Consider the following 91,862-nt stretch of genomic DNA (forward strand, 5'->3'; position numbering starts at 1 on the left):
GGTCGCCTTGGTCGCTTGCATGCGCAAGCTGCTGACCACGCTCAATGCCATGGTCCGAACTGGCAAACCTTGGGACAAATCGCTTCACAGCGCTTGACTTCCAAGACGGTTACTCAGTCGGCCGAGTCCGGCGCTGTCGGCGGGGCCTCTGGTGCCGGTTGTGCAGCCGTGGCCGCATCGGCCCAGGCCCTGAGCAGCAGGGCCACGTCGTCCAGGCCCTGTTTCTTCAGGGCGGAAAACAGGCGCGCTTCGCCGCCACCGGATTGCAGGCGCGCGATCGACAGGGCCTTGGCGGCTTCGGCGCGGTTGAGCTTGTCCGCTTTGGTCAGCAGCACCAGGAATTTCAGGCCCTCGGCCACCCGGGGGCGGATCACGTCCAGCAGGGCTTCGTCCAGCTCGGTCAACCCCAGCCGCGGGTCGCACAGCAGCACCACGCCACACAGGTTGGGTCGGCTGACCAGGTAGTTGGCCATCACGCGCTGCCAGCGCAGTTTGGCTGCCTGAGGCACTGCGGCATAACCGTAGCCGGGCAGGTCGGCCAGCACGGCATCGGTCTGCCCTTGCTTGCCGAGCGCGAACAGGTTGATGCTCTGGGTCCGCCCCGGGGTTTTGGAGGCGAAGGCCAGGCGTTTTTGCTGGGTCAGTGTGTTGATGCAGGTCGATTTGCCCGCGTTGGAGCGGCCGACGAAAGCGATCTCGGGCACCTCCAGCGCAGGCAGGTGCTCCAGTTGTGGTGCCGTGGTGAGGAAGCGCGCCGTGTGCAGCCACCCGTGGGCGGCCTTGATATCGGCGGAAGAAGAGGGGATGGTGATCGATGGGGACATTGGGGTACCGGTCACCCATTGTAAAATCAGTTGGTTTGCCCGATTCCTCAACCGAATTCGTCGCCCGACCGACGCCCGCCCCCGAAATGAAAATTTCCGCTTCGCTCCTTTGCGCCGCTGCCGTGGCAGCCCTGTCGTTCAGCGCCCAGGCACAGGGTACGGCCAAGCCCGATCTGGCCAAGGGTTCGGCCCAGTACGGCCAGGTCTGTGTGGCCTGCCATGCGGCCGATGGCAATTCGACCACACCGGAAAATCCCAAGCTGGCTGCCCAGCATCCGGAATACCTGGTCAAGCAATTGCACGAGTTCAAGTCCGGCAAGCGCGACAACGCGATCATGAAGGGCTTCGCTTCGGCGCTGTCCGACGATGACATGCGCAACATCGGTTTCTGGCTGGCGGGCCAGCAGCCCAAGACGGGTGCAGCCACCGACAAGGATCTCGTCCGCCTGGGCGAGCGCATTTACCGCGGGGGCATTGCCGATCGGCAGGTGCCGGCCTGCGCTGGCTGCCACGGTCCCTCCGGTTCGGGCATCCCGGCGCAGTACCCGCGGCTGTCGGGTCAGCATGCGGTCTACACCGAGGCCCAGCTCAAGGCATTCCGCGATGGCGTGCGCAAGAACAATCCCCAGATGACCGGCGTGGCCGCCAAGATGAATGATCGCGAGATCAAGGCCGTGTCCGACTACATCGCCGGTCTGCGCTGATTCCGTTGTCGCACGGGAGCCGGTGTGGTGCCCGCAGGGCCTGCCCGGTTGACCTTGATCAAAAGGGGCGGGTTTTCCATAGGACCATTGAACCGTCGCTTGTTCTGCGCATCCAATGGGGCGCGTTCCGGTCATCCGGGCGCGCCCTTTTTTCTGTCTGGCCTTTTTCATGACCGTTTCCACCCAAGGCTTGCGGCCCCGACGTCTGTCACCCCTGCTGCGCGACGTCACTGAACTGCTGTCCTCCATGCGGTTCGCGATCAGCTTGCTGACCGTGATCTGTATTGCCTCGGTGATCGGCACCGTGGTCAAACAGCACGAGCCCCTGAACAACTACGTCAACCAGTTCGGCCCGTTCTGGGCCGATGTGTTCGGGCGGGCCCATTTGTTCACGGTCTACAGCGCCTGGTGGTTCCTGCTGATCCTGGCTTTTCTCGTGGTAAGCACCAGCCTGTGCATCGCTCGCCACACGCCCAAGATCTTTGCCGACTTCAAGACCTACAAAGAGAACATTCGCGAACAGAGCCTGAAGGCCTTTCCGCACCGTGCGGAGGGCGCTTTGGGCGAAACGCCTGAGGCAGCAGCGAACCGCATTGGGCAGACCTTGCTGGGCGCGGGCTGGAAGGTCCGGCTGCAGTCGCGGGAACTGCCCGGTGGGCAGGGCTGGATGGTGGCGGCCAAAGCGGGGGCAGCCAACAAGATCGGCTATCTCGCGGCACACAGTGCCATCGTGCTGATCTGTATCGGTGGCTTGCTCGATGGCGATCTGGTGGTGCGCGCGCAGACCTGGTTCAACGGCAAAGAGCCGTTTCTGAGCGGTGGGCTGATCGCCGATGTGCCGGCCAAGCACCGGTTGTCGCCGGCCAACCCCACATTCCGTGGCAACCTGCTGGTGACCGAAGGCACCGCTTCGGGCACCGCGGTGTTGCCGCAGGCGCAGGGGGTGCTGCTGCAGGACCTGCCGTTTTCCGTCGAGTTGAAGAAGTTCATCGTCGAGTACTACGACACCGGTATGCCCAAGCTGTTTGCCAGCGACATCGTGATCCACGACCACGAGACGGGCGAGAAACTGCCTGCGCGGGTCGAGGTGAACCACCCGGCCCAGTACAAAGGCATCAGCATCTACCAGTCGAGTTTTGACGATGGTGGTTCGCTCGTCACGCTGCAGGCGGTGCCTGTCAACGGGGCGGTCCAGCCGCTGGAGGTGTCTGGCACCATCGGCGGCTCGACCGCGATCTCCAACGGCGACCGCCAGCTGTCGCTCGAATACACGGGCCTGCGGGTCATCAACGTCGAGAACTTCAGCAACGATGCCGCGCAGTCCGGGGTCGATGTGCGCAAGGTGGACCTCCGCACATCGATCGAGAGCCGTCTCGGCGCCGGGAACAAGACGGCGACCGAGCGCGTGCTGCGTAATGTCGGCCCCAGCATCACCTACAAGCTGCGTGATTCGGCCGGGCAGGCCATCGAATTCCACAACTACATGCTGCCGGTCCAGATCGATGGGGACCGCATGTTCCTGATGGGCATGCGTGAAACCCCGGCCGATCCCTTCCGGTACCTGCGCATACCCGCCGACGAGAACGACAGTCTGGACGGGTTTACCCGATTGCGTGCCGCGCTGGACGATCCGTCCCTGCGGACCGAGGCAATCCGGCGCTATGCCGTGGCCGCCGTCGAAGGCGGTCGGCCCGAACTGGCCGAGGCGCTGCGGGCATCGGCTACTCGGGCCATGGACCTCTTTGCCGGTGCCGAGGTGCCTCCGCGCCCCCCGCAGATGCCTCCGGGGCTGCCGGACGTGCGCGGGGGGCTCCAGGCCATTTCGGCTTTTCTGGAGGCCAACGTGCCGGAAGCCGAGCGGGAGCGGGCCAGCGATGTGCTCGTGCGCATTCTCAACGGCACACTCTATGAGCTGATGCAGCTGTCGCGGGAAAAGGCCGGCCTGCCCCCGCTGGACCGCGGCGAGCAGACGCAGCGTTTCATGACCCTGTCTGTCATGAGCCTGAGTGACAGCTTCTTCTACCCGATGCCCATGGCGTTCCAGCTCAAGGATTTCACCCATGTGCAGGCCAGCGTGTTCCAGGTGGCGAGGGCGCCCGGGCAGAACATCGTCTATCTGGGCTGTGTCTTGCTGATCCTCGGGATTTTTGCCATGCTCTACGTGCGTGACCGGCGCCTGTGGGTCTGGCTCACGCCGGCCGGCGCAGGCGCGGATGCCCGCATGGCCCTGTCGACCAATCGCAAGACCATGGACGCGGACCGTGAGTTCGATGTCCTCAAGCGCCAGTTGTTGAAAGAAGCCCCATGAACACCGCCACCCGGACCATCGACCTCAAACGCGGCAAAGACCTTTCCGCCGGGCTGGAGCCTGGCTATTTCGCTCGTCGCGACCCCTGGGACTGGCTCTTCGCCCTGTTGGTGGTGGCGGGGGGGCTGTGGGCGTTTGCGCACTACCACGCGTCCATGGACATCTACGAAAAGTGGATTCTGGCCGGCACGGTGCCTTCGCTGATCTGGCTGGGCTGGTTCTGGCGCCCTTTGCGGGTGCTGATGGTGGTGGTGGCCGCGCTGTCGCTGCTGGCCATCTGGCTCTACCATGGCCCGGAAGGGCAGGCCGATCTGGCGCGGGGTGATCACGTCTTCCTGCTCAAATATTTCCTCTCCAGCCAGTCGGCCATTCTGTGGATGAGCATGCTGTTCTTCATGAGCACGGCGTTCTACTGGGGCGGCATGTTCATGCGCGACGGTCGGGGCGCCGCCTTTGAAGGATTGGGGTCCCGTCTGACCTGGGTGGCCGTGACGCTGGCGCTGGTGGGCACCATGGTGCGCTGGTTCGAAAGCCACCAGATCGGTCCGGATATCGGACACATTCCGGTCAGCAACCTCTACGAAGTCTTTGTGCTGTTCTGCTGGATGACGGCCGCTTTCTACCTGTACTACGAAGACCAGTACCGAACCCGCAGCATGGGCGCGTTTGCGCTGCTCGTGGTCAGTGCGGCGGTGGGCTTCCTGCTGTGGTACACGGTCGTGCGCGAAGCGCATGAAATCCAGCCACTGGTGCCCGCACTCAAGAGCTGGTGGATGAAGCTGCATGTGCCCGCCAACTTCATCGGCTATGGCACTTTTGCCATTGCCGCGATGCTGGGTTTTGCCTACCTGATCAAGCAAAGCGCCACGGAGACGCGCTGGTGGAAGTTGGCGCCGCTGTGGGTGCTGGGCGTGGTGCTGTGCTTCGAGCCCCTCGTGTTCCGCCAGGGAGCGACCGACAAGGGCGGCAGCTACTGGTTTGTCTACTTCGGGGTCTCCGCCCTCATCGTCGGCGGCATCCTGGCTGGCCGCCGCCGCATCGCTTCGCGTCTGCCGAGTTTCGAGGTACTCGATGACGTGATGTACAAGGCCATTGCCGTGGGCTTTGCCTTCTTCACGATTGCCACCGTGTTGGGAGCGCTCTGGGCGGCCGAGGCCTGGGGCGGCTACTGGAGCTGGGACCCCAAGGAGACGTGGGCGCTGATCGTCTGGCTCAACTATGCCGCCTGGTTGCACATGCGGCTCATGAAGGGCTTGCGTGGCACTGTAGCGGCCTGGTGGGCGCTGGTCGGGTTGGCCATCACCACCTTCGCATTCATCGGCGTCAACATGTTCCTCTCCGGTCTGCACAGTTACGGGGCACTGTGACAGCGGGGGACCCGTTTTGCAGAAACTTGTAAGAATCTGCGGATTCGAACGACGACTGGAAAAGTCAGGAGTCCGCCATGATCATCCGTTCTGCCGATACCGGGTTCGAGCACCCCGTTCCCAGTGAGATCACGCCGCCAAGCGCCTACCTTGGGCGTCGTGAGTGGTTGCAACGGCTCGCCCTGGGGGCGGGCGGGGTGGCGCTTGCCACCTGGGCGGCGCGCGATGCGCTGGCGCAGGGGGCCGCTTCGCCGACCGGTTTGCCGCGGCTTGCTGCTCGACCATCTGCGGTGGCGGGTGCGCAGACCGTCGAGCGCGTGACTTCGTACGACCATGCCAGCAGCTACAACAACTTCTACGAGTTCGGCACCGACAAGTCGGACCCGGTGCAATATGCGGGGTCGATGAAGACGCGGCCCTGGACGGTGGCGGTCGAGGGCTTGGTGAACAAGCCGCAGGTACTGGGGATCGATGACCTGCTCAAGTTGGCACCGCTTGAAGAACGTGTCTATCGCCTGCGCTGTGTCGAAGGCTGGTCGATGGTGATCCCCTGGGTGGGCTATTCGCTGGCCGAGTTGATCCGCAAGGTCGAGCCGCAGGGGAGCGCCAAGTTCGTGGAGTTCACGACCCTGGCCGATCCTGGCACGATGCGTGGCGTGCGCGGGCGGGTGCTGGACTGGCCCTACATCGAAGGCCTTCGCATGGATGAGGCCCTGCATCCGCTGACCTTGCTGGCCGTGGGCATGTACGGCCAGGTCCTGCCCAACCAGAATGGCGCCCCGGTGAGACTGGTGGTGCCGTGGAAGTATGGCTTCAAGAGTGCCAAGAGCCTGGTGAAAATCCGCTTTCTCGAGCGCCAGCCAGTGAACTCCTGGGGACGTTCGGCGCCGCAGGAGTACGGCTTCTACTCCAATGTGAACCCGGACGTGCCGCATCCGCGTTGGAGCCAGGCCACGGAACGCCGGATTGGGGAGGAAGGCGGTCTGTTCGCCAAGCGGCGCAAAACTGAGCGCTTCAACGGCTATGAAGTCCAGGTGGGGGCGCTGTACGCCGGCATGGACCTCAAGACCTTTTACTGATGCGCTGGCTCGGCCATCCGGTGTTCAAGCCGGTGCTGTTCCTGTGGCTGCTGGCGCCGGCGGGCTACCTGTTCTGGGCTGCGTTGGCTGATCAGTTGGGAGCCAACCCGGCAGAAGCGCTTATCCGCTCTTTGGGGGACTGGGCTTTGCGCATGCTGGTGGCGGTGCTGGCGGTGACACCCTTGCGAGAGATCACCGGGTGGGCGGTGCTGGCGCGTTTTCGCCGGATGCTGGGGCTGTTCGTGTTCTTTTACGCCAGCCTGCACTGGGTGTCTTACGCGTGGTTCGACATGGGCTGGGAATGGTCCGACATCGTGTCCGACATCTACCGGCGGCCTTTCATTCTGGTGGGGACTCTGGCCTGGTTGCTGCTGCTGGCGCTGGCGGCAACGTCTTTCAACCGCGTGATCCGCTATCTGGGGGCCTTGCGTTGGCGAGCCCTCCACCGAGGGGTGTACGCCGTTGCAGTTCTGGCCATCCTGCATTTCTACTGGATGCGTGCAGGCAAAAGCGATTTCGCCGAAGTGGCGGTCTACGCTGTTTTGCTGGGCACGCTGCTGGCATGGCGCCTGTTGCGAAGGCGCCGCCGCTTAGCCCACTGAGACGGGACTACTGCCCTTGCTGGGTGGTTTCTTCGATCACGTCGGCCGAAACCGGCGCCGCCGGCTTGACGGGCTGCCCTTGGGGCGCAGGCAGGTAGAGTGGGCCTTTTTGCCCACAGCCAGCCAGCAGCAACCCGGTGCAGAACAGGGCGGCCACAGTTGCCGAGCGCGTGAGGCTGTCCGGGGATCCTAGAATTTGGCGACGCTTCATGATGCAAGGATTGTAATGACCGACTCCGAATATCTCGACCACGCCGAAGCGCTTTTGCGCCGTGTGGAGCTCGCCTGCGACAGGCTGAACGACGCCACCGACGCCGATATCGACAATCAGCGTGTAGGGGGCATGATCACCCTCGTGTTCGCTGATCGCAGCCAGATCGTGATCAACCTGCAGAAGCCGCTGCACGAGGTGTGGATGGCGGCCAAAGCGGGCGGGTTCCATTACCGCTTTGACGGAACGGCCTGGGTCGATACCAAAGGGCAGGGCGAGTTTTTCGCCGATCTGGACCGGCATGCTTCGGCGCAAGCCGGCCAGGCCCTCAGGTTCTGAGCCTGCTGCGCTTCGAGAAGATCAGTTCCTGAAAAGGTCAATGATGCTTCGGCGCTCTTCGGCGTTCTGTCCCTGACTGCCAGAAGGGAAGGCGTTCTGGCCTTCTGTGGTGCCTTCCATTGAGGGCGTGCCCGGCCAGGGTTGTTCGTTCAGCCCAATGCCGTGCACACCGCGGCCGGGACCAAATTCCTCAAAGTACCACTCGCCCCCCACATTGATCACCCCCGGTGGCGGGCTGTACTCCGCCACGGGGACACCCTTGAGCGCTTCGCTCATGAAGCTGATCCATATCGGCAGGCTCAGGCCGCCACCGGTCTCCCGGCTGCCCAGGTTGCGAGGCGTGTCGTAGCCCACCCAGGCCGCGGCGACGAGTGTGGGTTGGTACCCCACGAACCAGGCATCCACCGAGTCGTTGGTGGTGCCCGTTTTGCCATAGAGGTCGGGGCGTTTGAGCGTGGCCTGCGCCCGCGCAGCCGTGCCCGAGCGGGTGATCTCCTGCAGCAGGCTGCTCGTCACGAAAGCGTTGCGGGCGTCGATGGCCCGCTGTCCCTCCTGGGGGGGGCGATCTGCCGTTTCGTAGATCACCTTGCCCCGGGCTTCGGTCACCCGCGTGATGATTGACGGGTTCACGCGATAGCCGCCATTGGCAAAAACGGCATACCCGGAGGCCATCTGCAAGGGTGTCACGGCACCAGCACCCAGTGCCATGGTGAGGTAGGGAGGGTGCCGGCTGGCATCAAAGCCAAAACGGGTGACCCATTGCTGGGCACTTTGTGTACCGATGAGCTGCAGGATCCGGATCGAGGCCATGTTCTTCGATCGGGCCAGCGCACGTCGCACGGACATCGGTCCCTCGAACTGCCCGTCATAGTTCTTGGGTTCCCAGGCCTTGCCACCGGTTTCGGTCGCACTGAAGAACAGGGGCGCATCGTTGACGATCGTCGCTGGCGTGACCCCTTTTTCCAGGGCGGCCGAATAAATGAAGGGCTTGAAGCTGGAGCCGGGCTGGCGCCAGGCTTGGGTGACGTGGTTGAACTTGTTCTTCTGGAAGTCGAAGCCACCCACCAGCGCCCGTATCGCCCCTGTTTGGGGGTCCATCGCCACGAAAGCCGATTCAACTTCAGGTTGCTGAGTGATGCGCCAGGCTTTCGGACCTGTCTGTATGACGCGAATGACTGCGCCAGGGCGGATGCGGATCTTCGGGGGCGCTTTGTCGGAAAGCCCTGAAGTGGCCGGCCTTAATCCGTCGCCAGTGATCTCGAAGGGTTCGCCGTCGTGGCGTACTGCCACAACCCGCCGTGAGTCGGCCGAAAGGACCACGGCCGACCACAGATCACCGTTGTCCGGATGCTCATTGAGGATGTCGTCGATGGCATCGTCGCGGGCTGCTGCATCCTGAGGCAGATCGATGAAGGCCTCGGGGCCGCGGTAGGCCTGGCGACGTTCATAGTCCATGACGCCCTGTCGGAGCGCTTTGTAGGCGGCTTGCTGGTCTACCGAGCGGATGCTGGTGGTGACCACCAGGCCTCGGGTGTAGACCTCATCTCCGTACTGAGACAGCATGGACTGCCGAACCATTTCCGCCACATATTCGGCTGCGACCTTGCCTTCCTTGGTCGCGGAGCGCAGCTTGAGCGGCTCTTCCCGTGCAGCCTCGGCCTGCTGGCGGGTGATGAAGCCGTTTTCAAGCATGCGATCAATGATGTAGAGCTGTCGCGTGCGGGCTCGCTTGGGGTTGGAGATTGGGTTGAAGGCAGACGGCGCCTTGGGCAGGCCGGCGAGCATGGCCGCCTCCGCGACCGTGACGTTTTTCAGGTCCTTGCCAAAATAAGTCTGCGCCGCAGAGGCGAAGCCATACGCACGCTGACCGAGAAAGATCTGGTTCATGTAGATCTCAAGAATTTGCTCCTTGGTCAGCTGGTGTTCGAGCTTGAACGTCAGAAGGATCTCGTAGATCTTTCGGGTGTAGCTTTTCTCTGCAGACAGGTAGACGTTGCGGGCCACCTGCATGGTGATGGTGGAGCCGCCTTGGCTTTTGGCCTGGCCCAGATTGGCCAGTGCCGCGCGGACCATGCCGCGGTAGTCGACCCCGCTGTGTTCGAAGAAACGGGCGTCTTCAATGGACAGCACCGCTTGCTGCATGACCAGCGGAATCTCCTTGATGGGCAGCAGATTTCGCCGCTCTTCGCCAAATTCGCCGATAAGATCGCCGTCGGCTGTGAGGACGCGCAGAGGCAACTTGGGCCGGTAGTCGGCCAAGTCGGCGACTTCGGGCAGATTGGGATAGGCAATGGCCAGCGCGACGCCCACAGCAAGCACAATGCTGAGAGCGCCGGCCGCAGCCAACCCCAGCGCCCATGCTGCAGCAAGTCCCAGCCAGGCTGTCCAGCGGCGACGGGAGTGGGGGACAGTGGCGGGTTTGGAGGACGAAGAGGAGGGGTCTTGAGGCATGGGTCGGTCTCTGTTGTCGCATTATAAAAATCTGCGACGTGGCGGAGGTCACACTGGTGGATGCGAAGCCTGTCTCAGTGTGCAGGTTTCCCGTATGCTTTTGACAACGTTTCGATTTGTAGAGTTGTCGATAAATCTTTGCTGCTCAAAGGGCTTGCTGCTAGCATTGAAGTGAAACCTTAAGTCTGGCGTGCTGCCAGCCTGTATTTTTTTGGGGGCCGCCTTGATATCACTGGGGTCTATTTTCAGCCGGGAGCCTGCGTCGCTGCTCGGCATCGATGTCAGTTCATCCAGTGTCAAGCTTGTGGAGCTGGGTCGTACTCGGGCCGGCGACTTCGTTCTGGAACGCTGTGCCATTGAGCCTCTTGAGCGAGGCTGGATCTCCGACGGCAACATCGAAAAGTTTGATGAAGTTGCCGATGCCATCCGACGGGTGGTGCGCAAGAGTGGCAGCAAGACCAAGCAGGTGGCGATGGCCTTGCCTGCATCGGCGGTGATCACCAAAAAGATCATCTTGCCGGGTGGTCTGTCTGAAAAAGAACTGGAAGCGCAAGTTGAGTCCGAAGCGAATCAGTACATTCCGTTCTCGTTGGACGAGGTGAGCCTGGATTTTTGCGTCATGGGCCCCAGCACCACATCCATTGGGGATGTGGAAGTGCTGATCGCGGCTTCGCGCAAAGAGAAGGTGTCTGATCGTCAGGGGTTGGCCGAGGCCGCGGGTCTCAAGCCTGTGATCATGGACGTTGAGTCCTATGCGTCCCGCATGGCTGCCAGTCGTGTCATCGAGTCGCTGCCCAATCAGGGGGTGGACTCCCTGGTGGCGCTGTTTGAGGTCGGTTCGGTGACCACGGGTATGCAGGTTATCCGCAACGAAGAAGTGGTGTACGAGCGTGACCAGGCCTTTGGGGGGGCGCAGCTGACCCAACTGATCGTGCGCCAGTATGGCTTTTCTGCCGATGAGGCTGAAGCCAAAAAACGCTCTGGCGAGTTGCCGGAAGACTACGCGACGGCGGTTCTCAATCCGTTTCTGGAGAACATGGCTCAGGAGATCGGTCGGGCGCTGCAGTTCTTCTTCACGAGTACCCCGTATAACCGGGTGGATCACATTCTTCTGGCAGGAGGTAGCGCTTCCTTGCCGGGCTTGAAGGAGGCCGTGACGCACCAGACCTCCTTTGCCTGTATGGTGGTCAACCCGTTCGAGGGAATGGATATCGCTTCCGGGGTGCATGCTCGCAAAATTGCGCGTGAAGCGCCTTCGTACCTGACATCGACCGGCCTTGCGCTGCGAAGGTTCCACCAATGATTCTCATCAACCTATTGCCGCACCGGGAAGCGGCCAGGAAGAAGCGCAAGGAGCAGTTCTTCACGCAACTGGGCTTGTCTGCTTTGTTGGGGGGGCTGATTTGCGGTGCTGTCTACACTTGGTATCAGGGGCAAATCGCCGCCCAGGAAGACCGCAACAATTTCCTGCGGGCCGAGATCAAGAAGCTCGAAGCAGAAATCAAGGACGTCGCAACTCTGGAGGCTCAGATAGCGTCTTTGCGGGCCAGACAGACCGCTGTTGAGGACTTGCAGGCTGACCGGAACCTGCCTGTGCACCTGTTGGAGGAGTTGGTGCGTCAGTTGCCTGATGGGGTTTACCTCAGCTCCATGAAGCAGGAGAACCTCAATGTGCTGCTGTCGGGCTCTGCGCAGTCGCAGGAACGGGTGTCTGAACTGTTGAGGAACCTGGGCAATGCCAGCCAGTGGCTTGCGCGCCCGGAGCTGGTGGAGATTGTGGCGGCAAATGTCGGGCCGAAGGGGGATCCGCGCCGCGTTTCGAACTTCACGATCCGGGTGACACTGGTGAGGCCCTCGTCCAATGTCAACAAGACTGGGGTCTCCGCCGCCCCTGCTGCCAAGGGCTGAAGGGAACGTCATCTTGGCAAAGAACCTGAAATTCAATCCGGACATGGGCGCTGTCGTGCGCAATCTGCGGACGCAGTTCGTGGGATTGGACCCTAATGACCCCTCTCAATGGCCGGCACTGCCCAAGTACCTGCTTTATGTGCTGGTCTGCGTCCTCGTGATCGTGGGCATCTGGTTCGCACTGATCAAATCGGTGGACGAAACGCTGGAGCAGGAACGGTCAACCGAGTTGAGCTTGCGTGCTGACTACAAGAAGAAAGTGGCGCAAGCTGTCAGCCTTGAAGAACTGAAGAAGCAGCTGGAGCAGGTGCAGCAGTATGTGACCCAACTGGAAAAGCAACTGCCGAGCAAATCGGAAATGGATGCATTGCTGTCTGATATCAATCAGGCAGGGCTGGGAAGAAGCCTGCAGTTTGAGCTGTTTAAGCCGGGTCAAGTCTCTGTCAAACAGTACTATGCCGAATTGCCGATTACCGTGCGTGTGACGGGCCGGTATCACGACATCGGGATGTTTGCCGCCGACATTGCCAATCTTTCGCGGATTGTGACACTGAATAATCTGACCTTGTCGCCGGTGAAAGATCGAGATGGCTTGCTGACCATGACCTGTATTGCTAAAACCTTCCGTTACTTGGATGAGGCTGAGGTGGCGGCTTCCGAGCAGGCGAACAAGCCGAAGTCCAACGCCAAAGGTGGTAAAAAATGAGCAGGGTGTGCCAATTCACTTTGCTGAGCATGGCCTGTGTTGCCACGATGGTGTTGTCTGGGTGCTCTTCGTCGGATCAGCCCGATCTTCGGGCTTGGATGGTGGCTGAACGGAGTTCCGTCAGGCCTAAATTGCAACCGATCTCCGAGCCCACACGCTTTCAGCCGCAGAACTACACGGTCGCAGATACGTTGGATCCCTTTGCAAACGAAAAGCTCGAGGCTGTTCTGCGAGGTGCTCAGGCTGGTGGTGAAGCTCGGTCGGCGTTGCTGGAGGCCGAGTTGAATCGGCGCAAAGAACCTTTGGAGGACTATCCCTTGGATGCCATGAAAATGGTTGGGAGTCTGACCCGACAAGGGCAGCCAGTGGCTCTTCTCAAGGTCAACAACCTGCTGTATCAGGTTAAGACTGGCAATTACATCGGCCAAAACTACGGTCGTGTCCAGAAGATCTCTGAGTCGGAAATTGTGCTGAGGGAAGTGGTGCAGGACCCTGGAGGGGAGTGGGTCGAGCGGCCTGCGACGTTGCTATTGCAAGAGGAATCATCTAAATGAAAACGACCTATCCCTTGGACACTCTGCAATCTGCCAAAAGCAGCCGATTTCTGATGAGTTTGGTGGCGGGGATGGCATTGGCCGCTGCCAGTGTCTGTGCGCATGCGCAGAATGCCATCAAAGCCGTGACAGGGACGTCTCAAGGCGGCTCAGAGGTGGTTCGCATTGAATTGGCAGAGGCCTTTTCGGGCGCGCCCTCGGGTTTTGTCATCCAGTCGCCGGCGCGCGTGGCCTTGGATCTGCCGGGCGTTATCAATGGACTGGGGCGGAGTGCGATCGATATCAATCAGGGCAATGTCCGGTCTGCCAACGTGGTGCAAGCGGGAGATCGAACACGGGTCGTGATCAACCTCAAGCAACCGGCCAACTATGTGACAAAAAGCGACGGCAAGTTTTTGCTGGTGGTGCTCGACAGTCCACAAGCCGCTGGTCAAGTGCCTTCACCGGTGACCTCTTTTGCTGCATCGACACCTGTGGCAGCGAATACAGCCTCTGCGATTCGCGACATTGATTTCCGTCGGGGTACCGATGGGGCGGGGCGTGTGGTGGTGGAGCTTGGCAGCAGTCAAGTCGGGGTTGACATTCGTCAGCAGGGTCAGAATCTGGTGGTGGAGTTCCTCCAGAGCAATCTCGCCGAGGGTCTGCGTCGCCGTTTGGACGTGACCGATTTCGGCACCCCTGTGCAATCGATCGTCAGCAGCCAGGCCGGAGACCGTGTCCGTATGGTGGTGACGCCACGTGGCAACTGGGAGCATTCGGCGTATCAGAGCGACAACCAGTTCGTGCTGGAGGTTCGGGAGCAGAAGGTTGACCCGACCAAGTTGACGCAGGGCCCGGGCTACAACGGCGAAAAACTCTCACTGAATTTCCAGAGCATCGAGATTCGTTCGCTGCTGCAGGTAATTGCTGATTTCACCAATTTCAATGTGGTGACCTCGGATTCGGTTTCGGGTTCGCTGACCCTGCGCCTCAAGGATGTTCCTTGGGATCAGGCACTTGATATCATCTTGCAGGCCAAGGGACTCGACAAGCGCAAGACGGGAAATGTCTTGTGGATCGCACCGAAAGATGAAATTGCTGCACGTGAAAAGCAGGATCTGGAGGCACGTGCTGCTCTGGAGAACCTGGAAATTTTGCGCACGCAAGGCTTTCAGCTGAACTATGCGAAGGCAGGCGACATTGCGACGCAGCTGACCTCGGCTGGTACGGGTGGTGGATCCTCTCGCATTCTGTCTGCCAGGGGCAGCGTGATTGCCGAGCCGCGTACCAATCAGCTGTTTGTTACCGATGTGCCTGCCAAACTGGAGCAGATTCAGCAGTTCATCACCAAATTGGATGTGCCCGTTCGGCAGGTGCTCATTGAGGCCCGCATTGTGGAGGCGGATGACCGGTTCAGTCAGTCGATCGGCGTTCGGCTTGGAGGGGCGGATCTGCGGGGCGTGCGAGGGGGTGAGGCGGGCTATCCTGTTGCCGGTGTCAATCGCGTTGCCTTGGGAGGGAGCTACGACGCTGTAGCCACCACTACTGGACAATCGTCTGCCGCGTTGACAAACAACAATACCAGTTTTATCAATCTGCCTTCGACGGGGGCCAACGGTTTCAGCGCTGCCAGTTTTGCGGTGTCGTTGTTCAGTTCGGCTGCCAATCGCTTTTTGAACCTGGAGCTCTCGGCATTGGAGGCTGATGGACGCGGTAAGGTGGTGTCGAGTCCGCGCGTTGTGACAGCGGATCAGGTGACTGCTCTGATCGAACAAGGGACGGAGTTCCCCTACCAGTCGGCAACTTCCAGTGGTGCGACGGCGGTTTCCTTCCGGAAAGCGAATTTGAAACTGGAAGTCACACCCCAAATCACTCCGGAAGGCGGCATCATTCTGGATGTTGACGTGAACAAGGATTCGCGTGGAGAAACGACCACTGCTGGCATTGCTATCAATACCAAACACGTGAAAACGCAGGTTCTGGTCGAGAACGGCGGAACAGTCGTGATTGGTGGTATCTTCGAACAGACCGAGACCAACGATATCACCAAGGTGCCCCTGCTTGGTGATGTGCCAGTTGTTGGAAATCTGTTCAAGAATCGCAGCAAAACCACCAACAAATCGGAGTTGCTGGTATTTATCACGCCGCGGACTATTTCGGATCGTGGTGTTTCGCGCTAAATTTGAATTCTCAGAGAATTGAGATATGAAAAAAGTTTTTTTAATCAGTTCCTTGGCTCTGTTGGGTCTGCTTTCTGCCTGTGGTGGCGGTGGTGAAAATGCGGGCGATGCCTCGGAGTTTTCGGTGACGCCCAGTGAGTGGACTTGGACGTATTCGAATGAATCCTGCTCGTCATCGGTGCAGGAGTCGATTGTGGTGATAATTAATGGTGGTCAAGCGCCATTTAAAATTGTGAGCTCCATCCCCAGTCGTTTGCAGGTGGATCGTTCAGAGGCTTCTGGGAAAGATCCATCTTTCCGCGTTACCCATTTGGGTGGTTGCGTGGATACAGCGACGATCAGCGTCGTCGATTACCACTCGAAGCTGGTGACGATGGAATTTACTGCAGAGTACGAAGAGCCTTCGCAGTAATCAAAATTGTTTTTTGCGAAACGGCTTCGCCTTCAGGGAGTGTCGCGCTTTTTGGTTGATATTATTTGACGGGTTGGCATTCTTGGCTTTCGAGAAGCGTTTTGTTGCTTTGGTAGGCTTGCCGGGCTCTGGGAAATCAACGATAGGCCGCCATCTTGCTCGTCGTCTGGGCGTCCCTTTTCAAGACTCCGATCACGTGATCGAGCAGCGGATAGGCTGCTCGATCCGTACGTTTTTTGAGCGGGAGGGGGAGGAGCGCTTCCGGGATTTGGAACAACAGGTTCTGGCAGAGCTCACGACCGGCAGCGGCCGCGGTGTGCTGTCTACCGGTGGTGGATCGGTACTCCGTGAAGCCAATCGGGTGCAACTCAAGCAGCATTGCCAGGTCATCTATCTGCGCGCTTTGCCCGAGGATGTGTATCGTCGGTTGCGCCACGACAGAAATCGACCGCTGCTGCAGGTGGATGACCCGCTGCAACGGTTGAAGGATCTTTTTGCGGCCAGGGATCCGCTCTACCGGGATGCGGCCCATTACGTGGTCGACACGGGAAGGCCTTCCGTGGCGACTCTGGTCAACATGATCATGATGCAGCTGGATCTGGGTAGCAGCCCAGGGCCGTCCGCTGCGGGCGAAGCACCTTCGCCGGTGGCATCCTGAGGTCCGGCATGGCGGGATACACTCCCGGGCCATGACTGATCCCTCTCTCCCGCCCACGGCAGAGCCTGTGGTCCGCATCGATCTTGGTGCCCGCAGCTACGACATCCGCATCGGCCAGGGGCTGCTGGCATCGGCCGGCAGTTACGACGCGCTGCCCAGGGCCGCATCGGCGCTGATTGTTACCAACACCACGGTCGCTCCGCTGTACGCAGAGGCACTTCGACGGGCGATTTCGCCGCTCTATACCCAGGTGCTGACGGTAACGCTGCCCGATGGCGAGGCCCACAAGACGTGGGAGACACTGAACCTCATTTTTGATGCGTTGCTGGCGCATGGTTGCGACCGCAAGACCGTGCTCTACGCGCTGGGCGGTGGCGTGGTGGGCGACATGACGGGGTTTGCCGCCGCGAGCTATATGCGTGGCGTGCCTTTCGTGCAGGTGCCGACCACCTTGCTGGCGCAAGTGGATTCGTCGGTGGGCGGCAAGACGGCGATCAACCATCCGCTGGGAAAGAACATGATCGGCGCTTTTTACCAGCCCGAGCGTGTGATTTGTGATCTGGACGTGCTCGCGACCCTGCCCCCGCGGGAGCTGTCGGCAGGAATGGCCGAGGTCATCAAGTACGGGCCCATTGCCGACATGGTGTTTCTGGACTGGATCGAGCAGCATCTCCCTGCGCTCATGGCTCGCGAGCCCGTGGCCCTTGCGCACGCGGTTCGCCGCAGTTGCGAAATCAAGGCCGATGTGGTGGGGCAGGATGAGCGCGAATCGGGCTTGCGCGCTATCCTCAATTTCGGTCACACCTTCGGCCACGCGATCGAGGCGGGCCTGGGCTATGGTGAGTGGCTGCATGGCGAAGCGGTCGGGTGCGGCATGGTGATGGCCGCCCGGCTTTCGCAGGCGGTCGGTTTGGTGGACGCGGCCTTTGTGGATCGCCTGATCGGCATCATTGCCCGAGCGGGTCTGCCCACGGTGGCGCCGGTGCTCGACCCGGTCGACAATGCCGGCCGCTACCTGGCCTTGATGCGTCTGGACAAGAAGGCCGAAGCGGGCGCCATCCGCTTTGTGCTGATCGACGGTCCGGGGCGGGCGGTGATGCGCGCCGTCCCCGACGAACTGGTGGTGCAGGTCATCAAGGCCAGCACCGCCCCGGCGACACCCGCATGAGCCCGCTGGCGCGCTGGGCCTGTGACCCCGCTGCCAGCCGCGGCCGACGATTTCCCGAGCCGGAAGCACCGACGCGCACCGCTTTCCAGCGCGATCGCGACCGGGTCATCCATTCCACGGCCTTTCGCCGGCTGGTTTACAAGACCCAGGTGTTCCTCAATCACGAAGGGGACCTGTTCCGCACGCGGCTGACGCATTCGCTCGAAGTGGCCCAGCTCGGGCGCAGCATTGCGCGCTCGCTCGGCCTCAACGAGGATCTGGTGGAGGCGATCGCGCTGGCGCACGACCTCGGCCACACCCCATTCGGTCATGCCGGCCAGGACGCGCTCAATGCCTGTCTGCGCGCGCACGCGCCGGCCGGCGCGGACGAGGCGGCCTGGACCTTCGAACACAACCTGCAGAGCCTGCGGGTGGTCGACCGGCTGGAGGAGCGCTACCCTGCCTTCGACGGGCTGAACCTGTGTTTTGAAACGCGTGAAGGCATCCTCAAGCATTGCTCGCGGGCGAATGCGCGGCACCTGGAGGCGCAGGAGCCGAACGGCGTGGCGCACCGGTTTCTGCACGGCGGCTCGCCGTCGCTCGAAGCGCAACTGTGCAATCTAGCCGACGAGATCGCCTACAACGCGCACGACATCGACGACGGGGTGCGTTCGGGGCTGCTGTCGCTCGACCAACTGGCCGATGTGCCGCTGTTCGAGCGCTACCGGCACAAGGCCCTGGCCACACACCCGGATCTGGGCGGGAGGCGGCTGCTGTTCGAGTCGATCCGTCTCATGCTCAGCGAGCAGGTCTACGACGTCATCGACACCAGCCGTGCCCGCTTCGATGCGGCTGGCGTGGACAGCGTGGCCGCGGTGCGCGCGGCATCGCCGCTGGTGGCGTTTTCCGACGTGATGCGCGCCGAGTCGCAGGTGCTCAAGCGCTTTCTGTTCCGCAACCTGTACCGCCATCCTCAGGTGACGGCCACCACCGAACGCGCGCGCAGCGTGATCACCGAGCTGTTCGACTGTTACCTCCAGGCGCCCGAAGAAATGTCGGACGCGCAGACCCGCTCGCAGGGGAATGCCCGCTCAGTGGCCGATTTCATCGCCGGCATGACCGACCGCTTTGCCATTCGCGAGCACCAGCGGCTGACCGGACGGGAGCTGTTTCCATGAAGCCGGCCGATTCACCCGCGGCCCGTGCTTCGCTGGTGGTGCTGCTCGGGGTCTGTGCGGCGCTGCACGTGGGCAAGCTGCCGGTGGCCATTCCGGCCCTGCAGCAGTCGCTCGGTCTGACGCTGGTACAGGGGGGCTTTCTGCTGTCTCTGCTGCAACTGGCGGGCATGACGCTTGGTTTGCTGATCGGTCTGCTGGCCGACCGCATGGGGCCGCGGCGGGTGATGCTGGCCGGTCTGCTGTTGTTGGGGCTGGGCAGTGCGGCGGGGGCGTTGTCGGGCACGGTGGCGGCGCTGCTGGCCACGCGGGTGCTCGAAGGCGTGGGCTTTCTGCTCACGGTGCTGCCGGCGCCGGGTCTGATCCGGCGTCAGGTGGTCGACAACCCGGCCGCGCTGGCGCGGGCGCTGGGCTGGTGGGGGGCCTACATGCCCGTGGGCATGGCCCTGGCGCTGCTGGCGGGGGCGCCGGCGGTGGTCCTCTGGGGCTGGCCGGCTGTCTGGGCGGTGCTGGCTTTGCTGGCCTGGCTCGGGGCCTGGGCCTTGTGGCGCTGGATCGGGCCGGATGCGGCGCCGGCGGCGGGCGCGGGCAGCACCGACACGCTCGGGCAGTGTCTGCGGCGAACGCTGCGTGCGCCGGGGCCGTGGTTGCTGGCCGTGGGGTTCCTCATGTATTCCGGCCAGTGGCTGGCGGTCGTCGGCTTCCTGCCGACGATCTACCACGCGGCCGGTTTTGGCGCCACGGCGGTGGGGCTGCTCAGTGCCCTCGCCGCTGGTGTCAACATGGTGGGCAACGTGAGCGCCGGGCGCCTGCTGGCCCGGGGTGTGCCGCCCGGCTGGCTGATGGCCGGCGGATACGTGGCGATGGCGCTCGGCGCCTTGCTGACCTTCACCATGACCGGGTGGCCGCTGTTGCAGTACGCCAGCGTGCTGCTGTTCTCTGCCCTGGGCGGCTGGGTGCCGGGCACGCTGTTCGGTCTGGTCGTGCGCCTCACGCCAGGTGAGGACACCGTGTCCACCACGGTCGGCTGGATGCAGCAGTTGTCAGCGATGGGGCAGTTCCTGGGGCCGCCGTTGGTGGCCTGGGCCGCCACGCAATGGGGTGGGTGGCAGTGGACCTGGGTGATCACCGGCACCTGTTCGCTGGTGGGCATCGGCCTGGCCTGGCAGGTGCAACGCCAGTTGCGCCGGGCGCGCTGAAGACGCGCCCCAGCCCTCAGGCATTGGGTGGTCGGCGTGATGCCCGCCAGGCATCGACCGACCAGCGCTCCATGCCGACCAGGGCCAGCGTGGCCAGCAGCACGCCCCAGGTGATGTGCTGTTGCAGCGCGGCCGGGGCGATATCGGCCAGGCTCAGTACCGCCACCACGTTCACCACCGAAAGGCCCAGCGCGGCGAACCGGCCTGCCAGTCCGAGCACCAGCAGCACGGGCAGGCCGATTTCTCCCGCGGTACCCAGCAGCGCGGCGAGCGCAGGCGGCAGCAGCGGGACGTGGTACTCCTCGGTGAACAGCAGCAAGGTCGTGTCCCAGTCGCGGAGTTTGGTGAGCCCGGACAGAAAGAACACCTGGGCCACGTACAGCCGCGCCGCCAGTGCGGCCCACGGGCGCAGGCTATCCAGGAGGCTGGCGATGGCTTGCCAGGCGTGGTGAAGAGGGGTTGAACGCGTTGGAGAGGTCATGGGGATACCGCTGGCTGAAGGTGGGGTAAGGGGTGGACGCCGATGACCCAGCCGGCTGCGATGGCGCTTTGCAGCCAGGTGCCCAGATCGAAGACAGGACCGGGTGCCGGTGCGCTGGCAGCATCCAGCGCGTCCAGCACGCTGCCGCCGGCGAGCGTGCTGCCCAGCATCGCGACGGTGCCCGGCGAAGTGGCCGCCTGTCGGGGTTGGAAGCCCTGGCGCCAGACCAGCACCGTTTCTCCCGCGCCGGCGCGCAGGCGTTCGCCGGCTTCGGCCAAGGTGGGCATGCCGTCCAGATGCGCGCCCAGGATGCTGGCCACCGGGTACCGGCTGCCCAGGAGCTGGGTGCCGGGAGCCAGCCGCAGGGCGAGCAGGGAAGGGTCTTCGGTGACCAGGCGGGTGATGCTGGCCAGATCGGTGGGCTGGTCCGGCGCGCTGGCGGCTTCGTGCAGGGCCCATTCGGCGCGGGCGACGTCGGCCAGATAGGGCAGCGCGGCCAAAGCGGGGTTCTGAGCAATCCACGCGGGCAAGGCCTGTCCCCAATGGGCAAGGTCGCCCCGGGTCGGTGGATGCGCGTGCCAGAGGGCCCGGGCCATGGCGTGAAGTGTCGCTTCGCCCACCAGCTGGCCGACCACCGGGTAGGCGGCCTGGAGGGTCCTTTCGGCCAGGGCATGGCCGTTGGCGCGATAGGCTTGCAGGCCGCGTTCGCTCTGGGGATGCGCGACCCCCAGAGCCAGCAAGGCCGCGGCGCTGACCACCGCTTCATCGCTGCCGGGGTGGGCCATCAGCGCCCGCACCAGTTGTTGCTGCCGGGCTGCGAGGGTTGGGCGTGCGGTGTTCATGCGGTGACCGCCGGCGTGAGAGGCGCTGCAGACTGCGGGGTCAGGGATTCGCAGGCCCTGAGGCGCGCCAGGCGGGCCTCGTCCAGCAGCACCGCCAGGTCGGGCACCCCGGTGTCCCACTCGATCAGGGTGGGGGCGTTGGCAAAGCGCCGCTGGGCATGGGCGTACAGGGCCCAGACCGGTTCGCTCACGCGGCTGCCGTGGTCGTCGATGACGATGTCCCCCAGATCGGCGTGCCCTGCCAGGTGCAGCTCGGCCACGTGCGCGGGGTGAATCTGGTCGATCCAACGCTGCGCGGCGGCGACCGGGTCGGCATTCTCGCCCCGGTATTGGGCGTTGCGGGCGTTCACGAAGACGTTGTTCACGTCGACGAGCAACTGGCAGCCGCTGCGGGTGGCCAACTGGTTGAGAAACGTGGGTTCATCCATCTCGGCATCGCGCCACTGAAAGCAGGCCGAGAGGTTTTCGATGGCCAGCGGGCGCTGCAGGGCATCCTGTGCCTGCTGCACGTTGTCGATCAGCACCCGCAAGGCCGCGTGCGTGAAAGGCAGGGGCAGCAAATCGGCGGCGTGCACCGTCTGGCCGCCGAGGAGGGCACGGGCAAACGCCGCGTGGTCGCTGACCCGCACGGGTTCGATCTGGCACACCAGCTGTTTCAATTGGGCCAGGTGCCAGGGGTCCAGCCCCTGGGCAGCGCCCAGCGAAAGCCCCACGCCGTGCAGACTGATGTCACAGTGCGCCCGGCCCGCTTCCAGCACAGCGCGCGAGGCGCCGCCCGGGGCAAAAAAGTTCTCGCTGTGGACTTCCAGGAAGTCCAGAGGCGGACGCTCCTGCAGAACCTGCTGGTAGTGGGCATGGCGCCAGCCGATGCCCACCGGTGGCGGCGCGGGGAAGTCGGCTGGCAGGCGCATGGCCGGGCTCAGGACTTCTTGGGCATGGCCATCTTGGCGTCGTCGGCCGTCATGCCGCCCATCTGCTGGCAGGTGCCGGCAGCCACGTATTTCCAGTCGCCCTTGTCGTTGTCCATCTTGGCCTGCCCGGCGCAGGAATGGGTGCCGGCAAGATTGGCACAGTCGTTCTGGCCGGCTTTGGCCACGCCGTAGCACTTTTCCTTGGCCGTGTTCTGGGCCAGGGCGGCCGTGGACAGGACCGACAGCGAGGCGAGGGAAACGGCGGCAGCGGCGATGAGTTGGCGTTGGTTCATGATGGCTCCTGAAAGGTGGGGGAGGGGGTGATCAACCGGGTGGCAAACACCGACCGGTTGGGCATCTGTCGCCGCCTGGACGGGTTTCTTACACCCGGGCTGAAAGAAATGCGTGCCGATGCCGACCATTGCCCATCAGCCCTACACTGCCTCCGGGACCTGTTTTCATGACCGCGCTTTCCCTCAATGACTTTCAGCAGCAGTTGCTGGCCCAGCGCAGCTACCTGCTGCGTTATGCCCGGCTGCAACTGCGCAACGATGCCTGGGCCGAGGACGCCGTGTCCGAAACCCTGCTCGCCGCGCTGGACCGGCCGCAAGCGTTCGGCCAGCGCGCCCAGCTCAAGACCTGGCTCGTGGCCATCCTCAAACACAAGATCGTGGATGCCCTGCGGCAACGCCGTCGCGAAGTGGTGTGGGCCGACGGTTCGCCCGATGGCGAGGCAGACCCCATGGCAGACATGCCCTTTGCGGCCGACGGGCACTACTCCCAGGCGCCGGCCGATTGGGGCAATCCGGAGCAAGACCTGCGCAGCCGACAGTTCATGGCGATCCTGGAGGCCTGCACCGAGAAACTGCCTCCCGTGCAGGGCCGGCTGTTCCTGATGCGCGAATGGCTGGAGCTGTCGAGCGACGAGATCTGTCAGGAGCTGTCGCTGACACCATCCAATCTGTACGTGCAACTGCATCGCGCACGCTTGCGGCTGCGCGAATGCCTGGAACTGAACTGGTTTGCCGGAGGTGCCGCCGCATGAAGCACAGCTATCCTCTGCGACGCACCTGCCAGGAAGCCACGGCGCTGATGGTGGCCCGCGAAGACCGTGATCTGCCCTGGGCCGAACGGCTGGCTTTGCGGCTGCACCTGGCGGTGTGCCACGCTTGCCCCCGCTTCGAGCGCCAGATGCTCACCATGCGCAACGCCATGCGGCAGTGGCGCCACTACAGCGATCACGACGGTGACGAGCGCTGAGGCGCCGGCCCGTGGCCGTGCTGGCGGTGCTCAGCCCAGCAACGCCTGGGCGAACTCGCGTGCGTCGAAGGTTTCCAGGTCTTCGAGTTTTTCGCCCACGCCGATGAAGTAGACCGGCACCGGGCGCTCCCGGGCGATGGCGCAGATCACGCCGCCCTTGGCGGTGCCGTCCAGCTTGGTGATGACCAGGCCGGTCAGTTGCAGCGTTTCGTCGAAAGCCTTGACCTGGGCCAGGGCGTTCTGGCCGGTGTTGCCGTCGATGACCAGCAGCACCTCGTGCGGGGCCGTGGCGTCGGCTTTCTGCACCACGCGCCGGATCTTGCGCAGCTCTTCCATCAGGTGCAACTGCGTGGGCAGGCGGCCGGCTGTGTCGACCAGCACCACGTCCTTGCCGCGGGCCTTGCCGGCACTCACGGCGTCGAAGCTCACCGCGGCCGGATCGCCGCCTTGCTGGGTGACGATTTCCACCGTGTTGCGATCGGCCCAGACCGCCAGCTGCTCGCGCGCGGCCGCCCGGAAAGTGTCGGCCGCAGCGAGCAGCACCGAAGCGCCTTCCTGCGCCAGGTGCCGGGTCAGCTTGCCAATGGACGTGGTCTTGCCGGCGCCATTCACCCCGGCGACCATGATCACCGTGGGTTTGTGTTCACCGATGACCAGCGGCTTCTGCAGCGGCGCCAGCAGATTGGCAATCGCCTCGGCCAACAGCCCCTTGACGGCGGCCGGATCGGTGGTCTTGCTGTCCTTCACGCGCTTCTTCAGGTCGTCCAGCAGGTACTGCGTGGCCTGGACGCCGGTGTCGGCCATGAGGAGCGCGGTTTCGAGTTCCTCGTAGAGCGCATCGTCGATCTGCGTGCCGGTGAACACCGTGGCGATGCTGGTGCCGGTCTTGCGCAGGCCATTCTTGAGGCGGTCGAGCCAGCTCTTGCGCTCCGGGACGGGCGCTGCGGGTGCCGGGGGCGTGGCGACCGCTGCGGGAGGGGACGTCTCCGCCACAACGTCGGGCACGGCCGGCGGGGGCGCGATGGGCGGCGCAGGCAGCTCCGGCGCGGCGGGCGTGGGCTGAGGAACGGGGGCGGATGTCTTTTTGCGGAAGAACGAGAACATTTTTCGAACTCTAGTATCTTCCCCATTCTATGAAACGTGCTTTTCAAGGCGCCCGAGACGGCGTACCGGCCCTGGGGCCGACAGGGTGGCTGCGGGGGCCTGCGGTCGCGCTGATGGGGGTAATGGCGTTCTGCCTGGCGGTGCTGGCGCCCGCACAGGCGGCCGAAAACCCGCCCGCGGTGCAGCGCTACACGCTGTCCAATGGCATGACACTGATCGTGCGGCCCGATCACCGGGCGCCGACCGTGGTGCACATGCTCTGGGTCCGCGTGGGGTCCATGGACGAGGTCGACGGCGCCAGCGGCATTGCCCATGTGCTGGAGCACATGATGTTCAAAGGCACGCCCGATCTGGCGCCCGGCGAGTTCTCTCGCCGTGTCGCGGCCCTGGGCGGCCGCGAAAACGCCTTCACCACCTCGGACGCCACGGCCTACCACCAGCAGGTGGCGCGGGAGCATCTGGAGGCGGTGATGCGGCTGGAGGCCGACCGTTTCGAGCGCAACCGCTGGGACGACGACGCCTTCCGCAAGGAGATCGAGGTCATCAAGGAAGAGCGCCGGCAGCGGGTGGAAGAGTCGCCCCGCGCCCGCATGTTCGAAGCCCTCAACGCCACCATGTACCTGACCAGCCCGTACCGGCGCCCGGTGATCGGCTGGATGGGCGACCTGGTGTCGCTGACGCCGCAGGAAGTGCGGGAATTCCGCCAGCGCTGGTACGTGCCGGGCAACGCTGCGGTGGTGATCGCTGGCGACGTGGAGCCCGAGCGCGTGCGCGCCCTCGCCGAAGCCCTCTACGGGCGCATTCCGGCGCGCGAGGTGCCGGCGCGCAAACCGCGCGACGAAGTGGCCCAGCAGGGGCCGCGCCAGCTGACCTACCGGGCACGGGCCGAGCAGGCGCTGGTCGCGCTGGGCTGGCAGACGCCCCAGTGGGCCGGGCCGGCGGCGCAGGACGCCGGCAGCCAGGACGCGCTCGCGCTGACGGTGCTGTCGGCCGTGCTCGACGGGCACGGCGGCTCGCGGCTGGAGCGTTCGCTGGTGCAGGGCGAGGGCCAGCCGGGCGGTGCGCGCCTGGCCGACAGCGTGGGCGCTTCCTACGGCCTGCTGGGCCGGGGCCCGCAGCGGTTCATGCTGACGGCGGTGCCCGCAGCGGGCGTGGCGCCCGAGCGGGTGGCCGACGCCCTGAAGGCCGAGGTGGCCCGCATTGCCACCGAGGGGGTGCGGGCAGACGAACTGCAGCGCGTCAAGACGCAGTGGATGGCCTCGGAGGTCTACAAGCTCGACGCCCTGTTCAACCAGGCGCGCGAGCTCGGCCAGTACTGGGTGCAGGGCTGGGATGCGGACGCCGGCGACCGGCTCATGGCGGCCCTGATGAACGTGAGCGCCGAGCAGGTGCAGTCGGTCGCCCGGCGCCTGTTCAGCGACCAGCGCCTGACCACCGGGGTGCTGGTGCCCGAAGGGGCGGCTCAGCCGCCGGCCGCCGCGGCCTTGCCCGATGCCCCGAAACCGTCCCGAACCGGGACCGCTGGCTGATGCCGGTGGCCGGAGTCCCTGCCATGTGTTTGTTGTGGGTGCCTTTGATGAAATCTGCCTTGAAGCAGCGTGGCGCGGTCTGGCTCGCCATGGGGTTGGTTCTCGGTGGGATGGCGAGCGCTGCGCGCGCTGCCATTCCTATCCAGCACTGGGTGCACGCCAGCGGCGCGCGGGTCTACCTGGTCGAGAGCCCGGCGATTCCCATGCTCGACGTGCAGATCGATGTCGATGGCGGCAGCCGGCGCGACCCGCCCGAGCAGGCCGGCCTGGCCCGGGCGACCGCCGGCATGCTGTCGGCCGGGGTGCTGGCTGGCGATGGTCAGCCGGCGCTCGACGAAAACCGGCTGGCCGAGGCCTGGGCCGACCTGGGGGCTTCGTTCGGCGCCAGCGCGGGTGGTGACCGCTTCAGCGTGTCGCTGCGCAGCCTCACCCAGCCCGCGTTGCTGGAGCGCGCCGTGGCGCTGGCGGCCCGGCAACTGGCGGCGCCGGCCTGGCCCGATGCGGTCTGGCAGCGCGAGCGCGAGCGCCTGGTGGCTGGCCTGCGCGAAGCCGAAACGCGGCCCGGCACCCTGGCGGGGCGCCGCTTCGCCCAGGCGGTTTATGGTGACCATCCGTATGGGCGCGACACCACGGCGGCCACGCTGGCCGCCATCGATGTTGGCGCCCAGCGCAGCTTCTACCGCCGCCACCTGGCCGCCTGCCGCGCGCAGGTGGTGCTGGTCGGGGCGGTGGACCGTGCGGGTGCCGACCGCATCGTCGGCCCGCTGATGGCCGCCCTGCAAGGCCATGGCTGCGAAGCGTTGCCCCCCGTGCCCGAGGTGGCGCCGCTGGCTGCGGCCCAGGACATCCGTCTGCCGTTTGATGCCGCGCAGGCCCAGGTCCTGATCGGCCAGCCCGGCATGCGCCGCGACGACCCCGACTTTTTCCCGCTCTTCGTGGGCAACTACATCCTGGGCGGTGGCGGGTTCGTCTCGCGCCTGACCACCGAAGTGCGTGAAAAACGCGGTCTGAGTTACAGCGTCTACAGCTACTTCATGCCGGGCCAGCACGCGGGCGCCTTCCAGGTCGGGTTGACGACGCGGCCCGACCAGGCCGACCAGGCCATCGCCGTGGTGCGCGACGAGCTGGCGCGGTTCGTGGCCGAGGGACCGACCGCCGCCGAACTGCGTGCGGCGCAGGCCTATCTGGTCAACGGTTTTGCGTTGCGCATCGACAGCAACCGCAAGCTGCTGGACAACGTGGCCAATATCGCCTGGCACGGGTTGCCGCTGGACTATCTGGACACCTGGACGCAGCAGATCGAGCGGGTGGGGCTGGACGACATCCGCCGGGCCTTCCGGCGCGTGCTGCAGCCCGACCGCATGGTGACGGTGGTGGTCGGGGCCCAGCCCTGACCCAGTGAGCGCCTGGCGGCTCCGGACTCGGGCTGCCGTGCCTTAAGCTCGCGGCATGCGAAAAAACGTCCCGCCCCATTCCGCCGCCAGCGCTCCCCAGGAGGTGCGCATCATCGGTGGCCAGTGGAAGCGCACCCGCCTGCCTGTGGCGCAGAGTCCCGGTCTGCGGCCCACCCCCTCGCGTGTGCGCGAAACCCTGTTCAACTGGCTGGGCCAGCGGCTTGATGGGTGGCGGTGCCTGGATGCCTTCGCCGGCAGTGGCGCGCTCGGGCTGGAGGCCGCCTCGCGCGGCGCGGCCGAGGTGGTGCTGGTGGAGCACGACGCCGCACTGTGTCGCAGTCTGGGCACCACACTGGCCAAGCTCAAGGCCACGGGGGTGCGTGTCGAGCGGGGCGACGGGGTGGCGGCCCTGGCGCAGCGCCAGGGGCAGGGGCTCGATCTGGTGTTTCTCGATCCGCCTTTTGCCGAAGGCGGTAACGAGGCGCTGTTCGACGAAGCCCTGCGCGCGGCACGCCGCGCCATCGGCGAGAACGGTCTGATCTATCTGGAGGCGCCACGGGCCTGGAGCGGCGACGAGCTGGCGCAGCGTGGCCTGCAGCTGCATCGCCACGGGCGGGCCGGGCAGGTGGCGTTTCACCTGCTGCGGGTGCTGGCGGCCGAATGAGGCCGACGGGCCCCTGAAACCGCAACAGCGTCCGGGACTCCGCCCACCCCGCATAATCGCCCCATGACTTCCGCAACCCTTCAGCCGGCGGGCCCTGGCGCGCGCATTGCCGTCTACAGCGGCACCTTCGATCCCCTCACCCTGGGCCATGAAGACGTGGTGCGCCGGGCAGCCGGCCTGTTCGACGAACTGATCCTGGCGGTGGCCATCGCCCACCACAAGAAGACGCGGTTCTCGCTGGCCGAACGCATGGCCCTGGCCAGCGAAGCCCTGGCCGGCCTGCCGGTGCGGGTGCTGCCGTTTGAAGGGCTGATCATGGACTTCTGCCGCGAACATGGCGCCTGCGCCGTGGTGCGCGGAATCCGCAACCTCACCGACTTCGATTACGAAGCCCAGATGGCGGCCATGAACCGCAAGCTGTATCCGGCGGTGGAAACGGTGTTCCTTCTGCCGCAGGCCGAGTTGCAGTGCATTTCCAGCACGCTGGTGCGCGAGATTGCCGCCCTGGGGGGCGACGTGGCCCAGATGGTCAGCCCGGCGGTGGCGCAGCGGCTGAAACCCCAGGCCCTGCAGGCCTGAGCGCGGGGGCGACCATGGCTTTGATGATCACCGACGAGTGCATCAACTGCGATGTCTGCGAGCCCGAGTGCCCGAATCAGGCGATTTCGATGGGCCCGGACTTCTACCAGATCGATCCGAACCGTTGCACCGAATGCGTGGGGCACTTCGACGAGCCCCAGTGTGTGCAGGTCTGTCCGGTCGAGTGCATTCCGGTCGATCCGCAGCGCGAGGAAAGCCGCGAGACACTCTGGCAAAAATACCGGCGTCTGCAAGGCGATCCGGCTCAGTCCGTGGCGGGCGAGGAGCGCTCAGCACCAGGAGCGGGTGCGGCCGCGCCGTCGGCCGGCTGAACAGCGGGTACGGGTCGCTGTGGCCGGGGTGGTTTGGGCCGCGGGGGCTTGCTGGTGTGGATCAGTGCGGTGGCCTTGTCCATCTCGCCGGCGATCAGGTGCGGCAGCGCCTTGAGGCTTCGGTCCATGGCCTGGGCGATGGCGATGCGGTCATCGGGCGAAGGCTTCTTGAGCACCCAGTTGGCCACTTCGTTCTTGTTGCCGGGGTGGCCGATGCCGATGCGCAGCCGCCAGTAGTCGGGGCTGCCCAGCTGGGCGTGGATGTCCCGCAGCCCGTTGTGGCCGGCGTGGCCGCCCCCCTTCTTGAGCTTGACCTCGCCGGGCGCGACATCGAGTTCGTCGTGGACGACCAGGACCTCTTCCGGAGCGATTTTGAAAAAGCGGGCGACCGAGGCCACCGACTGGCCCGAGCGGTTCATGTAGGTCTGGGGCTCGACCAGCCAGACGCTCTGGCCGGCGGCGTTGGCGCGCGCCACCAGGCCGAAATGCCCGCGCTCCATCTGCAGGTGGGCGCCGAGCAGGCGGGCGGCCTCGTCCACCCACCAGAAGCCGGCATTGTGGCGCGTGTGTTCGTAGTCGGGGCCCGGATTGCCCAGACCGGCAATGAGTCGGATCATGGAGGGGAATTATCCAAAACAAAGGCCCGCACGAAGCGGGCCTTTTGATGCCTGGCGGCGGAGCGGGGGGCGAGAATTACTTCTTGCCTTTCTTGCCCTTCTTGTCGTCGGCAGCAGCGGCGACGGGGGCGGCCACCACTTCTTCCACCGGCTCGACGACGGTGGCGATGGTGATGTCCTTGCGGCCGTGGGTGACGAGCTTCACGTCCTTGGGCAGCTTCAGGTCACCCGTGTGGATGGTGGCGCCCTTTTCGGCGGTGCTCAGGTCGACTTCGATGAATTCCGGCAGTTTGGTGGCCAGGCATTCGATTTCGAGTTCGGTGACGATGTGGTTCACCAGGCACTTGTCGTTCTTGACGGCCGGCGAGTTCTCGGCACCCACGAAGTGCAGCGGCACCTTCTTGCGCAGGCGGGTCTTTTCGTCCACGCGCTGGAAGTCCACGTGCAGGACCTGGGGCTTGAAGGGGTGGTACTGCACATCGCGCAGCAGCACCTTTTCAACCTTGCCGCCCAGTTCCATCTCGAGGATGGAGGCGTGGAAGGCTTCCTTCTTCAGGGCATGCCACAGCGCGTTGTGATCGAGTTCGATCGTGGCGGGGGTGGTGTTGCCACCGAAGACGATACCGGGCGCACGGCCGGTGTTGCGCAGACGGCGGCTCGCACCCGTACCCTGCTTGGCGCGCTCAAAAGCGACGAATTGCATGACTGACTCCTTGTGAGGGGCTCCGCGACCAGAACGCCTCGGTTTGACAATGGCTGCCCGCGTCTTGTCGGCAGGGCAACCGGCTTTTTGCTGCTGTCAGAACAGGTTGTCCTGATCGGCGAACAAACTCATGACCGACTCGCCCGAAGCGATGCGCGCGATGGTTTCGGCCATCAGCGGCGCCACGGAGAGCTGGCGAACCTTGCCGCAGGCCTGGGCGGCTTGCGACAGGGGAATGGTGTTGGTCACGACGACTTCGTCCAGGGCCGAGCCCTTGGCGATGCGGTCGATGGCAGGACCCGAGAAAATGGCATGGGTGCAATAGGCGTACACATGCTTGGCACCCCGTTCCTTGAGCACCTCGGCGGCTTTGACCAGCGTGCCGGCCGTGTCGATCATGTCGTCCATGATCACGCAGTTGCGGCCTTCGATATCGCCGATGACATGCATCACTTCCGACACATTCGGCTTGGGCCGACGCTTGTCGATGATGGCCATGTCGCAATTGAGCTGTTTGGCGAGGGCACGCGCACGCACCACACCGCCGACGTCGGGCGACACCACCAGCAGGTCTTCGTAGTTCTTCTGGCGCAGGTCGCCCAGCAACACCGGCGAGGCGTAGATGTTGTCGACCGGAATGTCGAAGAAGCCCTGGATCTGGTCGGCGTGCAGGTCCATGGTCAGCACGCGGTCCACGCCCACGGTCTGCAGCATGTTGGCCACCACCTTGGCCGAGATCGGCACGCGGCTGGAGCGCGGACGGCGGTCTTGGCGGGCGTAGCCGTAGTAGGGGATGACGGCGGAAATGCGCTCGGCCGAGGCACGCTTGAGGGCGTCGACCATGATGAGCAGTTCCATCAGGTTGTCATTGGTCGGCGCGCAGGTCGACTGGATGACGAACACGTGACGGGCACGCACGTTCTGCGTGATCTCGACGGTGACTTCACCGTCGGAGAACCGGCCGACGTTTGCCGAACCGAGCTGGGTGTTCAGATGCTGGGCGATTTCGGAAGCAAGCACCGGATTGGCGTTGCCGGTGAAGATCATGAAGTCCGGCGGCTGAACGTGCGAGGTGTTACCAGCTTGCATGGGAATTCCAGCTGTATCAACGAAAAAAGAGGCCGCTCAACGTGTTGTCTCGCGGCCTTCTTGCGGATGATGGCAGATCAAAAGGTTTGGCAGGGGAGGAAGGACTCGAACCCTCGCATGCCGGAATCAAAATCCGGTGCCTTAACCAACTTGGCGACTCCCCTACGCAGGTGGCTCGATGGCACAAACCGTCAAGTCACCGAAAACTGTCGCTGGGTGCCCATTTACCGTTCGGCTGGTGGGCGGTCGATATTCTAATCGCTGCACCAGTCGATCAATGGATGGACATCCATGTTGCTGCATTCGTGGATGACCCAGTTGCCAGGCCCGGGCAGCAGATGCTGTGCCGGAGGCAAAAGGGCAAACACCGCAGTGCCCGAGCCGGTCATTCGACCCTGCAAGCCCTGACTTTGGAGCCAGTCTATGCAGTCACCCACTTCAGGGCAAAGCACTTGCGCCACAGGCTGAAGATCGTTGCCACTGGCTTCGGCGATGCGCCGAAAATCAATGACCGGATGCTCAGACTTATCGTTTGCAGCAAAGCCTTGGATTATAGCAGTCTTTGTGTCGCGCTTCAAATCCGGCGAAGAAAAAATTGTCGGCGTGGAGGCGCCTGACGGCGGCTTGACCACCGCGAACCGGGCTGCCGGCACAGACACCGGTGTGAGGTGCTCTCCCACGCCTTCGACCCAGGCGTTGCGGCCGCCGAGAAAAAACGGCACATCGGCACCCAGCCGCTCGCCGATGCGGCGCAGCGCCGTGCGGTTCAGTCCCAGGCCCCAGAGTCGGTTGAGGGCCAGCAGGCAGGTGGCGGCATCGGATGAACCGCCACCCAGGCCGGCTTCTGCGGGCAGGTGCTTGGTCACTCGGATGTGCGCTCCCAAGGGGCAGCCCGTGGCTTCGCGCAGTGCGCGGGCCGCGCGCAGGCACAGATCGTCAGGTGGCAGGGAGGGGCCCACGTCCTCCCGGCTGAGCTGGCCATCCGGGCGCAGGGTGAAATCGAGTCGGTCGCACCAGTCGATCAGCATGAACACCGACTGCAACAGGTGGTAGCCGTCGTCGCGTCGGCCGGTGACGTGCAGGAACAGATTGAGCTTGCCCGGAGCCGGGACATCCCGCAACTGGCTCAGGGCGTTGTCCGGTGTTGAAGGGGCGGTCATGGCGTGAAGACGATGCGCAGTTCGGCCGTCGGCAGCGGATTCAGGCGCTGCGCGGTGATGCGGCCTTCGGGTTGCCGTGAGAGGTCGACCCGCCAGCCGTTGACCGGAACGTCGTGGCCGGCGAGCCAGGCAAACAGGGCAGAAACCGGCAGCGCTGCACCACCCAGCTCGGTCGTCAGCGCGTCGAGCGTGGCGCGCTGGATGCGCTCCTGCCCCCGCTGGAGCTCGGCGCCTGCGGGTGACCAGCGCAGGGTCGCGAGGTTGTTGCCCAGGGGCGAATTGAGCCAGAGCTCGCCGGTTTCTGGTGTGCCGCGCAAGTCAAAGCCGGCCGACACGGATTCGGGCGGGTCGCTCTGCACTTGCAGGGACAGCCGGCCGCTCCAGGCGTTGCCCTGGCCGGAAGTCACGGGGGGAGGGGTGGCACAGGCAGACAGCAGCAGGGCCAGGCCGGTGGCGAGCAGCCATCGCCACCCGGCCATCCTCTGTGGGGCCGGGCGGAGGGCTTGTCTTCTCATGGGCGTACCTGAAAGCGGCGAAGGGTTTCGAGAAGGGTCTCGTTGTCGCTGGCCAGCAGCAGGCCTTCGCGCCAGATGGCGGTGGCCTGGTCGCGCTGCCCACTGCTCCAGAGCACCTCGCCCAGGTGGGCGGCGATTTCTGCATCGGGGCGCTTGCGGTAGGCCGCCTGCAGGATGCCCAGGGCACGCGCGGTGTTGCCCAGGCGGAATTCGACCCAGCCCAGGCTGTCCTGGATGTAGGCATCGTCAGGGGCCAGCGAGACCGCTTTTTCGATCAGTTGTTTGGCTTCCGGCAGCCGCTGGTTGCGGTCGGCCAGTGAGTAGCCCAGCGCGTTGTAGGCGTGGTGGTGATCGGGTTGCCGGTCGATGAGTTGCCTCAGCAGGCGTTCCATTTCGTCGGGTTGCCCCATGCGCTCGGCCATCATGGCCTGGTCGTACAGCAATTCCTCGTCTTCCGGGGTGCGGGCAACCGCCTCACCATAGACCTCGTAGGCTTCTTTCCAGGCCTTGAATTCACGCAGCAGCTGTGCTTCGGCCACCAGTTTGGTCCGGGCGTCGTCCGGGCTGCGTTCCGGCTGGGTGCGCAACAAAGCGCGGGCTTCGGGCAACTGGCCCTGGCGCGCAAGCAACGAGGCGCGTCGCATTTGCACCGCCATGATGTCTTCGGCGTTGTCGATGCGGTCGAGCCATTGGGTGGCTCCGGCAAAGTCCTTCTGCTTTTCCGCGATCTGGGCCAGCAGCAGGTAGGCCTGGGTCTGCCCCCGGCGGGCGCGTTCGTCCTGGGTGGCGCTGGTCAGGTCGAGGTATTTCTGCAGCGCCTCGCGGGCTTGTGGTGTCTGGTCGTCCTGTGCGTGCAGGGTGCCCAGCAACAGCCAGGCTTCCGCCAGGGTCGGGATTCGGCGGGTGAGGTCCTGCAGCAAAGTCCGCGCGTCACCGTTGCGCCGGAGGTCGGACAAGACGCGCGCATAGGTCAGGCTGACCGAGACATCGTCCGGTGGGGCCTGGCGCAGGTGATCAAGCACCAGCGCCTCGGCGTCGGGTTGTCCTTTTTCCATCAGCTCCAGCGCCAGCAGGGCCGGGAAGGGCGAGGCCGGCTCGATGCCGTGGGCCTGGCGCGCGGCCACCAGCGCCTGCGGCAACTGGTTGGCGGCAATTTCCATGCGCCCCACCGTGGTCCAGGCGGCCGTGGCCTGCGGGCCTCTGGCGCGCAACAGGCCGGACAGGGCTTCACGCACCACGGCCACGGCGCGGGGTTTGTCACTCACCCGCACGAAAGCCTGGGGGATGGCGTGAATCTTTTCCAGTCGCTGGGCTTCGGGTGTGCGCTCGATGATGAACCGGAGCGGGGTGGCGGCCTCATCCACGCGGTTGAGCGCCAGCACGATCTGCAGCACGAAGTGCTGTGCTTCCACGCTGTCGGGCATGTCCTGCGACCAGGCGCGGGCCGCACCCAGGGCCGCCTCGCCCGAACGGGCTTGCAGCGCCACTTCGACCGCACGGCGGTAGAGGTTCGCATCGCGCTCCCGGCGCGCGGCGTCCAGGATGAGCGAATAGCCGGCACCCGGATCGCCCGACAAGGCGTTGATCTCGCCCAGCAGCAACTGATAGAACAGCGGGGCGGTGAGCCCGGAGTTGGCAATCGCTTCCGGTTCTTCCGCCGGGGAGGGAGGCTCGGGCGGTGCCGCCGGCTGGGCATGCGAAGGCACCAGCGCCGCCGACAAGGCCAGGGCCAGGAGCGGTTTCAGCAAGGGGTGGCGGGCCTGTGGCCGGGGGCGGGAAGCGTTCATCGGGTCATGATAATGGAAGGGTTGGACCCCTGCCTTTCAGAGGGGCGGGGCCCCGAAACGTTCCGGCTCCCGCCATTTTCTTTTCCTTGCCGGCCCGCCATGACGCGGCCTTCTGCCCATGCCCGAATTGCCCGAAGTCGAAGTCACGCGACGCAGTTTTGCCGACCGGATTGCGGGGGCCGAGGTGCTGGCGCTCCGGCTGGGCAAACCGCTGCGCTGGCCCCTGGGGTGTGCACCCGATACTTTGGTCGGCCGGCGGGTGGTGCACGTGGGACGGCGGGGCAAGTACCTGTTGTTGCAGTTGGATGACGGAGGGTGTCTGCTGCTGCATCTGGGGATGTCGGGCAGCCTGCAGTTTGCGCACAGCCTGCCAGCTTCCGGGGTACACGACCACTTCGACCTGCTCACGTCGAAGGGCCTGCTGCGCCTGCACGACCCGCGGCGTTTCGGTGCCGTGGTCTGGGTGCCTGACGAGCGGGATGCGCGGGCCGTCAAGTTGCTGGGCAGGTTGGGGGTGGAGCCGCTGGAAGCGGGGTTCGACCCGCTGGCGTTTCACCGCGCTTTGCAACAGCGGCGAGCGCCCATCAAACAGGTGCTGCTGGCGGGCGACATCGTGGTGGGCGTGGGCAACATCTACGCGTCGGAGTCGCTGTTCCTCGCGGGCATTCGCCCGACGGTGCGGGCGGATCGCATCAGCCTGCCGCGGGCCCGCAGGCTACATGCCGCGATCGTCGATGTGCTCGCGTACGCCGTGGCCCTGGGGGGCAGCACGCTGCGGGACTTCTCCAATGCCGATGGGCAAAGCGGCTATTTCCAACGCGAGGCCCATGTCTACGGGCGGGAAGGGCTGCCTTGCCGGGTTTGCGCCACGCCCGTGCGCGCCTTGCGGCAAGGGCAGCGCTCGACCTTCTTCTGCCCGGTCTGCCAGACGTTCTGAGTGACCGGCGCCGCGCCGCGCACCGTCTGTGGCGGTGCGCACCGGTGCTATATTGGGCCCAACCTTTTGCCTGCCATGAGCTTCAATCAGGATCTAGACGAACACGGTGCCTGGCGCAAACAGTTTGCGCTGCGGCTGAAGTTGCTGTCCGAATGGCTGACCGACCGCGACCTGATGGAAGCCGGGGTGCGCGAGCGCCTGGAGCAACTGCATCAGCAGGTGCGCGACGACCGCATCATGGTGGCGTTCGTGGCCGAGTTCTCGCGCGGCAAGTCCGAGCTGATCAACGCCATCTTCTTTGCCAATTACGGGCGGCGCATCATGCCCGCCAGTGCCGGCCGCACCACCATGTGCCCGACCGAGCTGGGGTACGACCCCGAGGTGCCGGTGTGCCTGCGGCTGCTGCCGATCGAGACCCGCCTGCAGCCGCAGTCGCTGCTCGACTGGCGCAACGCGCCCGACAAATGGGAGCGCGTGGAACTGGATGTCAACGACCCCCGGCAGGTGGCCAAGGCCATTCAGAAGGTTGCGGAGGTGCGGCGCGTGAGCCAGCACGAAGCCGAGTCGCTCGGTTTCTGGAACGATGAGCTGCCCGAGGACAACCCGCCCATGGGGCCGGACGGGCTGGTGGAGGTGCCGAAGTGGCGCCATGCCCTCATCAACCTGCCGCATCCGCTGCTGCGCCAGGGGCTGGTGATCCTGGACACGCCCGGGCTCAACGCCATCGGGGCGGAGCCCGAGCTCACCGTCAGTTTGCTGCCGCAAGCCCATGCGATCGTGTTCATCCTGGCGGCCGACACCGGCGTCACCAAGTCGGACCTGACGATCTGGCGGCAATACCTGGCGCCGCAGGATGGTGAGATCGACGCGCGGCTGGTGGTGCTCAACAAGATCGACACCATGTGGGACGCGCTGAGCTCGCCCGAACAGGTGGACCTGCAGATCGCGGCCCAGCGCACCGATTCGGCGGAAACCCTGGGCTTGCAGCCGTCACAGGTGCTCGCGGTTTCGGCCCAGAAGGGCCTGCTGGCCAAGATCAGTCGCGACGCCTCGCTGCTCGAAGCCAGCAAGCTGATGGACCTGGAGACGGCGCTGGGACAGGGCATGCTGGAGCAGCGTCGGCGCATCCTGCGCGCTTCCGTGTCGCGCGGCATCCAGTTGCTGCGTCAGGAGACGGGTCAACTGGTACACACGCGTGCCCGCGATCTGGTCGAACAGATCCAGGAACTGGAGGGCCTGCGCGGCAAGAACGTGGGGGTGATCCGGCAGATGCGTCTGCGCATCGAGCAGGAGCAGGCCGACTTCGATGCCAGCGGTGCCAAGATCCAGGCGGTGCGCTCGGTGCACCTGCGCCTGCTCAAGGATCTGTTTTCGCTGCTGGGCTACACCCACCTGCGCAACGAGGTGTCGGCACTGGCGCGTGCGCTCAAGCAGCCCGGCATCAAGCTCGGGGTGCGTCGGGCTTACAACCACACCTTCGAGCGCCTGGGCAGTGACCTTCAGCGCGCCGACAAGGTGGCGGGCGAAATCCAGTCCATGCTCGAAGGGAGCTTTCGCAGCCTCAACGCCGAGTACGGCTTTTCGCTGCAACCGCCGTCGCCACCGCAACTGCAGCAGTACGCGCGCGATCTCGAGGCCATCGAGCGCAGCCACCTGCAATACCTCAGCCTGGGCAATGCCCTGCGCCTGGCGCAGCCGGAATTTGCCGAGCGCCTGGCGCGGGCGCTGATCAGCCGCTTGCGGGTGGTCTACGAAACCGCGGTCAACGAGATCGAGCTCTGGAACAAGTCCGCAGCGGCCCAGCTCGACGCGCAATTGCGCGAGCGCCGCCGCAACTTCACCCGACGCATTGAAGCGGTGTCCCGCATCCAGCAGGCGGCGGGCGGTCTGGACGACCGGATCCGCGAATTGCAGGGGCAACAGGCCGATCTGCATGTGGCCGATGCCCATCTGGCCGAACTGACCGAGCACCTGCTGACCCAGCCCCAGGAACCCGTGCGGGACACCGCGACCGCATGAGGGCCGGGGTGGATGCACCGCAGGTCGTGGACGACGACCTGCCTTCGGGGTTTTCGCAGCGACTGATCGACTGGCAACGCCAGCATGGCCGGCACGGGTTGCCCTGGCAGGGCAGCCGCGATCCCTACCGCGTGTGGTTGTCCGAAATCATGTTGCAGCAGACCCAGGTGACTACCGTGTTGGGTTATTACCCGCGGTTTCTGGCGCGCTTTCCGGACGTGCGCGCGCTGGCCGACGCACCGGCCGACGATGTCATGGCGCTGTGGAGTGGTTTGGGCTATTACAGCCGGGCGCGCAACCTGCACCGCTGTGCGCAGGAGGTGGTGGCCCGGCACGGCGGCGTGTTTCCGCGCCATTCAACCGAACTGGCGACGCTGCCGGGCATCGGTGCCTCCACCGCAGCCGCCATCGCGGCCTTCTGTTTTGGCGAACGCATCTCGATTCTGGACGGGAATGTCCGGCGCGTGCTGACCCGGTTGCTGGCATTCGATGCCGACCTGTCTGCCTCGGCCCACCAGAAACGTTTGTGGGCGTTGGCCCAGGCGATGCTGCCACCCGCGCCCACGGGCGACGACATGGCGGCCTATACCCAGGGGCTGATGGACCTGGGGGCCAGCCTGTGCCACCGCACCCGCCCGCAATGCGAAACCTGCCCGGTGCAGCCGCTGTGCCGCGGTCATGCGCAGGGGCAACCCACCCGGTATCCGGTGGTGACGCGCAAGACCCTGCGCCGCCATGAAAGCTGGTGGCTGGCGGTGCTGTGGCGCCAACGCCCGCCGGCGGAGGGCACGGAGGGGCGACAGGTCTGGCTGGAACCGCGACCTGGCCGGGGCATCTGGGCCGGGCTGTACTGCACACCGGTGCATGCTGATGAGGCCTCGGTGCAGGCCGCACTGCCGGCCGTGCGCTCTTGGGAGGCCCTGGAGCCGGTGGCCCACAGCCTGACGCACCGTGAGCTTCGCCTGCATCCCCTGTGGGCCGAGTGGCCGGGTGACGCCGCGCCTTCCGGCTCGGGGCGGTGGGTGGCGTGGGCCGATCTGGCGTCGGTCGGCGTGCCCGCACCGGTGCGCAGCCTGCTGGCTTCGCTGGCGCCGGGCGGCTGATCAGGGGGCTGTTGGCGCCGGGCGGTCCGGAGGGACGGGCCAGGCGTCGGTCTCGCGGTGGCGCAGCCGCGTGGTCCAGTCGGCCGCGAAGTGCGCGGCGAGCCGTTCGACCAGGTAAACCGAGCGGTGCTGACCGCCTGTGCAGCCGATGGCCACGGTGACGTAGCCCCGGTGATCCCGCAGCAAATGCGGCAGCCAGGTGGTCAGGAAGGCTTGGATGTGGGCCTCCATCTGCTGCACGTCGGGTTGTGAGGCGAGGTACTGGGCCACAGGCGCATCGCGGCCGGTCAGCGGGCGCAATTGCGGGTCGTAGTGCGGGTTGGGCAGCATGCGCACGTCGAACACGAAGTCGGCATCCATGGGGATACCGCGCTTGAACGCGAACGACTCGAACATCAGGGTCAGGGGGGAGGCGCCGACGTCGAGCAGGTCCTTGATGTGGCTGCGCAGCTGTGCCGCGCGGATCAGGCTGGTGTCAAGGACCAGGGCCTGCTCGCGCAACTGGGCCAGCAACTCGCGTTCGTGTTCGATGGCCTCGATCAGTGCGCGCCGCTGGTCGTCGCTGCGCGGCTGCGACAGCGGATGCAGGCGGCGTGTTTCGGAAAAGCGCCGCACCAGGGTGTCGGTGGTGGCGTCCAGGAACACCGTGCGCAGATGCACGGGCCGTCCGCGCCGCTGGCTGAGCTGGGCCAGGCGCCGCGGCAGCTCGGGCAGGGCGGCGGCGCTGCGCACGTCCATGGCGATGGCCACGCGGCGGGCGCGGTGGCTCTGTTCCAGGTCGATGAACGCGTCGAGCAGTTCCGGCGGCAGGTTGTCCACGCAGTAGTAGCCCAGGTCTTCCAGGGCCGTGAGCGCGACGGATTTGCCCGAGCCGGACATGCCGGTGATGAGCACCAGTTCGATGGGGGAGGGCGTTGGGGTGGACATGGTTCAGGCTCCGAGCAGTTCGCGTGCATGGGCCAGCGAGGCCGCCGACTGCGCGTGGCCGCCGAGCATGCGGGCCAGTTCGTGCACGCGCGTTTCGCCCACGATCGGCGCCACGGTACTGGCGGTCTGCTGTGCCGCGGTGGTCTTGCTGACCAGCAGGTGGTGGTCGGCACAGGCCGCCACCTGCGCCAGGTGGGTCACGGCCAGCACCTGCCGGTCCTGGCCGAGCTGGCGCAGCATCTGCCCCACGGTGTGGGCCACGGCGCCGCCGATGCCCGAATCCACTTCGTCAAAGATGAGGGTGGGGGCCTGCCCTAACTGGCTGGTGACCACCGAGATGGCCAGTGCGATGCGCGAGAGCTCACCGCCGGAGGCCACCTTGCCGACCGGCCGGGCGGTGACGCCGGCATGGCCGGCCACCAGGAAGTCCACCTGTTCCCCGCCATGGGACTGGGGTTCCGGCAGCTTCTGCAGGGCGACTTCGAAGCGGCCACCGGCCATGCCGAGCGACTGCATGGCCTGCGTGACGGCCGCAGACAGGCGCGGGGCAGCGGCCTGGCGGTCGCGAGAGAGCGCGCCCATCTTTTTGTCGAAGGCTTGCCAGGCTTTGCGTTCGGCACTGCGCAGCGCGTCGAGGTCGAGGGCTTGGCCCAGCCGCGCCAACTCCTCGCGCCATTGCGCGTGCAGCGCCGGCAGCTCTTCGGGTGGCCGGCGGAACCGCCGTGCCAGCGACAGCCAGAGCGAGAGGCGCTGGTCCAGCTTGGCCAGCCCGGCGGGATCGAGATCGCCGTCGCCGGCATAGTGACGCAGCGTGTGCACGGTGTCTTCCACCTGTGCCAGCGCCGATTCCAGGGCGTCGACCGGTCCCTGGAAGGCGGGTTCGATGCGCGTCTGGGCCGACAGCGCGGCCAGGGCTTTGTGCAGCAGGCCAGCCGCGTGCCCGGGGGCTTCGCCCAGCCAGTCGACCGCCTGGCTGGCCGCGTCCTGCAGGGCCTGCGCGTGGGTGAGCCGGCTGTGGCGGGCATTGAGTTCGTCCCATTCGCCGGACTGGGGCGCGAGCTTGTCGAGTTCCGCGATCTGCCAGGCCAGGCGTTCGCTTTCCTGTTGCAACTGGGCTTCGCGCGCCTGTGCGTCATCGAGCAGACGCAGGCGCTCGCGCCACTGGGTCCAAGCCTGGCCGGCCGCGCTGCTGTCGATACCGCCATAGGCATCGAGCAGCCGGCGTACCGCGTCGGGCCGGGTCAGGCTCTGCCAGGCGTGCTGGCCATGGATATCGACCAACTCGTCGGCCAGGGCCTTGAGCTGGGTGACGGTGGCAGCGCTGCCGTTGATCCACGCACGGCTGCGGCCGTCGCTGTCGATCGTCCGGCGTAGCAGCAGGGTGTCGTCTGCCGAAAAACCCTGCTCATCGAGCCAGGGCACCACCGAGGCCGGGCGGTCGAATTCGGCCGCCACTTCGCAGCGGGCCGCGCCTTCGCGGACCAGGCCGGCGTCGGCGCGGGCGCCCAGGGCCAACTGCAAGGCATCGATGAGGATGGACTTGCCGGCGCCGGTTTCGCCGGTGAGCACGCCGAAGCCGGTGTGCAGATCCAGGTCGAGGGCGGGGACGATGACGAAGTCGCGCAGGGCGATGCGGCGCAGGCTCATGGCAGGGCGTCGAACAGAGGTGAACGGCGGTTGGGCGGTGGGCCGCCCTTGCCGCCATTGTGGCCCGGAATTCAGGCGCCTTCGTTCCAGTGGAGTTTCATGCGCAGCGTGTCGAAATAGCTCCAGCCGACCGGGTGCAGCAGGCGCAGCGCATGTGGCGAGCGGCGCACCACGATGCGGTCGCCGTGCAGCAGGCTGGTGAGGGTCTGCATGTCGAAGTTGGCGCTGGCGTCCTTGCCCGAGACGATTTCTACCGCGATCTCGCTGTCCGAGGGCAGCACCACGGGCCGGTTGGACAGCGTGTGTGGGGCGATCGGCACCATCACCCAGCCACCGATGGTCGGGTGCAGGAGCGGGCCGCCCGCCGACAGCGCGTAGGCGGTGGAGCCGGTGGGCGATGCGATGATGAGGCCGTCGGCCCGCTGGTTGGCCACAAAGTGGCCGTCGACTTCCACGCGCAGCTCGATCATGCTCGCCACACCACCGCGGTTGACGACCACGTCGTTGAGCGCCGTGGCCTCGAACACGCAGCGGCCATCGCGCCAGACGCTGGCCGCCATCAGCGCACGGTGGTCTTCCTCGTAATGGCCGTGCAGGATGGGTTGCAGGCGCTCGCGGTAGCCGTTGAGCGGGATGTCGGTGATGAAGCCCAGGCGCCCCTGGTTGATGCCCACCAGCGGCACACCGAAGCGGGCCAGGCGCCGTCCGATGCCCAGCATGGTGCCGTCGCCGCCGACCACCAGGGCCAGATCGCAGTGTTGGCCGATGCTGGCCACGTCCAGTGCGGTGTACTGGGTCAGGCCGGTGTTCTGGGCGGTTTCGAGTTCGAGCGAGACGTCGCACCCCTCGTCGTGCAGAAAATGGGCCACCTCGTCCACCACATGGCGCGAGCCGGGGGCCTGGTATTTGCCCACGATGGCCACGTGTGCAAAGCGTGGCGCGGCGGGGACGGGTTTCGCGGGATCGGTCATGGACAAATTACAACATGCCGCACCCGCGGTGGCGCTGGCCGGAAACCCTTGTCGCACCGGATGCCGCAACGGGGTGCCCGCTCCTTAGAATGGCGACCATGCTGGATGACCGCGCCAAGTTGCTGCTCAAGGCCCTTGTCGAGCGCTATATCGCCGACGGGCAGCCCGTGGGTTCGAGAACGCTCTCGAAGGCCACCGGGCTGGACCTGTCGCCCGCAACCATCCGCAACGTGATGAGCGACCTGGAAGAGCTGGGTCTCATCGCCAGTCCGCACACCTCGGCGGGCCGGGTCCCGACCGCGCGTGGCTACCGGCTGTTCGTGGATGCCATGCTCACGGTCAATCGCGACGAGTTGCCGCGGGTGGCCGAACTGGGTACCAGCAGCATCGAACAAGGGCAGCCCCAGCGGGTGATCAGCCACGCGGCGCAGATGCTGTCGAGCTTGTCGCACTTTGTCGGCGTGGTGATGACCCCGCGCCGGGCCACCGTGTTCCGGCACATCGAATTCCTGAACCTGTCCGAGCGGCGCGTGCTGGTGATCCTCGTGGCCCCCGACGGCGATGTGCAGAACCGGATCATCCACACCCCGACCCAGTTCACCCAGTCGCAGTTGCAGGAAGCGGCGAACTATTTCAATGCGCACTATTCGGGTCTGGGCATGGACGCGGTGCGCGAGCGGCTGAAGTCCGAGCTGGATGCGCTGCGCGGCGAAATTGCCACGCTGATGAAGGCCGCCGTCGATCTGGGCACCGAAGCCGGCGCCCAGCGCGAAGAGGTGGTGGTGGCGGGCGAGCGCAATCTGCTGTCGGTGTCCGAATTCTCCAGCGACATGGGCAACCTGCGGCGCATGTTCGACCTGTTCGAGCAAAAGACGCAACTGGCGCGATTGCTGGACGTGTCGGCCCAGGCCGATGGCGTGCGCATCTACATCGGCGGTGAAAGCCAGGTCGTGCCGTACGAAGACCTGTCGGTGGTCACGGCCCCCTACGAAGTGGACGGCCAGGTGCTGGGCACGCTGGGCGTGATCGGCCCGCAGCGCATGCCCTACGACCGCATGATCCAGATCGTCGACGTCACCGCCAAGCTGGTCGGCAACGCACTGAGCCAGGGGCGCTGAAGCATTTGGTCTGGCAGTGCTGCAAGGCGCTGCCGCAGCCCTCTTACAATCGCGGCCTTCGGAGGGGGCGTTAGCTCAGTTGGTCAGAGCAGGGGACTCATAATCCCTTGGTCGTTGGTTCAAGTCCAACACGCCCTACCAGACCGGTTTTTTTAAAACCGAGGCATTTCGGAAAAAGGCGCCAAAAAGTCGTGCTACAATGCAAGGCTTCAGCGGCTGTAGCTCAGTTGGATAGAGTACTTGGCTACGAACCAAGGGGTCGTGGGTTCGAATCCTGCCAGCCGCACCAGAATTTATATTCGGCATCAACGGGTTAGTCTCAAAAGGACTGACCCGTTTTGCTTTGTGCCGCACCACTTCTCGCGGCATGTGCGCGATGCCCTGCGCGACGGCTTCTCTACCCGGGCCGTGTCTCACGCGAAGTGCGATGGTGTCCCGCGGCTCTCTGCTGGGGGGCAGCGATGGCGTCTTCGTTTTTTGGCTGGACTACCTCCTGCGCACCATGGCCCTGCATGAGAAGACACCTGCGTCGGACGCGCTGAATGCCGCCGTCTCGACCGAACCCGGCAACACCGATGCCGCCGCTCCCCGCAAAAGGCTGCTGGAAGACTGGCTGGTCGTCGGCACCATGATGGCGCTGGCGCTGATCACCTTTGCGAACGTGTTGGTGCGTTACTTCACCAGCGCGTCTTTCGCCTGGACGGAAGAGATCTCCGTCTTTCTCATGATCGTGCTGGCGCTGGTCGGGGGCTCGGCGGCGGTGCTGCGGGAGACGCACATCCGCATCGAGTTCTTCGCCAACGGTGGCAGCGCGCAGCGGCAGCGCCGCCTGGCGCAACTGGGGGCGCTCATGGTGGCGCTGCTGTTCATCGCCATCGTGGTGCTGAGTGTGCCGGTGGTCTGGGACCATTACCAGTACGAGGAAACCTCGCCTGGTATCGGGGTGCCCCAGTGGTGGTATTCCATCTGGCTGCCGGTATTCAGCGCCCTGATCGCGGGTCGGGCCATGCAGGTGTTCGTGCGCAAGCTGCGCCAGGAGGATGCTGCATGACCGCCACCCTGCTGTTTGTGCTTTTCATCGGCGCCATGCTGATCGGCGTGCCGATCGGTGCGGCGCTCGGACTCGCGGGTACCGTGGCGATCGGTATCGCCAATGCCGACATTCCCTGGTTCGGGCTGATGGCGGTGCCGCAGAACTTCTATGCCGGGCTGGGCAAATACCCGCTGCTGGCCATTCCCATGTTCGTGCTCGTGGGGTCCATCTTCGACCGGTCGGGTGTGGCGCTGCGTCTGGTGAACCTGGCCGTGTCCATCGTGGGGCGGGGGCCGGGCATGCTGCCGCTGGTGGCCATTGCGGTCGCCATGTTCCTGGGCGGCATTTCGGGCTCCGGCCCCGCCACGGCCGCTGCCGTGGGCGGCGTGATGATCGCGGCGATGGCACGCGCCGGTTACCCGGCGCCGTATTCGGCGGCTGTGGTCGGCGCGGCGGCGGCCACCGACATCCTGATCCCGCCTTCGGTGGCGTTCATCGTGTATTCGGTGCTGGTACCCGGCGCATCGGTGCCGGCGCTGTTCGCGGCCGGCATGATCCCGGGCGTGCTGGCGGGGCTGGCGCTCATCGTGCCCGCGGTCTGGCTGGCGCGCCGGCATCGCATGGGTGCCGAGGAAGCCCATCTGCCTCGGCCACCGTTCTGGAAGAGCCTGCGCGAGGCAGCCTGGGGCCTGGTGGCGCCGGTGCTGATTCTGGGGGGCATGCGGGCAGGCTGGTTCACGCCCACCGAAGCGGCGGTGGTTGCGGTGTTCTACGGCCTGTTCGTCGGCATGGTCGTGCACCGAACGATCCGCGTGCGCGATCTGTTCGACATCCTGCGGGAATCGGGGGAACTGTCGGCGGTGATCCTGCTGGTCGTCTCGCTGGCCGGCATCTTCGCGTTTTCGCTGTCCACGCTGGGGGTGATCGATCCGGTCACGACCGCGATCGTCCATTCGGGGTTGAGCGAATGGGCGGTGCTGCTGCTCATCGTGCTGCTGCTCGTGCTGGCGGGCATGGTGCTCGATGGCATTTCCATCTTCCTGATCTTCGTGCCGTTGCTGATGCCGCTGATGAACCACTACCAGTGGGATCCGGTGTGGTTCGGTGTGCTGCTCACGCTCAACGTGGCCATCGGTCAGTTCACCCCGCCGATGGCGGTGAACCTGATGGTGTCCAGCCGCATTGCCGGCGTGCCCATGGAGGCCACCTCCCGCTGGGTGGGCTGGCTGCTGGTGGCCATGGGGCTGTGCATGCTGCTGGTTATGATCTGGCCGCCCCTGGCCACTTGGCTGCCTCAATACCTGGGCTATTGATGCCCGGCGGTTCCTGAGGCGTTTTCATCCGTTCCCGAGGAGACCTTTCATGAAGAAGCGCACCCTGCTGACCCTTTCCCTGGCTGCCGCTGCCACCCTGAGCGCACCGGCCATGGCCCAGAACGCCTACCGCTCCGAATACCGCATGTCGCTCGTGCTGGGGCCGGCCTTCCCCTGGGGCAAGGGCGGCGAGATCTGGGCCAACAAAGTGCGCGAAAAGACGCAGGGCCGCATCAACATCAAGCTGTACCCGGGCGTTTCGCTCATCCAGGGTGACCAGACGCGCGAGTTCAGCGCGCTGCGCCAGGGCGTGATCGACATGGCCATCGGCTCGACCATCAACTGGTCGCCGCAGGTCAAGCAGCTCAACCTGTTCTCGCTGCCCTTCCTGATGCCCAACTACGCCTCGGTCGACGCGCTGACGCAGGGCGAAGTCGGCAAGCGCCTGTTCACGACGCTGGAGAAGGCCGGCGTGGTGCCGCTGGCCTGGGGCGAAAACGGCTACCGCGAAATCTCCAATTCCAAGAAGGCCATCAAGAGCCCGGCCGATCTCAAGGGCATGAAGATTCGCGTGGTCGGCTCCCCGCTGTTTATCGACACCTTCACCGCCCTCGGTGCCAACCCGACCCAGATGAGCTGGGCCGATGCGCAGCCGGCCATGGCCAGCGGCGCCGTCGATGGGCAGGAAAACCCGCTGTCGGTCTACATGGCGGCCAAGCTCTACAACGTGGCGCAAAAGCACATCACGCTGTGGGGCTACATGAACGACCCGCTGGTCTTTGTCGTCAACAAGGATGTGTGGAACAGCTGGACGCCGGCCGACCGCGAAATCGTCAAGCAGGCGGCGATCGAGGCTGGCAAGGAGCAGATCGCGATTGCGCGCAAGGGCGTGGTCGAGGCCGACAAACCCCTGCTCAAGGAAATCGCCTCGCACGGCGTGACCGTGATCGAACTGAGCGCTGCTGAACGCGCCGAATTCGTCAAGGCCACGCGACCGGTGGTCGACAAGTGGAAGGGCCAGATCGGCGCCGATCTGGTGAACCTGGCGGAAAAGACCGTCGCTGCTCACGCCAAGTGAGCATCCGAGCCGTTCTGCTGCGCAACGAAGCACCGTGAGCAAGGCCTTCACCAAAGAGACGGACGGCGATGACGACGAGGATCTCCCGGCGGTTGCGCCGCTGCCGGGAGGCAAGAACTACATCACCCGCGCCGGCTACGACCGGCTGCGGGCCGAGCTGTTCCAGCTCATGGACGAAGAGCGCCCCCGGATCGTCGAGATCGTGCACTGGGCGGCCAGCAATGGCGACCGTTCGGAGAATGGCGACTATCTCTACGGCAAAAAGCGGCTGCGCGAGATCGACCGCCGTATCCGTTTCCTGACCAAACGGCTGGAAATCGCCGAGGTGGTGGACCCGTCGCTCCACCATGGCGGGGAGCAGGTGTTTTTCGGTGCCACCGTCACCTACGCCGATGCCGAGGGCGACGAAACCACGGTCACCATCCTCGGCGTGGACGAGGCCGACAGTGCGCGCGGCCAGATCAGCTGGATCTCGCCCGTGGCGCGGGCCTTGCTCAAAACGCGTGTTGGCGACACGGTGAAGCTGGCGCTGCCCGGCGGCGTACAGGCGCTCGAAGTGCTCGCGGTGGCGTACCCGGCGCCTTGAGCCGGCGCGCGCTACGCCACGCGATCCCATCAGGGATCGCGAATCAATCCTTGACCGGTTTGAAGCGCTGAGCCCGGATGACCGACGGCGTGCGGCGCAGGCTGCGCAGCACGTCCGCCAGATGCTGGCGATCGCGCACGCTGAGCGTGAAGCGGATGTCGGTGGTGGTCTGGGCCGGGTCTTCGCCCATGTCCACGTGGTTGATGTCGGCCTCCGCGTGCGCAATGGCCGCGGCCACGCGGGCGAGTACGCCCTTGCCATTGTTCACCGTCACAACGACCGAGCTGTCAAAGGGGCGCACCGTCTCGTCGGCCCATTCCACAGGCAGGAAACGCTCGCTGTCGCGCGCCAGCAGCCGCTTGCCGTGGGGGCAGTCCTCCACGTGCACCACCAGGCCTTCGCCGCGCCCCAGATAGCCGACGATGCGGTCACCCGGAATCGGCCGGCAGCAAGGCGCGTACTGCACCGAAGCGCCTTCGCTGCCGTCCAGGCTGACGATGCCCTGCGTGCTGCCCTCGCCGGGGCCGCCGGCATAGCGTTCGGTGCTGATGAGCAGCGCGTCGGGCTTGAGGCCGGTTTCGGTCAGCAGCACGGCCAGTTTTTTGCCCACCATGTTGGCGATGCGTTTGCCCATGCCGACGTCGGACAGCAGTTCCGCGCGCGACTTGTTGCCGGTGAAGCGCAGCAGCTTGTCCCACACGACCTTGTATTCGCCATCTTCCTGCGGCAGGCGGGCAATGCCCTCGCTGCGCAAGGCCTGGCCGAGCATGCGTTCGCCCAGTTCCACCGCCTTTTCCTGCGCGCCGGTCTTGAGGTGGTGGCGGATCTTCGAACGCGCACGCCCCGTGCGGGCGAACGACAGCCAGGACGGGCTGGGCTCGGCGCTGGCGTTGGTGATCACCTCCACCACGTCGCCGTTGTTGAGTTCGGTGCGCAGGGGGCGCTGCTCGCCGTTGACCATGGCGCCCACGGCGGTGTTGCCGACCCCGCTGTGGATGGCATAGGCGAAGTCGACCACGGTGGCGCCGCGCGGCAGCGACAGGATCTTGCTCTTGGGCGTGAACACGTAGACCGCATCGGGAAAGAGGTCGATCTTGATGTGGTCCCAGAATTCCCCGGCGTCGCGGGTTTCCTGCTGGATGTCGAGCAGCGACTGCAGCCACTGCGTGCCCAGGCGCTGCGAGGTGTCGCTGCCCGGCTCGTTGGCCTTGTAGAGCCAGTGGGCGGCCACGCCCGATTCGGCCACCACGTCCATGGCGTGCGTGCGCAGCTGGAATTCGATGTTGGTGCCCACCGGCCCGATCAGCGTGGTGTGCAGCGACTGGTAGCCGTTGACCTTGGGAATGGCCACGTAGTCGCGGAACTTGCCCGGCACGGGTTTGTAGAGCTGGTGCAGCACGCCCAGGCCGGTGTAGCAGTCGGTGAGTTCGGGCACGACGATGCGGAAGCCGTAGATGTCGGTCACCTGCGAGAACGACAGGTGCTTGCTGTCCATCTTGCGGTAGACCGAATACAGCGTTTTTTCGCGGCCCATGATGCGCACGTTCAGGCCATGCTGGCGGAACGCGCTGTCGACTTCGCCCTGGACCCGGGCGATCAGGTCCTTGCGGCGGGTGCGCGACTTGGCCAGCGCCTTGGCGAGGATGTCGTAGCGCCAGGGATGCAGGAAGCGGAACGACAGGTCCTGCAACTCGCGGTAGGTGAAGTTCAGGCCCAGGCGGTGCGCGATGGGCGCGTAGATCTCCAGCGTCTCGCTGCTGATGCGCTTCCATTTGCTGCGGGGCATGTCGCCCATGGTGCGCATGTTGTGCGTGCGGTCGGCCAGCTTGATGAGGATGACCCGCACGTCCTTGGCCATGGCCAGCAGCATCTTGCGGAAGCTCTCGGCCTGGTTCTGCTCGCGGGAGTCGAACTCCAGCTTTTCCAGCTTGGTGAGGCCGTCCACCAGGTCGGCCACGGCCGCGCCGAAGCGTTCGGCCAACTGGACCTTGGTGACGCCGCAGTCCTCGATCACGTCGTGCATCAGCGCTGCCATCAGCGCCTGGGCATCGAGCTTCCATTCGGCGCATTGCGCCGCGACCGCGATAGGGTGGGTGATGTAGGGGTCACCGTTTTTGCGCATCTGGCCCAGATGGGCCTGATCGGCCAGGCGGTAGGCCTGACGGATCAGTTCGATGTCGCTGGCGGGCAGGTAGTCGAGTTTGCCGAGCAGGGCCGCAAAACTGGCTGCGGCCGCGCTGGCCGACGCGGCCGCAGGGTCGCCTGAGGCCGAAGGGCTGGAAACCGGTTCCACGAAACTGCTCATCCCCCTACTTTAGCCGCTCGCGCACGATGTTGCAGTCGCGAAACAGGGAGGCCCCGCTCTCAACGCGCAGGCGTGAGCACGGTGGGGCGCGCTTCGGGCAGCTTTTCCGGGTAGTCGCGGCTGCAATGCAGGCCCCGGCTCTCGTGCCGCTGCTGGGCCGAGCGCACGATCAGCTCGGCCACCTGCACCAGGTTGCGCAGCTCCAGCAAGTCGCGGGTGACGTGGAATTGCGCGTAGAACTCCTGGATTTCGCGCTGCAGCAGCGCGATGCGGTGCGCGGCGCGTTCCAGGCGCTTGTTGGTGCGCACGATGCCCACGTAGTCCCACATGAAGCGGCGCAGCTCGTCCCAGTTGTGCGAAATCACCACCTGTTCGTCGGCATCGGTCACGCGGCTTTCGTCCCACAGCGGCAGGCTGGCTGCTTCGGGCGACTGGGCGGCGAGGATTTCGTTCACGGCGGCCTGGGCGAACACCATGCATTCCACCAGCGAATTGCTGGCCAGGCGGTTGGCGCCGTGCAGACCGGTGCAACTGGCCTCGCCCACGGCATAGAGCCCGTCCACGCTGGTGCGCGCGGCCAGATCGGTGACCACGCCGCCGCAGGTGTAGTGCGCCGCGGGCACCACCGGAATGGGTTCGCGCGTGATGTCGATGCCCAGTTCGGCGCAGCGCGCCAGGATGTTGGGGAAATGCTCGCGCAGGAACTCGGGGCTCTGGTGCGAGATGTCCAGGTGCACGCAGTCGAGGCCGTGCTTCTTCATCTCGTGGTCGATGGCGCGGGCCACGATGTCGCGCGGGGCGAGTTCGGCGCGCGGATCGTGGTCGGGCATGAAGCGGTGGCCGCCCAGGTGTGGCGGCAGCTTGAGTTGACCGCCTTCGCCGCGCACGGCTTCGGAGATGAGGAAGTTCTTGACGTGCGGGTGGTACAGGCAGGTGGGGTGGAACTGGATGAATTCCATGTTCCCCACCTGGCAACCAGCGCGCCAGGCGGCGGCGATGCCGTCGCCGGTGGCGGTGTCGGGGTTGGTGGTGTAGAGGTAGACCTTGCCGGCGCCGCCCGTGGCCAGTAGGGTGTGGCCCGCGCTGAAGGTTTCCACCACGTCGCGGTCCACGTCCAGCACGTAGGCACCCAGGCAGCGGTCGGGCACATCGGTGCTGGCGCCCGCCAGCTTGCGGCGGGTGATCAGGTCCACCAGCATGTGGTTCTCGAAGAAGGTGATGCCCGGCGTGGCGCGCGCCCGTTCGCTCAGCGTGGCCTGCACGGCGGCGCCGGTGGCATCGGTGGCGTGCACGATGCGGCGGTGGCTGTGTCCGCCTTCGCGGGTCAGGTGCAGCTCGCCCGCCGCGCTGCCGTCCAGGGTGGAGAAAGGCACGCCCAGTTCGCGCAGCCAGGCGATGGCGGCGGGCGAGTTTTCCACGGTGAAGCGGGTGGCCGCCTCGTCGCACAGGCCGGCGCCGGCGATGAGCGTGTCCTGCACATGCGATTCGAAGCTGTCTTCGGCCGACAGCACCGCGGCAATGCCGCCCTGCGCCCAGCTGCTGGAGCCATCGGAAATGCCGCGTTTGGTGACCACGGCCACGCGGTGCGTGGGGGCCAGCCGCAGCGCGGCGGTCAGGCCGGCCAGTCCGCTGCCGATGATGAGGACGTCGAAGTGGTGGGTGGTGCTCATGGGAGGGAAGGGCCGGCCGTTCGGCCTGGGCTGGCGCGGAGGCGCCCGTTGCAAGAAAAGATCAGGCCGGACTGTAGGCCAGCCGCACGTAGACAGGCGCAAAAGCCTCCGCCTGTGTGAGCTCGATCAGCGTTTCCTTGGCCAGTTCGAGCATGGCGATGAAGGTCACGACCAGCACCGGCACGCCCTGGCTCACGTCGAACAGGTCGCCGAATTCGACAAACTTGCGGCCCTGCAGCTTGCGCAGCACGATGCTCATGTGTTCGCGCACCGACAGTTCTTCGCGGCTGATCTTGTGGTGCTGCACGAGCTTGGCGCGCTTGAGGATGTCGCGCCAGGCGCTCTGCAGGTCGAGCACGTGCACGTCAGGGAAGCGCGGTTGCAGCGACTGTTCCACGTACACCTGGGCCCGCAGGAAGTCGCGGCCATATTGGGGCAGGTCGGCCAGGCGCTGCGCGGCCAGTTTCATCTGCTCGTATTCGAGCAGGCGGCGCACCAGTTCGGCACGCGGGTCTTCGGCTTCTTCGCCCTCGGCCGTCTTTTTGGGCGGCAGCAGCATGCGCGACTTGATCTCGATGAGCATGGCGGCCATGAGCAGGTACTCGGCCGCCAGTTCCAGGTTGTGCGAGCGGATTTCCTCGACGTAGCTCAGGTACTGGCGGGTGACGGCCGCCATCGGGATGTCGAGGATGTTGAAGTTCTGCTTGCGGATCAGGTAGAGCAGCAGGTCCAGCGGGCCCTCGAAGGCCTCCAGGAACACGCGCAGCGCATCGGGCGGGATGTAGAGGTCGCGCGGCAGGTCGAACAGCGGTTCGCCATACAGCCGCGCCACGGCCACGTGGTCGACCACGCCGGGCAACACCGCATCCAGCCCTTCGGGGGCTTCGTCGAGGACCACGGGTTCCTGGCTCATGCCGGAGCGGCGACGGCGCAGGCGGGATCAGCGCTGGTCGGGCTCGGTCTGGTAGACGTAGGGCTTCTGCGGCACGCTGGCGGCATCGGCCTGGCGCTGGAATTCGCGGTCGATCTGCTGGTCCCACAGCAGGGCGCGGCCCTGCCGCTGCTCGGCGTCGAGCTGCGGGCGGCTGGCCTTGAGCTGCTCGATGAACTGGGTGGCGTCGGAGGTGTAGTGCGGGCGACCGAAGAGGGACATGACGATTCCGGAATCGGACTGGTTGGGGAAAACGCCAATTTTACCGGTCCCGGACCACGGCTTCAGCGGGGCCTGTGGGGGCTCACTGGCAGGTGTCCAGCCGCTGGGCAAAGCCCGAGCGTTCGATCAGGGAGCGGGGTTGTTCGTTCAGGCCCACCATGCCCAGGCGGCCACCGCGCTTTTCCAGGGCCTTGTGGACCTGTTCGAGCGCGTCTAGGCCCGTGGTGTCCAGCGATATGAGCTGGGAGGCGTCGAGCATCACCCGGAGGCCGGGCTCGGCCCGCTCGACCTCGGCGACGATGGGGTCGAGCTTGGCCGCCGCGCCGAAGAACAGCGAGCCATAGAGCCGGTAGGTGAGCTGGTGCTCGGTGCGCGCCACGGGATCGACCCGGAAGATCGCGCTCTGGCGCCGCACGAACAGCAGGCAGGCCAGCACCAGGCCGAGTTCCACGGCCACCGTCAGGTCGAAAATGATGGTCACTAGGAAAGTGGACACCATCATCAGCCGGTAGTGGTTGGTGAAGTGTTTCAGGCGCCTGAATTCGCGCCATTCGCCCATGTTCCAGGCCACGAACAGCAGAACCCCGGCCAGCACGGCGAGCGGAATGTGCTGCGCCAGCGGCGCGGCGATCAGCACCACGGCCGCCAGCGTGGCCGCATGCACGATGCCGGCCACTGCCGATGTGGCGCCCGAGCGGATGTTGGTCACGGTGCGGGCGATGGTGCCGGTGGCCGGCATGCCGCCAAAGAACGGCACCACCACGTTGGCCACGCCTTGCGCCATCAGCTCCTGGTTGGGGTCGTGCTTGGGTGTGTCGCTGAGCTGGTCGGCCACACGGGCACACAGCAGCGATTCGATGGCACCCAGCAGCGCGATGGTGAGCGTGGGCGTGACCAGCAGGCGCGCGGTTTCCCACGAAAAGTCGGGCAGTTCGAAGGCCGGAACGCCTTGGGGAATACCGCCGAAGCGGGTGCCGATGGTTTCTACCGGCATCGACAGGGCCCACGAAGCCAGCGACAGCGTGATCAGCGCCACCACCGGCGCGGGCAGGCGCGAGGTGGCCTTGAGTGCGCTGACGGTGTCGTATTGCGCCAGCTGACGGCGGAACTGGGAGTCCACCGCCCACAGGCGGGGCCAGATGAACAGGCCCAGGATGCACAGCGTGCCCAGACCGAAGGCGTAGGGGTTGAAGCTGTCCAGATGGTGCGCGAGCGCACCGATCTGGCTGAAGAAATCGCCGGGCATCTTGGCAATGTCCAGGCCCAGCCAGTCGCGCACCTGCGACAGCGCGATCAGCACCGCGATGCCGTTGGTGAAGCCGATGACCACACTCACCGGTACGTAGCGCACCAGGGTGCCCAGACGGAACAGACCCAGCAGGAACAGCAGCACCCCCGCGCTGGCGGTGGCGATCAGCAGGTTGGCCACGCCGTAGCGCTCGACGATGCCGTAGACGATGACGATGAAGGCGCCCGCAGGGCCGCCAATCTGCACCGAAGTGCCTCCCAGGGCCGAGATCAGGAAGCCCGCGATGATGGCTGTCCACAGGCCGGCTTCGGGCTTGAGGCCGCTGGCGATGGCGAAGGCCATGGCCAGCGGCAAGGCCACGATGCCCACGGTGGCGCCGGCGCCCATGTCCTTGCCCAGGCGTTCCCGGTTGTAGCCACGCAGATCGGCGAGCAGCCGGGGTCGGAAACTGGCCAGGGGAGGGAGGTTCAGCGACATCACCAAATGTTACTGCCAGGGGGCCGTGGCGCCACACGGACTTGCCCGGGTGCGCAGCACCGGGCACGGATCCTGAGGGGCGGGTGTCGGCAGTGGCACCTTCAGGGGATTACACTGATCCGAGCACCCGGCGAGAAGCCGGGCAGGAGCAAGCATGACATCAAGGTGGCGTCGATACCGTCGGAGCCTGCGGCGGGCGTTGTGGGTGCCCATCCTCGGGGCGTCTTTCTGGCTGGGGGCGTGCGACCCGCAGGCCATCAGCGAACTGGAAGAAGGCGTTTCGACCGAAGCCGACGTGCGCCAGCGCTTCGGCCCGCCCGAGGCGGTGTGGGACGGGCCGGACGGCTCGCAGATCTACGAATACAACCGCCAGCCCGCCGGCTACCAGAACTACCAGATCACCATCGGTCCGGACGGCAAGATGAGTGCGTTGCGCCAGGTGCTCAACGCCCGCACGTTCGACCAGATCCAGCCCGGCATGCCGATGGAGACCGTGCGCAAGCTCTTGGGCAAACCGATGAAGATCACCGAATACGCGCTCAAACGCGAAACCCATTACGACTGGCGCTGGCGGGACGGGCCGAACGAAAGCGATTCGAAGGTCTTCACCGTGGTGTTCAACCCGGACCTGCGCGTGGTTTCCACGATGTCGGTGCGCGACCCGGACCTGGAGCGCAACCGCTGACCGGGGGGCTGTTTCAGGCCGCGCGCAGGCGCTGCCAGTCGTCGAGCGCCGGGCGCAGCACCAGCAGCAGCAGGGCCAGGGCCAGCGGCACGGTGCTCACGTAACCCACAAACTTGAAGCCGAAGGCACCGGCGATGCCGCCGAGCAGAAAGCTGGCGATGAGCTGGGCGTGCACCCGCAGCCGCCGGCGATCGGCACGCACCGGCTCGGCCCCCGGCAGGCGGTTCATGTAGAACAGGCGCCCGAGTTCGATGCCCAGGTCTGTGACCAGACCGGTGACGTGCGTGGTGCGGATGCGGGCTTTGGAAATCTTGGTGATCACCGCGTTCTGCAAGCCCATGATGAAACACAGCAGCACCACGGTGACCGGCAGGATCAGCGTGTGCCACAGGCTCAGGGCCGCGCCGAACAGGCCGAACACCAGCAGCAGCGCGGCTTCCACGATCAGCGGCAGGCCATAGGCGCTGCGCAGCCGGCGCCGCATGCCCCAGTTGACCAGCCAGACCGTGCACATGGTGCCCAGCAGAAAGGCCAGCAGCGAAGCCAGGCCCGCGCCGACCAGCACGAACTGGCCGAGCACCAGGTTGTCGGCCAGTGACGAGACGATGCCCGTCATGTGCGAGGTGTATTGCCCCACGGCCAGAAACCCGCCGGCGTTGGCCGCGCCGCCCACGAAGGCCAGCACGGTGCCGAGCTTCAGGTCCGTCTGCGGCGTGCGCTGCAGGCTGGTGAAACCGTGGATCGGCGCAAACATCGGGGCGTGGCTTTCAGCGCACGCGCATGCCCGGCGTGGCGCCCGGCCAGGGGTTGAGCACGTGGATGCCCGGGTGGGTCTTTTCGTCGCCGTGGCTGGCGGCGAGCACCATGCCTTCGCTGACGCCGAATTTCATCTTGCGCGGCGCGAGGTTGGCCACCATCACGGTGAGCTTGCCCACCAGGTCTTCGGGCTGGTACATGCTGGCAATGCCGCTGAAGACGTTGCGCGTGCGGCCTTCGCCCACATCCAGCGTCAGGCGCAGCAGCTTGGTCGAGCCTTCGACCGCCTCGCATTGCACGATCTGGGCGATGCGCAAGTCGATCTTGGCGAAGTCGTCGATGGTGATGGTGTCGGCAATGGCCTCACCGCCCGGCAGCGGCTTTTCCACCACCGGCGGTGCCGGCGGCTCGAACAGCGCGTCGAGTTGTTCAGGGGTCACGCGCTGCATCAGGTGCTGGTAGGTGCCGATGGTGTGGCCGGCCGGCAGAAGCGCCTGCGCGTCCGCCCATTGCAGCGACGTTGTGTTGAGGAAGGTCTCAACCTGCTGCGCCAGCGCCGGCAGCACGGGCTTGAGGTAGAGCGCCAGCAGGCGGAACGCCTGGATGCAGGTGGTGCACACGTCCTGCAGGCGGGCTTCGGCGCCTTCCTGCTTGGCCAGTTCCCAGGGTTTGTATTCGTTGACGTATTCGTTCACGCGGTCGGCCAGCAGCATGATCTCGCGCACGGCGCGCGCGGTGTCGCGCTTGTCGAAGGCGTCGGCGATGGGCGCGGCCTGTTGCTGCAGCGTGGCCAGCAGCGCCTGGCCCTCGGACCCCGGCATGCCGAGCTGGCCGGCGAAGCGCTTGCTGATGAAACCGGCGGCGCGGCTGGCGATGTTGATGAACTTGCCGATCAGGTCGGCGTTCACGCGCGCCATGAAGTCTTCGGGGTTGAAGTCGATGTCTTCGTTCTTGCCATTGAGCTTGGCCGCGATGTAGTAGCGCAGCCATTCGGCGTTCATGCCCAGGCGCAGGTACTTGAGCGGATCGAGGCCGGTGCCACGGCTCTTGCTCATCTTCTCGCCGTTGTTGACGGTCAGGAAGCCGTGCACGCAGATTTTGTCGGGTGTCTTGCGGCCGCTGAACTTGAGCATGGCGGGCCAGAACAGCGTGTGGAACGTGACGATGTCCTTGCCGATGAAGTGGAACTGCTCCAGCGCCGGGTCGGCCATGTAGGCCTCGTAGCTCTCGCCGCGTTTTTCCAGCAGGTTCTTGAGCGAGGCGAGGTAGCCGATGGGGGCGTCCAGCCAGACGTAGAAATACTTGCCCGGCGCGTCGGGGATCTCGATGCCGAAGTAGGGCGCGTCGCGGCTGATGTCCCAGTCGCCCAGGCCCTCGCTGGTGCTGCCATCGGGGTTGGTGCGGACGGTGAACCACTCCTTGACCTTGTTGGCCACTTCGGGTTGCACATGCACACCGTCCTGCGTCCAGCCCTGCAGGAATTCCACGCAGCGCGGGTCAGAGAGCTTGAAGAAGAAGTGTTCGGAGTTCTTCAGCACCGGCTTGGCACCCGAGAGGGCCGAGTAGGGCTCGATCAGGTCGGTGGGCGCGTAGACCGTGCCGCAGACCTCGCAGTTGTCGCCGTACTGGTCCTTGGCGTGGCACTTGGGGCATTCGCCCTTGATGTAGCGGTCGGGCAGGAACATGCCCTTTTCGGGGTCGAAGAACTGCTCGATGGTGCGGGTTTCGATCAGGCCGGCGGCGCGCAGGTCGCGGTAGATGGCCTGCGCCAGCTCGGTGTTTTCGGGGCTGTGCGTGGAGTGCCAGTTGTCGTGGCTGATGTGGAAACCGTCCAGGTAAGGCTTGCGCCCGGCGGCGATGTCGGCGACGAACTGCTCGGGCGTCTTGCCGGCTTTTTCGGCGGCGATCATGATCGGCGCGCCGTGCGCATCGTCGGCGCCCACAAAGTCCACCCGGTGGCCCATCATGCGCTGGAAGCGCACCCAGGTGTCGGCCTGGATGTATTCCATGATGTGGCCGATGTGGAAATGGCCGTTGGCGTAGGGCAGGGCGGTGGTGACGAACAGGCGTCGCTGGCTCATGGCAGATGGCGCGGTTGAGGCGTTTTTCGGGGGAACCCTTGATTTTAGGCGGGGCTTGGCATCGGCGTTAGACTGCGGGCCGCCCGCCCCTGGCTGGCCTCAACCACTACAAGGAGTTTTCCCCCATGGCTGTCGACAACCAGGCCCTGCTGGGCGCCCTGCAGGGCGTGATCGATCCGAACACCGGCAAGGATTTTGTGTCCACGCGGGCGCTGAAGAACCTGCAGGTCGACGGGGGTGACGTGTCGTTCGACGTGGAGCTGGGTTACCCGGCCAAGAGCCAGATGCCGGCGCTGCGCCGGGCGCTGGTGGAGGCCGCGCGCACGGTGCCGGGGGTGGCCAATGTCTCCGTGCAGCTGCAGGTGCATGTGGTGGCCCATGCGGTGCAGCGCGGCGTGCCGCTGCTGCCCGGCATCAAGAACATCATTGCCGTGGCCTCGGGCAAGGGCGGGGTGGGCAAGAGCACCACCGCCGTGAACCTGGCGCTGGCGCTGGCTTCGGAAGGCGCGCGCGTGGGCATTCTGGATGCCGACATCTACGGCCCCAGCCTGCCGCAGATGATGGGTATCTCCGGCCGGCCGCAGAGCGTGGACGACAAAAGCATGGAGCCGCTGGAAAACCACGGCGTGCAGGTGATGTCGATCGGCTTCCTGGTCGACCCCGACCAGGCCATGATCTGGCGTGGTCCCATGGCCACCCAGGCGCTTGACCAGTTGCTGCGCCAGACCAACTGGCGCGAGCTGGACTACCTCATCGTCGACATGCCGCCCGGCACCGGCGACATCCAGCTCACGCTGGCCCAGCGCGTGCCGGTGACCGGCGCGGTGATCGTGACCACGCCGCAGGATATCGCCCTGCTCGATGCGCGCAAAGGCATCAAGATGTTCGAAAAGGTGGGCGTGCCCATTCTGGGCATCGTGGAGAACATGGCGGTGTACTGCTGCCCCAACTGCGGCCACACCGAACACATCTTCGGCGCTGACGGCGGCAAGAAGATGGCGGCCGAACTGGCCATGGACTACCTGGGTGCGTTGCCGCTGAACATGGGTATCCGTGTGCAGGCCGACAGCGGCGAGCCCACCGTGGTCGCCGAGCCCGAGGGCGAGATTGCCGGTATCTACCGCACCGTGGCACGCCAGGTGGCGATCAAGATCGCCACCAAGGCCAAGGACTACTCCAGCAAATTCCCCAACATCACCATCTCCAAAGGCACCTGACGCACACGGCGCATACCGGCCGGGCGTCAGTAGCGCAACTGGCCCTGGCCGTCGATGATGGCCAGTTCCACGTAGTCGGAGCCGTTGTGTGACTGGGGCGAGTAGCGCGCCTTGAAACGCCCGAACGCGATCTCGCCCGCGTTCTCCAGCGTGCGCGTGAAGGAGGCGGTGCTCAGGTCACGGCCGGTGCGCCGCAACCCTTCGACCAGCAGCCGGGCATGCACGAAGCCCTCGAACTGCGATGCCGAAGGCGCCGCATCGGGCGACTTGGTCCGGAGCAGGCTCAGGTACTCGGACACCACCGGCACGGTGGTGTTGCGCAGCGAGGGCATGATCTGCGCGAGGATGATGCCGCGCGCCTTGTCCCCGAGCTCCCGCTTGATCACGTCAAGGCTGGCGACCGAAAAGCCGTAGAAGACCGGCCGGGACGGGGTGGCGAGCACCGCCTTGACGTAGTTGGGGAAGGTCTGGCCGGCGGTGCCCAGAATCACGGCCTGGGGGTTGGCCTGGGCCGTGGCTGCAGCGGCGGCGGCAAAGTCCGGCGCGGCCGGATTCACCTTCACCTCGGCCACCAGCGGCAGGTTCTGCGAGGCCGAGGCCTTGCGCACCTCGGCCAGCAGGGCCTGGCCGAACGCGTCGTCCTGGTAGAAAACGGCGAGGCGGTTCACGCCGATCTGTTTGATCTGCGAGACCATCTTTTCGGCCTCGTTGGCGTAGCTGGCGCGCACGTGGAAGAGGTACGGGTGGACGCGCTCGCGCATGGACGAAGCGCCGGTCACCGGGCCGAACAGGATGGTCTGGGACGCTTGCAGCATCGGCAGCACCGCCGCGGTGTGGGCCGTGCCCGAGCTGTTGAACAGCATGAACACCTTCTGCTCTTCGATCAGCTGGCGGGTGTTGTTCACGGCGCGCTGCACATCGAAGCCATCGTCCAGGCTGGTGAAGCGGATCTGGCGGCCGTGGATGCCGCCTGCGGCGTTCACGGCATCGAACAGCAGACGCGCGCCCTCACCATATTGCAGGGTTTGCGGGCCAAGAGGGCCCGTCAGCACCTGCGAGGAACCGAGCCGGATTTCGGTGGGGGTGACACCCTCGTTACCGGCATGCGCGGCAGCGGCGAGCAAGGCCATGCACGCCGCGATCCATCTGCGAACCATCTTGTCTCCTTCGTGCCGGCTGGAAGTCGTTGGTCATCTCGTTATGTTCTAAAACGAAATGCCTTCCCCGGGACCGGGGGTTTCCCCTGTGTCGGGGGCGGAAAGGAGACAGGCGGTTGCTGGCAGGGGGTCAGTGGTTCACGAACAGCCGCTGGTTCTCCAGCTCGCGCAGCTTGAAGCGCTGGATCTTGCCGGTGGCGGTCTTGGGCAGTTCGGCCACGAATTCGACGAAGCGCGGGTATTTGTAGGGGGCGAGCTTGTCTTTCACGAAGGCCTGCAGCTCGGCTTCGGTGGCTTGCTGGCCGGGCTTGAGCACCACGTAGGCCTTGGTCTTGGTCAGGCCTTCGTCGTCGTTTTTGCCGATCACGGCGGCTTCGAGCACGGCGGGGTGCTGCACCAGCGTGGCCTCGACTTCGAAAGGGCTGACGTAGATGCCGCTGACTTTGAGCATGTCGTCGTTGCGGCCAGCGTAGGTGTAGTACCCGTCGGGGTCGCGCACGTACTTGTCGCCGCTTTTGGTCCAGGCGCCCTGGAAGGTGTCGCGCGACTTGGCGCGGTTGTTCCAGTACAGCAGCGCCGCGCTCGGGCCCTGGATATAGAGGTCGCCGATCTGGTTGTGGCCGTCGATCACGCGGCCGTCTTCGTCGCGCAGTTCCACGGCATAGCCGGGCACGGGTTTGCCGGTGGTGCCGTAGCGCACGTCGCCCGGGCGGTTCGAGAGGAACACGTGCAGCATCTCGGTGGAGCCGATGCCGTCGATGATTTCGCAGCCGAAGTGGGCCGTCCAGCGCTCGCCGATGTCACGCGGCAGCGCCTCACCGGCGGACGAGCACAGGCGCAGCGCCACTTGGTCGCGGGGCGGCAGTTCGGGGCTGGCGAGCATGCCGCCGTAGCCGGTGGGGGCACCGTAGAACACGGTGGGCCGCTGTTCCACGAAGCGCTTGAAGCAGGCCTGCGGCGTGGCGCGTTCGGCCATCAGCACCACGCTGGCGCCGGCGCTCAGGGGGAAGGTGAGTGCGTTGCCCAGGCCATAGGCGAAGAAGAGCTTGGCGGCGGAGAAGACGATGTCGTTTTCCTGCAGCGCCAGCACGCCCTTGCCGTACAGCTCGGCGGTCCACCACAGGTTGGCCTGGGTGTGCACGGTGCCCTTGGGGGCGCCGGTGGAGCCGCTGGAATAGAGCCAGAAGGCGGGCTCGTCGCCGTGCGTGTCGGCGCCGTCGCCCGGGGGTGTGGCCGCCACGAGCGCGGCCCAGTCGTGCGCACCGGCCGGCAGGGCGCCCGTGCCGCGCGAGACGATCAGCGTCTTCGCTTCGTGCCCGCCGTCGGCCAGTGCGGTCTGCAGCGTGGGCAGCAGTGCGCCCGAGACGATGGCTGCCTGCGAGCGGCTGTCGGCCAGCATGTAGGCGTAGTCCTTGGCGGTCAGCAGGGTGTTCACGCACACCGGCACCACGCCCGCGTGCAACGCCCCCAGGAAGCTCACGACCCAGTCGCTGCTGTCGTGCATCAGCAGCAGCACGCGGTCTTCACGGCGCAGGCCCAGGGCGACCAGCGCGGCCGAAAAGCGCCGCACCTGGTCGGCCAGTTGACCGTAGCTGAGCGTGCCCGCGTCATCGATCAGCGCCACCTTGCCGACACGGCCGGCGTTGAGTTGCATCAGGTGGCGGGCGAAGTTGAAGCGGGCGGGTGGGGCGGCGGTTTCGAGGGGCATGTCTGTCTCCTGTTTTCTGATGAAACGCGGGGGCACTCAGGCGCTTTTCGGCAAACAGTGCCCCAGTCCAGGATGCGGTGGAACAGGCTTTGCCGGGCCACGTGCATCGCCCCCTCAGGGGGTGACGCCGAAGGCGGCGCGGGGGGCACACAACACATCCAGTGCGGCGCTGCTGGCCTGCACCGCGCTGCGGCGGTGGTAGAAGCCCAGCGCACGCAGGCCGCCAAGCTCTTCGCCGCCGCCCGCACGGCCGGGGCCGCCGTGCAGGCTCATGGGCATGACGTTGCCGTGGCCGGTCTGGCTGGCGGCCACGTCGGGGCTGATGGCGTGCACACGCCCGTGGCTGTCGGCCAGCTCGGCGGCGGCGCGGGCGATGAAGGCCGGGTCTTCGCTGTAGACCGAGGCCACCAGCGAGCCCTCGCCGCGGCGAATGAGCTCATAGGCCTGGGCCTCGCTGTCGTAGGGCATGAGGGTGGCCACGGGGCCGAACACCTCCACCTCGTGCAGCACCTTCGCGCCCACCGGGTCCTGGGTGCCCAGCAGCGTGGGCGCCACGCAGGCGGCCACGGCGGGGTCGGCGTCGACCAGCGCCACGGCGCTGCCGTCCACCAGCACCTCGGCCTCGGTCTTCAGGTGCTGAATGCCGGCGATCACGCTGTCGTACTGCTCGCGGCTGACCAGCGCACCCATGCGCACGCCTTCGTGGCGCGGGTTGCCCACGGTGGTCTTGGCCAGCTTGGCGCCGATGGCCTGGGCGACGGCGCCGTACAGCGCGCGCGGCACGAAGATGCGGCGGATGGCGGTGCACTTCTGGCCGCTCTTGACCGTCATCTCGCGCACCACCTCGCTCACCAGGAGGTTGAAGGCTTCCCCGCCTTCGCTGGCGGCCGGGTCGAGCAGGGCGCTGTTGAGGCTGTCGGCCTCGATGTTGCAGCGCACCGAGCGCTGGGCCACCGCCGGGTGGCTGCGGATGATGCGCGCCGTTTCGGCCGAACCGGTGAAGCTGACCACGTCAAACGGCTGGAGCTGGTCCATCAGCCCGGCCGAGGAGCCGCAGACCACCGACAGCGCACCCGCCGGCAGCACGCCGGCCTTGACCACGTCTTCCACCATGCGCTGGGTCAGCCAGGCGGTGGCGGTGGCGGGCTTGACGATCACCGGCACGCCCGAGAGCAGGGCGGGTGCGGCCTTTTCCCACAGACCCCAGCTCGGGAAGTTGAAGGCGTTGATGAACAGGGCCACGCCGCGCGTGGGCTGGAGCACGTGCTGGGTCTGGAACACCGGGTCCTTGCCCATGCGGATGCGCTCGCCATCGAGCAGCACGCTGGCTTCACCCAGGGCCTCGCCCTGTTTGGCGTAATAGCCCAGGGTGAAGATGCCGCCGTCGATGTCGACCGCCGAATCCTTGGTGACGGTCCCGGCATTGCGGGTGGCGATGTCGTAGTAGGCGTCGCGGTTGGCCTGCAGCACCTTGACGATGGCGCCCAGCAGGGCGGCGCGCTGGCCATAGTTCAGGGCGCGCAGCGCGGCGCCGCCCTGTTCGCGGGCGAAAGTGAAGCCTTCGGCCAGGTCCAGGCCGGTGTTGTCGACGCGCACCAGCGCCTCGCCGGTCACCGGATCGAGCAGGGTCTGGCCACGGCCGGTGCCGGTTTGCCAGCGGCCGGCGAAGAAGTTGGGGAGCAGGGGGAGATCGGTGTGGGCGGTCATGGCAGCGGGTTCCGGGATGCAGCGGTTTGCGTAAATGCCGTGGCCGTGGCCACGGAATGACGTTATAAATGCACTATCTTGCGTCTTGAGGAGTATGCATTAAAGTGCATGTCCCGAGGCATTTTGACGACTGGGGTTTACCCTCGACCGCTTCGCCAACAGACGAAAGGCGCCCGCGCCATGACCGCCAGCGACACCCTCATCGCCCCGCCAGCCCCTGCCGCCGACGACGCCGAGCGCCATCCCTTCCTGGTGGCGCTGGGCGAGCGCGTGCGCAATCTGCGCTCGCGCAAGGGCATGACGCGCAAGGCGGTGGCGGTAGCGGCCGATGTGTCCGAGCGCCACCTGGCCAACCTCGAATACGGCACCGGCAACGCTTCCATCCTGGTGCTGTTGCAGGTGGCGCAGGCCTTGCAATGCTCGCTGGCCGAGCTGATCGGCGACGTCACCACCAGCTCGCCCGAATGGCTGCTGATCCGCGAGTTGCTGCAGGGGCGCAGCGAGGGCGATCTGCGGCGTGCGCGGGTGCAACTGGCCGAGTTGCTGGGCGCCAGCGGCGGTGTGGACGCGCAGGGCCGCCAGGCGCGTGTGGCCCTGATCGGCCTGCGCGGGGCGGGCAAATCCACCCTCGGGCAGCGGCTGGCGCAGGACCTGGGATTTCCGTTCATCGAACTCAGCCGCGAGATCGAGCAGTTTGCCGGCTGCAGCATCAGCGAGATCCACAACCTCTATGGCGCCAACGCCTACCGGCGCTACGAACGGCGCGCGCTGGAGGAGGCGATCCAGATCTATCCCGAGGTGGTGATCGCCACGCCCGGCGGGCTGGTGGCGGATTCGGCCAACTTCAACCTGCTGCTGCAGCACTGCACCACGGTGTGGCTGAAGGCCGATCCGGCCGATCACATGGGGCGGGTGGCGGCGCAGGGCGACATGCGCCCCATGGCGGCCAGCCGCGAGGCGATGGAAGACCTCAAGCGCATCCTGGAAGGGCGTGCCGCCTTCTATTCCAAGGCCGATCTGGCCTTCGACACCAGTGCGCTGCCACTGGAAGACAGCTTCGTGAAACTGCGGCGGGAAGTGCGGCAACTGCTCCGGCTGCCGGTCTGAGCGGACCTGGTCTCCGGGTTTCTCCGGGGGTTTGAGAACTAAACTGCATTTGACGGCGCACCGGAATATGCACTATTATTCATGTCATGCCGCGCGGATGTGCGGCCCGACCGTCCTGAACTGCCCGCCGACCCGAACCCGAGGAGACTTCCATGACCGCCACCGCCGCCCCCAGCGTCGACTACCAGACCCATCCCTCGCGCTACCAGCATGTGCAACTGAGCTTTGACGGCCCGGTGGCCACGCTCTCGCTGGCCATCAACGAAGACGCGGGTCTGCGCCCGGGCTACAAGCTCAAGCTCAACAGCTACGACCTGGGCGTCGACATCGAGCTGCACGACGCGCTGCAGCGCATCCGCTTCGAGCACCCGGAAGTGAAGTCCGTGGTGGTCACCAGCCTGAAGGACCGGGTGTTCTGCTCGGGCGCCAACATCTTCATGCTGGGCCTGTCCAGCCACGGCTGGAAGGTGAACTTCTGCAAGTTCACCAACGAAACCCGCAACGGCATCGAAGACAGCAGCCAGCACAGCGGCCTGAAGTTCGTGGCCGCGCTCAACGGCGCCTGCGCCGGCGGTGGTTACGAGCTGGCCCTGGCTTGCGATGAGATCGTGCTGGTCGATGACCGTTCCAGCGCCGTGAGCCTGCCCGAAGTACCGCTGCTGGGCGTGCTGCCCGGCACCGGCGGCCTGACCCGCGTGACCGACAAGCGCCATGTGCGCCACGACCTGGCCGACATCTTCTGCACCAGCGTGGAAGGCGTGCGCGGCCAGAAGGCCGTGGACTGGCGCCTGGTCGACGCCATCGCCAAGCCTGCGGTGTTCCAGCAGGCCGTGCGCGAGCGTGCCGACAAGCTGGCTGCCGGCAGCCATCGCGGCGCGGCTGGCGCACGGGGCGTGGAGCTGACGCCACTGAACCGCACGATCGCGGCCGACAGCCTCACCTACCAAAACGTGTCGGTCGCCATCGACCGCGCCAAACGCACCGCCACCTTCACCGTGAAGGCCCCGCAAGGTGCGCAGCCGACCGACATTGCCGGTATCGAAGCGCTGGGCGCGAACTGGTACGCCCTGCAAATGGTGCGCGAGCTGGACGACGCCATCCTGCACATGCGCACCAACGAGCTGGACATCGGCACCTGGCTGCTCAAAACCGAAGGCGATGCCGCCGCCGTGCTGGCCAACGACGCGCTCATGCTCGCGAACAAGGACCACTGGTTCGTCAACGAAACCATCGGCCACCTGCGCCGCACCTTCGCCCGCCTGGACGTGTCCTCGCGCAGCCTGTTCGCGCTGCTGGAGCCGGGGTCTTGCTTTGCCGGCACGCTGGCCGAGCTGGCTTTCTGCGCCGACCGCGCCTACATGCTGGTGCTGCCCGACGAGCCGGAAAAGCAGCCCGCACTGACCCTGGGCGAGATGAACTTCGGCTACCTGCCCATGGTCAACGGCCAGAGCCGCCTGCAGCGCCGCTTCTACGAAGAGGTGGGCCCGATGGAAGCCGCGCGCGGCGCCATCGGCCAGGCGCTGGACGGCGACGCGGCGCTGAAGCTGGGCCTGGTCACCGCGGCCCCCGACGACATCGACTGGGCCGACGAAATCCGCCTGGCGCTGGAAGAGCGCGCGGCCATGTCGCCCGACGCGCTGACCGGTCTGGAAGCCAATCTGCGCTTCGCCCAGAAGGAAAACATGTTCACCCGCATCTTCGGTCGCCTGACCGCCTGGCAGAACTGGATCTTCCAGCGCCCCAACGCCGTCGGCGAGAAGGGCGCGCTCAAGGTCTATGGCAAGGGCGAAAAGGCCGCCTTTGACTGGAATCGCGTGTAACCCCCCTGCGCCGCTGCGCGGCTTCCCCCCTTTCTGGCGCGCCTTTGGCGCTTGAAGGGGGGACGGCGCGAGCGGCCCGGCAAAGCCGGTTCCGCCGCACCCCTGGCTTCAAGCATCTTCACTCCAACGTTCATTCCCCCACCAGGAGACTGTCATGTCCAGCATCGATTACAGCGAGAAGATTCCGAACAACGTCAATCTCAGCGAAGACCGCACGCTGCAACGCGCGCTGGAACACTGGCAGCCCAATTACCTGCAGTGGTGGCAGGACATGGGCCCGGACGGTTCGCAGAACTTCGATGTGTACCTGCGTACCGCCGTCAGCGTCGACCCGCAGGGCTGGGCACAGTTCGACCACGTCAAGATGCCCGACTACCGCTGGGGCATCTTCCTGAACCCGGCCGAGCAGGAGCGCAAGATCCACTTCGGTGACCACATGGGCGAAGCCGCCTGGCAGGACGTGCCTGGCGAACACCGCGCCAACCTGCGCCGCATCATCGTCACGCAAGGTGACACCGAGCCGGCCTCGGTCGAGCAGCAGCGCCATCTGGGCCTGACCTGCCCGAGCCAGTACGACCTGCGCAACCTGTTCCAAGTGAACGTGGAAGAAGGCCGCCATCTCTGGGCCATGGTCTACCTGCTGCACAAGTACTTCGGCAAGGACGGCCGCGAAGAAGCCGAAGCCCTGCTCGAACGCAACAGCGGCAACGCCGACAACCCGCGCATCCTGCAGGCCTTCAACGAGAAGACGCCCGACTGGCTGAGCTTCTTCATGTTCACCTACTTCACCGACCGCGACGGCAAGTTCCAGCTCTGCGCCCTGGCCGAATCCGCATTCGACCCGCTGGCCCGCACGACCAAGTTCATGCTGACCGAAGAGGCGCACCACATGTTCGTGGGCGAATCGGGCGTGGGCCGCGTCATCACCCGCACCTGCGAAATGATGAACCAGCTCAAGACCGATGACGTGGGCAAGCTGCGCGCGGCCGGCGTGATCGACCTGCCGACCATCCAGCGCTACATCAACTTCCATTTCTCGGTGACCATCGACCTGTTCGGTGCCGACCAGTCGTCCAACGCCGCCACCTTCTACAGTTCGGGTCTCAAGGGCCGTTACGAAGAGGGCAAGCGCACCGACGACCACGTGCTCAAGGGCAATTCCTACAAGATCCTGGCGGTCGAGAACGGCGGCCTGGTCGAGAAGGAAGTGCCGATGCTCAACGCGCTCAACGAAGTGCTGCGCGACGACTACATCAAGGACTCGGTGGGCGGTGTGGACCGCTGGAACCGCCTGATCGAAAAGGCCGGTATCGACTTCCGCCTGAAGGTGCCGCACAAGGCCTTCCACCGCAACATCGGCTCGCTGGCCGGCGTCAAGGTCAGCCCGGACGGCCGCGTGGTGAGCGACCACGAATGGAACCAGCGCGTGGAAGAGTGGCTGCCTTCGGACACCGACCGCGCCTACGTGGGTTCGCTCATGGGCCGTGTGGTCGAGCCGGGCAAGTTCGCCAACTGGATCGCGCCGCCGGTCATGGGCATCAACCGCCAGCCGGTGAATTTCGAGTACGTGAGATTCGGATAACCCCCCTGCGCCGCTGCGCGGCTTCCCCCCTTTCTGGCGCGCCTTTGGCGCTTGAAGGGGGGACGATGCGAGTGGCCCGGCGAAGCCGGTTCCACCGCATCTCTGGACCAGGCACGCGCGCCGGAGCGATGTGTGGTTTGGTTTGCTTCTTCGCCTCGCGAGCCTGTGAGCGTGAGCCCGGGTGGCTGGCGCAGTGAGGTAAAGGAGGAGCCGGCCGCAGGCCGGCGGGGGACACGAACGGAGTCAGCCACCCGGGCTCACGCGGTGTCTCCACGAAGTCAACACACGCCACACACAATAGAGCTCCACGAGACAACAGTACCGGAGACAGAAGATGAACGCCCCCATGGAAGCCGCCGTCATCAAGCAGCACCTGATCGACCCCGAGATCTGCATCCGCTGCAACACCTGCGAATCGATCTGCCCGGTCGGCGCCATCACCCACGACTCGCGCAACTACGTCGTCGACGTCAGCAAGTGCAACTGGTGCAACGACTGCATCTCGCCGTGCCCGACCGGCTCCATCGACAACTACCGCCGCGTCGTGCGCGGCAACGCCTACACCGTGGAAGAACAGCTCGGCTGGGACGAACTGCCCGTCGAGCTCTCGTCGGGAGAGCTGGCCGCCCAGTCGGCCGAGGCTGGCCTCGGTGAGGCAGAAGCCGAACCCCAGGAGACGGCCGCCCCCGCTGCCGATCCGGCTGGCCAGGCCACGTTCAACTCCGCCCAGTACGGCGCCACGATCCCGCCCTGGAGCGCGGCCCACGCCTACACCAACCTCTACGGCCCCAAGGCCGCCGAAAAAACCGTCACCGCCACCGTCACCGGCAACCTGCGTGTCACCGAGGTCGGCAAGGACTACGACACCCACCACGTCGTGCTCGATTTCGGCAGCATGCCCTTCCCGGTGCTTGAAGGCCAGAGCATCGGCATCGTGCCGCCCGGCGTCGACGCCCATGGAAAGCCGCACCATGCGCGCCAGTACAGCATCGCCAGCCCGCGCAATGGCGAACGCCCGGGCCACAACAACCTGTCCCTGACCATCAAGCGCGTGCTCGAAGACCATTCGGGCCAGCCGGTGCGCGGCGTCGCCAGCAACTACATGTGCGACCTGAAGGTGGGCGACCAGGTGCAGGTCATCGGCCCCTTCGGCGCCAGCTTCCTGATGCCCAACCACCCGAAGTCCAGCATCGTCATGATCTGCACCGGCACCGGTTCGGCGCCCATGCGCGCGATGACCGAATGGCGCCGCCGTCTGCGCGCCAGCGGCAAGTTCGAAGGCGGCAAACTGATGCTGTTCTTCGGCGCCCGCACACCGGCCGAGTTGCCGTACTTCGGCCCGCTGCAGAACCTGCCCAAGGACTTCATCGACACCAACTTCGCCTTCTCGCGCGAAGCCGGCAAGTCCAAGCGCTACGTGCAGGACGCCATGCGCGAACGCGCCGCCGACCTGGCCGCGTTGCTGCAGGACCCGAACGCCTGCTTCTACGTGTGCGGCCTCAAGGCCATGGAAGAGGGCGTGGTGCTGGCCCTGCGCGACATCGCCACCGGTGCCGGGCTCGACTGGGATGTGGTCGGCAGCGCACTCAAGCGTGAAGGACGTCTGCATCTCGAAACCTATTGATGGCCCCGGGACATACAGGGGTGCGGCGACAGGCGTAGCATGAAGGCCTGTTTCGCTGCACCTGTCCCATGCCCCTCCGTATCGGAATCACCGCCCGCCTGCTGCACGATCCGCCCCCCGGCCTGGGGCTGCCCCAGAAACGGTTGCAGTTCCTCGAAAGCTCCATGGCGCACTGGATCATGGGGCACGGGGCCATCGCCCTGATGGTGCCCTTCATCGACGAAGCCGCCCCGGTCTCGCCCCGCCGTGTCCCCCTGGCCGCGATCGTCGATCTGCTGGACGGCTTGGTGCTGCAGGGGGGGGCGGACATCAGCCCAGGCACCTACGGCGCCACCGCCGGCCACCCCGACTGGGCCGGCGACCCGATCCGCGACCGTTACGAACTCGCCCTGCTGCGCGGTTTCATCGAAGCGGGCAAACCCGTGCTCGGCATCTGCCGCGGCGCCCAGCTCATCAACGTGTACCACGGGGGCACCCTGGTGCAGGACATTCCCTCGATGTGGCCGAACGCCACGGTGCATCAGGACACCGAGCACTACGACCGGCTGCTGCACGAGGTGGCCTTCGAGCCCGGTTCGTTGCTCGACGGGCTCTACGGCTCGCAGGCTTCGCGCCACATCACCAGCATCCACCACCAGTGCGTCGACCGCCTGGGTGACGGGCTGGCGATCGAGGCGCGCAGCCCGGTTGACGGTGTGGTCGAGGCCATCCGTCGCCAGGGGCCGGGTTTCGTGCTTGGCGTGCAGTGGCACCCGGAGTTCCACCTCACGCCGTCCGAGCAGCGCCAGGGCCTGCTCGACAGCGGCCCCATGATGCAGGCGTTCCTCGACGCCGCGCGCCAGCGCGCCGACCGCCACCGGCCACCCGCATAAACTCGGGGCCCCGTCGTCTGGCCGCTGGCCAGCGTTTCCACCGCCCCCGACCGATTGCCATGAGCCGCGAAGTCCACATCATCGACCACCCCCTGGTGCAGCACAAACTGACGCTGATGCGCCGCCAGGACACCAGCACCAAGAGTTTTCGCGAACTGGTGCACGAGCTGTCTGCCCTGCTGGCCTACGAGCTCACCCGTGACATGCCCATGCAGACGCTCGAGATCGAGACGCCGCTGGAAACCATGAGTTCCCGCGTGATCGACGGCAAGAAGATCGTGCTGGCCTCCATCCTGCGCGCCGGCAACGGCTTCCTCGACGGCATGCTGCAGATCATTCCCGGTGCGCGCGTCGGCCACATCGGCCTGTACCGCGATCCGGCCACGCTGCAGGCGGTGGAGTACTACTTCAAGATGCCCAGCGGCATGGAGGAGCGCGACGTGATCGTGCTCGACCCCATGCTCGCCACCGGCAACTCGGCCGTTGCCGCGGTCGACCGGCTCAAGCAGACGAACCCGCGTTCGATCCGTTTCGTCTGCCTGGTCACCTGCCCGCAGGGCCTGAAGACCTTCCACGATGCCCACCCCGACGTGCCGGTCTACACCCCGGCTGTGGACCGGGGCCTGAACGAACACGGCTACATCGTGCCGGGCCTGGGCGACGCCGGCGACCGCATCTTCGGCACGAAATAAGGGCCACCCCTGCGCCGCGCCGGTGGTGCGCCCCCCTCAACGGGGCGACGCGGGTGGCCTGGCGGAGCCAGTTCCACTGCATCCTGGTCCGGAGCCGCGCACGGGTAAAGATGCCTTATGCCTTGCCTGCTGCGCGGGTGGCGGGCTTGGGTTAAGGTTCGGGCATGGCTGCACTTCCCATTGCTTTCTGGTCCCTCGGCTGGCGTTCGCTCTGGCGCGACTGGCGTTCGGGGGAGTTGCGGCTGTTGCTGCTGGCCGTCACGCTGGCCGTGGCCGCGCTCACGGCTGTGGGGTTTTTTGCCGACCGGCTCCAGGGTGGCCTGCATCGCGATGCCCGCGCGCTGATCGGCGGCGACGCGGTGATCAGCAGCGACAACCGGCCGCCTCCGGCGTTTGCCGAAGAAGCCGGGCGGCTCGGCCTGCAGGCGGTGCAGACCCTGGTGTTCCCCACCATGGGCCGCGCGCGCGACGAGGACGGGGGCGCGGCACGCCTGGTGGCCTTGAAAGTGGTGGCGCCCGGTTACCCACTGCGCGGCACCTTGCGCGTGGCCCCGGCGCCTGGTCAGCCCGATGCCGCCACGGCGGAGATTCCCGCACCCGGTACCGCCTGGGTGGACGAAGCGCTGCTCAATGCGCTGGACCTGCGGGTGGGGCAAGCGCTGTTGCTGGGCGACGGCAGTGTGCGCATCGACCGCGTGCTCACCCAGGAGCCTGATCGCGGCGCCGGGTTCATGAACTTCGCGCCGCGCGTGATGATCAACACCGCCGACCTGCCCGCCACCGGTCTGGTGCAGCCGGCCAGCCGCATCACCTGGCGTTTGGCGGTGGCCGGGCCCGACAGCGCGGTCAAGACCTTCTCCGACTGGGCCCAGGCCGAAATCGACCGCAGTCACGTGCGCGGCACGCGCCTCGAATCGCTCGAAGGCGGCCGACCCGAAATGCAGCAGACGCTGGCGCGGGCCGAAAAATTCCTCAATCTCGTGGCCCTGCTGGCCGCGCTGCTGTCGGCCGTGGCCGTGGCCATTGCGGCGCGCGGCTTTGCCCAGAAGCACCTGGACGACTGCGCCATGCTGCGCGTGCTCGGCCTGCCCCAGGGCACCATGGCGCGGGCCTACGCGCTTGAATTTTTGCTGATCGGCCTGGGCGCGAGCGTGCTGGGCGTGGCGCTGGGCTACGCGGTGCACCACGCTTTCGTGGTGCTGCTGGCGGGCCTGGTCGATGCCGCTTTGCCCGCGGCCAGTGTCTGGCCCGCGCTGCTGGGGGTGGGCATGGGGATCACGCTCATGGCCGCCTTCGGGCTGCCGCCCGTGCTGCAACTGGCGCAGGTGCCGCCGCTGCGCGTGATCCGGCGTGACGTCGGCCAGCTCAAGCCCGCCACCCTGGCCGTGCTGGGCCTGGGCGTGGCCGGTTTCGCCGTGCTGCTGCTGGCCGCGAGCCGCGACCTGGTGCTCGGCGGCATTGCCGTCGGCGGTTTTGCGGCGGCCGTGGCGGTGTTCGCGCTGGCGAGCTGGGGGGCGGTCAAGCTGCTGCGGGCCAGCGTCAACGAAAGCACCGCGCCGCGCGCGCTGGTGCTGGCCACGCGCCAGTTCTCGGCGCGGCCCGGTTACGCGGTGGTGCAGATCAGCGCCCTCGCTGTGGGCCTGCTGGCGCTGGTGCTGCTGGTGCTGCTGCGCACCGACCTGATCGCGAGCTGGCGCAACGCCACGCCGCCCGATGCGCCGAACCGTTTTGTCATCAACGTCCAGCCCGACCAGGCCGAGGCCTTCCAGCAGGCGCTGCACCAGGCCGGCGTGGAGCGCTACGACTGGCACCCGATGATCCGCGGTCGGCTGGTCGGCATCAACGGGCAGACCGTGCAGCCAGACCAGTTTGCGACCGACCGCGCCCAGCGGCTGGTGGAGCGCGAGTTCAACCTCTCGCACATGGCGCAACTGCCCGACCACAACCCCGTGGTGCAGGGCCGCTGGACACCGGACGAGGCCGACGGCCTGAGCGTGGAAGAGGGCCTGGCCGAGGAACTGGGGCTCAAGCTCGGTGACACGCTCACCTTCGACATCGCCGGCATGCCGGTGGAACGGCGCATCACCAGCCTGCGCAAGGTGGACTGGGGTTCGCTGCGGGTCAATTTCTTCGTGATCTTCCCGGTGGCCGACATGGCCGACGTGCCGGTCACCTACATCAGCGCCTTCCGCGCCCCTGAAGGCAACCCGCAGTTCGACAACACGCTGGTGCGCGCCTTCCCGAACATCACCAACGTGGACATGAGCCAGACCATTGCCCAGGTGCAGCGCGTGCTCGGGCAGGTGATCCGGGCGGTGGAATTCCTCTTCGGCTTTGCCCTTGCAGCCGGTCTCGTGGTGCTGCTGGCCACCATCACCGCCACCCGTGGGGAGCGCGAGCGCGAGTTTGCCGTGCTGCGCGCGGTGGGCGCTTCGTCGGGCCTGCTGCGGCAGGTGCAGCGCATCGAGCTGGCGGGCGTCGGCCTGCTGGCGGGCTTCATCGCGTCGCTGGTGGCGGTGGCCGTGGGCTGGGCGCTGGCACGTTATGCTTTCCAGTTCGCCTGGCAGCCCCCGCTGCTGGTGCCGCTGGCAGGCAGCCTGGCCGGTGGTGTGCTGGCCCTGGCCGCCGGCTGGTGGGGCCTGCGCAGCGTGCTGCGCACCCCGGTGGTGGAAACCCTGCGCCGCGCTGCCACCTGATCGCCCTCCGACCATGACTTCTGCACCCGACACTTCCGACCCGACGGCCTCTTCCGCCCGGCCTGCCACCCCCTTCGAATGGATCGGCGGCGAGCCGGCGGTGCAGCGGCTGGTCGACCGCTTCTACGACCTGATGGACATCGAGCCCGGCTACCGCGAACTGCGCGCCGCGCACGGCAGCACGCTGAACGATGCGCGCCAGAAGCTGTTCTGGTTTCTCTGCGGCTGGCTGGGCGGTCCCTCGCACTACGAAGACCGCTTCGGCCATCCGCGCCTGCGCATGCGGCACATGCCGTTCCAGATCGGCATCCTCGAGCGTGACCAGTGGCTGGCCTGCATGGACCAGGCCATGGGCGAAACCGGGGTGCCCGACGAACTGCGCGCGCGCCTGCGCGAGAGCTTCTTCAAAACCGCCGACTGGATGCGCAACACGCCATAATCGGCGCCCTCCCGCTTCCGAACCGCGCTGCGCGCCGGTGGTCCCATGCCCTTGCTGTTCCCGGCCATTCTGGCCATGGCCACCGTCGTGGTGGCGTCCAACATCCTGGTCCAGCACCTCTTCGGTGCCTGGCTGACCTGGGGCGCGTTCACCTATCCGCTGGCCTTCCTGGTGACCGACCTGGTCAACCTCAAGGCCGGAGCGCGTGCCGCGCGGCAGGTCGTGCTGGCAGGGTTTGTGGTGGGCGTGGCCTGCTCGTTCGTGGGCAGCCAGATCGCGGGCGAGTTCGGTCCGCTGGTCACGCTGCGCGTGGCCATCGCCTCTGGCCTGGCTTTTCTGACGGCCCAGTGGCTGGACGTGGCGGTGTTCGACCGGCTGCGCCAGGGCTCGTGGTGGCGCGCGCCGCTGGTCTCCAGCCTGGTGGGGTCGGCCGTGGACACGGTGCTGTTTTTCAGCGTGGCGTTTGCCGCACCGCTGGCCTGGGTGGACCCGGTCACCGACGTCGCCTGGGCCAACGAGGTGCTGCCGCTGCTGGGCCTGGGGCCCCAGGTGCCGCTGTGGGTGTCGCTGGCCCTGGCCGACTGGCTGGTCAAGCTGGCGCTGGCCTTGCTGGCGCTGGTGCCGTTCCGCTGGATCGCGGCGCAGTGGCTGGGGTGGCGCTGGCGTCAGGCCGGCCGCTGACCCTCGCTGCGCAGCGCACGCACCGGGCGCAGCAGCACCACCAGCGCCCCGGCGCCGCCATCGATGGGGCGGGCCTGCACAAATGCCAGAACCTCGTTCTTCTGCACCAGCCAGCGCTGCACCCGTCCCTTGAGCACCGGCTGGCGCCCCGGCGAGCCCAGGCCCTTGCCGTGCACCACGCGCACACAGCGCAGGCCGACCTGGTGTGCTTCGCGCAGAAAGCGTCCCAGCGCCTCGCGCGCTTCGTCGGTGCGCAGGCCGTGCAGGTCGATCTGGCGCTGGATGCTCCAGTGGCCGCCGCGCAGTTTGGCGGTCACGTCGGGCCCGATGCCCGGGCGCCGGAAGCTCAGTTGCTCATCGGTGTGCAGCAGGGTCTCGACGTCGAATTCGTCCGACAACGCCTCGCGCATCACCGATTGTTCGTCGCGCTGGCGCTGTGCGGGGACCGGGTCCAGCGGCGGGCGGTGTGGATGCGCTCGCTCCGGTTGGGCCAGCGGCCTGACAGGGCCGACTGCGGTCGCAAAAAGGCAGCGTTCGCGCTGTGCGGCCAGTTGCCGCTGCCGCTCGGCGTGCACACGGGCGGCCTCGGCCTCGCTGCGGCGGCGGATTTCGCGCTGCAACGTTTTCAGCTCGGCCAGGCTGTGCACTTTCATGAAGGCATTGTCGCGCAGGCCTGTGGCGGCGGATGCCGGTCTCCCTAAAGGGCACAAGGTGTGGTGGGGTGGCGTCTGCCACCTCACCCATCCAGCAGGATCCTGCCAACCGATGGCTGCGCTCACAGGTGGCCGAGCTGTTCCTGGAGTGAGCAGGCTGCTGGACGGGCGCGGTGTCAGACCAGCCCCATCTCCGCCATCGACGCCGCCTGCTCGCGCGTGACGATGAAGTGGTCCAGCACACGCACGTCCACCAGCGCCAGCGCCGCCTTGAGCGACTGCGTCAGCGCCTCGTCGGCGCGCGAGGGGCGGGCTTCGCCGCTGGGGTGGTTGTGCGCCAGCACCACGGCGGCGGCATGGTGGTGCAGCGCGCGCAGCACCACCTCGCGCGGGTAGACGCTGGTCTGCGTGAGCGTGCCGCGGAACAGCTCTTCCATGGCGATCAGGCGGTTCTGGCTGTCGAGGAACAGCACGGCAAACACTTCGTGGGCCCGCGCGCCCAGCTGCAGTTGCAGGTAGTGGCGGGCGGCGGCCGGGCTGTCGAACAGCGGGCTCTGCCGCATTTCCTGCACCAGGGCACGGCGCGCCAGTTCCAGCACCGCCACGACCTCGGCGCGTTTGGCGGGGCCCAGGCCCTTGATGGCGCGCAGGGCCTCGGCATCGGTGTGCAGCAGGCCGCCCACGCCGCCAAAGCGGTCCAGCAGTTCCTGCGCCAGTTGCAGCACGTGTTTGCCGGCCATGCCGGTGCGCAGCAGCAGCGCCAGCAGCTCGGCATCACTGAGCGCCGCCGGACCGCGGGCGAGCAGTTTTTCGCGCGGGCGCGCGTCGGCGGGCAGGCTCTTGAGCCCGCGTTCGGCCAGGTCATTCATCTTTTTCCTCCCTGCAATCCCCTGCTTTTTACAATACGCAGTTTCCCGGGCCGCTGCCCGGGCCTCCGTTTTCGATGTCCGCCACCATGCCCCAAGTCCAAGAAGGCTCTTTCCTGACCCTGCACTACCGGATGACCGGCCCGCAGGGCCAGACCATCATCGACACCTTCGAGCAGGGGCAACCGGCCACGCTCAGCCTCGGCGCGGGGGAACTGTCGCCGGCCATCGAACAGCGCCTGCTGGGCCTGGAGGAAGGCACGCACACGGTGATCGAACTGGCTGCGGGCGAGGCCTTTGGCGAACGCCAGCCCGAGATGCAGCAATGGGTGGCGCGCAAGCTGCTCAACCAGCTGGGCGATCCGCACGAGCAGTACGCGGTGGGCGATGTGGTGCAGTTCCCCACGCCCGGCGGGCTGGGCACCTACGCCGGCGCGGTGCGCGAGGTGCGTGCCGATGGCGCGGTGCTGTTCGACTTCAACCACCCGCTGGCCGGCCAGCCGGTGCGTTTTGAACTGCAACTGATCGGTGTGCTGTGATGAACGAGATTCTTCTGGCCGAACCCCGGGGCTTCTGTGCCGGCGTGGACCGCGCCATCGAAATCGTCGAGCGTGCGCTGGCCAAGTTCGGCCGGCCCATCTACGTGCGGCACGAGATCGTGCACAACACCTATGTGGTCAACGACCTCAAGACCAAGGGCGCGATCTTCATCGAGGAGCTCGACGAAGTGCCGCCGGGTGCGACGCTGGTGTTTTCGGCCCACGGTGTCAGCCGATCCGTGCAGGAAGAGGCCGCGCGGCGCGGCTTCCAGATTTTTGACGCCACCTGCCCCCTGGTGACCAAGGTGCACGTGGAGGTGGCCAAGCTGCACCGCGAAGGCTACGAGTTCATCATGATCGGCCACAAGGGGCACCCCGAGGTGGAAGGCACCATGGGCCAGCTCGACAGCGGCATCCACCTGGTCGAGGACGAAGCCGATGTGCTGCGCGTGCAGCCGGCGCAGACCGACCTGCTGGCGGTGGTGACCCAGACCACCCTCAGCGTGGACGATGCGGCCGGCATCCTGGCCGCCGTGAAAGCGCGCTTCCCCAAGGTGCGCGAGCCCAAACAGCAGGACATCTGCTACGCCACCCAGAACCGGCAGGACGCCGTGAAGCTGCTGAGCCCGCAGGTGGACATCGTGATCGTGGTCGGCAGCCCCACCAGCTCGAACAGCAACCGCCTGCGCGAGGTGGCGCTCAAGCTCGGCACGCCGGCCTACATGGTCGACAACGCGGGCGAGCTGCAACCCGAATGGTTCGAAGGCAAGCTGCGTGTCGGCCTGACGGCCGGTGCTTCGGCGCCCGACATCCTCGTGCAGCAGGTGATCGAGCGCCTGCGCGATCTCGGCGCCATTGCCGTGCGGCGCATGGACGGCCTGACCGAAACCGTGAAATTCCCCCTGCCCAAAGGCCTGAAGATCGAAGGCGCTGCCGCGCCCGCCCACCTGCGGTAAGCCGGTCCCTACAATTTCCTCCCCATGCTAGACATCCTCCAACTCCGCAAAGACCTGGGCGCCGTCGTCGCGCGCCTGGAAAGCCGCAAACAGCCGCAGCCCTACCTCGACGTGGCCGCGTTCCAGGCGCTGGAAACCGAGCGCAAGACGCTGCAGACCCGCACCGAAGCGCTGCAGGCCCAGCGCAACAGCCTGTCCAAGCAGATCGGCATGCTCAAGGGCAAGGGGCAGCACGCCGAGGCCGATGCGGTGATGGCGCAGGTCGGCGAAATGAAGGCCGAACTCGAAGCCTCGACCGCGCGGCTGGACGTGATCCAGGCCGAGCTGCAGACCCTGCTGCTGGCCGTGCCCAACCTGCCGCACGAGAGTGTGCCGGTGGGCGCTGACGAAGCGGGCAACGTCGAGGTGCGCCGCTGGAGCCCCGACGGGAAAGGGCCGCGCAGCTTTGATTTCGAGGTTCGCGACCATGTGGACATCGGCGAAAAGCTGGGGCTGGACTTCGACACCGGCGTCAAGCTGGCAGGCTCTCGCTTCACCTTCATGCGCGGCCCGATCGCCCGCCTGCACCGGGCGCTGGCGCAGTTCATGCTGGACACGCAGACGCAGGCACACGGCTACACCGAGTGCTACACGCCCTACATCGTCAATGCCGACACCCTGCGCGGCACCGGCCAGTTGCCCAAATTTGAGGGCGATCTGTTCGCGGCCCGCAAGGGCGGGCAGGACGGCACCGACGACAACCAGGCGCTGTACCTGATTCCCACCAGCGAGGTGACGCTGACCAACGTGGTGCGCGACACCGTGCTGGCCGAGGCCGATTTGCCGATCAAGCTGACGGCGCACACCCCGTGTTTCCGTTCCGAAGCCGGCAGCGCCGGGCGCGACACGCGCGGCATGATCCGCCAGCACCAGTTCGACAAGGTCGAGATGGTGCAGATCGTGCATCCTGAAAAGAGCTACGAGGCCCTGGAGGCCATGACCGGCCACGCCGAAGCCGTGCTGCAGAAGCTCGGCCTGCCGTACCGCGTGATGGCGCTGTGCACGGGCGACATGGGCTTCGGTTCGGCCAAGACCTACGACCTCGAAGTCTGGGTGCCGGCGCAGGGGACCTACCGTGAGATCAGCTCGGTCTCCAATTGCGAGGCCTTCCAGGCGCGCCGCCTGCAGGCGCGCTTCAAGAACGCCCAGGGCAAGAATGAGTTGGTGCACACCCTCAACGGCTCGGGCTTGGCCGTGGGCCGTGCCCTGGTGGCGGTGCTGGAAAATTACCAGAACGCCGACGGCAGCGTGACGGTGCCCGAGGTGCTGCGGCCTTACCTGGGCGGGTTGGAGCGGCTGAGCGCCGACTGAGGCACGCCGCTGGCGCCCCCAAAAGTTGCCCCGGACCGGGGTGGGGCGCCTGAACCGCCTGGCGGGTGGACCGAGGGACCGGCACCGCGATGGAACTCACCGGTCTTTCATTTGCCCGCCACCAGACAAACACCAAGAAAAAACCGCCGGTCTTGCGACGCGGCGGTTTTCCTTTTTTTGCTGGCAGCGCACCGTTTCAAACGGCGGACCCGAGAGGGGTCCGGGCTGGTGGTCTGCCGGGGCAGGCCGGTGGCCGGTTTTTAGGCGGCTGCGGCCAGGGCCTTGACCTTGGCGGAGAGGCGGCTCTTGTCGCGAGCGGCCTTGTTCTTGTGGAAGATGCCCTTGTCGGCGATGGTGTCGACGACGCCTTGCATCTTGGCAAACAGTTCGGTGGCCTTGGCCTTGTCGCCGGTCAGAACAGCCTTTTCGACGTTCTTGACGGCGGTGCGGTACTTCGAACGCAGCGAGCTGTTGGCGGCGTTCAGTTTGACGTCCTGGCGGGCGCGCTTGCGGCCGGACGCCAGACGGGGGTTCTTTTTCTTCGGCTTGGTTGCCATGGGAGTAATCCTTTACGTGTTTGGGATGATGCCAGCAAAGCCGAACATTCTACCACGCGGCCGAGTGCTGTCGTGGCCGCCATCTGGTACCGGGTTGTTACAGGGGCCAGAGGGGAGCGGGGGCTGGCTTACACTGCCGCGGTGTCGCTGTTCAAGTCCGCCTCCCTCGTTTCCCTGCTCACGCTGGCGTCCCGCATCACCGGTCTGGTGCGCGAACTGCTGGTGGCATCCACCTTCGGCGCGAGCGCGCTGACCGACGCCTTCAACGTCGCGTTCCGCATTCCCAACCTGCTGCGCCGCCTGTTTGCCGAAGGCGCTTTCAGTCAGGCCTTCGTGCCGGTGCTGGCGGGCGTGCGCGAGACCGAAGGCGACGAGGCCACGCGGCGCATGGTCGACCAGATCGCCACCGTGCTCGTGTGGGCCCTGCTGCTGACCTGTGTGCTCGGGGTGGCCGCCGCGCCGGTGCTGGTCTGGGCCATGGCCAGCGGCCTGCAGCAGAACCCGCAGGGCTACGAGGCGGCGGTGGTCATGACGCGCTGGATGTTTCCCTACATCGCCTTCATGTCGCTGGTCGCGCTGTCGGCGGGTATTCTCAACACTTGGAAAAAATTTGCGGTGCCTGCGGCCACGCCGGTGCTGCTCAATGTGGCCATGATCGGTGCCGCCTGGCTGGGCGCACCGTGGTTCCGTTCCCTGGGCATCGAGCCGATCTACGCCATGGCGGTCGGCGTGATGCTGGGTGGAGCCCTGCAACTGGGGGTACAGATTCCCGCGCTGCGCCGGCTGGGCATGCTGCCGCACGTGAGCCTGCGCTGGTCGCACCTGAGGGCCGCCTGGAACCACCCGGGCACGCGCCGCGTGACCACGCTGATGCTGCCGGCCCTGCTGGGCGTGAGCGTGGCGCAGATCTCGCTGCTCATCAACACCCAGATCGCGTCGCACCTCACCACGGGCAGCGTGAGCTGGCTGACCTATGCCGACCGGCTGATGGAATTCCCCACCGCCATGCTGGGCGTGGCGCTGGGCGTGGTGCTGCTGCCGCAACTGGCGGCGGCCAGGGCGGCCGATGATGGCGACCGCTACAGCGGCCTGCTCGACTGGGGGCTGCGGCTGGTGCTGCTGCTGGCCGTGCCTTGTGCCGTGGCCTTGCTGACGTTTGCGCAGCCGCTGGTGACCGTGCTCTACCACTACGGCGCGTTCTCCGATGGCGACGTGCGCCAGACCGCGCTCGCCCTCATGGGCTACGGGGCTGGCCTGCTGGGGCTGGTGGCGATCAAGGTGCTGGCGCCCGGCTTCTACGCGCGCCAGGACATCCGCACCCCGGTCAAGATCGCGGTGGTCGTGCTTGTGCTGACCCAGTTGATGAACCTGCTGTTCGTGCCCATGCTGGCCCACGCCGGGCTGGCGCTGGCCATCGGGCTGGGGGCCATGATCAATGCCTTGTGGCTGCTGATCGGTCTGGTGCGCCGGGGCGCTTACCGGCCCGCGCCGGGCTGGGGCCGGTTTGCGCTGCAGGTGCTGGCGGCCAGCGCGCTGCTGGCGGTGTTCCTGATGTGGAGCGCCTCCAGCCAGGACTGGCTGGCGCTGGGCGCGCTGCCCTGGACACGCATCGGCTGGCTGACGGTCACGCTGCTGGGCGCGGCCGGTCTGTACTTCGGCAGCCTGGTGATGGCCGGCGTGCGGCTGCGCCAGTTCCTGAGGCGTTGAGCGGGGCAGGGCGCTCGCGCGACAATGTCGGCACCATGGCACTTCCGATCGACACCGCGCCCCCCACGCCCCTGGCCTATTTCGCGAGCCTGGTGCGCGACGACGACCACGTGCCGCTGCTGGAAGCGGCGGTGTCGATCGCCCAGGACGAATACCCCGACCTGGACGTGCAGCAGGTGCTGGGAGACATGGACCAGTTGCTCGAACGCGTGCGCCGCCGCTGTGCGGGCGATGCCGGGGCCTTGCAGCGGCTGCGGGTGCTCAACCAGTTCTTTTTCCACGACCTGGGCTTTGGCGGCAACGTCAACAACTACTACGACCCCGACAACAGCCACCTGAACGTGGTGCTGCGCACCCGCCGCGGCATACCCATCACGCTGGGGGTGTTGTGGCTGGAACTGGCGGAAGGGTTGGGGCTGAAGGCGCGGGGCGTCAACTTTCCCGGGCATTTCATGGTCAAGATCAACCTGCCCGACGGGCAGGTGGTGATCGACCCCTTCACCGGCCAGTCGCTGAGCCGGGAAGATCTGTCGGAGCGGCTCGAACCCTACAAACGCCGGCAAGGCCTGGTCGACGACTACGACGTGCCGGTTGGCCTGTACCTGCAGGCGGCGCCGCCGCGCGAGATCCTGGCGCGCATGCTGCGCAACCTCAAGGAAATCCACCGTTCGCAGGCCGACTGGCTGCGCCTGATCGCGGTGCTCGACCGCCTGCTGATCCTGCTGCCCGACGCCTGGGACGAGTACCGCGACCGGGGTCTGGCCTGGGCGGAAATGGGCGAGGCGCGCCTGGCGGTGGAAGACCTTGATCGTTACGTGACCCACACCGACAACGCCCAGGACCGCGAGGCCATGGCCCAGCGCCTGGCCGAGCTGCGCCAGGCGCTGAACTGAGTTCAGCCGGCGGCCAGACCGGGCCGGCCCGGCCGCCCCAGGCGGTGCCAGGTGCGGCGCAATTGCGCGTCGGAGCTGAAACCGGCAAACCGCGCTGCCTGCGACACGTTGTGCCCCGAGGCCAGGGCCGCTTCGGCCACCGTCAGCCGGATGCCTTGCAGATACGCCAGCGGGCTCACCCCGGCGTGCTCGGCAAACAGCCGGGCCAGGTGGCGCTCGGACGTGTGCGCCACCCGGGCCATGGCCGGAACGGTCCAGTCCTGCTGCGGCTGCTGGCTGATGGCGTCCTGCACACGGTGCACAGCGGCATGCAGGTGGTTGCGGTGGTGCAGGAACGGTGAGAGCTCCGGGTCGGCCGGGCCGCGCCGCAAGGCCACGACCAGCGCCTGGGCCACCTGGGCCGCAATCGCCGCGCCGGCATGGGTGGCCACCATGTGCAGGAAGAGGTCGATCCCGGTGGTGACGCCGGCGCTGGAGGCCACGGGCGGGTCCAGCACGAACACCCGGTTGGCCTGCACCTGGCAGGTGGGATCGGCCGCGCGCAATTCGTCCAGGTGTTCGTGGTGGGTGGTGGCCTGCCGGTTGGCCAGCAGGCCCGCGTGCGCGGCGTACAGCGCACCGGCGCACACGCACAGCAGTTCGAGCCGGCCGGCCCGGGGACGCAGGCCCCGCAGCCAGTGCAGCAGGGCGCGGGCCGGCGTGTTGTCCACATCCACGCTGTGCCCCGGGTGGCCGACGAGAACAACCCAGTCGCAGCCGGGCTCGCCGGCCAGGTCTGCGGCCAGCGATGGCAAAGGCGCGATCTGGCCGATGCGCGCGCCCACGGAGCTGGTGGTCTCCGGTTGGGGACCGATAAAGTGCAGGCCGAACAGCGCTTCGCGCCCTTGTGCCTGCAGGCTCTGGTTGGCCGCGCGCAGCACCTCGGCGGGGCCCGCCCAGTCGAGGATCAGGCTGCCTGGCAGCAGCACGAAATGGACGCGGATGGCAGGCATGGGGTGATGGAGGGTCAGGCGGCTTCGCGCTGCCAGCGGTAGTCCATCTGGCGGGCGGTGCGCTCGGCCAGGGCCTGGCCGGCAAAGCGCTCCACCAGGTGAAGGCTCATGTCGATGCCGGCGCTGATGCCGGCCGAACTGACGACGGTGCCTTCGTCCACCCAGCGGGCGTCGGGGTCGACCTGCAGGTGGGGCCAGCGCTGCCGCAGATCGGCCACATCTTCCCAGTGCGTGGTGACGCGGTGCGTGTGCACCACGCCCGCAGCCGCCAGCACGAACACCCCGGTGCAGACGCTGGCGGTAATGGGGCAGCGCGCCGCGGTCTCGCGCACCCAGGCGAGGGTGTCGGGGCAGGCCAGGGGGCCGTCGACCACACCACCGGGGACCACCAGCAGATCGCAGGGGCCGGCCGTCGCGAACGCGGCCTCGGGCAGTATCCGCAGTCCGGCACGGGCGCGCACCGGCCCGCCGTCGCGCGACACGCAGCGCACCTGCCAGCGGGCAGCGCTGGCGAGCCCGGCGGGTGCATTGGCGCCGCTTGCCAGCCGCGCGGCGACCCGGGCGGCGGTGGTGAACACCTCGTAGGGGCCGGCGAGGTCCAGGGCTTCGACCTCGTCGAAGGCCAGGATGTGGATGTTCAGCGCTGCGGTGGGCGCGGTCATGGCGTGATGGCCTCCAGGGCGTAGTCGGCGACCTGGCGCAGGGTGCAGAAGCGGCCCGCCAGCACGGTGGCGGTGCGGGCCTTGATCGCGTCGGCGCTGAGCACGCTGCCATCGGGCTGGGTCATGTCCCAGGTCAGGGTGGCTTCGGGCACGAAATCGACCTGCCAGCCCAGGTCGGACGCGTGGCGCGTGGTGGTTTCGCAGCATTGTTCCGTGCGGATGCCGCTGACGATCAGGTGGCGGATGCCATGGGTGGTCAGCCAGACGTCGAGCCCGGTGCCCACCAGGGCGCTGTGGCGGTGTTTGACGAACGTGGCCGCCGGTTCAAAATCGGCCAGGCCTTCAAGCGGCCGCACATGCCCACTGGCCTGGGCGAACGGGTTGGTCGGGGATTCCGGTCCGTCCGCATGCAGGATGCGGATCACCGGCACGCTGGCGTGCTGGCAGGCCGCGATCAGGGCGTTCTGGGCCGCCAGGTAGGCGGGCAGGTCGGCCTCGTTGAAAAAGGGGCGGTGGCGGAAGGATTCCTGGACGTCGATGACGAGCAGGGCGGCGTGGGTGGGAAGGGGCATCGGGTCTCCAGGCGGCGTGTCGGATCGACACGGTATGCCCCGCATTGTGGGCGTTTCACCGTCGCCTGTCCGTTTCAGGCCGGACCGGAAACGTGCATTTTCGGACATGAAAAAGGGCTCCCAGGGAGCCCTTCGGATGGTCGGTCCGGGCGCCGTTCAGGCGACCACCACCGACGCGCCGTCGCCCAGGGCGGCGATGGCGCCGATCTCGTAAACCGTCTCGCCCAGTTCGCGCAAGGTGGCGGCGCAGGCGGCGGCTTCTTCGGCGGCGATCACCACCACCATGCCGATGCCGTTGTTGAAGGTGCGGTTCATCTCGATGTCGTCGATACCGGCGACCTTCTGCAGCCAGGCGAACAGCTCGGTCTGCGGCCAGCTGCCCTTCTTGAGGTGGGCGGCCGTGCCTTCGGGCAGCACGCGCGGAATGTTCTCCAGCAGGCCGCCGCCGGTGATGTGGGCCAGGGCCTTCACGGGGTGCTTGGCGAGGGTGGCGAGCACGTTCTTCACGTACAGGCGGGTCGGCGCCATGATGGCCTGGCGGAACGGCTGGCCGTCCAGCGTGGCCGGCAAATCGGCGCCAGCGCGCTCGATGCACTTGCGCACCAGCGAAAAACCGTTGGAGTGCACGCCGTGCGAGGCCAGGCCCAGCACCACGTCGCCCGGCTTCACATCCCGGCCGGTCAGGATCTTGCTCTTTTCGACCGCGCCGACGCAAAAGCCCGCCAGATCGTATTCGCCGGCTGGGTACATGCCGGGCATTTCGGCGGTTTCGCCGCCGATCAGCGCGCAGCCGGACAGCTCACAGCCCTTGGCGATGCCGCCCACCACAGCGGCAGCGGTGTCCACGTCCAGCTTGCCGCAGGCGAAGTAGTCCAGGAAGAACAGCGGCTCGGCGCCCTGCACCAGCACGTCGTTCACGCTCATGCCGACGAGGTCGATGCCCACGGTGTCGTGCAGGTTCCATTCGAAGGCCAGCTTGAGCTTGGTGCCCACGCCGTCGGTGCCGCTCACCAGCACCGGCTCTTGGTAACGCTTGGGCACCTCGAACAGGGCACCGAAGCCGCCGATGCCGGCCATCACGCCTTCGCGCAGCGTCTTCTTGGCCAGGGGCTTGATGCGTTCGACCAGGGCGTCGCCAGCGTCGATATCGACACCGGCGTCTTTGTAGGAAAGGGGCGTGCTGCTGGAGGTCATGAAATGGGGGCGTCCCGGGGGCGCGGGCGGAAGTTCGGGGGGAGAGGGCTGCGGACGGCCGCCCAAGGGGGCCGACTAGAATCAGCACCGGATTTTAAGGGTTTGCCCCTTGCCCCTCCGTCGGCCGTGCCGACTCTTGCGGATCGACCCATGACCTTCACCCCTTACCAGCTGCGCCTGGCCGCCTGGGCCGCCATCGCCGTGGCGGTGTGGCTGCTGCTGACGATGCTGTCGCCGGTGCTGATGCCCTTCCTGCTGTCGGCGGTGCTGGCCTACGTGCTGCACCCCGGGGTGGAGCGTTTGCGCGCCAAAGGGGTCCCCCGCTGGCTGGGCGCCGGGCTGGCGCTCACGTTGCTGGTGATGGTGCTGCTGGCCGTGCTGCTGCTGATCGTGCCGGTGATCACCAAGCAGGTGCCGCTGTTCAAGGAGCAAGTGCCGCTGCTGCTGGACAAAGCCAGCGAAGGGGTCCAGCAACTGGGCGCCCGTTTCGGGATGGCCTTGCAGATCGACGTGTCCCTGATCCAGGGGTGGTTGCGCGGGCTGGTGGTGGCCAACGAAAGCGAGCTGATCAGCGGGCTGCTGTCGTCCTTGCGCATCGGCGGCAGCGCCGTGGCGGCGGTGTTCGGCAATCTGGTGCTGGCGCCCATCGTGGCCTATTACCTGCTGCTCGACTGGGACAACATGGTCGCGCGCGTCAAGCAGCTCATTCCGCCGCGCTGGCGCGCCAGCGTGCAGAGCTTTCTCGATGAGACGGACGAGGTGCTGGGCCAGTACCTGCGTGGCCAGTTGCTGGTCATGGGGGTGCTGGCGGTGTTCTACACCGTGGGTCTGGCGCTGACCGGGCTGGACCTGGCCTTGCCCATCGGCGTGTTCACCGGGCTGGCCGTGTTTGTGCCCTACCTGGGGTTCGGTCTGGGGCTGGTGCTGGGCCTGCTGGCCGCCCTGCTCGAATTCCAGAGCGTCTGGGGCGTGGCCGCCGTGGCCGGTGTCTACACCGTTGGTCAGGTGGTGGAGAGCTTTTTCCTGACCCCGCGCCTGGTGGGCGAGCGCATCGGTTTGCACCCCATCGCGGTGATCTTTGCCCTCATGGCCTTTGGCCATCTGTTCGGCTTCGTGGGCGTGCTGGTGGCATTGCCGGCCAGTGCCGTGCTGCTGGTGGGCATCCGCCGCGTTCAGGCGGGTTATCTGGCCAGCGATATCTATCTGCAGCCGCCTTTGCCGTCCGCGCCCCCGGCCCAGCGGCGCCCGGCACCGGAAGACAAGGCCTCATGAGCGCACCGATCGTGATGCGGCAGATGGCGCTGGACATCGGCATGGCGCCGGTGTCCACGCTGGACAATTTCGTGGCGGTGGGCAACGAGGCGGCGCTGGAGCACCTGCAGCTGTGGGCGGGCAACCCGCTGCGTTCGCCGGTACCCACCTTTCTGTGGGGCGAGGGCGGCAGCGGCAAGACCCACCTGCTGGGCGCCGTGCGCGAAGCGCTGCGAGAGCAGGGCGCCCGGGTCGGCTGGCTTGACGCCGGCACCCTGCACCCGGTTGCTTTTGACGACCACTGGGACGCGGTGCTGCTCGACGATTGCCAGCTCTATACCGCCGAGCAGCAGGCGGCGGCCTTCAACTGGTTCGTCAATGCGCAGACGCCTGCGCAGGGGCGCGCCCGCTGGGTGCTCGCCGCCGCCGACCGGCCGCCGGCCGACCTGCAGTTGCGCGAAGACCTGCGCACCCGCCTGGGCTGGGGCCACGTGTTCCAGCTGCACGCCCTGGGTGAAGCCGAGCGTCGCGCCGTGCTGCGCCGCGCCGCCGACGAGCGGGGCGTGTTCCTCGGCGACGAGGTGATGGATTTCATGCTCAACCGCTTCTCCCGCGACCTCTCCAGCCTGATGATGCTGTTGGACCAGCTCGACGCCTACGCCCTGCGCACGCAGCGCGCGGTCACCATCCCGCTGATCAAGTCGATGCTCGAAAACGAATAAGACCCTGCATGAAGCTTGCCCTGTTTGACCTGGACCACACCCTGCTGCCGCTCGATTCGGACTACGCCTGGGGCGACTTCGTCGTCACCCTGGGCTGGCGTGCGGCCGAAGCCCAGACCCACGCCAACGACTACTTCTATGAGCAGTACAAGGCCGGCACGCTGGATATCCACGAATACATCCGGTTCTCGGTGGACGCCCTGCGCGAGCACGGCGTGGCAGCCGCCGACGCGGCCCACCGGCGCTTCATGCAGGAGGTGATCGGACCGGCCATCCGGCCGGCGGCGCGCGAACTGGTGCAGCGGCACCAGGCCGCGGGCGACCAGGTCATCATCGTCACCGCCACCAACGAATTCGTCACCCGGCCGATTGCCCAGGCCTTCGGCGTTTCCGAGCTGATTGCCATCGACCTGGAGCGCGATGCCGCCGGCAACCCCACCGGAGCCATCCGGGGCACCCCGTCCTTTCGCGAGGGCAAGGTGGCGCGTGTGGAACAATGGCTGGCCGCGCGGGGCCTGGACTGGTCGCGTGTCGAACACAGCACCTTCTACAGCGACTCGATCAACGACCTGCCGCTGCTCGACAAGGTGCACGAGCCGGTGGCCACCAATCCCGATGCCCGGCTGACCGCCATCGCCGCCGAACGCGGCTGGCGCATCCTGAACCTCTTCGAATGATCAAGAAATTCATCGACAAGCTGCTGGGCAAGTCCGGCGGCAAGAAGGCCGGCAAATTCGGCCAGCGCGCCGACGTGCCGGCCAGCGTGCACGGCATCAACCCCAAGCTGGTGGACCAGCGCGCCATCGACGTGGTGCACACCCTCAAACGCGCCGGTTACGAGGCCTACATCGTCGGCGGCGCCGTGCGCGACCTGCTGCTTGGTCTGCGCCCCAAGGACTTCGACGTCGCCACCAACGCCACGCCCGAGCAGGTCAAGAGCCTGTTCCGCCGCGCCTTCATCATCGGCCGGCGCTTTCGCATCGTGCACGTGGTCTATGGCCGGGGGCGCGAGCACGAGGTCATCGAGGTCTCCACCTTCCGCGCCTACCTCGACAGCGCCGATGCCGAACAGGTCAGCGGCAACGAACGCACCAGCAAGGGCGAACTCTCGACCATGAAGCACGCCGTCGATGCCAGCGGCCGGGTGCTGCGCGACAACGTCTGGGGGCCGATCGAGCAGGACGCCGCGCGCCGCGACTTCAGCATCAACGCCATGTACTACGACCCCGAGACGCAGGTCGTGGTCGACTTCCACCACGGCATCCGCGACGCGCAGAAGAAAACCCTGCGCATGATCGGCGACGCCGCCACGCGCTACCGCGAAGACCCGGTGCGCATCATCCGCGCCGTGCGTTTTGCCGCCAAGCTCAGCCGCCTGGGTTTCAGCTTCGATGCCAAGACACAGGCGCCGCTGGCCGCCTCGCGCACGCTGCTGGCCGACGTGCCGCAGAGCCGCCTGTTCGACGAAATGCTCAAGCTGCTGCAGACCGGCCACGCGCTGGCCAGCATCGAGCAGCTCCAGGCCACCGGCCTCGGCACCGGCATCTACCCCTTGCTCGACGTGGTGGTGGAGCGCGCAGGCGACCCGTTCGTCCAGCGGGCGCTGCAGGACACCGACCGCCGCGTGGGCGAAGGCAAGCCGGTGGCGCCCAGCTTCCTGTTGGCCTGCGTGCTCTGGGCCGACGTGCGCAAGGGCTGGGAGCGCCGCCTGCAGCCCCGTGGCAACCAACGTCCGCCCACGCCGTTTGCCGCCCTGCAGGACGCGGTGGACGAGGCCTTCGATGCCCGCATCGGTGACGTCTCCGGCCGCGGCAAGCTGGGCACCGACATGCGCGAAATCTGGCTCATGCAGCCGCGCTTCGACAAGCGCGTGGGCAGCGGCCCATTCAGCCTGGTCGAGCAGCCGCGCTTCCGCGCCGGCTTCGACTTCCTGCGCCTGCGCGCGCAGACCGGTGAGGTCGAGGAGGAACTGGCCCACTGGTGGGAAACCTTCAGCACCGCGGACGAAGACCACCGCCAGGACATGATCGACGCCCAGCGCAAGTCCGGCCAGCCCAAAGGGGCGGGCAGCGGCAAGGCCCGGCGCGTGAAAAAGGGCGATGCCGACCATCCGGGCACCGGCGCCGCTGAGCAGGACGACCCGCGCTTCCGGCCGCCGGATACCGAGGCCGATGACGACGGGGCTGGTGAGCCGGGCGACGATCTGCCCGAATTGCGTACGCCCGATGGCATGCCTGCCGATGGCAGCGCACCGGCCAAGAAACGCCGTCGTCGCCGACGCAAGCCTTCGGGCAGCGGGGCCGCGCCGGCCGATGACGGTGGGGCGCCCCCGGCGGGCGAATGACCCTGGCTGGCGCCGCTCTTGCGCGCGACCCGGTGCGGGCCTGCGTGGCGCTGGGGGCCAATCTGGGTGATCCGGTGCAGGCGCTGCAGGCTGCGCTGGCGGCCTTGCAGGCCCATCCGGGCATTGCGGAGTTGCGCGTCTCGGGCTTCTACCGCACCGCGCCGGTGGACGCGACGGGCCCGGATTTTGTCAACGCGGTCGCGCTGCTGGACACGACGCTGACGGCTCCTGCGCTGCTGGACCTGCTGCAGGCCGTCGAGGCGGATGCCGGTCGGCAGCGGCCCTACCACCACGCGCCGCGCACACTGGATCTGGATTTGTTGACGTATGGCACGGCGCGCATCGTTTCGCCCCGGCTCACCGTGCCACACCCCCGTATGATGGACCGGGCTTTTGTTCTCGTCCCGCTGCACGATCTGGCCCCCGAACGGGTGCCGCCGGCGGCGCTGGCGGCGGTGCAACACCAGGTGGTGGAGCGGCTGCGCTGACGGGGCGGACCCTCCTGTCATGCCGTCCGTCTTTTCGCTCTCCCTGTTGTCGATGACCTGGCGCTCCGGGGCCTGGTGCCTGCTGGCGCTCATGGCCTGGGCGCTGCTGGCCGGCTGCACATCGACGCCGGCTCCCCGGGGCGAAGTGCAGCCCGAGCCCATGGCCTCCGGCGAGCTGGCGCAGTCGGACGTGAACCGCATGGCCACGCTGGGCATGCGCGACAACCTGGCCAGCCTGTTCCTGCTGATGGACAAGCTGTACCGGCGCAATCCCCAGGAGTGGCGCAAAGGGGGTTTTTCCAGCCGCGAAGCGGCGATGGACGCGGTGCGTCAGGCGCTCGAAGCGCGCCGGTCCTGGCCCGATCTGGCCCTGGCCGACAAGCGCGACATCGCGGCGCTGGCCGTGGCGCTCGACCCCGCGTTCGCAGGCGACCGGGTGGCGGCCTTCACCTATGGGTTGGGTGACATGCTGATCACCGCGCACGGCGGCAAGACCCGCTTCTACCTGCTCGACGGTCTGGACGCCCAGGCGCTCTACAACGCCGCCCGCAACATCGAGATTGCCGCGTGGATGCTGGCGCAGCGGCGCGACCGGGCGGGCAGGCCGCTGCTGCTGGCCGACGAGATCACGGCGCAGGCGCGCAACCTGAGTTTCGAGCGCGAGTTCGGCAAGATGATTGCGCGCGTGGACCTGCTGGCCTCGGTCACGACCGAAAAATACCGGCGCGCCGTGGTCAGCTATGTGCAGAACTTCGTGGGCGGCACGCTGTTGCAGTTCCTGCCTGTGCAGGCGGTGACGGCGCCATAGGGGGCCTTAGCAGGCTGTTGAATTTCGCTCCCATAAAACCTGGCATTCAGGAGCATCGTTGTAGATACTGACTGCTCGCTCAACAAGGAGTCCAGACGATGCGAGGTTCAGACGCGATGCAGGAGTCA

87 protein-coding genes and 3 tRNA genes are annotated in these 91,862 nt (G+C 66.6%); 55 read left to right on the forward strand and 35 right to left on the reverse strand.

Going from position 1 to position 91,862, the window contains the following annotated elements:
* Positions 1–113: 113 nt before the first annotated feature.
* A complete protein-coding gene (gene yihA, locus L0977_RS19990) occupies positions 114–824 on the reverse strand; it encodes a ribosome biogenesis GTP-binding protein YihA/YsxC (RefSeq protein ID WP_234266625.1) in 711 nt (236 codons plus the stop codon).
* A gap of 86 nt (positions 825–910) precedes the next feature.
* Here yihA and L0977_RS19995 point away from each other — a divergent pair, with 86 nt between their 5' ends.
* From L0977_RS19995 to L0977_RS20015, 5 genes are all read left to right on the forward strand, one after another.
* Positions 911–1,528: a c-type cytochrome gene (locus L0977_RS19995; protein ID WP_234266626.1), complete on the forward strand. Its 618-nt coding sequence runs from the start codon at positions 911–913 to the stop codon at positions 1,526–1,528.
* 169 nt (positions 1,529–1,697) lie between these two features.
* Complete coding sequence (locus tag L0977_RS20000) at positions 1,698–3,836, forward strand: cytochrome c biogenesis protein ResB (protein ID WP_234266627.1); 2,139 nt, start codon at positions 1,698–1,700, stop codon at positions 3,834–3,836.
* Positions 3,833–5,203: a c-type cytochrome biogenesis protein CcsB gene (ccsB, locus tag L0977_RS20005; RefSeq protein ID WP_234266628.1), complete on the forward strand. Its 1,371-nt coding sequence runs from the start codon at positions 3,833–3,835 to the stop codon at positions 5,201–5,203. Before L0977_RS20000 ends, ccsB begins: the two co-directional genes overlap by 4 nt.
* Positions 5,204–5,280: 77 nt before the next feature.
* A complete protein-coding gene (gene msrP, locus L0977_RS20010) occupies positions 5,281–6,282 on the forward strand; it encodes a protein-methionine-sulfoxide reductase catalytic subunit MsrP (RefSeq protein ID WP_234266629.1) in 1,002 nt (333 codons plus the stop codon).
* Positions 6,279–6,884, forward strand: coding sequence for a sulfite oxidase heme-binding subunit YedZ (locus L0977_RS20015; protein ID WP_442786658.1), 606 nt, complete (start codon positions 6,279–6,281; stop codon positions 6,882–6,884). The genes msrP and L0977_RS20015 overlap by 4 nt, the downstream gene beginning before the upstream one ends.
* Before the next feature lie 7 nt (positions 6,885–6,891).
* Here the strand turns inward: L0977_RS20015 and lptM are convergent, their stop codons facing one another.
* Positions 6,892–7,095: an LPS translocon maturation chaperone LptM gene (gene lptM / locus L0977_RS20020; protein ID WP_234266631.1), complete on the reverse strand. Its 204-nt coding sequence runs from the start codon at positions 7,093–7,095 to the stop codon at positions 6,892–6,894.
* Between the two features lie 15 nt (positions 7,096–7,110).
* Here lptM and cyaY point away from each other — a divergent pair, with 15 nt between their 5' ends.
* A complete protein-coding gene (gene cyaY, locus L0977_RS20025; protein ID WP_234266632.1) occupies positions 7,111–7,434 on the forward strand; it encodes an iron donor protein CyaY in 324 nt (107 codons plus the stop codon).
* A gap of 21 nt (positions 7,435–7,455) precedes the next feature.
* On the opposite strand, the gene L0977_RS20030 is transcribed toward cyaY, so the two are convergent.
* Positions 7,456–9,885 (reverse strand): penicillin-binding protein 1A, encoded by a 2,430-nt coding sequence (locus L0977_RS20030; RefSeq protein ID WP_234266633.1) that lies wholly within the window; start codon positions 9,883–9,885, stop codon positions 7,456–7,458.
* 223 nt (positions 9,886–10,108) lie between these two features.
* Between L0977_RS20030 and L0977_RS20035 the strand changes: the two genes are divergently transcribed.
* The 10 genes from L0977_RS20035 to L0977_RS20080 all read left to right on the forward strand — a co-directional run bounded on the left by L0977_RS20035 (position 10,109) and on the right by L0977_RS20080 (position 19,803).
* A complete protein-coding gene (locus L0977_RS20035) occupies positions 10,109–11,188 on the forward strand; it encodes a pilus assembly protein PilM (protein WP_234266706.1) in 1,080 nt (359 codons plus the stop codon).
* Positions 11,185–11,793 (forward strand): PilN domain-containing protein, encoded by a 609-nt coding sequence (locus L0977_RS20040; RefSeq protein ID WP_234266634.1) that lies wholly within the window; start codon positions 11,185–11,187, stop codon positions 11,791–11,793. Before L0977_RS20035 ends, L0977_RS20040 begins: the two co-directional genes overlap by 4 nt.
* A 13-nt stretch (positions 11,794–11,806) precedes the next feature.
* The gene (locus L0977_RS20045) at positions 11,807–12,499 is read left to right on the forward strand and encodes a type 4a pilus biogenesis protein PilO (RefSeq protein ID WP_234266635.1); all 693 of its coding nucleotides are present in this window, start codon (positions 11,807–11,809) and stop codon (positions 12,497–12,499) included.
* Between the two features lie 47 nt (positions 12,500–12,546).
* Entirely contained in the window at positions 12,547–13,053 is a 507-nt protein-coding gene (locus tag L0977_RS20050; protein WP_326491090.1) for a pilus assembly protein PilP, read from the forward strand.
* A gap of 53 nt (positions 13,054–13,106) precedes the next feature.
* A complete protein-coding gene (pilQ, locus tag L0977_RS20055) occupies positions 13,107–15,212 on the forward strand; it encodes a type IV pilus secretin PilQ (protein ID WP_234266707.1) in 2,106 nt (701 codons plus the stop codon).
* A 25-nt stretch (positions 15,213–15,237) separates the two neighbouring features.
* Complete coding sequence (locus L0977_RS20060) at positions 15,238–15,624, forward strand: hypothetical protein (protein WP_234266637.1); 387 nt, start codon at positions 15,238–15,240, stop codon at positions 15,622–15,624.
* Between the two features lie 82 nt (positions 15,625–15,706).
* Positions 15,707–16,282: a shikimate kinase gene (locus tag L0977_RS20065; protein WP_234266638.1), complete on the forward strand. Its 576-nt coding sequence runs from the start codon at positions 15,707–15,709 to the stop codon at positions 16,280–16,282.
* A gap of 31 nt (positions 16,283–16,313) precedes the next feature.
* Positions 16,314–17,450, forward strand: a complete 1,137-nt coding sequence (gene aroB / locus L0977_RS20070) for a 3-dehydroquinate synthase (RefSeq protein ID WP_234266639.1) — start codon at positions 16,314–16,316, stop codon at positions 17,448–17,450.
* Positions 17,447–18,607, forward strand: a complete 1,161-nt coding sequence (locus L0977_RS20075; RefSeq protein ID WP_234266640.1) for a deoxyguanosinetriphosphate triphosphohydrolase — start codon at positions 17,447–17,449, stop codon at positions 18,605–18,607. The genes aroB and L0977_RS20075 overlap by 4 nt, the downstream gene beginning before the upstream one ends.
* Positions 18,604–19,803, forward strand: a complete 1,200-nt coding sequence (locus L0977_RS20080) for an MFS transporter (protein ID WP_234266641.1) — start codon at positions 18,604–18,606, stop codon at positions 19,801–19,803. The genes L0977_RS20075 and L0977_RS20080 overlap by 4 nt, the downstream gene beginning before the upstream one ends.
* A 16-nt stretch (positions 19,804–19,819) precedes the next feature.
* On the opposite strand, the gene L0977_RS20085 is transcribed toward L0977_RS20080, so the two are convergent.
* The 4 genes from L0977_RS20085 to L0977_RS20100 are packed head-to-tail and all read right to left on the reverse strand — an operon-like array spanning position 19,820 to position 22,330.
* On the reverse strand, positions 19,820–20,284 hold the full coding sequence (locus L0977_RS20085; protein ID WP_234266642.1) for a DoxX family protein: 465 nt from the start codon (positions 20,282–20,284) through the stop codon (positions 19,820–19,822).
* Positions 20,281–21,126, reverse strand: coding sequence for an HvfC/BufC N-terminal domain-containing protein (locus L0977_RS20090; RefSeq protein WP_234266643.1), 846 nt, complete (start codon positions 21,124–21,126; stop codon positions 20,281–20,283). Before L0977_RS20090 ends, L0977_RS20085 begins: the two co-directional genes overlap by 4 nt.
* Positions 21,123–22,037, reverse strand: a complete 915-nt coding sequence (locus L0977_RS20095; protein WP_234266644.1) for a DUF692 domain-containing protein — start codon at positions 22,035–22,037, stop codon at positions 21,123–21,125. The genes L0977_RS20090 and L0977_RS20095 overlap by 4 nt, the downstream gene beginning before the upstream one ends.
* Positions 22,038–22,045: 8 nt before the next feature.
* Complete coding sequence (locus tag L0977_RS20100) at positions 22,046–22,330, reverse strand: BufA1 family periplasmic bufferin-type metallophore (RefSeq protein ID WP_234266645.1); 285 nt, start codon at positions 22,328–22,330, stop codon at positions 22,046–22,048.
* Positions 22,331–22,497: 167 nt separating this feature from the next.
* On the opposite strand from L0977_RS20100, the gene L0977_RS20105 reads away from it, so the two are divergent.
* Together L0977_RS20105 and L0977_RS20110 are read left to right on the forward strand one after the other, a co-directional pair.
* Positions 22,498–23,082, forward strand: a complete 585-nt coding sequence (locus L0977_RS20105; protein ID WP_234266646.1) for a sigma-70 family RNA polymerase sigma factor — start codon at positions 22,498–22,500, stop codon at positions 23,080–23,082.
* Positions 23,079–23,297: a zf-HC2 domain-containing protein gene (locus L0977_RS20110; RefSeq protein ID WP_234266647.1), complete on the forward strand. Its 219-nt coding sequence runs from the start codon at positions 23,079–23,081 to the stop codon at positions 23,295–23,297. Before L0977_RS20105 ends, L0977_RS20110 begins: the two co-directional genes overlap by 4 nt.
* Positions 23,298–23,327: 30 nt before the next feature.
* Here L0977_RS20110 and ftsY read toward each other — a convergent pair whose 3' ends face one another.
* Positions 23,328–24,401, reverse strand: a complete 1,074-nt coding sequence (gene ftsY / locus L0977_RS20115) for a signal recognition particle-docking protein FtsY (RefSeq protein ID WP_234266648.1) — start codon at positions 24,399–24,401, stop codon at positions 23,328–23,330.
* Between the two features lie 122 nt (positions 24,402–24,523).
* Between ftsY and L0977_RS20120 the strand changes: the two genes are divergently transcribed.
* The 5 genes from L0977_RS20120 to L0977_RS20140 all read left to right on the forward strand — a co-directional run bounded on the left by L0977_RS20120 (position 24,524) and on the right by L0977_RS20140 (position 28,899).
* Complete coding sequence (locus L0977_RS20120) at positions 24,524–25,930, forward strand: M16 family metallopeptidase (RefSeq protein ID WP_442786659.1); 1,407 nt, start codon at positions 24,524–24,526, stop codon at positions 25,928–25,930.
* A 47-nt stretch (positions 25,931–25,977) separates the two neighbouring features.
* Positions 25,978–27,324 (forward strand): M16 family metallopeptidase, encoded by a 1,347-nt coding sequence (locus tag L0977_RS20125; protein WP_234266650.1) that lies wholly within the window; start codon positions 25,978–25,980, stop codon positions 27,322–27,324.
* 55 nt (positions 27,325–27,379) lie between these two features.
* Positions 27,380–27,988, forward strand: a complete 609-nt coding sequence (gene rsmD, locus L0977_RS20130) for a 16S rRNA (guanine(966)-N(2))-methyltransferase RsmD (protein ID WP_234266651.1) — start codon at positions 27,380–27,382, stop codon at positions 27,986–27,988.
* Positions 27,989–28,051: 63 nt separating this feature from the next.
* Positions 28,052–28,567 carry a pantetheine-phosphate adenylyltransferase gene (coaD, locus tag L0977_RS20135; RefSeq protein ID WP_234266652.1) on the forward strand — a complete coding sequence of 172 codons (516 nt, stop codon included), beginning with the start codon at positions 28,052–28,054 and terminating at the stop codon, positions 28,565–28,567.
* A 14-nt stretch (positions 28,568–28,581) separates the two neighbouring features.
* Entirely contained in the window at positions 28,582–28,899 is a 318-nt protein-coding gene (locus tag L0977_RS20140; protein ID WP_234266653.1) for a YfhL family 4Fe-4S dicluster ferredoxin, read from the forward strand.
* On the opposite strand, the gene pth is transcribed toward L0977_RS20140, so the two are convergent.
* The 7 genes from pth to L0977_RS20175 all read right to left on the reverse strand — a co-directional run bounded on the left by pth (position 28,833) and on the right by L0977_RS20175 (position 34,770).
* Positions 28,833–29,516: an aminoacyl-tRNA hydrolase gene (gene pth, locus L0977_RS20145; protein ID WP_234266654.1), complete on the reverse strand. Its 684-nt coding sequence runs from the start codon at positions 29,514–29,516 to the stop codon at positions 28,833–28,835. The two genes, L0977_RS20140 and pth, sit on opposite strands and share 67 nt — an antisense overlap.
* Before the next feature lie 76 nt (positions 29,517–29,592).
* Positions 29,593–30,219 carry a 50S ribosomal protein L25/general stress protein Ctc gene (locus L0977_RS20150; RefSeq protein ID WP_234266655.1) on the reverse strand — a complete coding sequence of 209 codons (627 nt, stop codon included), beginning with the start codon at positions 30,217–30,219 and terminating at the stop codon, positions 29,593–29,595.
* 96 nt (positions 30,220–30,315) lie between these two features.
* Positions 30,316–31,308 (reverse strand): ribose-phosphate pyrophosphokinase, encoded by a 993-nt coding sequence (locus L0977_RS20155; protein WP_234266656.1) that lies wholly within the window; start codon positions 31,306–31,308, stop codon positions 30,316–30,318.
* A gap of 87 nt (positions 31,309–31,395) precedes the next feature.
* A tRNA-Gln gene (locus tag L0977_RS20160) sits at positions 31,396–31,472 on the reverse strand.
* A gap of 90 nt (positions 31,473–31,562) precedes the next feature.
* Positions 31,563–32,438 (reverse strand): 4-(cytidine 5'-diphospho)-2-C-methyl-D-erythritol kinase, encoded by an 876-nt coding sequence (gene ispE / locus L0977_RS20165; RefSeq protein ID WP_234266708.1) that lies wholly within the window; start codon positions 32,436–32,438, stop codon positions 31,563–31,565.
* A gap of 26 nt (positions 32,439–32,464) precedes the next feature.
* Positions 32,465–32,947: a lipoprotein insertase outer membrane protein LolB gene (locus L0977_RS20170; RefSeq protein ID WP_234266657.1), complete on the reverse strand. Its 483-nt coding sequence runs from the start codon at positions 32,945–32,947 to the stop codon at positions 32,465–32,467.
* Between the two features lie 32 nt (positions 32,948–32,979).
* The gene (locus L0977_RS20175; protein ID WP_234266658.1) at positions 32,980–34,770 is read right to left on the reverse strand and encodes a tetratricopeptide repeat protein; all 1,791 of its coding nucleotides are present in this window, start codon (positions 34,768–34,770) and stop codon (positions 32,980–32,982) included.
* Between the two features lie 118 nt (positions 34,771–34,888).
* On the opposite strand from L0977_RS20175, the gene mutM reads away from it, so the two are divergent.
* From mutM to mutY, 3 genes are all read left to right on the forward strand, one after another.
* Complete coding sequence (mutM, locus tag L0977_RS20180) at positions 34,889–35,707, forward strand: bifunctional DNA-formamidopyrimidine glycosylase/DNA-(apurinic or apyrimidinic site) lyase (protein WP_234266659.1); 819 nt, start codon at positions 34,889–34,891, stop codon at positions 35,705–35,707.
* Between the two features lie 75 nt (positions 35,708–35,782).
* Complete coding sequence (locus L0977_RS20185) at positions 35,783–37,726, forward strand: dynamin family protein (RefSeq protein WP_234266660.1); 1,944 nt, start codon at positions 35,783–35,785, stop codon at positions 37,724–37,726.
* On the forward strand, positions 37,723–38,829 hold the full coding sequence (gene mutY, locus L0977_RS20190; protein WP_442786656.1) for an A/G-specific adenine glycosylase: 1,107 nt from the start codon (positions 37,723–37,725) through the stop codon (positions 38,827–38,829). The genes L0977_RS20185 and mutY overlap by 4 nt, the downstream gene beginning before the upstream one ends.
* Here mutY and rapZ read toward each other — a convergent pair whose 3' ends face one another.
* From rapZ to L0977_RS20205, 3 genes are all read right to left on the reverse strand, one after another.
* Positions 38,830–39,756, reverse strand: a complete 927-nt coding sequence (gene rapZ / locus L0977_RS20195) for an RNase adapter RapZ (RefSeq protein ID WP_234266662.1) — start codon at positions 39,754–39,756, stop codon at positions 38,830–38,832.
* A gap of 3 nt (positions 39,757–39,759) precedes the next feature.
* On the reverse strand, positions 39,760–41,403 hold the full coding sequence (recN, locus tag L0977_RS20200; RefSeq protein ID WP_234266663.1) for a DNA repair protein RecN: 1,644 nt from the start codon (positions 41,401–41,403) through the stop codon (positions 39,760–39,762).
* Positions 41,404–41,474: 71 nt separating this feature from the next.
* Positions 41,475–42,374, reverse strand: coding sequence for an NAD kinase (locus tag L0977_RS20205; protein WP_234266664.1), 900 nt, complete (start codon positions 42,372–42,374; stop codon positions 41,475–41,477).
* Positions 42,375–42,472: 98 nt separating this feature from the next.
* On the opposite strand from L0977_RS20205, the gene hrcA reads away from it, so the two are divergent.
* From hrcA to greB, 7 genes are all read left to right on the forward strand, one after another.
* Positions 42,473–43,492, forward strand: a complete 1,020-nt coding sequence (gene hrcA / locus L0977_RS20210) for a heat-inducible transcriptional repressor HrcA (protein ID WP_234266665.1) — start codon at positions 42,473–42,475, stop codon at positions 43,490–43,492.
* Positions 43,493–43,556: 64 nt separating this feature from the next.
* Positions 43,557–43,633, forward strand: a tRNA-Ile gene (locus L0977_RS20215).
* A 71-nt stretch (positions 43,634–43,704) separates the two neighbouring features.
* Positions 43,705–43,781 (forward strand) — tRNA-Arg (locus L0977_RS20220).
* A 213-nt stretch (positions 43,782–43,994) separates the two neighbouring features.
* Entirely contained in the window at positions 43,995–44,543 is a 549-nt protein-coding gene (locus L0977_RS20225; RefSeq protein WP_326491091.1) for a TRAP transporter small permease, read from the forward strand.
* Complete coding sequence (locus tag L0977_RS20230) at positions 44,540–45,838, forward strand: TRAP transporter large permease (RefSeq protein ID WP_234266666.1); 1,299 nt, start codon at positions 44,540–44,542, stop codon at positions 45,836–45,838. The genes L0977_RS20225 and L0977_RS20230 overlap by 4 nt, the downstream gene beginning before the upstream one ends.
* 49 nt (positions 45,839–45,887) lie before the next feature.
* The gene (locus tag L0977_RS20235) at positions 45,888–46,916 is read left to right on the forward strand and encodes a DctP family TRAP transporter solute-binding subunit (RefSeq protein ID WP_234266667.1); all 1,029 of its coding nucleotides are present in this window, start codon (positions 45,888–45,890) and stop codon (positions 46,914–46,916) included.
* Positions 46,917–46,950: 34 nt separating this feature from the next.
* Complete coding sequence (greB, locus tag L0977_RS20240; RefSeq protein ID WP_234266668.1) at positions 46,951–47,502, forward strand: transcription elongation factor GreB; 552 nt, start codon at positions 46,951–46,953, stop codon at positions 47,500–47,502.
* Between the two features lie 43 nt (positions 47,503–47,545).
* Here greB and L0977_RS20245 read toward each other — a convergent pair whose 3' ends face one another.
* The 5 genes from L0977_RS20245 to L0977_RS20265 form a co-directional block, all read right to left on the reverse strand.
* Positions 47,546–49,807 (reverse strand): RelA/SpoT family protein, encoded by a 2,262-nt coding sequence (locus L0977_RS20245; protein WP_234266669.1) that lies wholly within the window; start codon positions 49,805–49,807, stop codon positions 47,546–47,548.
* A gap of 59 nt (positions 49,808–49,866) precedes the next feature.
* On the reverse strand, positions 49,867–51,477 hold the full coding sequence (nadB, locus tag L0977_RS20250) for an L-aspartate oxidase (protein WP_234266670.1): 1,611 nt from the start codon (positions 51,475–51,477) through the stop codon (positions 49,867–49,869).
* A gap of 61 nt (positions 51,478–51,538) precedes the next feature.
* The gene (locus tag L0977_RS20255) at positions 51,539–52,390 is read right to left on the reverse strand and encodes a segregation and condensation protein A (RefSeq protein WP_234266671.1); all 852 of its coding nucleotides are present in this window, start codon (positions 52,388–52,390) and stop codon (positions 51,539–51,541) included.
* Positions 52,391–52,417: 27 nt separating this feature from the next.
* Entirely contained in the window at positions 52,418–52,630 is a 213-nt protein-coding gene (locus L0977_RS20260; RefSeq protein ID WP_234266672.1) for a DUF3460 family protein, read from the reverse strand.
* An 82-nt stretch (positions 52,631–52,712) separates the two neighbouring features.
* The gene (locus L0977_RS20265) at positions 52,713–54,356 is read right to left on the reverse strand and encodes a SulP family inorganic anion transporter (RefSeq protein ID WP_234266673.1); all 1,644 of its coding nucleotides are present in this window, start codon (positions 54,354–54,356) and stop codon (positions 52,713–52,715) included.
* 154 nt (positions 54,357–54,510) lie between these two features.
* Here L0977_RS20265 and bamE point away from each other — a divergent pair, with 154 nt between their 5' ends.
* On the forward strand, positions 54,511–55,041 hold the full coding sequence (gene bamE, locus L0977_RS20270) for an outer membrane protein assembly factor BamE domain-containing protein (RefSeq protein WP_234266674.1): 531 nt from the start codon (positions 54,511–54,513) through the stop codon (positions 55,039–55,041).
* Between the two features lie 13 nt (positions 55,042–55,054).
* Here bamE and L0977_RS20275 read toward each other — a convergent pair whose 3' ends face one another.
* Together L0977_RS20275 and metG are read right to left on the reverse strand one after the other, a co-directional pair.
* Positions 55,055–55,795, reverse strand: a complete 741-nt coding sequence (locus L0977_RS20275; protein WP_234266675.1) for a YoaK family protein — start codon at positions 55,793–55,795, stop codon at positions 55,055–55,057.
* A gap of 13 nt (positions 55,796–55,808) precedes the next feature.
* Positions 55,809–57,878, reverse strand: coding sequence for a methionine--tRNA ligase (gene metG / locus L0977_RS20280; RefSeq protein ID WP_234266676.1), 2,070 nt, complete (start codon positions 57,876–57,878; stop codon positions 55,809–55,811).
* A 125-nt stretch (positions 57,879–58,003) separates the two neighbouring features.
* On the opposite strand from metG, the gene apbC reads away from it, so the two are divergent.
* Positions 58,004–59,095 (forward strand): iron-sulfur cluster carrier protein ApbC, encoded by a 1,092-nt coding sequence (gene apbC, locus L0977_RS20285; protein WP_234266677.1) that lies wholly within the window; start codon positions 58,004–58,006, stop codon positions 59,093–59,095.
* Positions 59,096–59,121: 26 nt separating this feature from the next.
* Here the strand turns inward: apbC and L0977_RS20290 are convergent, their stop codons facing one another.
* From L0977_RS20290 to L0977_RS20300, 3 genes are all read right to left on the reverse strand, one after another.
* A complete protein-coding gene (locus L0977_RS20290) occupies positions 59,122–60,252 on the reverse strand; it encodes an ABC transporter substrate-binding protein (RefSeq protein WP_234266678.1) in 1,131 nt (376 codons plus the stop codon).
* A 130-nt stretch (positions 60,253–60,382) separates the two neighbouring features.
* A complete protein-coding gene (locus tag L0977_RS20295) occupies positions 60,383–61,960 on the reverse strand; it encodes a benzoate-CoA ligase family protein (RefSeq protein ID WP_234266679.1) in 1,578 nt (525 codons plus the stop codon).
* Between the two features lie 114 nt (positions 61,961–62,074).
* Complete coding sequence (locus L0977_RS20300; RefSeq protein WP_234266680.1) at positions 62,075–63,667, reverse strand: 3,4-dehydroadipyl-CoA semialdehyde dehydrogenase; 1,593 nt, start codon at positions 63,665–63,667, stop codon at positions 62,075–62,077.
* A 180-nt stretch (positions 63,668–63,847) separates the two neighbouring features.
* Here L0977_RS20300 and L0977_RS20305 point away from each other — a divergent pair, with 180 nt between their 5' ends.
* The 9 genes from L0977_RS20305 (at position 63,848) to L0977_RS20345 (ending at position 75,180) form a co-directional block, all read left to right on the forward strand.
* Positions 63,848–64,774: a helix-turn-helix transcriptional regulator gene (locus L0977_RS20305; RefSeq protein ID WP_234266681.1), complete on the forward strand. Its 927-nt coding sequence runs from the start codon at positions 63,848–63,850 to the stop codon at positions 64,772–64,774.
* Between the two features lie 152 nt (positions 64,775–64,926).
* Positions 64,927–66,594, forward strand: a complete 1,668-nt coding sequence (gene boxC, locus L0977_RS20310) for a 2,3-epoxybenzoyl-CoA dihydrolase (RefSeq protein ID WP_234266682.1) — start codon at positions 64,927–64,929, stop codon at positions 66,592–66,594.
* Between the two features lie 154 nt (positions 66,595–66,748).
* Complete coding sequence (boxB, locus tag L0977_RS20315) at positions 66,749–68,176, forward strand: benzoyl-CoA 2,3-epoxidase subunit BoxB (RefSeq protein ID WP_234266683.1); 1,428 nt, start codon at positions 66,749–66,751, stop codon at positions 68,174–68,176.
* A gap of 334 nt (positions 68,177–68,510) precedes the next feature.
* A complete protein-coding gene (gene boxA, locus L0977_RS20320) occupies positions 68,511–69,800 on the forward strand; it encodes a benzoyl-CoA 2,3-epoxidase subunit BoxA (RefSeq protein ID WP_234266684.1) in 1,290 nt (429 codons plus the stop codon).
* A gap of 68 nt (positions 69,801–69,868) precedes the next feature.
* Positions 69,869–70,672, forward strand: a complete 804-nt coding sequence (locus L0977_RS20325) for a gamma-glutamyl-gamma-aminobutyrate hydrolase family protein (protein ID WP_234266685.1) — start codon at positions 69,869–69,871, stop codon at positions 70,670–70,672.
* Between the two features lie 59 nt (positions 70,673–70,731).
* A complete protein-coding gene (upp, locus tag L0977_RS20330; RefSeq protein WP_234266686.1) occupies positions 70,732–71,364 on the forward strand; it encodes a uracil phosphoribosyltransferase in 633 nt (210 codons plus the stop codon).
* Between the two features lie 164 nt (positions 71,365–71,528).
* Positions 71,529–74,060: an ABC transporter permease gene (locus tag L0977_RS20335; protein ID WP_234266687.1), complete on the forward strand. Its 2,532-nt coding sequence runs from the start codon at positions 71,529–71,531 to the stop codon at positions 74,058–74,060.
* 13 nt (positions 74,061–74,073) lie between these two features.
* Positions 74,074–74,499, forward strand: a complete 426-nt coding sequence (locus tag L0977_RS20340; RefSeq protein ID WP_234266688.1) for a group II truncated hemoglobin — start codon at positions 74,074–74,076, stop codon at positions 74,497–74,499.
* Between the two features lie 45 nt (positions 74,500–74,544).
* A complete protein-coding gene (locus L0977_RS20345; protein ID WP_234266689.1) occupies positions 74,545–75,180 on the forward strand; it encodes a queuosine precursor transporter in 636 nt (211 codons plus the stop codon).
* Here the strand turns inward: L0977_RS20345 and L0977_RS20350 are convergent.
* Positions 75,165–75,833: a Smr/MutS family protein gene (locus L0977_RS20350; protein WP_234266690.1), complete on the reverse strand. Its 669-nt coding sequence runs from the start codon at positions 75,831–75,833 to the stop codon at positions 75,165–75,167. The genes L0977_RS20345 and L0977_RS20350 overlap by 16 nt on opposite strands.
* A 176-nt stretch (positions 75,834–76,009) precedes the next feature.
* The gene (gene radC / locus L0977_RS20355; protein ID WP_234266691.1) at positions 76,010–76,702 is read right to left on the reverse strand and encodes a RadC family protein; all 693 of its coding nucleotides are present in this window, start codon (positions 76,700–76,702) and stop codon (positions 76,010–76,012) included.
* Positions 76,703–76,788: 86 nt separating this feature from the next.
* On the opposite strand from radC, the gene L0977_RS20360 reads away from it, so the two are divergent.
* From L0977_RS20360 to serS, 3 genes are read left to right on the forward strand one after another with little or no spacing between them, the layout of a single operon-like run.
* Positions 76,789–77,238, forward strand: a complete 450-nt coding sequence (locus tag L0977_RS20360) for an FKBP-type peptidyl-prolyl cis-trans isomerase (protein ID WP_234266692.1) — start codon at positions 76,789–76,791, stop codon at positions 77,236–77,238.
* Positions 77,238–78,194 (forward strand): 4-hydroxy-3-methylbut-2-enyl diphosphate reductase, encoded by a 957-nt coding sequence (gene ispH / locus L0977_RS20365; protein ID WP_234266693.1) that lies wholly within the window; start codon positions 77,238–77,240, stop codon positions 78,192–78,194. Before L0977_RS20360 ends, ispH begins: the two co-directional genes overlap by 1 nt.
* A 24-nt stretch (positions 78,195–78,218) precedes the next feature.
* Positions 78,219–79,544: a serine--tRNA ligase gene (serS, locus tag L0977_RS20370; RefSeq protein ID WP_234266694.1), complete on the forward strand. Its 1,326-nt coding sequence runs from the start codon at positions 78,219–78,221 to the stop codon at positions 79,542–79,544.
* A 260-nt stretch (positions 79,545–79,804) separates the two neighbouring features.
* Here serS and rpsT read toward each other — a convergent pair whose 3' ends face one another.
* Positions 79,805–80,101 carry a 30S ribosomal protein S20 gene (rpsT, locus tag L0977_RS20375; protein ID WP_234266695.1) on the reverse strand — a complete coding sequence of 99 codons (297 nt, stop codon included), beginning with the start codon at positions 80,099–80,101 and terminating at the stop codon, positions 79,805–79,807.
* Between the two features lie 141 nt (positions 80,102–80,242).
* Between rpsT and murJ the strand changes: the two genes are divergently transcribed.
* Both murJ and L0977_RS20385 read left to right on the forward strand, forming a co-directional pair.
* Complete coding sequence (gene murJ, locus L0977_RS20380) at positions 80,243–81,808, forward strand: murein biosynthesis integral membrane protein MurJ (RefSeq protein ID WP_234266696.1); 1,566 nt, start codon at positions 80,243–80,245, stop codon at positions 81,806–81,808.
* 35 nt (positions 81,809–81,843) lie between these two features.
* On the forward strand, positions 81,844–82,701 hold the full coding sequence (locus L0977_RS20385) for a SirB1 family protein (protein WP_234266697.1): 858 nt from the start codon (positions 81,844–81,846) through the stop codon (positions 82,699–82,701).
* A 2-nt stretch (positions 82,702–82,703) separates the two neighbouring features.
* On the opposite strand, the gene L0977_RS20390 is transcribed toward L0977_RS20385, so the two are convergent.
* The 4 genes from L0977_RS20390 to purM form a co-directional block, all read right to left on the reverse strand.
* Positions 82,704–83,693 carry a GlxA family transcriptional regulator gene (locus tag L0977_RS20390; protein ID WP_234266698.1) on the reverse strand — a complete coding sequence of 330 codons (990 nt, stop codon included), beginning with the start codon at positions 83,691–83,693 and terminating at the stop codon, positions 82,704–82,706.
* 14 nt (positions 83,694–83,707) lie between these two features.
* Positions 83,708–84,355: a DJ-1/PfpI family protein gene (locus tag L0977_RS20395; RefSeq protein WP_234266699.1), complete on the reverse strand. Its 648-nt coding sequence runs from the start codon at positions 84,353–84,355 to the stop codon at positions 83,708–83,710.
* Positions 84,352–84,927, reverse strand: coding sequence for an isochorismatase family protein (locus L0977_RS20400; protein ID WP_234266700.1), 576 nt, complete (start codon positions 84,925–84,927; stop codon positions 84,352–84,354). The genes L0977_RS20395 and L0977_RS20400 overlap by 4 nt, the downstream gene beginning before the upstream one ends.
* Before the next feature lie 156 nt (positions 84,928–85,083).
* Positions 85,084–86,121, reverse strand: coding sequence for a phosphoribosylformylglycinamidine cyclo-ligase (purM, locus tag L0977_RS20405; RefSeq protein WP_234266701.1), 1,038 nt, complete (start codon positions 86,119–86,121; stop codon positions 85,084–85,086).
* A 150-nt stretch (positions 86,122–86,271) separates the two neighbouring features.
* Here purM and L0977_RS20410 point away from each other — a divergent pair, with 150 nt between their 5' ends.
* Genes L0977_RS20410 through L0977_RS20435 form a run of 6 tightly spaced genes read left to right on the forward strand, consistent with a single transcriptional unit; the run spans position 86,272 to position 91,734 of the window.
* Positions 86,272–87,393: an AI-2E family transporter gene (locus L0977_RS20410; protein ID WP_234266702.1), complete on the forward strand. Its 1,122-nt coding sequence runs from the start codon at positions 86,272–86,274 to the stop codon at positions 87,391–87,393.
* 14 nt (positions 87,394–87,407) lie between these two features.
* Complete coding sequence (gene hda / locus L0977_RS20415; RefSeq protein ID WP_234266710.1) at positions 87,408–88,094, forward strand: DnaA regulatory inactivator Hda; 687 nt, start codon at positions 87,408–87,410, stop codon at positions 88,092–88,094.
* A gap of 8 nt (positions 88,095–88,102) precedes the next feature.
* Positions 88,103–88,771 carry an HAD family hydrolase gene (locus L0977_RS20420; protein ID WP_234266703.1) on the forward strand — a complete coding sequence of 223 codons (669 nt, stop codon included), beginning with the start codon at positions 88,103–88,105 and terminating at the stop codon, positions 88,769–88,771.
* Positions 88,768–90,438 carry a polynucleotide adenylyltransferase PcnB gene (gene pcnB, locus L0977_RS20425; protein WP_234266704.1) on the forward strand — a complete coding sequence of 557 codons (1,671 nt, stop codon included), beginning with the start codon at positions 88,768–88,770 and terminating at the stop codon, positions 90,436–90,438. Before L0977_RS20420 ends, pcnB begins: the two co-directional genes overlap by 4 nt.
* Positions 90,435–90,926 carry a 2-amino-4-hydroxy-6-hydroxymethyldihydropteridine diphosphokinase gene (folK, locus tag L0977_RS20430; protein WP_234266705.1) on the forward strand — a complete coding sequence of 164 codons (492 nt, stop codon included), beginning with the start codon at positions 90,435–90,437 and terminating at the stop codon, positions 90,924–90,926. The genes pcnB and folK overlap by 4 nt, the downstream gene beginning before the upstream one ends.
* A gap of 19 nt (positions 90,927–90,945) precedes the next feature.
* Positions 90,946–91,734, forward strand: a complete 789-nt coding sequence (locus L0977_RS20435; RefSeq protein ID WP_442786657.1) for a hypothetical protein — start codon at positions 90,946–90,948, stop codon at positions 91,732–91,734.
* Positions 91,735–91,862 lie beyond the last annotated feature (128 nt).

The organism is Hydrogenophaga sp. NFH-34 (assembly GCF_021401345.1).
Classification (GTDB): Bacteria; Pseudomonadota; Gammaproteobacteria; order Burkholderiales; family Burkholderiaceae_C; genus Hydrogenophaga; species Hydrogenophaga electricum.

What these genes read in the sequence shown, in the direction of transcription:
- L0977_RS20345 (WP_234266689.1), top strand. Translation starts at nt 74,545, where the DNA reads ATGCCCTTGCTGTTCCCGGCCATTCTGGCCATGGCCACCGTCGTGGTG.
- L0977_RS20030 (WP_234266633.1), bottom strand. Translation starts at nt 9,885, where the DNA reads ATGCCTCAAGACCCCTCCTCTTCGTCCTCCAAACCCGCCACTGTCCCC.
- folK (WP_234266705.1), top strand. Translation starts at nt 90,435, where the DNA reads ATGACCCTGGCTGGCGCCGCTCTTGCGCGCGACCCGGTGCGGGCCTGC.
- coaD (WP_234266652.1), top strand. Translation starts at nt 28,052, where the DNA reads ATGACTTCCGCAACCCTTCAGCCGGCGGGCCCTGGCGCGCGCATTGCC.
- bamE (WP_234266674.1), top strand. Translation starts at nt 54,511, where the DNA reads ATGACATCAAGGTGGCGTCGATACCGTCGGAGCCTGCGGCGGGCGTTG.
- metG (WP_234266676.1), bottom strand. Translation starts at nt 57,878, where the DNA reads ATGAGCCAGCGACGCCTGTTCGTCACCACCGCCCTGCCCTACGCCAAC.
- L0977_RS20335 (WP_234266687.1), top strand. Translation starts at nt 71,529, where the DNA reads ATGGCTGCACTTCCCATTGCTTTCTGGTCCCTCGGCTGGCGTTCGCTC.
- cyaY (WP_234266632.1), top strand. Translation starts at nt 7,111, where the DNA reads ATGACCGACTCCGAATATCTCGACCACGCCGAAGCGCTTTTGCGCCGT.
- L0977_RS20090 (WP_234266643.1), bottom strand. Translation starts at nt 21,126, where the DNA reads ATGAACACCGCACGCCCAACCCTCGCAGCCCGGCAGCAACAACTGGTG.
- L0977_RS20235 (WP_234266667.1), top strand. Translation starts at nt 45,888, where the DNA reads ATGAAGAAGCGCACCCTGCTGACCCTTTCCCTGGCTGCCGCTGCCACC.
- L0977_RS20350 (WP_234266690.1), bottom strand. Translation starts at nt 75,833, where the DNA reads ATGAAAGTGCACAGCCTGGCCGAGCTGAAAACGTTGCAGCGCGAAATC.
- L0977_RS20305 (WP_234266681.1), top strand. Translation starts at nt 63,848, where the DNA reads ATGACCGCCAGCGACACCCTCATCGCCCCGCCAGCCCCTGCCGCCGAC.
- L0977_RS20175 (WP_234266658.1), bottom strand. Translation starts at nt 34,770, where the DNA reads ATGAACGCTTCCCGCCCCCGGCCACAGGCCCGCCACCCCTTGCTGAAA.
- L0977_RS20420 (WP_234266703.1), top strand. Translation starts at nt 88,103, where the DNA reads ATGAAGCTTGCCCTGTTTGACCTGGACCACACCCTGCTGCCGCTCGAT.
- L0977_RS20360 (WP_234266692.1), top strand. Translation starts at nt 76,789, where the DNA reads ATGCCCCAAGTCCAAGAAGGCTCTTTCCTGACCCTGCACTACCGGATG.
- L0977_RS20105 (WP_234266646.1), top strand. Translation starts at nt 22,498, where the DNA reads ATGACCGCGCTTTCCCTCAATGACTTTCAGCAGCAGTTGCTGGCCCAG.
- yihA (WP_234266625.1), bottom strand. Translation starts at nt 824, where the DNA reads ATGTCCCCATCGATCACCATCCCCTCTTCTTCCGCCGATATCAAGGCC.
- L0977_RS20225 (WP_326491091.1), top strand. Translation starts at nt 43,995, where the DNA reads ATGGCCCTGCATGAGAAGACACCTGCGTCGGACGCGCTGAATGCCGCC.
- hda (WP_234266710.1), top strand. Translation starts at nt 87,408, where the DNA reads ATGCGGCAGATGGCGCTGGACATCGGCATGGCGCCGGTGTCCACGCTG.
- L0977_RS20150 (WP_234266655.1), bottom strand. Translation starts at nt 30,219, where the DNA reads ATGCAATTCGTCGCTTTTGAGCGCGCCAAGCAGGGTACGGGTGCGAGC.
- ftsY (WP_234266648.1), bottom strand. Translation starts at nt 24,401, where the DNA reads ATGTTCTCGTTCTTCCGCAAAAAGACATCCGCCCCCGTTCCTCAGCCC.
- lptM (WP_234266631.1), bottom strand. Translation starts at nt 7,095, where the DNA reads ATGAAGCGTCGCCAAATTCTAGGATCCCCGGACAGCCTCACGCGCTCG.
- pcnB (WP_234266704.1), top strand. Translation starts at nt 88,768, where the DNA reads ATGATCAAGAAATTCATCGACAAGCTGCTGGGCAAGTCCGGCGGCAAG.
- L0977_RS20295 (WP_234266679.1), bottom strand. Translation starts at nt 61,960, where the DNA reads ATGCCCCTCGAAACCGCCGCCCCACCCGCCCGCTTCAACTTCGCCCGC.
- L0977_RS20255 (WP_234266671.1), bottom strand. Translation starts at nt 52,390, where the DNA reads ATGAGCCAGGAACCCGTGGTCCTCGACGAAGCCCCCGAAGGGCTGGAT.
- L0977_RS20080 (WP_234266641.1), top strand. Translation starts at nt 18,604, where the DNA reads ATGAAGCCGGCCGATTCACCCGCGGCCCGTGCTTCGCTGGTGGTGCTG.
- L0977_RS20230 (WP_234266666.1), top strand. Translation starts at nt 44,540, where the DNA reads ATGACCGCCACCCTGCTGTTTGTGCTTTTCATCGGCGCCATGCTGATC.
- pilQ (WP_234266707.1), top strand. Translation starts at nt 13,107, where the DNA reads ATGAGTTTGGTGGCGGGGATGGCATTGGCCGCTGCCAGTGTCTGTGCG.
- L0977_RS20325 (WP_234266685.1), top strand. Translation starts at nt 69,869, where the DNA reads ATGCCCCTCCGTATCGGAATCACCGCCCGCCTGCTGCACGATCCGCCC.
- L0977_RS20395 (WP_234266699.1), bottom strand. Translation starts at nt 84,355, where the DNA reads ATGACCGCGCCCACCGCAGCGCTGAACATCCACATCCTGGCCTTCGAC.
- L0977_RS20000 (WP_234266627.1), top strand. Translation starts at nt 1,698, where the DNA reads ATGACCGTTTCCACCCAAGGCTTGCGGCCCCGACGTCTGTCACCCCTG.
- L0977_RS20385 (WP_234266697.1), top strand. Translation starts at nt 81,844, where the DNA reads ATGGCACTTCCGATCGACACCGCGCCCCCCACGCCCCTGGCCTATTTC.
- L0977_RS20290 (WP_234266678.1), bottom strand. Translation starts at nt 60,252, where the DNA reads ATGGTTCGCAGATGGATCGCGGCGTGCATGGCCTTGCTCGCCGCTGCC.
- L0977_RS20040 (WP_234266634.1), top strand. Translation starts at nt 11,185, where the DNA reads ATGATTCTCATCAACCTATTGCCGCACCGGGAAGCGGCCAGGAAGAAG.
- recN (WP_234266663.1), bottom strand. Translation starts at nt 41,403, where the DNA reads ATGAGCCTGCGCCGCATCGCCCTGCGCGACTTCGTCATCGTCCCCGCC.
- L0977_RS20100 (WP_234266645.1), bottom strand. Translation starts at nt 22,330, where the DNA reads ATGAACCAACGCCAACTCATCGCCGCTGCCGCCGTTTCCCTCGCCTCG.
- L0977_RS20390 (WP_234266698.1), bottom strand. Translation starts at nt 83,693, where the DNA reads ATGCCTGCCATCCGCGTCCATTTCGTGCTGCTGCCAGGCAGCCTGATC.
- L0977_RS20435 (WP_442786657.1), top strand. Translation starts at nt 90,946, where the DNA reads ATGCCGTCCGTCTTTTCGCTCTCCCTGTTGTCGATGACCTGGCGCTCC.
- L0977_RS20095 (WP_234266644.1), bottom strand. Translation starts at nt 22,037, where the DNA reads ATGCGCCTGCCAGCCGACTTCCCCGCGCCGCCACCGGTGGGCATCGGC.
- L0977_RS20170 (WP_234266657.1), bottom strand. Translation starts at nt 32,947, where the DNA reads ATGGCCGGGTGGCGATGGCTGCTCGCCACCGGCCTGGCCCTGCTGCTG.
- apbC (WP_234266677.1), top strand. Translation starts at nt 58,004, where the DNA reads ATGGCTGTCGACAACCAGGCCCTGCTGGGCGCCCTGCAGGGCGTGATC.
- L0977_RS20060 (WP_234266637.1), top strand. Translation starts at nt 15,238, where the DNA reads ATGAAAAAAGTTTTTTTAATCAGTTCCTTGGCTCTGTTGGGTCTGCTT.
- aroB (WP_234266639.1), top strand. Translation starts at nt 16,314, where the DNA reads ATGACTGATCCCTCTCTCCCGCCCACGGCAGAGCCTGTGGTCCGCATC.
- L0977_RS20155 (WP_234266656.1), bottom strand. Translation starts at nt 31,308, where the DNA reads ATGCAAGCTGGTAACACCTCGCACGTTCAGCCGCCGGACTTCATGATC.
- hrcA (WP_234266665.1), top strand. Translation starts at nt 42,473, where the DNA reads ATGCTGGATGACCGCGCCAAGTTGCTGCTCAAGGCCCTTGTCGAGCGC.
- msrP (WP_234266629.1), top strand. Translation starts at nt 5,281, where the DNA reads ATGATCATCCGTTCTGCCGATACCGGGTTCGAGCACCCCGTTCCCAGT.
- L0977_RS20075 (WP_234266640.1), top strand. Translation starts at nt 17,447, where the DNA reads ATGAGCCCGCTGGCGCGCTGGGCCTGTGACCCCGCTGCCAGCCGCGGC.
- L0977_RS20400 (WP_234266700.1), bottom strand. Translation starts at nt 84,927, where the DNA reads ATGCCCCTTCCCACCCACGCCGCCCTGCTCGTCATCGACGTCCAGGAA.
- L0977_RS20265 (WP_234266673.1), bottom strand. Translation starts at nt 54,356, where the DNA reads ATGTCGCTGAACCTCCCTCCCCTGGCCAGTTTCCGACCCCGGCTGCTC.
- L0977_RS20340 (WP_234266688.1), top strand. Translation starts at nt 74,074, where the DNA reads ATGACTTCTGCACCCGACACTTCCGACCCGACGGCCTCTTCCGCCCGG.
- L0977_RS20120 (WP_442786659.1), top strand. Translation starts at nt 24,524, where the DNA reads ATGGCGTTCTGCCTGGCGGTGCTGGCGCCCGCACAGGCGGCCGAAAAC.
- radC (WP_234266691.1), bottom strand. Translation starts at nt 76,702, where the DNA reads ATGAATGACCTGGCCGAACGCGGGCTCAAGAGCCTGCCCGCCGACGCG.
- boxB (WP_234266683.1), top strand. Translation starts at nt 66,749, where the DNA reads ATGTCCAGCATCGATTACAGCGAGAAGATTCCGAACAACGTCAATCTC.
- L0977_RS20140 (WP_234266653.1), top strand. Translation starts at nt 28,582, where the DNA reads ATGGCTTTGATGATCACCGACGAGTGCATCAACTGCGATGTCTGCGAG.
- L0977_RS20260 (WP_234266672.1), bottom strand. Translation starts at nt 52,630, where the DNA reads ATGTCCCTCTTCGGTCGCCCGCACTACACCTCCGACGCCACCCAGTTC.
- rapZ (WP_234266662.1), bottom strand. Translation starts at nt 39,756, where the DNA reads ATGTCCACCCCAACGCCCTCCCCCATCGAACTGGTGCTCATCACCGGC.
- serS (WP_234266694.1), top strand. Translation starts at nt 78,219, where the DNA reads ATGCTAGACATCCTCCAACTCCGCAAAGACCTGGGCGCCGTCGTCGCG.
- mutY (WP_442786656.1), top strand. Translation starts at nt 37,723, where the DNA reads ATGAGGGCCGGGGTGGATGCACCGCAGGTCGTGGACGACGACCTGCCT.
- boxA (WP_234266684.1), top strand. Translation starts at nt 68,511, where the DNA reads ATGAACGCCCCCATGGAAGCCGCCGTCATCAAGCAGCACCTGATCGAC.
- L0977_RS20085 (WP_234266642.1), bottom strand. Translation starts at nt 20,284, where the DNA reads ATGACCTCTCCAACGCGTTCAACCCCTCTTCACCACGCCTGGCAAGCC.
- ispH (WP_234266693.1), top strand. Translation starts at nt 77,238, where the DNA reads ATGAACGAGATTCTTCTGGCCGAACCCCGGGGCTTCTGTGCCGGCGTG.
- rsmD (WP_234266651.1), top strand. Translation starts at nt 27,380, where the DNA reads ATGCGAAAAAACGTCCCGCCCCATTCCGCCGCCAGCGCTCCCCAGGAG.
- upp (WP_234266686.1), top strand. Translation starts at nt 70,732, where the DNA reads ATGAGCCGCGAAGTCCACATCATCGACCACCCCCTGGTGCAGCACAAA.
- mutM (WP_234266659.1), top strand. Translation starts at nt 34,889, where the DNA reads ATGCCCGAATTGCCCGAAGTCGAAGTCACGCGACGCAGTTTTGCCGAC.
- L0977_RS20245 (WP_234266669.1), bottom strand. Translation starts at nt 49,807, where the DNA reads ATGAGCAGTTTCGTGGAACCGGTTTCCAGCCCTTCGGCCTCAGGCGAC.
- L0977_RS20125 (WP_234266650.1), top strand. Translation starts at nt 25,978, where the DNA reads ATGAAATCTGCCTTGAAGCAGCGTGGCGCGGTCTGGCTCGCCATGGGG.
- L0977_RS20110 (WP_234266647.1), top strand. Translation starts at nt 23,079, where the DNA reads ATGAAGCACAGCTATCCTCTGCGACGCACCTGCCAGGAAGCCACGGCG.
- L0977_RS20205 (WP_234266664.1), bottom strand. Translation starts at nt 42,374, where the DNA reads ATGACCGATCCCGCGAAACCCGTCCCCGCCGCGCCACGCTTTGCACAC.
- pth (WP_234266654.1), bottom strand. Translation starts at nt 29,516, where the DNA reads ATGATCCGACTCATTGCCGGTCTGGGCAATCCGGGCCCCGACTACGAA.
- L0977_RS20050 (WP_326491090.1), top strand. Translation starts at nt 12,547, where the DNA reads ATGGTGTTGTCTGGGTGCTCTTCGTCGGATCAGCCCGATCTTCGGGCT.
- purM (WP_234266701.1), bottom strand. Translation starts at nt 86,121, where the DNA reads ATGACCTCCAGCAGCACGCCCCTTTCCTACAAAGACGCCGGTGTCGAT.
- rpsT (WP_234266695.1), bottom strand. Translation starts at nt 80,101, where the DNA reads ATGGCAACCAAGCCGAAGAAAAAGAACCCCCGTCTGGCGTCCGGCCGC.
- boxC (WP_234266682.1), top strand. Translation starts at nt 64,927, where the DNA reads ATGACCGCCACCGCCGCCCCCAGCGTCGACTACCAGACCCATCCCTCG.
- ccsB (WP_234266628.1), top strand. Translation starts at nt 3,833, where the DNA reads ATGAACACCGCCACCCGGACCATCGACCTCAAACGCGGCAAAGACCTT.
- L0977_RS20410 (WP_234266702.1), top strand. Translation starts at nt 86,272, where the DNA reads ATGACCTTCACCCCTTACCAGCTGCGCCTGGCCGCCTGGGCCGCCATC.
- L0977_RS20300 (WP_234266680.1), bottom strand. Translation starts at nt 63,667, where the DNA reads ATGACCGCCCACACCGATCTCCCCCTGCTCCCCAACTTCTTCGCCGGC.
- L0977_RS20275 (WP_234266675.1), bottom strand. Translation starts at nt 55,795, where the DNA reads ATGTTTGCGCCGATCCACGGTTTCACCAGCCTGCAGCGCACGCCGCAG.
- nadB (WP_234266670.1), bottom strand. Translation starts at nt 51,477, where the DNA reads ATGAGCACCACCCACCACTTCGACGTCCTCATCATCGGCAGCGGACTG.
- L0977_RS20185 (WP_234266660.1), top strand. Translation starts at nt 35,783, where the DNA reads ATGAGCTTCAATCAGGATCTAGACGAACACGGTGCCTGGCGCAAACAG.
- L0977_RS19995 (WP_234266626.1), top strand. Translation starts at nt 911, where the DNA reads ATGAAAATTTCCGCTTCGCTCCTTTGCGCCGCTGCCGTGGCAGCCCTG.